The organism is Catenuloplanes atrovinosus, assembly GCF_031458235.1.
Classification (GTDB): Bacteria; Actinomycetota; Actinomycetes; order Mycobacteriales; family Micromonosporaceae; genus Catenuloplanes; species Catenuloplanes atrovinosus.
In genome coordinates, this window is sequence record NZ_JAVDYB010000001.1 from 6,992,033 (window position 1) to 7,105,960 (window position 113,928).

Below are 113,928 nucleotides of genomic sequence, written 5' to 3' on the forward strand. Positions count from 1 at the left end.
CCGTGCGGCTCATCTCCGCGCCACCGAGGCGGCCCGAGACCTGCACCCGGATGCCCTTGCAGACCGGGTTCTTCATCGCGGACTGCATCGCCTTGCGCATGGCCCGGCGGAAGCTGACCCGGCTGGAGAGCTGCTCGGCGACGCCCTGGGCGACCAGCTGCGCGTCCGACTCGGGGTTCTTGACCTCGAGGATGTTCAGCTGCACCTGCTTGCCGGTGAGCTTCTCCAGCTCGCCGCGGATCCGGTCCGCCTCCGCGCCCTTACGGCCGATGACGATGCCCGGGCGGGCGGTGTGGATGTCGACGCGAACCCGGTCCCGGGTGCGCTCGATGTCCACCTTGGAGATGCCGGCGCGCTCCAGGCCCTTGGACATCATGCGGCGGATCTTGACATCCTCGCCGATGTAGTCCTTGTAGAGCTTGTCCGCGAACCAGCGGGACTTCCAGTCGGTCGAGATGCCGAGTCGGAACCCGTGCGGGTGAACCTTCTGACCCATTACTCGGCGCCCTCCGTCTCGTTCTTGGGCTGCTCGGCCGCGGGAGCGGCCTTCTTGGCAGCGGCCTTCTTGGCGGGCCGCGCCTTCGGCGCCACAGCCTCGACGGCGATCGTGATGTGGCAGGTGCGCTTGCGGATGCGGTACGCCCGACCCTGAGCGCGCGGCCGGAACCGCTTGAGCGTCGGGCCCTCGTCCACAAACGCCTCGCTGACCAGCAGCGCGTCAGGATCCAGCCGCTCGTTGTTCTCAGCGTTGGCAATCGCGCTGGCCAGCACCTTGTAGACCGGCTCGCTCGCCGACTGCGGTGCGAACTGCAGCACGGTGAGCGCCTCCTTCGCGGGCAGACCACGAACGAGGTCGACCACCCGACGCGCCTTCATCGGCGAGACGCGCACGTGCCGCGCCACCGCCCGCGCGCCCGGCAGCACCGGAGCGTCGCCTTTTCCTGGCATCGCTGTAACCCCTTGATCCTCTAATCCGTGACTTCTGCTCAGCGCCGGCGGCTCTTGCGGTCGTCCTTCTCGTGACCCTTGAACGTGCGGGTCAGAGCGAACTCACCGAGCTTGTGGCCGACCATCGCCTCGGTGACGAACACCGGGACGTGCTTGCGCCCGTCGTGCACGGCGATCGTGTGCCCGAGCATCTCGGGGATGATCGTCGAGCGACGCGACCAGGTCTTGATGACGTTCTTGGTGCCCTTGTCGTTCTGGACTTCCACCTTCTTGATCAGGTGGTCGTCGACGAACGGGCCCTTCTTCAGGCTGCGAGGCATGTCAGTTCTCCAGTCCAGCTGTCTCTATCAGCCGCGCTTGCGGGTCGCGTAGCGGCGGCGGACGATCAGCTTGTCGCTCGCCTGGCCCTTGCGGCGGGTACGGCCCTCGGGCTTACCAGCCGGGTTGACCGGGTGGCGACCACCGGAGGTCTTGCCCTCACCACCACCGTGCGGGTGGTCGACCGGGTTCATGGCGACACCACGGACGGTCGGGCGCTTGCCCTTCCACCGCATCCGGCCGGCCTTGCCCCAGTTGATGTTCGACTGGTCGGCGTTGCCGATCTCGCCGACCGTGGCACGGCAACGCACGTCGACGCGCCGGATCTCACCGGACGGCATACGCAGCGTCGCGTACTGGTCCTCGCGGCCCAGCAGCTGGATGCCGACGCCGGCCGAGCGGGCCAGCTTGGCCCCGCCGCCCGGGCGCAGCTCCACGGCGTGCACCTGGGTACCGACCGGGATGTTGCGCAGCGGCAGGTTGTTGCCCGGCTTGATGTCGGCACCGACGCCCGACTCCACCCGGTCGCCCTGCTTCAGGTCCTTCGGCGCGAGGATGTACCGCTTCTCGCCGTCGAGGTAGTGCAGCAGCGCGATCCGCGCGGTGCGGTTCGGGTCGTACTCGATGTGCGCGACCTTGGCCGGCACACCGTCCTTGTCCGCCCGCTTGAAGTCGATCAAGCGGTACTGGCGCTTGTGGCCACCGCCCTGGTGCCGGGTGGTGATCCGGCCGTGCGCATTGCGGCCGCCCTTCTTGGGCAGCGGCACGAGCAGCGACTTCTCCGGGGTGGAGCGCGTGATCTCGGCGAAGTCCGCGACGGAGCCACCACGGCGGCCCGGCGTCGTCGGCTTGTACTTACGAATAGGCATGTCCTACACCCCTCAGCTGACCGGGCCGCCGAAGGCCTCGATGCGGTCGCCGTCGGCCAGCTTCACCAGCGCGCGCTTGGTCGCCTTGCGCTGGCCGAAGCCGGTCCGGGTCCGCTTCCGCTTGCCCTCACGGTTGGCCGTGTTCACGGTCAGTACGCGCACGTTGAAGATCTGCTGGATAGCGATCTTGATGGCGGTCTTGTTGGCGTCCGGGTGGACCAGGAACGTGTACCAGTTCTGGTCGAGGACGCTGTAGCTCTTCTCGGAGACCACCGGCGCGATGATGATGTCGCGCGGATCCGCGATCGTGGTCACTTGTCGCCCTCCTCGGACGTGGAGCGGGCGCCCACGAACTCGTCCAGGGCGTCCTTGGTGAAGACCACCGCGTGGGAGTTCAGCACGTCGTACGTGTTGAGCTGCCCGACCTCGATCAGGTGCACGGTCGGCTCGTTGCGCAGCGAGAGCCAGTTGAGCTCGTCCACGCCGGTCAGCACGACCAGGACCTTGGTCTCCTCGGTCACCTTGCGCAGCGTGGCCAGCGCGGCCTTCGTCGACGGCGTCTCGCCGGAGACGAACGCCTCGACCACGTGCACCGCGCCCTCGCGGGCCCGGTCGGAGAGGGCGCCACGCAGCGCGGCGGCCTTCATCTTCTTCGGGGTCCGCTGCGAGTAGTCGCGCGGCACCGGGCCGTGCACGACGCCACCGCCGGCGAACTGCGGCGCCCGGGTCGAGCCCTGGCGGGCGCGGCCGGTGCCCTTCTGCTTGTAGGGCTTCTTGCCGCCGCCGGAGACCTCGCCGCGGGTCTTCGCCTTGTGCGTGCCCTGGCGGGCGGCCGCCAGCTGAGCCACCACGACCTGGTGCATCAGCGGGATGTTGGCCTGCACGTCGAAGATCGCCGCGGGCAGGTCGACCGTGCCGGCCTTCGCGCCCTCGGTGTTCAGCACGTCAACGGAGCTCACTTGGCCGCACCCTTCTTCACGGGGGCCTTCGCGGCGGAACGCACCAGGATCAGCGCGCCCTTGGGGCCGGGAATGGCACCGCGGACGAGCAGCAGGTTGTTCTCCACGTCGACCGCCTGCACCGTCAGGTTCTGCACGGTGTAGCGCGCGCTACCCATCCGGCCCGCCATGCGGACGCCCTTGAAGACGCGACCCGGGGTCGCGCAGGCGCCGATCGAGCCCGGGGAGCGGTGCTTGCGCTCGACACCGTGGCTCGCGCGGAGACCGTGGAAGCCGTGCCGCTTCATGACGCCGGCGAAGCCCTTGCCCTTGGTTCGGCCGGTCACGTCGACCGGGGAACCCACCGGGAACGAGTCCACGGTGACCTCCTGGCCGAGCGAGTACTCGCCGGCGTCGGTCGTCCGCAGCTCGACGATGTGACGGCGCGGCGCGACATCGGCCTTGGCGAAGTGCCCGGCCCGCGGCTTGGTCGCCTTGCGGGGGTCGATCGCACCGAACGCCAGCTGGATCGCGGAGTAGCCGTCCGTGTCAGCGGTGCGGACCTGGGTCACGACGCACGGGCCGGCCTGCACCACGGTCACCGGGACAACCTTGTTGTTGTCCCAGACCTGGGTCATGCCGAGCTTGGCGCCCAGGATGCCCTTCACTTGCCTGTCCATGAGTTCGCAGTCCCTACAGCTTGATCTCGATGTCGACGCCGGCCGGCAGGTCGAGACGCATGAGCGAGTCGACCGTCTTCGGAGTCGGGTCGATGATGTCGATCAGACGCTTGTGCGTACGCATCTCGAAGTGCTCGCGCGAGTCCTTGTACTTGTGCGGCGAACGGATCACGCAGAAACGGTTGATCTCCGTGGGCAGCGGCACCGGGCCCGCGACCTGCGCCCCGGTGCGCGTCACCGTCTCGACGATCTTCCGCGCCGAGGAATCGACGACCTCGTGGTCGTAGGCCTTGAGCCGGATGCGGATCTTCTGTCCCGCCATGGTGGCTTCTGTTTCCTTCTCTCGATGCCGCTACCTGCCGAGTCGAACTCCTCGGCATGCCCCCGGATCAGACTCGGCCAAGTCGTCGACTCGGCCGGATTTGACCCGGGGCACAGGGCCCTCGGCCCTGTGCTGTCCGACCCCCGCGGTCGGGCGTGTCGCGTTTTAACTTCACGCTCCGCCCCGGAATCCGGAGCGGTCTGCCCTGTGCCCCCGACATCGGGAGCCGCCCCCGTGGGAGCGCCGTCCGCCGGGATCGGGGCGTCAGGAGATCAAAAGACCCCCAGACGCCGGGCGAGGGCGACTGGACATGGTGCACTGAGCACAGCACATCCAGCCGCCCCGCGCGGACGCAACCTGACTAGTATGCCGTACTACCTCACGGCAATGCTAATCGGGGTACCTGTTTACTTCTTACTTACTTGATGATCTTCGTGACCGTGCCGGCGCCGACGGTGCGGCCACCCTCACGGATCGCGAACTTCAGGCCCTGCTCCATGGCGATCGGCTGGATCAGCTTGACCGACATCGAGGTGGAGTCGCCCGGCATGACCATCTCGGTGCCCTCGGGGAGGGTCACGACGCCGGTCACGTCGGTGGTCCGGAAGTAGAACTGCGGACGGTAGTTCTGGAAGAACGGGGTGTGCCGGCCGCCCTCCTCCTTGGAGAGGATGTAGACCTGGCCCTCGAACTCCGTGTGCGGGGTCGTGGTGCCCGGCTTGATGACGACCATGCCGCGCTCGACGTCCTCGCGCTTGATACCGCGGAGCAGCAGGCCGACGTTCTCACCGGCGCGCGCCTCGTCCAGCACCTTGCGGAACATCTCGATACCGGTGCAGATCGTCTTCATCGACTTCTCGCGGATACCGACGATCTCCACCTCCTCGTTCGGCTTGAGGATGCCGCGCTCGGCGCGACCGGTGACCACGGTGCCGCGGCCGGTGATCGTGAAGACGTCCTCGATCGGCATGAGGAACGGCTTCTCGGTCTCACGGTCGGGCTGCGGGATCGCGGTGTCGACCGCGTCCATCAGCTCCAGCAGCTTGCCGGTCCACTCCGGGTCGCCCTCCAGCGCCTTGAGCGCCGAGACACGCACGACCGGCAGGTCGTCGCCCGGGAACTCGTAGGTGCTGAGCAGCTCACGAACCTCGAGCTCGACGAGCTCCAGGAGCTCCTCGTCGTCCACCATGTCGCTCTTGTTGAGCGCCACGACGATGTACGGAACGCCGACCTGGCGGGCCAGGAGCACGTGCTCCTTGGTCTGCGGCATCGGGCCGTCGGTCGCCGCGACCACCAGGATCGCGCCGTCCATCTGCGCGGCACCGGTGATCATGTTCTTGATGTAGTCCGCGTGGCCGGGGCAGTCGACGTGGGCGTAGTGCCGCTTGTCGGTCTGGTACTCGACGTGCGCGATGGAGATCGTGATACCGCGGGCCTTCTCCTCCGGCGCCTTGTCGATCTCGTCGAACGGCGTGTAGGGGTTCAGGTCCGGGTACTTGTCGTGCAGGACCTTGGTGATGGCCGCAGTCAGCGTCGTCTTACCGTGGTCGATGTGACCAATGGTGCCGATGTTGACGTGCGGCTTAGTCCGCTCGAACTTCGCCTTCGCCACTGGGTCCTCCTGTGGACTGTCTGGTTCGTTTGCGCACGGTGCCGGCTGGGGCGCCGCGAACATTGTCGACTGTGCGCCACGGGCCGGATTGGTATCCGGCCCGTGACACTGCGGTCTTTGAGGCCGCTTCGGCCGTCAGGCCAGGTCTCACACAGCCCGCCGAGACGGGCCCGGGGTGGAACTACTCCCCGGTCGCCTTGGCGATGATCTCCTTGGCCACGGACGCGGGGACCTCGGCGTAGGAGTCGAACTGCATGCTGTAGCTCGCCCGGCCCTGGGTCTTCGACCGCAGGTCGCCGACGTAGCCGAACATCTCCGACAGCGGCACCTGGGCGCGGACGACGCGAGCGCCACTCCGCTCCTCCATGGCCTGGATGATGCCGCGGCGGGAGTTGAGGTCACCGATGACGTCACCCATGTTCTCCTCAGGAGTGGTGACCTCAACGGCCATCATCGGCTCGAGCAGCGCCGGGTCCGCCTTGCGGGCGGCCTCCTTCAGCGCCATCGAGCCGGCGATCTTGAACGCCATCTCGGACGAGTCGACCTCGTGGTACTGGCCGTCGACCAGCGTCAGCTTGACGCCGACCAGCGGGTAGCCCGCGAGGATGCCGTACTGCATGGCGTCCTGTGCACCGGCGTCGACCGAAGGGATGAACTCCTTCGGGATGCGACCACCGGTGACCGCGTTGACGAACTCGTACGTCGCGGCGTCGTTGTCCAGCGGCAGCGGCTCGAGGCTGACGATGACGCGGGCGTACTGACCCGAACCACCGGTCTGCTTCTTGTGCGTGAACTCGACCTTCTCCACCTTGCGGCGGATGGTCTCGCGGTACGCCACCTGCGGCTTGCCGACGTTCGCCTCGACGTTGAACTCACGGCGCATGCGGTCCACCAGGATGTCCAGGTGGAGCTCGCCCATGCCGGAGATGACCGTCTGGCCCGTCTCCTCGTCATTGCGGACGCGGAAGGTCGGGTCCTCCTCGGCCAGGCGCTGGATCGCGGTGCCGAGCTTCTCCTGGTCGGACTTGGTCTTCGGCTCGATCGCCACCGAGATGACCGGCTCCGGGAACGTCATCGACTCGAGGATGACCGGGTTCGCCGGGTCGGACAGGGTGTCACCGGTGGTGGTCTGCTTCAGACCCTGCACGGCGATGATGTCGCCGGCCTGCGCCTGGGGGCGCTCCTCACGCTTGTTCGCGTGCATCTGGTAGATCTTGCCGATCCGCTCCTTGCGGTCCTTGGTGGAGTTGACCACCTGCGAACCGGAGTCGAGCGTGCCGGAGTAGACGCGCACGTACGTGAGCTTGCCCAGGTGCTTGTCGGTCTGGATCTTGAAGGCCAGGCCGGAGAAGGGCTCGTTCTTGTCGGGCTTGCGCGACAGCGGGGTCTCGCCGTCGGTCTTGGTGCCCTCGATGGCCGGGATGTCCAGCGGCGACGGCAGGTAGTCCACCACGGCGTCGAGCATGGGCTGCACGCCCTTGTTCTTGAACGCCGAACCGGTGAGCACCGGGTTCGCCTTGCCGGAGATCGTGGCGCGGCGGATGCCGGCCTTGATCTCCTCGACCGAGAGCTCCTCGCCCTCCAGGTACTTCTCCATGATCGCGTCGTCGTTCTCGGCGAGCGTCTCGAGAAGCAGCGAGCGCCAGGTCTCGGCGTCCGCCTGCAGGTCGGCCGGGATCTCCTCGATCGCGTAGTCCTCACCCTTCTGGGTCTCACCACGCCAGGTGAGAGCCTTCATGGTGATCAGGTCCACGACGCCGATGAAGTCCGACTCGTTGCCGATCGGGATCTGCAGGACGAGGGTGGTGGCGTTGAGCCGGTCCTTCATCATCTGCACGCAGCGGTAGAAGTCCGCGCCGGTCCGGTCGAGCTTGTTGACGAAGCACATCCGCGGGACGTTGTACTTGTCGGCCTGCCGCCAGACGTTCTCCGTCTGCGGCTCTACGCCGGCGACGCCGTCGTAGACCGCCACGGCGCCGTCCAGGACGCGCAGCGACCGCTCGACCTCGACCGTGAAGTCGACGTGGCCGGGCGTGTCGATGATCTGGATCGTGTGGCCCTTCCACTCGCACTTCGTGGCGGCGGAGGTGATGGTGATGCCACGCTCCTGCTCCTGCTCCATCCAGTCCATGGTGGCCGCGCCATCGTGGACCTCACCGATCTTGTACGTGATACCGGTGTAGAAGAGGATTCGCTCAGTAGTCGTGGTCTTACCGGCATCGATGTGCGCCATGATGCCGATGTTGCGTACGTTGGCGAGCGCGTCTGCGGCGGCCACTGTAATCCCTACTTCGTCGTCTCGTCGGGTTGCTGAATCACCCGGTCGGCACCGGATGACGGTTGCGCCGGATGACCCAGCGGTGTGCCCGGCGGCCGGCCGTGACCGGCGCCGGGCGGCTGGATTACCAGCGGTAGTGCGCGAAGGCCTTGTTGGACTCGGCCATCTTGTGCGTGTCCTCGCGCCGCTTGACGGCGGCACCGAGGCCGTTGCTCGCGTCGAGCAGCTCGTTCTGCAGCCGCTCGATCATGGTCTTCTCGCGGCGGGCCTTGGAGTACGTGGTCAGCCAGCGCAGGCCCAGCGTGAGCGCGCGGGCCGGACGGACCTCGACCGGCACCTGGTAGGTCGCGCCACCGACGCGGCGGCTGCGGACCTCGAGGGTCGGCTTGACGTTGTCCATCGCGCGCTTGAGCGTGACGACCGGGTCGGTGCCGGTCTTCTCCCGGCAGCCCTCGAGGGCGCCGTAGACGATGCGCTCGGCGAGCTGACGCTTGCCATCGGCAAGGATCTTGTTGACCAGCTGCGTGACGAGCGGGGAGTTGTAAACCGGGTCCGGCGTCAGCGGCCGGCGGGGAGCGGGGCCCTTACGCGGCATGTCAGCTCTTCTCCTTCTTCGCGCCGTAGCGGCTGCGCGCCTGCTTGCGGTTACGCACACCCTGGGTGTCGAGCGAACCGCGAATGATCTTGTAGCGAACGCCGGGCAGGTCCTTCACACGGCCGCCACGCACGAGCACGATCGAGTGCTCCTGCAGGTTGTGACCCACACCGGGGATGTACGCGGTCACCTCGATCTGGCTGCTGAGCTTGACACGAGCGACCTTGCGCAGCGCCGAGTTGGGCTTCTTCGGGGTGGTGGTGTAGACGCGCGTGCAGACTCCGCGACGCTGGGGACTCCCCTTCAGCGCCGGCGTCTTGGTCTTACTCGTCTTCGCCTGGCGGCCCTTGCGGACCAGCTGCTGGATCGTGGGCACCGGGTACTCCGCTCCCTGTCCTATCCGGGCCGTATGCATCGGCCCGTAACTTCCGTGGCGGCCGCCCCTGTGGCGGCCGAACCCTCTGTCTTACCTACCCGGCTGCGCCGGTCTTGCCTGGTACTACCGATCGGGGGGCCTGCTGGGAGTAGGCCTCTCGACCCCCGCGGTCGGGCGTGTCGCCCGGCGCTACGGTCGCGCGGTGAAGACTCGCGCGTGGTCTGCCATTGTCGTGGTGCGCATCGCTGACCGTGATGGTTGAGATCCGGATCGAACGGCGCACGCACAAGTTGCCCGGGCTAGCCCGGGCACGAAGGGAAAGAGTACCCACCGTGAGGGCGCTGGTCAAAACCGGACGGTAAGGAGAGCTATCTCCCCACTACACGACCCCCAACGGATCTCCGGCCTCAGCCCGCACACCAGAACCCGGAAGTATCTGATGCTGGCACCTTCAGCGACGAACCACTCTGCAACAGCAAGTGTACCCGGTCCCCAGGGACGCCATTCACTGACTCCCTACATGCCCGTGCGCCGCGGGGCAAGCACCTACGACAGGCCGAGGACCACGACGACCAGCAGTGAGAGCAGCGCCACCGCGGCACCTCCGCCGCCGAGCGACAGCCCGGTGATCGCCAGGCCGCGGCCGCTGAACCGGATCGACGACGCCTCGGCCGGCCGCCGCACCTGACGCAGCGCGCCCACGCCCTGCACCACCGCGCCGGCTCCCGCGATCACCGACAGCAACGCGAACGCGCCGCCGACCAGACCGCCCCAGCCGCTCTCCGCGCCGAGCAGCCCGAAGCACACCACGGCGAACGACACCAGCAGCGCCACGGCGCCGGTCACCACCGACCCGATCGCCAGACCGGAGACCACCGCGGGCACCTCCAGGTGCACCACCGCGAACGGCGTCTCGGCCACCGGCTCCACCCGCTCCGCGCTCCCCCAGCCCTCGCGCGGCGGCGGCGGAACACCAGGACCATAGGAACCCATCGGGGGGTACGGCGAGAGCGCCGGCCCGGCCATCCCCGGCGCGTACCCCGGGTAGGCCGGCTGCGGCATCGCGGCCGGGTACCCGGGGTGGGCCGGATATCCCGGGTACGCCACGGGCGGCCCGCCATAGCCCGGATACCCGGCGGGGACGCCGCCGTGGCCGGGATACGCGACCGGCTGACCCGGGTAGCCCGGATACGGATACCCCGGGTGCGGCATCGGCGCGCCACCGGGGTACCCCGGATAGGCCGCCGGTGACGCCGGTCGCAGCATCCCGCCCGGCATCGCCGCGGGCGCCGCCCACCCACCGGGACCCGGTCCCGCCGGAAGCACCGGCGCCGGGACCATCGGAGCCGGGGCGTGCGCCGGAGCCGGGGCGTGCGCCGGAGCCGGGGCGGGATGCGGGTTCGGATCCGGCGAGACCGGTGCCGGCCCGGCCGCCGCGGGGGCCACCGTCCCGGGCGCCTCCGATGAGGACGCGGGCGGCTCGGACCCGTCCGGCGGTCGCTGCCACACGGAGTCGGCACTCCCGTGCTGCGGCTGTTCGGTCACGCCTGTGTTCTCCTCCCACTGTCCCCGCGGCACCGCGAGGCCTCGCGTGCGTCGAGGGCGCCCGCCGAGCATGGCACAGCGGAGCGCGCCCGTGTCAGTCGATGCCGGGCGCGAAGTCCTGCAGCGGCGCGTTGGCGTAGTTGAAGATCCCGACGACCAGCGCCCCGACCAGCGCGCCGGCGGCGAGCGCGATGCCGATCCAGGCGAGCGCCACGCCGCGGCGGATCCAGGCCCCGCCGGTCAGGTAACCGCCGGACGCGTACGCCTCGCGCCCCGCCTGCCGGGCCAGCAGCAGCGCGATCGTGGCCGGCACCAGCCCGCCCACCAGCGGCCCGGTGAACAGTGCGATCAGCCCGAGCGCGAACACGGTCGGCGCCTTGGTCGAGCGCACCGGCTCCGGATCGAGCGGATGCCGCCCCGGCCCGACCACGACCGCCTGAGGAAGACTCATGGCTGCCTACCAATCCTCCATCGCCGCGGATCCACGGCGAGCGGCACCGAGTCGATGGATTCGCTCGCGCGCTCGCTCATCCAATCATCCCTCGCGGACCCCGGAACACACCGAGGGCGGGGACGCATCGCGTCCCCGCCCTCGACGGCGTTTCGATCAGCTAGCTCAGCGGTACGACCCGAAGTCGAAGTCGTCGAGCGGCACGGCCTGCCCGCTGGCCGGTCCGAAGCCGTAGTCGGTCTCCGGGTATCCGGTCATCGAGTAGACCTTGGCCTTCGCCTCCTCGGTCGGCTCCACCCGGACGTTGCGGTACTTGGAGATACCGGTACCGGCCGGGATGAGCTTACCGATGATCACGTTCTCCTTCAGGCCCACGAGCGAGTCGCTGCGCGAGTTGATCGCCGCGTCGGTGAGGACGCGGGTCGTCTCCTGGAAGGAGGCCGCCGACAGCCACGAGTCCGTGGCCAGCGACGCCTTCGTGATGCCCATGAGCTGGGGACGGCCGGCGGCCGGCTCCCCGCCCTCGGCGACCAGGCGGCGGTTCTCCGACTCGAAGAGCGCGCGGTCGACCAGCAGGCCCGGCAGGAACTCGGTGGAGCCCGAGTCGATGACGGTGACCCGCTTGAGCATCTGGCGAATGATGATCTCGATGTGCTTGTCGTGGATCAGCACACCCTGCGAGCGGTAGACCTCCTGGACCTCCTGGGTCAGGTGGACCTGGACCGCGCGCGGGCCGAGGATGCGGAGCAGCTCATGCGGGTCGATGGTGCCCTCGGTGAGCTTCTCGCCGACCTGCACGTGCTCGCCGTCCTGGTACCGCAGCTTCGAGCGCTTCGAGATCTTGTCGTAGACGATCTCGTCGCTGCCGTCGTCCGGTACCACGATGATCTTCCGGACCCGCTCGCCGTCCTCGATCCGGACGCGACCGGGAGTGTCCGCGATCGGCGCCTTGCCCTTGGGCACGCGCGCCTCGAAGATCTCCTGGACACGAGGCAGGCCCTGGGTGATGTCCTCACCCGCGACACCACCGGTGTGGAAGGTACGCATCGTCAGCTGCGTACCCGGCTCACCGATGGACTGGGCCGCGATGATGCCGACCGCCTCGCCGACGTCCACGGTCTTGCCGGTCGGCAGCGAACGGCCGTAGCAGGCCGCGCAGACGCCCAGCTTGGACTCGCAGGTCAGCACGGACCGGACCCGCACGTTCTCGACGCCGGCCGCGTGCAGCTTGTCGACCAGGATCGAGTTGATGTCGGTGCCGCGCTCCGCGACCACCTCGCCGTCCGGCCCGGTGATCGTGTCGGCCAGCGTCCGGGCGTGGACGCCGGTCTCCGCGTGCTCGTGGATCTGCAGGTTGCCGGCCGCGTCGCGCTCCAGCACCTGCATCGGGATGGCGCGCTCGGTGCCGCAGTCCTCCTCGCGGATGATCACGTCCTGCGAGACGTCCACCAGACGACGGGTCAGGTAACCCGAGTCGGCGGTACGCAGGGCGGTGTCCGCGAGACCCTTGCGGGCACCGTGCGTGGAGATGAAGTACTCCAGCACGGACAGACCCTCCCGGTACGAGGCCTTGATCGGCCGCGGGATGATCTCGCCCTTCGGGTTGGCCACCAGACCACGGATCGCCGCAATCTGACGGAGCTGGAGCAGGTTACCGCGGGCACCCGAGTTGATCATCTTCCACAGCGGGTTGTCCTGCGGCAGCGCGGTGTCCATCTCCTTGGCGACCTCGTTGGTCGCCTTGGTCCAGATCTCGATCAGCTCGCCGCGGCGCTCCTCGGCGGTCATGAGACCACGCTGGTACTGCTTGTCGATCTGCGCGGCCTCCTTCTCGTACCGCTCCAGGATCGCCGGCTTGCCGGGCGGCGCGACGACGTCGCCCATGCCGATGGTCACGCCGGACCAGGTCGCCCAGTGGAAACCGGACTCCTTGAGCGCGTCCAGCGTCGCCGCCAGCGTCACCTTCGGGAAGCGCTCGGCGAGGTCGTTGACGATCGCGGAAAGCTGACCCTTGCGGATCTCGTAGTTGACGTAGCGGTACCCCACCGGGAGCGTCTCGTTGAAGAGCACGCGGCCCAGCGTGGTGTCGACCAGCAGCGGCTCGCCCTCGGTCCACTCCTCCGGCGCGACCCACCGGTCCGACTTCGGCCCGTTGTCCACGCTCACCACGCCGCGCAGACGGATCTTGACCGGTGCCTGCAGGTGCAGCTCGCCGTTGTCGTACGCCATCCGCGCCTCGGCGTCCGAGCTGAACACCCGGCCGGCGCCCTTGGCGTCCGGCGTGAGGTGGCTCAGGTGGTACAGACCGATGACCATGTCCTGGGTCGGCATGGTGACCGGCTTGCCGTCGGACGGCTTGAGGATGTTGTTCGAGGACAGCATCAGGATCCGCGCCTCGGCCTGGGCCTCGGCGGACAGCGGCACGTGCACCGCCATCTGGTCACCGTCGAAGTCCGCGTTGAACGCGGTGCAGACGAGCGGGTGGATCTGGATCGCCTTGCCCTCGACCAGCCGCGGCTCGAAGGCCTGGATGCCGAGACGGTGCAGCGTGGGAGCACGGTTCAGCAGGACCGGGTGCTCCGTGATGACCTCGTCCAGCACGTCCCACACGACCGGGCGCTGACGCTCGACCATGCGCTTGGCCGACTTGATGTTCTGCGCGTGGTTCAGGTCGACCAGGCGCTTCATCACGAACGGCTTGAACAGCTCCAGCGCCATCATGCGGGGCAGGCCGCACTGGTGCAGCTTGAGCTGCGGGCCCACGACGATGACGGAACGGCCGGAGTAGTCCACGCGCTTGCCGAGCAGGTTCTGCCGGAACCGGCCCTGCTTGCCCTTGAGCATGTCGGACAGCGACTTCAGCGGGCGGTTACCCGGGCCGGTGACCGGCCGGCCGCGGCGGCCGTTGTCGAACAGCGCGTCGACGGCCTCCTGCAGCATCCGCTTCTCGTTGTTGACGATGATCTCCGGGGCGCCCAGGTCGATCAGGCGCTTGAGCCGGTTGTTCCGGTTGATCACGCGGCGGTACAGGTCGTTCAGGTCGGAGGTCGCGAAGCGGCCACCGTCCAGCTGCACCATCGGGCGCAGGTCCGGCGGGATGACCGGCACGCAGTCCAGCACCATGCCGAGCGGCGAGTTGCGCGTGTTCAGGAACGCCGCCACGACCTTGAGCCGCTTGAGCGCCCGGATCTTCCGCTGGCCCTTGCCGGAGCGGATGATCTCGCGCAGGTTCTCCGCCTCGGCGTCGAGGTCGAGGCCCTCCAGCAGCGCCTTGATCGCCTCGGCGCCCATGCCGCCGGTGAAGTACTCGCCGAACCGGTCGCGCAGCTCGCGGTAGAGCAGCTCGTCCGTGACCAGCTGCTTCTTGTCGAGCTTGCGGAAGGTGTCGAGCACCTCGTCCAGCCGGTCGATCTCGCGCTGCGCGCGGTCGCGGATCTGGCGCATCTCGCGCTCGCCGGACTCCTTGACCTTGCGGCGCACGTCGGCCTTGGCGCCCTCGGCCTCCAGCTCGGCCAGGTCCTGCTCGAGCTTGGCGGCCCGCTTCTCGATCTCCGAGTCGCGGCTGTTCTCCGACTGGCGCTTCTCCGCGAAGATCTCGTTCTCGATCGTCGAGAGGTCGCGGTGGCGCGCCTCGGTGTCGACGCTCGTCACGACGTACGACGCGAAGTAAATGATCTTTTCGAGGTCCTTCGGCGCCAGGTCCAGCAGGTAGCCGAGTCGGCTCGGGACGCCCTTGAAGTACCAGATGTGGGTCACCGAGGCGGCGAGCTCGATGTGGCCCATGCGCTCACGGCGGACCTTGGAGCGGGTCACCTCGACGCCGCAGCGCTCACAGATGATGCCCTTGAACCGGACCCGCTTGTACTTTCCGCAGTAGCACTCCCAGTCCCGCTGCGGGCCGAAGATCTTCTCGCAGAAGAGTCCGTCCTTCTCGGGCTTCAGGGTGCGGTAGTTGATCGTCTCAGGCTTCTTGACCTCACCGTGCGACCACTGCCGGATGTCGTCGGCGGTGGCCAGCCCGATGCGGAGCTCGTCGAAGAAGTTGACGTCGAGCACGTTATATATCCCTCGTGTCGTGTCTGAAAGCTAGTGGGCTCCAGGAGTCAGGCCCGGGGCGCCTCGCGACGCCCCGGACCTGGAACCTCAGACTTCCTCGACGCTGCTCGGCTCGCGCCGCGACAGGTCGATGCCCAGCTCCTCCGCAGCGCGGAACACCTCGTCGTCCGTCTCGCGCATCTCCAGGGCCACACCGTCGCTGCTGAGCACCTCGACGTTCAGGCACAGCGACTGCAGCTCCTTGAGGAGCACCTTGAAGGACTCGGGGATACCCGGCTCCGGGATGTTCTCGCCCTTGACGATGGCCTCGTAGACCTTCACGCGGCCCAGCACGTCGTCGGACTTGATCGTCAGCAGCTCCTGCAGGGCGTACGCCGCCCCGTAGGCCTGCATGGCCCAGCACTCCATCTCACCGAAGCGCTGACCACCGAACTGCGCCTTACCACCCAGCGGCTGCTGCGTGATCATCGAGTACGGACCGGTCGAGCGAGCGTGGATCTTGTCGTCGACCAGGTGGTTCAGCTTCAGGATGTAGATGTAGCCGACCGAGATCGGGTCCGGCAGCGGCTCGCCCGAGCGGCCGTCGAACAGCTGCGCCTTGCCCGAGCTGCCGATCAGCTGGACGCCGTCCCGGTTCGGCAGCGTGCTCGCGAGGAGACCGTGGATCTCGTCCTCCCGCGCGCCGTCGAAGACCGGCGTCGCCACGTTCGTGTCCGGCTCGCTGATGTGCGCGTCGATCGAGCGGAGCTGGCGCTTCCACTCGGTGTCGTCACCCTCGATGTTCCAGCCGGTCTTGGCCACCCACCCGAGGTGGGTCTCCAGGACCTGGCCGATGTTCATACGCGAGGGCACGCCCAGCGGGTTGAGCACGATGTCGACCGGCGTGCCGTCCTCCAGGAACGGCATGTCCTCGACCGGCAGGATCTTGGAGATGACGCCCTTGTTGCCGTGCCGGCCCGCGAGCTTGTCACCGTCCTGGATCTTGCGCTTCTGGGCCACGTAGACCCGGACCAGCTCGTTCACTCCCGGGGGCAGCTCGTCGCCGTCCTCACGCGAGAACGTCCGGACGCCGATGACCGTGCCGGTCTCGCCGTGCGGCACCTTCAGCGAGGTGTCCCGGACCTCCCGGGCCTTCTCACCGAAGATCGCGCGGAGCAGCCGCTCCTCCGGGGTCAGCTCGGTCTCGCCCTTCGGCGTGACCTTGCCGACCAGGATGTCGCCGGGGACGACCTCGGCGCCGATCCGGATGATGCCCCGCTCGTCCAGGTCCGCCAGCATCTCCTCGCTGACGTTCGGGATGTCGCGGGTGATCTCCTCCGGGCCGAGCTTGGTGTCCCGCGCGTCGACCTCGTGCTCCTCGATGTGGATCGAGGTGAGCACGTCCTGCTGCACGAGGCGCTGCGACAGGATGATCGCGTCCTCGTAGTTGTGGCCCTCCCAGGTCATGAACGCGACCAGGAGGTTCCGGCCGAGGGCCATCTCGCCCTCGTCGGTGCACGGGCCGTCCGCGATGACCTGGCCGGCCTCGACCCGGTCACCCTCGAACACGGTCGGCTTCTGGTTGACGCAGGAGCCGGCGTTCGAGCGGCGGAACTTGTGCAGCAGGTAGGTGCGACGGTGACCGTCGTCCTGGTGGACCGTGATGTAGTCGGCGCAGAGGTCCTCGACCAGACCGCCGACCTCGGCCACGACCACGTCGCCGGCGTCGACCGCGGCACGGTACTCCATGCCGGTGCCGACCAGCGGCGCCTCGGCCTTGACCAGCGGCACGGCCTGACGCTGCATGTTCGCGCCCATGAGCGCGCGGTTCGCGTCGTCGTGCTCGAGGAACGGGATCATCGCGGTGGCGACCGAGGTCATCTGCCGCGGCGAGACGTCCATGTAGTCGACGGCGGTGCCGGCCACGTAGTCGATCTCACCACCCTTCCGGCGGACCAGGACGCGGTCCTCCGCGAAGGTGCCGTCGCTCGACAGCGGCGCGTTGGCCTGCGCCTTGACGAACCGGTCCTCCTCGTCGGCCGTCAGGTAGTCGATCTCGTCGGTGACCCGGCCGTCGACGACCTTCCGGTACGGCGTCTCGATGAAGCCGAACGGGTTGACCCGCGCGAACGTGGAGAGCGCGCCGATCAGGCCGATGTTCGGGCCCTCCGGCGTCTCGATCGGGCACATCCGGCCGTAGTGGGACGGGTGCACGTCACGGACCTCGAAGCCGGCCCGCTCACGGGACAGACCACCCGGGCCCAGCGCGGAGAGGCGCCGGCGGTGGGTCAGACCCGCCAGGGGGTTGGTCTGGTCCATGAACTGGGACAGCTGCGACGTACCGAAGAACTCCTTGATCGCCGCCACGACGGGACGGATGTTGATCAGGGTCTGCGGCGTGATCGCCTCGACGTCCTGCGTGGTCATCCGCTCGCGGACGACGCGCTCCATCCGGGACAGGCCCACGCGGACCTGGTTCTGGATGAGCTCGCCCACCGTACGCAGCCGACGGTTGCCGAAGTGGTCGATGTCGTCGGCCTCGTAGCCCTCCTCACCCGCGTGCAGGCGAGCGAGGTACTCCACGGTGGCGACGATGTCGTCCTCGGTCAGGACGCCGGTGGTGATCGGGACGTCGATCTCGAGCTTCTTGTTGAACTTGTAACGGCCGACCTTTGCCACGTCGTACCTCTTCGGGTTGAAGAAGAGGTTGTCGAGCAGGGTCTGCGCGTTCTCCCGGGTCGGCGGCTCGCCGGGACGGAGCTTGCGGTAGATGTCGAGCAGGGCCTCGTCCTGCCCGGCGATGTGGTCCTTCTCCAGCGTCGTCATGAGCAGCTCGGACCAGCCGAACTTCTCCCGGATCTGGTCGGCGGACCACCCGATCGCCTTGAGCAGGACGGTGACGGCCTGCCGGCGCTTGCGGTCGATGCGGACACCCACGGTGTCGCGCTTGTCGATGTCGAACTCCAGCCAGGCACCCCGGCTCGGGATCACCTTGACGCTGGAGAGATCGCGGTCGGACGTCTTGTCCGGCTGCTTGTCGAAGTAGACGCCGGGCGAGCGGACCAGCTGGCTGACCACGACGCGCTCGGTGCCGTTGATGATGAACGTGCCCTTGGGGGTCATCATCGGGAAGTCACCCATGAAGACCGTCTGGCTCTTGATCTCGCCAGTGGTGTTGTTGGTGAACTCCGCGGTCACGAACAGCGGGGCACAGTAGGTCAGGTCCTTCTCCTTGCACTCCTCGATCGAGGCCTTGACCTCGTCGAAGCGCGGGGCGGAGAAGGAAAGGGACATGGTGCCGGAGAAGTCCTCGATGGGACTGATCTCGTCGAGAATCTCCGCAAGGCCCGAACGTGCGTTCGGGTCGTCAGCCGATCGGTTCTGCCAAGCTTCGTTGCCGACAAGCCAGTCGAACGACTCGTTCTGGATTGCCAGGAGGTTCGGAACCTCAAGATGCTCGGTGATCCTGCCGAAGGAGATTCGGCGGGGAGCGAAAGCGCTCGACGTACGACTGGTCTTCGCAGGGCGGGAAGCTGCCAAGATGCGTCCTTCCGAGGACCGGTGCTGCAAAACGGCCGTTATGCGCGCACCCCAACTGACCCCGCATGGGTGGAATGACCGGTCTGAGCATTCCAGGGCAGGGCTGTAGTGAGAAGGCAGCGCAAACTAGCAGTGTAGCCGCACGGCTAACCGCTGTCCAGCCCCCCACCACAGGTCGTCGCGGAACAGGCCGGGCGCACCTGATCGGTGCTCGCCGGGCCGCTCGGAACGCGGCGTGACTCTGTCGGTTCGCCCCCGGTATTACCCGGGTCGGGGCCGTCGCAAGCGCGGAAGGTCTTGCTGCCGTTTAGCGTGCCTGCCCCCACAGCCCACGTCAAGGGTTGCGTGGCGGGTCGGAGGTCCGTGATCGACGCGAGCCGCGCGAAACGGGCCGCTAAAGCCACAATTCGGTCAATCCGCCCCGAGAATCGGGTCGTTCAGTGATCACTTAATACAGTCCGCAATCGGACGGTCGCCGATCCAGACGTTTCCAGCGGCGGTACGGCCGACCTGCCGTACCGCCGCGGGACGGGGCGTCAGGGGGCCGGAACGAACCGCTCGGCCTCGGCCTGACGCGGCACGATCGGGGGTGCCGGCACGGCCGCACCGTGACTCTCGTCACGCTCGGCGTCCTCGGCCGAGTCGTACCCCACGAAGTAGTTCGGCCGGCCCTGCGCCGAGACGTAGATCCGTGCCACGTACTCACCGAGCAGGCCCAGGCAGAGCAGCTGGAGCGCGCCGAGGAACACCGTGATGACGATGAGCGACGACCAGCCCGGCACCACGCTGCCGTTCAGGTACGCCACGAACGCGAAGACGGCCAGCAGCGCGCACGCGGCCATGCCGAGCAGGCCCAGCCAGGTCGCCAGCCGCAGCGGGGCCGCGGTGAAGCCGGTGATGCTGTCCACGGCCAGGCGGATCATCTTGGACAGCGGGTACTTCGACTCGCCGGCCGCGCGCTTCTCCCGCACGTAGGTGACCTCGCCGCTCGGCAGGCCGGTCCACGGCACCAGGAGCCGGTAGACCGGCCGGTTCTCCGGGAGTTGCCGGAGCACGTCGACCGTGGCGCGGCTGAGCAGGCGGAAGTCGCCGGCCTGGGACGGCACGTTCCGCCCGACCACGCGGCGCATCAGGTTGTAGTAGGCGCCCGCGGTCCACCGCTTGAACGGCGTGTCGGTGGTCCGGTCGGTACGCACGCCGTACACGATGTCGAGCTGCTCGGACTGCGCCAGGCGCAGCATCTCGGCCAGCGTCTCCGGCGGGTCCTGCAGGTCCGCGTCGATGCTCGCCACGTAGGCGCCGTGCGCGCGGTGCAGGCCCGCGGTCAGCGCGCCCTGGTGGCCGCAGTTGCGGCTGAGCCGGATGACCCGCAGCTCGGGCCAGCTCCGCTGCATGCCGGCCAGCACCAGCGGAGTCGCGTCGCGGCTTCCGTCGTCGACGGCCACGACCTCATATGTCTCGCCGAGCCCGTCGAGGACCGGCCGGAGTCGCTCTGCGAAGGAAGGGAGGACTTCTTCCTCGTTGTAGATCGGAACGACGACGGAAAGTGTCGGCACCGGGCGCACCTGACAACCCTTCGTTGAGGGGAGGGACGGCCAATCCTAAATGTGAGCCCGGCATACGAAAAGGCGGGTGCCCCCTTCGGGACACCCGCCTTTCAGTGCGTGAAGACGCGATTACTTGAGGGAGACCTTGGCGCCTTCGCCCTCGAGCTTGGTCTTGGCCTTCTCGGCCGTCTCCTTGTTGACCTTCTCCAGGATGGCCTTCGGCGCGCTCTCGACGACGTCCTTGGCCTCCTTCAGGCCCAGGCCGGTCAGCTCGCGCACGACCTTGATGACCTGGATCTTCTTGCCACCGTCGGCCTCGAGGACGACGTCGAACTCGTCCTTCTCCTCCGGGGCGTCCGCAACGGCGGCCGGGCCGGCCGGGCCGGCGATCGCGACCGGCGCGGCGGCGGTCACGTCGAAGGTCTCCTCGAACTGCTTCACGAACTCGGAGAGCTCGATCAGCGTCATCTCCTTGAACGCGTCGAGCAGCTCGTCGGTGCTGAGCTTCGCCATGTCGGCGGTCCTTCCTCTTACTTCTGCAACACGCGAGAGTGTGCTCGCGGGTCAGGTCTGGGTTGGTATTACGAAGACACCGGGGCCTCAGGCGGCCTCGGCGCCGCCTTCCTGCGCACGCTTGTCCTGCAGCGCGGCCACCGTACGGGCGGCCTTCGACAGCGGCGCCTGGAACGTCGCCGCCGCCTTGCTGAGGCTGGCCTTCATGCCGCCGGCCAGCTTGGCCAGCAGCACCTCACGGGACTCGAGGTCGGCGAGCTTGTTGACCTCGGCGGCCGTGATGGCCTTGCCCTCGAAGACGCCGCCCTTGATGACGAGCGCGGGGTTGGCCTTCGCGAACTCACGAAGGCTCTTCGCCGCCTCGACGGGGTCGCCGGAAACGAAGGCGAGCGCGGTAGGACCGGTGAACAGCGTGTCGAGACCCGAGATGCCCGCGTCCGTCGCGGCACGCTTCGCGAGCGTGTTCTTCGCGACCGCGTAGGTCGTCTCGCGACCCAGCGAGCGCCGCAGCGTGGTCAGCTGCGCGACCGTCAGGCCCCGGTACTCGGTGAGCACGGTGGCGCCCGCGTTCCGGAAGTGCTCCGTGAGCTCGGCGACGGCAGTGGCCTTGTCGGCCCGAACCGGCTTGTCCGCCATGTCCCTCCCTTCTCGTTGCTTGCGGCTGGTCTGGCCCGAACAACGAGAAAGCCCCGGCGCAGAGCAGCGCACGGGGCCGGACACGGCCGGATGGCCGCGGCGGAACCAACATCAACGCTCGCCCTGCGCGGGTCGCCCGTGGGACGGGACCTTCGGCTGTGCCCGGGGGCACGGCAACCAGCGGTCTATGGGTGAAACTTCGACCAAGAGTAGCGGTCCGGCCCGGCATCGCCAAATCCGCGGCCGGGAGCACGGCTAGGATGAATTCTTGAATAATTTTCGCGCCGGAGTCGGGTCCTGGCTTGCCGCATGGGTGGATGGTCCTCCAAGATCGGCCGCCGTGCCCGCAGAGACACCCACCAAGAGCCCGGCCGACGGCGAGAAGGCCGGCGCTGCCCAGGCCGAGAAGACTTCGGCCGCCCAGCCCACCGCCCCCGGGAGATCCTGGTGGCCCGCGATCCTCGTCGGCGGCGCGGTGTGGGCCGCCTCCTACCTGGCCTGGGTCGTCGTCACGCTGTTCAGCCAGTACAGCCGCCCCCGGGAGAACCCGATCTCGGTCATCGACCTGATGCGCGGCTGGTGGCGGTACGACGCGACCGTCTTCACCCGGATCGCCGAGCACGGGTACGACACGCAGCCGTCCGACCCGGCGTTCTTCCCGCTCTACTCGCTGCTGATCCGCGGCGCCGACCTGGTCCTGCCCGGCGGCGCCAAGTTCGTCGCGATCGTCGTCTCCGCGGCCGCCATGTTCGCCATGTACACGCTGCTCTACCGCCTCACGGAGGTCGAGTTCGGCCCGGCCGTGGCGGTGCGCACCTGCTGGGCGATGGCGGCCTGGCCGGTCGCGTTCTTCCTCGGCGTCGGCTACAACGGCTCGCTGTTCATCGCGCTGATGCTCGGCACGGTCTACGCGCTGCGCCGCGGGCACTGGTGGGTGGCCGGCGTGCTCGGCGCCTTCGCGACCGCGACCCGCTCGGTCGGCGTGCTGCTGGCGCTCGCGTTCGCCTACGAGTACCTGCGCCGGCACGGCTTCCGCTGGCGGTGGAACGTGCTCGCCGCCGGCCTGATGCCGACCGGCCTGCTGGCCTTCATGGGCTACCTGTGGTGGCGCTTCGGCGATCCGCTGCTGTTCCTGGAGGCGCAGAAGCCGTGGGGGCGCGAGCTGGACTGGCCGTGGGTCGGCATCGTCCGGGCCGTCGAGCTGATCTCCTCCCGGCCGCTGGTGGAGAACGGTGCGCTGCACAGCCTGCTCGACCTCGCGTCGGTGCTGGCCATGCTGCTCCTGCTGACGCTGTGCTTCGCCGGGCCCTGGCGGATGCGCCGCGACCAGTACGTCCTCCCGCTGCTCGGCGTCGCGCTGCTGCTCTTCGCGATCTCGTTCCCCGCGGGCCCGCACCGCAACCAGCCACTGATGTCCGCGCCGCGCTTCGCGCTGGAGGTGTTCCCCGCGTTCATGCTGCTGGGCCACCTGCGGATTCCGGCGCACATCTACGCCACGGCCGCGCTGATGCTCCAGGGTCTCCTCTTCGCGCACTTCACGCGCGGCGGCTGGGTCGGCTGACGGAAACGAGAACGCCCCCGGCCGGTCGGCCGGGGGCGTTCCACGTGGATCACTTACTCGGCGGCCGAGTCCAGGTTCTTCACCACGTTCGGGTCGACCGGGATGCCCGGGCCCATGGTGGTGGTGAACGTGATCTTCTTCAGGAACTTGCCCTTCGCGGCGGACGGCTTGGCCCGGAGGACCTCGTCCAGCGCCGCGGCGTAGTTCTCCACCAGCTGCGCCTCGGTGAAGGAGGCCTTGCCGATGATCAGGTGGAGGTTCGAGTGCTTGTCCACCCGGAAGGTGATCTTGCCGCCCTTGATCTCCGAGACGGCCTTGGTGACGTCCATGGTCACGGTGCCGGTCTTCGGGTTCGGCATCAGGCCGCGCGGGCCCAGGATCCGCGCGATCCGGCCGATCTTGGCCATCTGGTCGGGCGTCGCGATAGCGGCGTCGAAGTCCAGCCAACCACCCTGGATGCGAGCGACGAGCTCGTCGCTGCCGACGGCGTCGGCACCGGCGGCCTCCGCCTCCTCGGCCTTGGCGCCGGCCGCGAAGACGATCACGCGGACCGTCTTGCCCGTGCCGTGCGGGAGGTTGACCGTGCCGCGGACCATCTGGTCCGCCTTGCGCGGGTCGACGCCGAGGCGCATCGCGACCTCGACGGTGGGGTCGAACTTGGTGGCGGTGGTGTCCTTGGCCAGCTTGACCGCCTCGGCCGGGGTGTAGAGCTTCGACTTGTCGATCTGCTCAACGGCCTTCTTGTAAGCCTTGCTCAGTGCCATGTTCGGCGTACTCCTGTGGTCATTGGCGGGTCACGCCCGTCTGGCGCGCCCTCCCACGGTGGGTGTTACGAGGGGGAACGTCAGTCCTTGACCGTGATGCCCATCGACCGGGCGGTGCCGGCGATGATCTTCTCGGCCTGCTCGACGTCGTTCGCGTTCAGGTCGGACATCTTCTTCTCGGCGATCTCGCGCAGCTGGGCGCGGCTGACCGAACCGACCTTGGTGGCCTGCGGGACGCCGGAGCCCTTCTGGACGCCGGCGGCCTTCAGCAGCAGGCGCGCGGCCGGCGGCGTCTTGAGGATGAAGGTGAACGACCGGTCCTCGTACACGCTGATCTCGGCCGGAACGATGTCGCCCCGGCTCGACTCGGTCTGCGCGTTGTAGGCCTTGACGAACTCCATGATGTTCACACCGTGCTGACCCAGCGCGGGGCCGACCGGCGGCGCCGGGGTGGCCTGGCCCGCCGGCAGCTGCAGCGTGAACGTCTTGACCAGTTTCTTCTTGGGAGGCATGTCTCTTCCTGGGCTTGGAAAGGTGCGGCTTGTCTTCGTGCTTCGGCGCATCTGCCGCCGGGAATGCGCCGCTGCCGCCTCGCCTAAGGCGGCCGAGATCCTGACTTCGGATCACCGGACAAGCGGACACGCCGAAGCGTGCCCGCGGGCCGACGTTCAAGACTAGCGCAAGCCGGTACGCGCCAGTGCGGTGCGGCTCAGATCTTGGAGACCTGGTTGAAGTTCAGCTCGACCGGCGTCTCCCGGCCGAAGATCGAGACCAGCACCTTGAGCTTCTGCTGATCGGCGTTGATCTCGCTGATCGTGGCGGGCAGCGAGGCGAAGGCACCGTCGGTGACGGTGACGGAGTCGCCCTCCTCGAAGTCGAGGACCTTGACCTCCGGCTTGGCCTTCTTCTCCTCCTTCTCCGCCGCGGGCGCCAGCCACTTCAGCACCTCGTCGAGGGAGAGCGGGGCGGGGCGGTCGGCCCGGTCGGTCGCGCCGACGAAGCCGGTGACGCCCGGCGTGTTCCGGACACAGGAGTACGACTCCGGCGTGAGCTCCATCCGGACCAGGATGTAGCCGGGGAAGACCTTCGCGCTGATCTGCTGGCGCTTGCCGTTCTTGACCTCGACCTCCTCGCGGACCGGGACCTCCACCTGGTAGATGTAGTCCTCCATGTCCAGCGAGGTGATGCGGGTCTCGAGGTTCGTCTTGACCTTGTTCTCGTAACCGGCGTACGAGTGCACCACGTACCAGTCGCCGGGCGCGTACCGCAGCTTCTGCCGCAGCTCCGCGACCGGGTCGAAGTCCTCGTCGTCGTCGGCCGGCGCGGCCTCGACCGGCGCGGTCTCGACCTCCGGCTCGCTGGCGGCCTCGGCCGACTCGTCGTCGGCCGCGGCGAGCTCGCCACTGGCCGTGGCGATCGACGACTGCTCGTCGACGCCGTCGGTCTCGTCGTACTCAGGCACGCTTGCTCACTTCCATAAACAAATCGAACTCGGCCGGAACCGGGCGCGGCTCAGCCGAAGATGGCCAGGATGCCCTTGGCGAAGCCGAAGTCCAGCAGGGCCACGATCGTCATCATGACCGCGACGAACACGATCACGACGGCGGTGTAGGTCAGCAGTTCGTTCCGCGTCGGCCAGATGACCTTACGAAGCTCGGCCACGACCTCGCGGAAGAACCGGCCGAGACGCGCGAACGGGCCGCGGCGGGGCTTCTTCTCCTTGGAGGGGCTGTCGGCCTCCTCGGTCTTGGCCTTGGACAGCGTGGCGGTGCCGCCACGGGAGACCGGCTCGTCCGCGACGTCATCCTCGTCCTCGACGGCGTCCTCGAACGTCTCGTCGTTCAGGTTGTCGTCGGCGGGGTCCTCGCCGCGTCGCTTCCTCTCGGCCACTTCGCCCTCTTCCATCGCGGGGTCGTTGGTCAGACGCAGACGTTGAGAACGCCGGCGCCCTTGCACGCCCGCCGCCCGACGGTCCCGGTTGCTGGCGGCGAACCGGGCTGACACCGCGGCCGTTTCCTCGGCGAAAGTTGCCGCAACACCACCACCACGGGATCAACGCCGCAACAGGCGCAATCCCCCGGGCCGGTTAGGCCTTAGGCGCAGGGGTGACAGGACTTGAACCTGCAGCCTGCGGTTTTGGAGACCGCTGCTCTGCCAATTGAGCTACACCCCTTGGGGGGAGTCATCACCACAGGCGGTGACTACCCCACGGCGCACCAGTGTACGGGTAGCCGGCGGACTTTCCCAACCGGCCACCCCCTTTACCGGCGCGGCACCCCTCAGGGGCGCTTGATCACGGCCTTGGCCTGCGCCAGCACCTTCACCCCGGCGCAGGTGGCGGTGAGGTCGAGCCGCACCAGGCCCGGATCGTCCGTGTCCTTCGCCACCGCGGTGACCTCGATCTCCGTCCCGTCCTCGGTGTCCGGGACCTCGACCGGGCGGGTGAAGCGGACGCCGTACTCGACGATGGCGTCCGGGCGGCCGGCCCAGGTGGTGACCGCGCGGCCGACCAGCGCCATGGTGAGCATGCCGTGCGCGATCACGCCGGGCAGGCCCACCTTGGCCGCGAAGCTCTCGCTCCAGTGGATCGGGTTGAAGTCGCCGGAGGCGCCCGCGTACCGGATCAGGTCCGCCCGGGTCACCCGGTAGCGCTGCGTGGGAAGTTCCATCGTGCTCAGCCCTCCTCGCCGCGGACCACGAACATGGTCCAGACCGTGACGACCGCCTCGCCGTCGCTGGTGCCGATCTCGCTGCGGGTGGTCAGGAAGTCGTGCCCGCCGCGCGCGTTGATGCTCTCGATCGTGTTCACGCAGACCAGCTCGTCGCCGGCGGTGACCGGTCGGGTGTACGCGAAGCGCTGGTCGCCGTGGACCACCCGGCTGTAGTCGACGCCGAGCGCCGGGTCCTCGACGATCTGCCGGCTCGCGGCCATGCTCAGCACCATCGGGAAGGTCGGTGGCGCGATCACGTCCGGGTAGCCGAGCGCCCGCGCGGCCTCCGGATCGTGGTAGGCCGCGTCCTCGGCGCCGATCGCGGTCGCGAACTCACGGATCTTCTCGCGCCCCACCTGGTACGGCGCGCTGGGCGGGTAGCTGCGCCCGGTAAACGACTGGTCCAACCCCATGGGCGGACACCCTACCGCCAGGCCGATGACGTGCCGTCAACGCGCTCAGGGCGCCTCCGGAAGTCCGGAAGCGCCCTGAGATGGCGTTCGTGCCGCCCGCGGGAGTCAGCGGGTCAGCGGGTCTCGCGGTGGAGCGTGTGCTTGCCGTCCCGGGGGCAGAACTTCTTCAGCTCGACGCGGTCCGGGTCGTTACGGCGGTTCTTACGCGTGATGTAGTTGCGCTCCTTGCACTCCACACACGCCAAGGTGATCTTGGGACGGACGTCGGTCGCCTTAGCCACGGCGGGGTGCCTTCCTCGAAACGCGGGGTGAAAATCCCTACGACCTGAATACTACGACGTACCAGCGTAGGAGATTGACCACGTGGTACGCAAAGTGGGGGCCGTCGTGGTGCACCCCCGGACCGGGGATCAGGACCCCGGACGAAGTAGCGGTGGCCGGACTTGAACCGGCGACACAGCGATTATGAGCCGCTTGCTCTGCCATCTGAGCTACACCGCCGCGCTCCAGGCCGCGCGTCCTGCACAGCAGGTCGATGCCTGAGGGTCGGTTGTCACTCCGACCGAAGAGCCCCCTTACGGAATCGAACCGTAGACCTTCTCCTTACCATGGAGACGCTCTGCCGACTGAGCTAAGGGGGCCTGCCCGCCTCGGGAATCTCGCCCCCGTGACGTGCAGGCATAAGCGTACACGGCCACTTTCCCCAGGTGAAATCGGATACCCCTCGGCGCGTCGCCCACCGTGAACCCGCAGCTCAGGGCACCGCGCGGAGCCTGCGGAACTCCCCGGACGGGGTCGCCTCCACCTCGGTCTGCGCCCAGTACCAAGCCTCCAGCCGCTCGTACGGCAGCGGGCGGCTGAACAGGAAGCCCTGCCCGATCTCGCACCCCATGTCGGTGAGCAGATCCAGCGCCAGCTCGCTCTCCACGCCCTCGGCCACCGCGGTGAGCCCGAACTGCCGGGCCAGCATCACGGTCGCCCGCACCACGGCCAGATCGCCCGGATCGGTCGCCATGCCCTGCACGAACCGGCGGTCCACCTTCAGCTCCGCGATCGGCAGCCGCCGCAGGTAGCCGAGCGAGGACGCGCCCACGCCGAAGTCGTCCACGGAGATCCGCACGCCCAGGTCGCGCAGCCGGCGCAGCACCGGCAGCGCCCGCTCGTTCTCCACCGCCAGCGCCGGCTGGCCGATCTCGAACGTCACCCGGTCCGCCGCCACGCCGTAGTGCTCCAGCAGATCCCGCACCTGGGTGGGGAACGCGGGCTCGTCCAGCAGCCGGGCGGACACGTTCACCGCGATGGAGAGCGCGTCGTCCCGGTTCGGCCAGTCCCGGCAGCGTTGCAGCCCGGCGCGGAGCACCGCCTCGGTGAGCGCGCCGATCTGCCCGGTGTTCTCCGCCACCGCCACGAAGTCCTCCGGCGACACGGAGCCGAACGCCGGATGCTCCCACCGGGCCAGGCACTCCACCCCGACCAGGCGCCGGTCGGCGAGCGTCACCTTGGGCTGGAAATAGACCTCGATCTCGTCCCGCTCCAGCGCCTGCCGCAGGTCGTCCGCCAGGCCCAGCCGCCGGGTCACCCGCGACTCCAGGCCGGTGTGGAAGCGCTGCACGCCGGAGGGTGACGTCCGCGCCGAGGCGCTGGCCAGCTTCGCCCGCTGGAGCAGCCGGTCGGCCTTGTCCGCGTGCCCGAACTCGCCACGGCTGTCGTCCGGGTGCACGGCCACGCCGACCGCCACGTCCACCACCACGGTGAGGTCGTCGATCCGCACCGAGCCGCGCACCTCGTCGCGCATGTGCGCGGCCAGCTGCGTCGCGGCCTCCACGGACGGCTTGCGCAGCGTGACCACGAACTCGTCGCCGCCGGCCCGGCCGACCAGCGCGGCCGGCGGCGCGGCCGAGCGCAGCCGGCCGGCGATCTCGGCCACCAGCCGGTCGCCGGCCGCCTGGCCGAGCGACTCGTTCACCTCGTGCAGCCGCTCCAGGCTGAACAGCAGCACGGCCACGACCTCGTCCGGCGCGTTCACCGTGATCGACTCGGCGAGCGCCTCGGTGATCCGCCGCCGGTTCGGCAGCCTGGTGAGCCCGTCGTGGTACGCGTCGTACCGCAGCCGGTCGACCAGCCGCGAGTTCTCCACCGCGACCGCGGCGTGCGCCGCGACCGTCTCCATCAGCGCGACCGTGGCCGAGTCGAAGTGCGCGTGCCGGTTGCGCTCGCCCGCCACCTCCAGCGTGCCGATCGGCACCTCGCCGGAGAACAGCGGAACGATCATGACCTCGCGTGGGCCGTCCGGCGGCAGCTCGTCGCGCAGCTCCCCGGCCCGGCTGGTGATCAGGACGCTCTCCCCGGTCTCCAGCGCGCGGCGGCGCAGCGCGTCCGGCGTGACCACGGTGTCCAGCAGGCCGTTGGCGTTGTGCCGCGCGCTGAGCAGCACCTCCAGGTGGCGGGAGGACGCGGGCAGCCACAGCGTGGCCCAGTCCGCGTGGGTGAGCGCTAGCACGCGGCGCAGCAGCACGTCCGGCAGCGCGCGGTCGTGCACCGTGCCCTTCAGGTCGCGGACCAGGTCGTACAGCTCGGAGAGCTTGCGGTGCTGCTCGGTGAACTGCGAGTACGACCGATAGGCGAAGATCGCGAAGAGGACCAGCGCGCCGATGATCGTCAGCGCCCACGGGGTCTGATCGATGAGCAGCAGCACGGCCAGGCCGAGCATGATGTTGCCGCCGGTCACGAAGAAGCCGGGCACCGCGATGCGCAGCACCTTCGACCCCGAGACGTTGCCCTCGACCAGGCCGAGCACCAGCACCACGGCGACCAGGCCGAAGTGTGTGGCGGCCAGCACGCCGGCGATCAGCACGAGCCAGGTGCGCGGCGTCACATCGGTGCCGACCGACCCGAGCGCGCGGATCACCACGTAACCGAACGCGGCCGACGACGTGGCGAGCGTGACGTTGAACCAGAGCCGCGCCGGTATCTCCCGGCGGTACACCCCGATCGCTATCCGCTCGACGCAGCGCAGCACCACCATGGTCAGCGGCGAGATGAAGAAGAACGCGAGGACGATCGCCACCTCGTTGAGCGTGACGTTCAGTCCCTGCCGGCGCGACGTGGTCCAGAGCGTGGTGGCGTCCGTGACCAGGAACAGCGCGAAGAAGATCGGGATCAGCAGCAGATCGGACCGCGGAATGTCCCGCTCGATCTGCGCGACGATGGTGAAGACCACCGTGAGGACGGCGAGCGGCCCGGACACGTACCAGGCACGCTGCGGGGAGGGCCGTCTGACGGCTTCAGGCACGAACCCTCCTCGCGCGCCGAGATCTCAAGCAGTGCCGGCCGCGCGGCCGGCGACGTGATCGAGCGTCACCACTCCCAGCCGTCGGTCGCGACGACCGTGCTCTCGGCTTCGGCGGCGGCGTGGGCACCGACCTCGGCGGCCACCGACCGCGCCGCGAGGAAGCCCGTGGCGACCGTGGCCACCACAAGAAGAGCAACGAGGATGAGCTGCTGGACCTTGGTTCCGACAACACCTGCGGACATCGGGGGGACTCCATTTCGCACCGTTTGAGCAGACCCCGTCGGAGCCGGGGTTTTTAGATCGTCCCACACGGTCAGAGGGCCACAAAACCCGCAACCATTGGTCGGACGTTAGTACCGGTAAATCTGCCCGTAAGTATGAGCATGCGCAACCGAATGGCGCTTCTGATCGGCGACGTCGACCGCGCTGTCCACCATGCGTGCGCACTACCCACATTGTCCGTTGCCAAGTCGTGCTGCATGACCATAATGCCTCCAGATCGCACGGCATCGGGCCAAAGCGACAAAAGTTGAAAGTAGGAGGTATTGCGAATGAAGCTCACCTTCATCCGCAAAACGGTGCTGTCGGGCAATACGAACTGCCCGTCGCTCTACCACACGGACCGGGACACCTTCCTGGTGCAGGGCTGGCGCGTGACCGACCCCGACGCGCTGTCCCAGCTCCAGATCCCGTCACACGAGACGGTGGTCGAGGTTCCGGTGGACGTCCTCGCGGAGGTGCTGGCCGCCAAGGCCGGCTGACATCTCGCCCTTCTCTCCCCCTCGGTCCGGTCGCTCGCCGGCACGCCTCACGGCCGCACACCCAGTGAGCCGGACCGTTCACGCCGAGGAGCAACGGTGAAACACCTCGGCCCCTGACCGGTACATTTCGGTCAGGGGCCGGCGAGAATTCGTGCCGGACAAATGGTTGTGCATTTGCACGTGCGCCGAATTCCCTAAGAGCCGATAAATCGTCCGCATCACGACGCACATAGGGTGAAGGCTCCGTTCCACGCCCCCTGGAGCCGCACGTTGACCGAGAAGCCGCTGCGCGCCGACGCCGCCCGCAACCGCGCTCGCATCCTCGCCGTCGCCGCCGAGGTCTTCGCCGCCAAGGGGCCCGCCGCCGGCACCGAGGAGATCGCCGCCCGCGCCGGCGTCGCCATCGGCACCGTCTTCCGCCACTTCCCCACCAAGGACGCGCTGCTCGCCGCGATCATGAAGGACACGCGCGACCGCCTCGCGGCGCTGGCCACCACCGCCGCCACGCTGGAGGACTTCTTCACCGCCGTGGTCGCCGAGGCCGCGGCCGCGCACACGGTCGCCACGCTCCTCTCCACGGACGTCACCGCCGGACCCGCCCTGGAGTCCCTGACCGGCGCCGTCGCCGCGCTCCTCTCTCACGATCAAGAGCATGCGCGGGTACGCCGCGACGTCCGCCTCGACGAGGTGATGGCGCTGCTCACCGCCACCAGCCAGGGCGCGCTCACCGCCGCCTGGCCCGCCGACCTCCAGGCCCGCACGCTCGCCGTCGTCTTCGCCGGGCTGCGCCCGTGAGCGCCGTCCGCCGCCGGCTCCGGTCGCTCGCGCTCCTCGAACTGATCAACATCCCGCTCTGGGGCTGGGCCGCGTTCGGGGCGCTGGGCCTGCCCGCGACCGCGCTCGACCTGGCCGGCTTCGCGCTGTTCGCGCTGCTGCTGGCCGAGGGCGCCGGGTACTGGCTGGCCAAGCTGTGCCAGACCGGCCGTACCGTGCCGGGCCTGTGGTTCTTCCGCGCCGCCCGGCTGATCAACCCAGTGCTGCTCGCCGCCGGCCTGATCCTGACCGTGACCGGGCGGGCGTGGGCCGGGCTGTTCTTCACCGGGTTCGCGGTGCTCGAGCACGTGAACTACTTCCACGTCCAGCTCATGTACGACAACCGCGCCGACCTGCGCCGCCTCGCCCGGCGCGGCTTCCGGCGCTCACACCTCGCCCGCGACCTCGCCGCCTGAGCCGGCCCGATCCCGCGCGGACGCTCGTTCCCGGCCGCGGAACCGCCCCGGGGCGATGCCGAACTCGCGCCGGAACGCCGCGGCGAAGCTGAACTCGGTGGCGTAGCCGAGCCGCTGGGCGATCGCGCCGAGCGGCAGGTCCGTGCGGCGCAGCAGGTGAGCGCCGTGATCCAGCCGGCGACGGAGCAGATAGGCCCCGGGCCGCTCGCCGATGGCCGCGGTGAACCCACGGGCGAACGCCGAGGGCGACATGTGGGATACCTCACTCAGCTGCCGGACGGTCCACGGCCGGAACGGCTCCTGGTTGACCATCCGCAGCGCCCGGGCGATCCGCTGATCCGCCACGACCGGGCCGGCCGCCGCACCCGTCCCGTCGTGCCACATCCGGAGCAGATGGATCAGCAGCAGGTCGACCACCGCCGGCAGGGCGAGATCGCTGCCCGGCCTCGTGTCGGCCGCGTGCTGGCAGAGCAACTCGGTCAGCGGCCGCAACGCCGGATGACGGTCGTCGTCGAGCACCATGGTGATCACATCCGGCAGCCCGCTCAGCGACTCGTGCACCCGCCCCCGGTCGAGGTGGTAACAGCAGGAGACGAACTCCACGTCCTGCGACGCCTCGGGTTCGTGCGGCGCGTTCCGGAAACCGTGCGGCCGTCCGTGCGGCACGAAGACGATGCCACCCGGCCCGAGCGGGATCGGCCGCCCGTCCTCCGGGACCAGCCACGGGGCTCCGCGCCGCACCAGGTGCAGCCCAGTGCCGTTGATCTCCGGGAAACTCCTGGACCACGATCCGGCGTACCGGTTGCGCACCGCCACGGCCCGCCCGGCCCTGGTCGTGGCTACCGCCTCGCTGATCACGTCCATCCGCCGGATGCTACTGCCGCGCACACATTCGTATCGAGACGATCATCTTCCGCATGGCGCCGCCGCGCGTACCCCGTGTTCGCTGTTCCGCATGGAACTCTTCGTCGACGGCGTGCGGCAGGTCTACCAGGTGTACGGCCGCGGACCGATCTGCGTCGCGCACCCCGGCGGCCCCGGACTGCACTGGGAGTACCTGCGGTCGCGCGAACTGGAGGCCCACTTCACCGTGGTGTACCCCGCGCCGGTCGGCACGGGCGCCTCCGGCCGCCTGCCCGGGTACACGCTGGACACCTACGTACGCTTCCTCGCCGCCCTCGTCGACCACCTGGGTGAGCCGCGCGTTCATCTGCTCGGCCACTCCCACGGCGGTTTCGTCGCCCAGAGTTACGCGCTGAGGCACCCGGACCGGGTCGCCGGGCTCATCCTCTACTCCACGTCCCCGGACGCCGGCCCCGGCTTCTGGTCACAGGCGATGGCCGGCCTGGCCGCCTATCCGCGGCGCCACCCGGACGTGCCGGAGGCGGCTGCCGTGCCCGCGGCCCTCCAGCGCGCGGTCGCCGCCCCGGACGACGACACGATGAGCCGCGCGTTCGCCGCCGCCGTCCCGGTGTACTTCGCCGACTTCTGGTCCCGGCGCGCCGACTTCGCGCCGTGGCAGGCCGCGATCCGCATGTCCCGCGCGCCCGCCACCGCCCAGGACCCGGCCGTGTTCGACGTCCGGGCGCGCCTCGGCGAACTGACCATGCCAACGATGATCATCACCGGCCGCGAGGACTTCATCTGCGGGCCGCCCTGGGCGGCGCAGCTGGCACACGGCATACCCGGCTCCCACCTGCGAATCCTGCCGCACAGCGGCCATTTCGCCCACGTCGAGGAACCGGCCGCTTTCGCCACCGCCGCAGCGGAGATCTTGCGGCTCCAGCGGTAAGGGCATCCCTCTGTGGCAGCGGTGAACCGCCGCCCTCCGCTGCGAACGGGAAGGGCCTCAGTGCGAGGGCCGTCGGTCGCGACCCCCGCACATCCGCGGGCGGCGAGGGAAAGGCCGACATCTACGGCAGTCGGTACGCCGCTCTGTCCAATTGGCGCCGTATGCGATGGCCGGACGCGCCGCGATCTGCGGTATGGCAGATCGACCAGTCGTTTTTTTTACCATCGTTGTCGCCCAGGGCGCTGGCCATGGCTCCGAGAGCCCCCGCCAGCATGAGCATCCACACTTGGAGTTCCGTCGGGTTGCCGCTCCACCCCGCCAGCCCGGCCGCCATGACCGCGCCTCCGGCGATCAACGCCGAGGCTGCTCTACGAATCACCACCCGGGGCGACGGCATGTAGCAATAGTGGCACGCACCGTCAACGCATTCGACGTACCCGATGAGAATGTCCGCCACGAACCCGGACCGCCGAGGCCGGCTCTTATCTCCCCCGAGAAGCGGAAAGGCCCCCGACCGCGTTTCCGCTGGTCGAGGGCCTTCAACCTGCCTGGTGGCGGGTAGAGGATTCGAACCTCTGTAGCTTTCGCGACGGATTTACAGTCCGCTCCCATTGGCCGCTCGGGCAACCCGCCAAGGCACACCACCGCGTAGGACGCGCTGGCGAGAGCCAGAATAGCCGTAGCCCTCGGGGGGCTCGCAACCGGGTACGGTCGGCAGGGTGGGTGGGGCCGGAGACGGCCAGACCGAGACAATCTCAGATGTCCCAGCAGGAACAGCAGGAGCAGAGGCATGGCAGCCAACCCGTCGTTCGACATCGTCAGCAAGGTGGAGCACCAGGAGGTGGACAACGCCCTCCGCCAGACCGAGAAGGAACTGGGTACGCGGTTCGACTTCCGCGGTACGGGGGCGGAGATCGCCTGGGCGGGTGAGGACGGCGTCACGATCACGGCGGAGACCGAGGACCGGGTGAGCGCGGCCCTGGAGGTCTTCAAGGAGAAGCTGATCAAGCGGAACATCTCGCTCAAGTCGCTGGAGGCGGGCGAGCCGCGGGCGTCGGGCAAGACGCACAAGATCGACTGCAAGATCGTGCAGGGCATCGCCACGGACAAGGCCAAGCAGATCAGCAAGAAGATCCGCGACGAGGGGCCGAAGGGCGTGCAGGCGCAGATCCAGGGCGACTCGCTCCGGGTCACCGGCAAGAAGAAGGACGACCTGCAGGCCGTGATCTCCCTGCTGAAGTCCGAGGACTTCGGCGTGGCACTGCAGTTCACGAACTACCGCTGAGGCGGTTCGATCACCGGTTGATCCGCGCGGACGGGGTCATGGGCCGACAGGTCGGGCGGCTCGCGCCCGACCTGTCGAGTCGACTCCGTCGCGCGGATCACCCGTCCTTCTCAGCGCGAGTGACTTCCGCCAAGATCCCGGGATCGCGGGCCGCGAGGAGGCCGTAGATCCCGAACAACGCGCATGCCGCGTTCGTGGACTGCGAGGCCTCGTAGATTCGGACGACACGCAGGCCCGCGACCATCTGGATCGCGCGGCTCCGGTCGGGCCGTTGGGCACCGGCCTCTCCGGCGGGCCGAGACGTGGAGCGGCCCCCGCCACACAGAAGGCGGGGGCCGCGGGAGGAAGAGATCAGTGCGAGGCGACCGCCATCGTCTGGAGGCGGCGGATTCGCTCGTCCATCGGGGGGTGGGTGGAGAACAGGGCGGACAGGCCGCCGCCGGTCAGCGGGTTGGCGATCATCAGGTGGGCGGACGACGCCACCCGAGTGTCGGCCGGGAGCGGGATGCGCTGGGTGCCGTAGGAGATCTTGCGGAGGGCGTCGGCGAGGGCGAGCGGGTCGCGGGTCAGGCGGGCGCCGGACGCGTCGGCCTCGAATTCGCGGTTACGGCTGATCGCGAGCTGGATGATGCTGGCCGCGATCGGGCCGAGGACGATCATGAGGAGGAGCGCGGCCGGGTTCGGGGCGTCCTCGTCGTCACCGCCGCCGAGCGGGATGAAGATTGCCAGGTTTGCCAGCATCGTGATGATTCCGGCGAGGCCGGCGGCGACGCTGGAGATCAGGATGTCGCGGTTGTAGACGTGGGAGAGCTCGTGGCCGATCACGGCGCGCAGTTCGCGGTAGTCGAGCAGCCGCGTGATGCCGACGGTGACGGCCACGGCCGCGTTCCGCGGGTTGCGGCCGGTGGCGAACGCGTTGGGCTGGAGCGCCGGGCTCACGTAGAGGCGCGGCATCGGCTGGCCGGCCTCGGTCGCGAGTTCGCGGACCATCTGGTACAGCGCGGGGAACTCGGCCTCGCTGACCGGCCGCGCGCGCATCGAGCGGAGCGCGATCCGATCGCTCCAGAAGTAACCGGCCGCGTTCATGCCGAGCGAGAGCAGGACGGCGACGACCAGGCCGGTGCTGCCGCCGAACCAGTACCCGACGCCCAGGATCATGGCCGTGAGCAGGCCCAGCAGGGCGGCCGTCTTGAGTCCGTTGTGGTGGCTGTGCACGGTGACTCCTTCATCGAGTGAGCTGGTGGCTCACAGAAGGTGAAACACGTTCTCCTCCACCGAATAATCCGCGCGTGCCTGTGACCTTGCTGAGCGTGAGGGGCCGGCCGGAGTCACAGCGCGGTCAGGCGCAGCAGCGGCTCGGGGGCGAAGCCGAGCAGCACGGCCAGCACGGTCGCGGCCACCAGCACGGCGCCGACCGGCCACGGTACGTGGGACCAGCCGGTGCCGGCCGAACCGTCCCGGGTCGGGGTGCCGTAGAGCGACGCGGCCACCCGCACGTAGTAGGCCAGTCCGATCACGGCGTTGAGCGCCACCACCAGCGCCAGCCAGCTCGCGTCGCCGTCGACCAGCGCGCGGACCACGGTCACCTTCGCGAACAGGCCGGCCAGCGCGGGCGGCAACCCGGCCAGGCCGATCAGCGCGAACGCCAGCATCCCGCCGACCCACGGCGCGCGCCGGGCCACGCCGCGGAAGTCGTCCAGGTCGCCGCCGTCCGCCGCGACCGGGCGCAGCGCGACCACGGCGGCGAACGCGGCCAGTTCCAGGAGCACGAAGAACGCGGCGTACGCCAGCGTGGCCGCCACCACCGGCTGCCACTCCGGCGAGCCGAGCGCGGTCGCGCCGAGCGGTGCCAGGATGTAGCCCGCCTGCGCCACCGACGACCAGGCCAGCAGCCGGACGGTACGGGTCTGCCGGAGCGCCACCACGTTGCCGACCGTCATGGTGAGCACCGCGAGCACGGCCAGCACCGGACCGGTCTCCGCGCTCGGCAGCACGCCGTCGACGACCGCGAGCAGCGCCACCACGCCGCCGAGCTTGGACGCGGTGGACAGGTACGCCGCGACCGGCAGTGGCGCGCCGTCGTAGGTGGCCGGCGCCCAGGCGTGGAACGGCACGGCCGCGACCTTGAACGCCAGCCCGGCCACCAACAGTGCGCCGCCCACGCCGGCCAGCGGCAGCCCGGCGTCGAGCGCACCCGGCAGGGTGGACAGGTGCAGCGCGCCGGTCGCGGCGTGGAGCAGCGCCGCGCCGAGCAGCGTCACCGACGTCGCCACCACGCTGACCACGAAGAACGTCACCGCGGAGTCCGCGCTCGCCCGCTGCATCCGCAGTTGCTCGGCCGCGACCTCTCGCTCCGCGGCCAGCGGGAGGTCACCATTCTCCGGCGCGGCGTTCAGCGCGTCGGACGACGTTCGATCCTCCGGGGACGGCTCCGGGTAGACCGGCGCGCCCGCGCCGGTGAAGACCGCGCGCGGCGAGGCGCTGCGGCGCAGCCCGACCAGCAGGTACAGCGGGAGCGTCAGCGTCTCCAGCGCCACGATCAGCGTGATCAGGTCGCCGGCCGCGCCGAGCACCACGCCGCCGGTCATCGAGCAGGCGAGCAGGAAGCAGTACTCCCCGGCCGGTACCGCCCCGGCGCGCAGCATCGGCGCGGAGAGCGCCAGCACGGCCAGCGTGAGCAGCGCGAACAGCACCCCGGCCAGCGCCGCCCGGTCGGTCGCCAGGTATGAGCAGGCGCCGCCCACGCAGAACGACCCGCGATCCGGTCCGGTACCGGTGACCGCGGCCACGACGACGGTCAGCGCCGCGCCGACCGCGGTCCCGGCGGCCACCGCGCGCGGCGGCCCGAACAGGTCGATGAGCAGCACCAGCACCGCGGTCGCCGCCGCCACGTACGCCGGGAGCAGCGCCAGCTGATCGATGGTCACGGACGCACCGCCTCCAGGAGGACACCGATCGGCACGTCCGTGCCGGTGAGCACCAGCGCCGGCCAGACACCGAGCACCAACACCAGGATCACCAGCGGCGACCAGGCGAGCAGCTCGGCCGCCGTCGGCCACCCCGGCACCAGCCGCTCCGGCAACGCCACCTCACTGGGCGCAGCCGACCCGGCACCCCCGGAAGCACCGGCACCGCCGGAAGACGCCACCGCCGCGGACAGCGCCCCCGCCACCGCCCACGACGGGACCAGCAGCGACACCGCCGGGCTGGCCGGCCCGTGCGTCACCCGGCGCAGCAACCGCAGCAGGTAGGCCGCGGTCAGTGCGCCCCCGAACGCCGCCAGCACGGCCAGCGTGATCCACAGCCCGCCGCCGCGCCGCACGGCCGCGACCACCGCGAACGCCTCGCCCCAGAATCCGGCCAGCCCGGGCAGACCCAGCGACGCGATCGCCGCGAAGCCGAGCAGCCCGGCCAGCCGCGGCGCGTTCTCCCGCAGCCCGCCCAACTCGTCCAGGCGGCCGGTGTGCGCGCGGTCCTTCACGGCCCCGGCCAGGAAGAACAGCAGGCCGGTGATCACCCCGTGGGCGATGTTGCCGAGCAGCGCCGCCTGCACGCCGGTTGCGGTCAGCGTGGCGATGCCGAGCAGCACGAAGCCCATGTGGCCGACGGACGAGTACGCGATCAGCCGCTTCAGTTCGGTCTGCGCCAGGCAGACCAGCGACCCGACCACGATCGCCGCGACCGCCAGCACGCCCAGCACGCCGGACAGCGCCTCCGCGCCCGCGGGCGCCGCGCCCAGCCCGACCCGGATCAGCCCGTACGTACCCATCTTCAGCAGCACGCCGGCCAGGATCACGCTGCCCACGGTCGGCGCCTGGGTGTGCGCGTCCGGCAGCCAGGTGTGCAGCGGCCACAGCGGACTCTTCACCGCGAACGCGATCGCCAGCAGCGCGAACGCGAACACCTGCGTGCCCCGGTCCAGCGCGAACGGCGCGTCCAGCAGCGACGACGTCCCGGCCCCGGTCACCACCACCAGCACGCCGACCAGCAGCAGCACGGAGCCGAACAGCGTGTAGAGCGCGAACTTCCGCGCCGCCGCCCGCTGTGGCTCCCGGTCCGCCGGGTCCGTGCCGTAGTGCGCGCCGCCCCAGACCGCGATCACCGCGTACATCGGCAGCAGCACGACCTCGAAGAAGACGAAGAACAGCACCAGGTCGAACGCGAGGAACGTGCCGAGGATGCCCACCTCGATCACCAGCAGCAGCGCGGTCAGCAACCGGCCGGGCCCGCCCGGCGGCACCCGCCAGACCGTGTAACCGCAGCACAGCAGCGTGAGCAGCGCGGTCAGGACCACCAGCGGGTACGAGATCGCGTCCACGCCGAGCTGGAAGCGCAGGTCGAGCGCGGGCACCCAGGGCAGGTCGACCAGCGCCCACGGCCTCGGCGCGGCGGGCTCCGGGGTGTACGCGAACCAGCTCCCCCACCGCAGCGGCACGGCCACGGCCAGCGTCGCCGCGGCGATCACGGTGCCGAGCACGCGGGCCTGCCGGTCACGCGCGGCCGGCAGCAGCGCCACCGCGAGCGCGCCCAGCGCGGGCAGCGCGAGCAGCGCGATCAGCAGCGCGGACGACGTACCCGGGGCGATCATGCGCCACCGCCCAGGATCGCGGCCGCGAGGCCGATCAGCAGCACGCCGGCCAGCAGCGCGGTGGCGGCCCGGGGCAGCGGCGCCCGGTGCGCGCGGGCCAGCAGCCCGCCGAGCCCGGTGGTGCCGCGGCCGGCGCCCTCCACCGCGCCGTCCACCACGGACTCGTCGACCCGGCGCAGCGCCGCCGCGATCGCGCGCGCCGGTCGTACCACGGCATGGTGTTGCAGGTCATCGAGGTGGAACGCGTGGGCGAGGACCGGCCGGAGCGGGCCGAGCGCGCTCGCGGGGTCGGCGTCCGGCCGGCGCCGCCACAGCCACCACGCGGAGATCGCGCCCGCGGCCAGCAGCGCGAGCGCCAGGAACAGCGACGGCGAGACGTGCGGCGCGGCCAGGCCGAGGTCCGCGCGCGCGTCCGGCAGCAGCGCGATCAGGCCGAGCAGCGCGCTCGGCACCGCCAGCGCCATCACCGGCCAGTGCATCAGCGCGGGCGGATCCAGCGGTCGCGGCTCCGAAGGCGGCGGTGGTTCCGCGGTCTCCGCCGCCTCCTGGACCTCCTTGCGGGCCAGCGCCTTGGCCTTGCGCGCGGCCTCCAGCTCCAGGTAGGTGGGCTTGCCGACGAACGCGGGCGTCACCGACGGCTCCGGCGCGGGCGGGTGCTCCGCCGCCTCCGCGCGGGCGGCCGGGACCGGGCCGAAGAAGACGCGCAGCAGCAGGCGCGTCGAGTACCAGGCGGTCAGCGCCACGCCGAGCAGCGCCACGACCCAGATGACCAGCGCGATCCAGGCCGGGACCTGCCCGTGCCCGTCACGCGCCTCGGCCGCGGCGGCGATCACGCTCTCCTTGCTCCAGAACCCGGCCAGCGGCGGCAGCCCGGCCAGCGCGCCCAGGCCGATCGCGGTGCACCAGAAGACGTCCGGCATGTTCTTCCGCAGGCCGCCCATCCGGGACATCAGGTTGCTGCCGACCGCGTGGATCACGCAACCGGCCGCGAGGAACAGCAGCGCCTTGAACGCGGCGTGGGTGAGCAGGTGGAAGATCGCGGCGCCGGGCGCGCCGATCGCCAGCGCCGCCGCCATGTAGCCGATCTGCGACACCGTCGACCAGGCCAGCACGCGCTTGATGTCCTCCTGCGCGGTCGCGGCCAGCGCGCCGAGCAGCAGCGTCACGGCCGCGATCAGGCCCAGCACGCTCAGCGCGAGCGGGGACTGCACGAAGACCGGGTAGAGCCGGGCCACCACGTACACCCCGGACGCCACCATGGTCGCGGCGTGGATCAGCGCGGAGACCGGCGTCGGGCCGGCCATCGCGTCCGGCAGCCAGGTGTGCAGCGGGACCTGCGCGCTCTTGCCCGCCACCCCGGCGAGCAGGAGCAGAGCGATCCAGCCGGGGTACGTACCCGCGAGGATCTCCGGGATGCCGAACGTGCCCGCGTGCACGGCCAGGAACGCGATGCCGAGCAGGAAGCCGACGTCGCCGACGCGGGTGACCAGGAACGCCTTCACGGCCGCGGCCGGCGCCTCGGGCAGCGTGCGGTCGTGCCCGATCAGCAGGTACGAGCAGGCGCCCATCACCTCCCAGCCGATCAGCAGCAGGATCAGGTCGTCCGCGGTCACCACCAGCAGCATCGCGGCCGTGAACAGGCTCACCTGGGCGGCGTAGGGTGCGTACCGCTCGTCCCGGTGCAGGTAGCCGAGCGAGTAGACCTGCACGGCCAGCGCCACCGCGGTCACCGCCACGGACACCTGGATCGCGGTCAGGTCGGCGCGCAGGCCGAGCCGTACCGTCAGATCCCCGATCGTGATCCACTCCGCGGACGCGACGATCGGTTCGCGCGCGGTGGCCAGCAGCGTGACGGCGGTCAGCAGGGAGAGCGCGGACGCGGTGATGCCGAACGCGGCGGCCGGGAAGCGGCCCCTGCTCGTCGCCGGCAGCAGCAGGCTGCCCAGGCCGACCAGCGCCGGCGCGGCGATCATGAAGATGACCAGCGCCATCAGTGCTTCTCCGCCAGGTCGATCCGGTCCACCGCGACCGTGGTGCGCAGCCGGTAGAGCCGCAGGATCAGTGCCAGGCCCACGCCGACCTCGGCCGCGGCCAGCACGATCACGAACAGCGCGAAGACCTGGCCGTGCACGCTCCCGGTGGTGACCAGCACCAGGTTGACCGCGTTCAGCATCAGCTCGACGGCCATCAGCAGCAGGATCGCGTTCCGCCGGCGGAGCACGCCGAAGACGCCCAGACCGAACAGGATCGCCGCGACCACGTACGGGATGACGGGGTGCATCAGTGCTGCCCCCGGCTGACCACGATCGCGCCGACCAGCGCGGCGAGCAGCAGGATCGACAGCACCTCGAACGGCAGCACCCAGGTCTGGAAGACCGCCTCGCCGAGCCGCTCCGCGGTCCCCGGCTCCGGGTACGGCACGCGCGTCCAGCGGTACGCGTCCGCCAGCAGCGCGGCGAGCCCGAGCCCCGCGCCACCGCCGATCACCGCGGCGGGCCAGGCCGGCCGGTTGAGATCGTCGGAGCGGCCGATCGGCGCGCGGGTCAGCATCACCGCGAACAGCAGCAGCACCACGACCGCGCCCACGTAGATCAGCACCTGCACCCAGGCGACCAGCTCGGCCGCGAGCACCAGGTAGAGCCCGGCCACCGCGCCCAGGCAGACCACCAGGTAGAGGCCGGCCCGGACCAGGTGGTCGGTCAGCACCACGAGCGCGCCCGAGCCCACCGCGACCGCGCCCAGCGCGAGCAGCAGCACGTCCGCGCCGGTCACGCCCCGGCCTTCTTCGCGACCGCCGCCTCCTCCTTGGAGGGCTCACCGTTCGGGTCGTGGGCGGGCGGCGGTGGGACCGTCGCCATCCACTCGCCGAGCCGCGTCTTGTCGTGCAGCAGGTCCCGGATGTCGTGCTCCGCGTACTCGAACTCGGGCGTCCAGTAGAGCGCGTCGAACGGGCACGCCTCGATGCAGATCCCGCAGTACATGCAGAGCGAGAAGTCGATGTCGAAGCGATCCAGCACATTCCGCTGCCGGGCCCGGGCCGCGCCGGGCGCCACGACCTCCTCCTTGTGCGAGTCGATGTAGATGCACCAGTCCGGGCACTCCCGGGCGCACAGCATGCAGACCGTGCAGTTCTCCTCCAGGAGCGCGATCACCCCGCGCGACCTCGGCGGCAGCTCCGGCTGCACGTCCGGGTACTGCTGCGTGGTCGACCGCCGGGTCATCGTCTTGAGGGTGACGGCGAGCCCTTTCGCCAACCCCTCACCAGGCACAGCCATGGGCCTCATCCTGCCTGCTCGACCGTCCTCATGCGAGCACACGGCGCAAAACTTCCATTCCGGTACGGCGCGATACTCCGTTCCGTCAGCAATTGATCGACGGCATTCCGCATCGGGGCGAGCCGGAATCGGGAATCGCTTCCGCTCAGATGGCCAGGCGGACCGCCGCGGTGACGATGAGCTGGGCGAGGGCGGTGGGGACGAGGATGAGCCAGCAGAGGCGTTGGAGCTGGTCCTCGCGGAGGCGGGGGTAGGAGACGCGGAGCCAGATGATGACGAAGGCGACCGCGAATATCTTGATCAGCGTCCAGAGCCAGCCGAGCGTGTCGTCGGCGAACGGGCCGCGCCAGCCGCCGAGGAAGAGGACCGTGGTGAGCGCGGAGATGACCACGATCCCGACGTACTCGGCGAGCAGGAAGAACGCGAAGCGCAGCCCGGTGTACTCGGTCATGTAGCCGAAGACCAGCTCGGAGTCGGCGATCGGCATGTCGAACGGTGGGCGGCGGATCTCGGCGAGCGCGGCGACGAAGAAGACCGCGAGCGCGGGCGCCTGCCAGATCAGCCACCACGGCCGCCACGCCTCGACGATGCCGGGCAGCGACAGCGTCCCCGCGGCCATCGCCACGCTGGCCGCGGCCAGCACCAGCGGTAGCTCGTAGCCGAGCAGCTGCGCGGCGCCCCGCAGGCCGCCGAGCAGAGAGTACTTGTTCGCGGAGGCCCACGCGGACATCAGCACCGCGACCACGCCGACGCCGACCACGGCGAGCACGAAGAACAGCCCGATGTCCAGCGGCTGCGCGACCAGGTCGCCGGGTCCGAGCGGGATGACCAGGAGCACCAGCAGGTACGGCACGAGCGCGACGATCGGGGCCAGCTTGAAGACCGGACCGTCGGCCTGGCGCGGCGTGACGTCCTCCTTCTGCACGAACTTGACGCCGTCCGCGACCAGTTGCGCCCAGCCGTGGAACGCGCCCGCGTACATCGGGCCGAGCCGGCCCTGCATGTGCGCCATCACCTTGTGCTCGACCTGGCCGACGATCAGCGGCAGCGTGAGGAACGCGATCACCACGCCGGCGATCCGGATCAGCAGCTCCACCCAGAGCGGCATCACTCACCGCCTCCGTCTCCGCCGGCGGGCGGCTCCGGGACCGGCATGCTGCCGGTGGCGCCGCGCGCCGGCCGGGGCGGGCGCTCGGCGCGGGCCGGCGGAAGCTGCCCCGCCCGCGGCCCCCACTCGTTCGGATCGGGCACGCCCGGCGGCCGCATCGGCGCGCGCTTGCCGGTGCCGGCCGCGGCCTCGCCCGGCTCCTTCGCTCCCGGCCACGGCTTCGCCACCCGGGACGCCAGCACGAAGTCCTTGCGCAGCGGATGCCCCTCGAACTCCGGCGGCAACAGCAGCGGGCGCAGGTCGGCGTGCCCGGTGAAGCCGATCCCGAACATCTCGAACGTCTCGCGCTCGTGCCAGGCCGCGCCCGGGTAGAGCCCGACGATCGACTCCAGCTCCGGCGCCTCGCGCGGCACCCGGGTGCGGACCAGCACGCCGTCCCGGCGGCGCGTCGACCACAGGTGCGCCACCACCGCGAAGCCGCCGTCGAGCTCGTCCACGGCGGAGAGCCAGTCGAAGAAGTCGCACCCCAGCCCGGCCGGTGACCGGGCCGCCTGGATCGCGGCCCACCAGCGCGCCGGGGGCACGTCCACGGTGGCCCGCGCGAACGCGTCGCCGCCGGCGGACACCGACGCCTCCGCGTCGTCGCCGCTGAGCTGGCTGACCAGGCGGGTGCCGACCTCTTCGGGCGTCATAGGACAGATCCTAGGGACAACGGGGGTACGTGTCAGAGCGTCAGCGACCAGGATTCCTTCACGAGGTCGTGGCCGTGCGCCCGGACCGGCTCGGCGGAGTCCATCGTGAACCCGGCGCGCAGGTAGATCCGGCGGGCCGCCTCCATCGCGCCGTACGTCTCCAGCACCATGCGCGCGTACCCGGCCTCGCGGGCGAACCGGATGCACTCGCCGACCAGCCGCCCGCCCACCCCGAGCCCGCGCGCCGCCGCCTCGACCAGCAGAATCCGCAACTTGGCGGTGGTGTCGTCGACCCGCACGCACATGATCGACCCGACCGGCTCGCCCGCCACGTCCGCGATCCAGACCGCCTCCCGCGCGGGGTCGTGACCGGTCGCGTAGTCGGCGACGATCCGCGCCACCCACGCCTCGAACGTGCCGTCGAAGCCGTGCTCGGCCGCGTAGACCGCGCCGTGCCGCTGCACGATCCAGCCGAGGTCGCCGGGGTGCGGCGCGCGCAGCACCACGATCCGGCCGGGCGCGTCGCCGGGCGGCCCGAGCAGCTCGGTGATCGTGCCCATCGCGCCGAGCAGCCGGGCCCGGTCCGCGCCGGAGAGTTTCCCGAGCATCGCGCCGATCGTCTCGGTGGCCCGCGCGTCGAGCGTGGCGGCGGCGGCCCGGCCGCGATCGGTGAGCGTGACCGTGCGGCGGCGGCCGTCGGTCTCGGAGCGTGACTGGATCACCAGGCCGTCGCCGGTGAACCGGGTCATGATCCGGGTCAGGTAGCCGGGGTCGAGGTCGAGCGTGCGCCGCAGGTCGAGCAGGTCCCGCCCGGGTCCGGCGGCCAGTTCGTAGAGCACTCGCGCCTCGGTCAGCGTGTACGGCGTGTGCAGGTGCTCGTCCTGCAGCGCGCCGACCAGGTTGGTGTAGAAGCGGTTGAACGCGCGAACGGTGGCGATGTCATCCATGCGGGCTCCCGGCCGTACCGTCGATGATCTTTGATCGAATCAACTATTCCTTTGTCTTAGTCAAAGAATATACCGCCCCGCTTCGGGGAACACGGACGGACATGCGGGGACTCACCATCACGCCGGGCACCGCCGGCTCACTGCGGCTCGTGGACGATCTGCCGGAACCGGCGCCGGACGAGGGCGAGATCCTGGTCGAGGCGGTCGCGGTCGGCGTCTGCGGCACCGACCGGGAGATCATCGACGGCGAGTACGGCGAGGCGCCCGGCGACGGCGACCTGGTCATCGGCCACGAGTCGCTGGCCCGAGTGCTGGAGGACCCGACCGGCACGTTCGCGGCCGGCGACCTGGTGGCCGGCATCGTCCGGCACCCCGACCCGGTCCCGTGCCCGAACTGCGCGGCCGGCGAGTGGGACATGTGCCGCAACGGCGGCTACACCGAGCACGGGATCAAGGGCCGGCACGGGTTCGCGCGCGAGCGCTACCGGCTGGAGCGCGACTTCGCGGTGCGGCTGGAGCCCGGGCTGGGGCTCGCCGGCGTGCTGCTGGAGCCGGCCAGCGTGCTGGCGAAGGCGTGGGAGCACATCGAGCGGATCGGTGCCCGGTCGGTCTGGCGGCCGGAGAGCGTGCTGGTCACCGGCGCCGGCCCGATCGGGCTGCTGGCCGCGCTGCTCGGCACGCAGCGAGACCTGGACGTGCACGTGCTCGACCACAACACCGAGGGGCACAAGCCGGAGCTGGCCCGCGCGCTCGGCGCCACGTACCACTCGGAGCCGGTCGGCGAGGTCGACTTCGCGCCCGACGTGATCATCGAGTGCACGGCCGTGCCGTCGATCGTCCTCGACGTGATGGGCAAGGTCGGCCCGAACGGCATGGCCTGCCTGACCGGCGTCTCCGGCCCCGGGCGGCGCAACCAGGTGGACGCGGGCGCGCTCAACCGCGAGCTGGTCCTGGAGAACAACGTCGTCTTCGGCACCGTGAACGCGAACCGCCGGCACTGGGAGGCGGCGGCCGACGCGCTCGCCCGCGCCGACCGCGACTGGCTCACCGCCCTGATCACCAAGCGGGTGCCGCTCTCCTCGTACGAGGACGCCTACGCCGACCACAAGGGCGAGGTCAAGATCGCGCTGGAGTTCTGACCGGTCAGAGGCCGGGCAGCTTCCCGTTCCGGAACAGGTCCACGAACTGCTGGTGGTCGGCGCGCGCCCGGTCGCCGTAGCCGTGGGCGAACTCGACCAGATGCCGGATGAAGCCGGGCTCGTCGCGGTCGACCTCGGCCACGATCGCCTCCTCGGTGGAGAAGTCGACCAGGTCGTGCGCGGACTCGTCGTCCGCGACCGAGTGCATGCGGGCCACCGCGCGGCCCAGGTCGGCGACCACGCCGGTCAGCTCGTCGTGCTCGTTCACGTCCGACCAGTCCAGGTCCGCCGCGTACGGGGAGACCTCCGCGACGAGCTGGCCGACGCCGTCGATCTCGGTGTAGCCGAGCCACGGGTCCGCGTGCGCCTGGAGGGCCCGCTGCGACTCGGACGTACGGTGGCCCTGGTGCTTGAAGTAGCCGTGCACGGCGCCGTCGTCGATGTGCCGCGCCACGGCCGGGACCTGCGCCTGCTTCATGTAGATGACCACGTCGTTCTCGAGCGCCTGCGTGTGCCCCTCCAGCAGGATGTTGTACGACGGCAGCCCGGCCGACCCGATGCCCACACCCTTGCGCAGCACGATGTCCTTGATGTGCGCCTCGACCGGCCGGTGCCCCGCGGTCGCGGCCGGCAGCGTGCCCAGGTAGCGGGTGAACGCGTCGGTCACGATGGCCCGGACCTCGTCGTCGATCCGGTAGACGCCGTCGGCGAGCGTGAACCGCCGCTCGTAGTCGTCGATCGTGGTCTGCGCCGCGAGCAGGTCCACGCGCGTGTTGAGCCGGGCCTGCTGGAGCACCTTGAGCAGCACACCGTCCGCGTTCGCCAGCGTGATCGAGCCGATCGCGTCGTCGCCGCCGCGCGCGATCGCGCGCAGCTCGGTCAGGTAGGACCGGGCGAACGTGGTGACCAGGTCGCCGATCACGTCGTCGGAGAGCGCCTTGGCGTACCCGAGGAGCGCGATGCTGGCGGCGAAGCGCTTGAGGTCCCAGGAGAACGGCCCCACGTACGCCTCGTCGAAGTCGTTGACGTTGAACACCAGCTCGCCGGAGCTGTTCATGTACGTCCCGAAGTTCTCCGCGTGCAGGTCCCCGTGGATCCACACCCGGCTGGTGCGCGCGTTCAGGAACCGGTCGTCCGCGAAGTCGCCGGTCAGATCCGCGTAGAACAGCGCCGCACTGCCCCGGTAGAACGCGAACGGCGACGCCGCCATCTTCCGGAACTTCCGCCGGAACGCGGCCGGGTCGATCGCGATCAGCTCGCCGAACTCGCGCATGAGAACGTCGACGATATGCGCGGCACGCTGCTCATTTCCCATGGTCGCGAGGCTAACCCGGCAGCGCCAACTACAAGCTGTAATGCTCGTTACGGGCGCGGCGGCGGCACGATCGGGGCGGTGAGCGCGCGGGGGTCGGGGCGGGAGACCCCGCCGAGGCCGGACTCCTCGGCCGCGATCCGCTCCTGGAGGCGGAGGATGCCGTGCAGCAGCGCCTCGGGCCGCGGCGGGCAGCCGGGGACGTACACGTCGACCGGGATGAGCTGGTCGACGCCCTTGGTGACGGAGTACGAGTCCCAGTACGGGCCGCCGCAGTTGGCGCACGAGCCGAACGAGATGACGTACTTCGGCTCGGGCATCTGGTCGTAGAGCCGCTTGATGGCCGGCGCCATCTTGTCCGTCACGGTCCCGGAGACCACCATCAGGTCGGCCTGGCGGGGGCTGTGCGCGAACGGGATGACGCCGAGGCGCATGAAGTCGTGCCGGCCCATGCTGGCCGCGATGAACTCGATCGCGCAGCAGGCCAGCCCGAAGTTGAACACCCAGAGTGAATAGCGCCGCCCCCAGTTCAGCACGAACTTGATGGGCTCGCCGAGGACCTGCGGAAGACCGGCCACTCTGGCACCTTAGCGTGCGACGAGCGCGGCTTCCTCCTCCTCGACGCGCCGGTTCCACTCCGCCTTGGACGACTGCCAGCCGTCCTCGTCCGCGCCGCGGCGCCAGTAACCGGAGATGGACAGCCGCTCCATGGGCACGCCCAGCTCCAGCTTGAGCAGCCGGCGGAACTCCTTCACGAAGTTCGCCTCGCCGTGCACGAACGCCTGCAGGTCGCCGGCCGGGAACGCCGGGACGGCCGCGCGCACGGTCTCCACCAGCCTCTCGCCGACCACGGCGCCGCCGCGGTGCACCCAGACGATCTCGGCGAGCCCGTCCGTGGCCAGCTTCTGCTCCTCCTCGGGGCCGCTGACCTCGATGAACACCCGGGCCTGCGCGCCCAGCGGCAGCCGCTCCAGCGACGCGCCGATGGCCGGCAGCGCGCTCTCGTCACCGATCAGCAGGTGCCAGCCGGCGGCCGGGTCGGGCAGGTAGGCGCCGCCCGGGCCGAGCATGGTGAGCGTGTCGCCGGGGCGCGCGCGGTCGGCCCACGGGCCGGCGATGCCCTCGTCGCCGTGGTGCACGAAGTCGATCGCCAGCTCCAGCGTCCGCGGGTCCCAGGAACGCACCGTGTACGTCCGCACGCGGGGCCACAGCGCGCGCGGCATGTCACGGCGGACCACGGCCATGTCGAGCGGGCTCGGGTACTCCACTCCGTCCTGCGGGAAACAGAGCTTGACGTAGTGGTCGGAGAACTCACCGGCACCGAAGCCGGCCAGCTCGTCGCCGGTCAGCCAGACGCGGATCATGTGCGGCGTGATCCGCTCCGTGCGGGTCACGGTCGCGGTCCGCGCCTGCGGCGTGCGCCGGGGCTCAGGCATGCGGGGCCTCCCCAATCGAAGAATAGAACTAAGGCTAGCCTAACCATAAGCCGCCCTTGTCGCGCCAGCCCTTGTCCCCGCAATTTTCCGTGACCCGCGTTCCCATCCGGGCGACCCGCGAAGTGCCTGCCCAGGGCAGGGTTCCCGGCCGGAACCGCAATACACCTCACAAAACCAAGATCAATTCTTCGGCGGTACGGTAGGGCGCGGCAACAGGCTCAGGAATTCCGCCAGAAAGCGTTCCCGCAGGCGCGGCGGCCACGTTCAGCACCGCGTTCACGGTCGCGCCGGGCACGCCGCCACCGGTGGCCGCGGGAAACAGCCGGCCGCCGTGGATCGGCAGGTCCGCCTCGCGCAGCTCGGCCGGGCCCTCCGCGGCCGGGGCGCACCCATGCGATCAGCCTCGCAGGTGCGCGTCCCCGGTGACGACGTACTTCGTCGAGGTCAGCTCCGGCAGGCCCATCGGGCCGCGGGCGTGCAGCTTCTGGGTGGAGATGCCGATCTCCGCGCCGAAGCCGAACTCGCCGCCGTCGGTGAACCGGGTCGACGCGTTCACCATGATCGCGGCGGCGTCCACCCGCGCCACGAACTCCCGGGACGCCACCACGGAGTCGGTCACGATCGCCTCGGTGTGCCCGGTCGAGTAACGCCCGATGTGCGCGATCGCCGCGTCCAGCGACTCGACCACGGCCACGGAGATGTCGGCGGAGAGGTACTCGGTGGCGTAGTCCTCCTCGGTCGCGGCCACCACGCGCGGATCGTACGACGCGGTGTGCGCGTCGCCGTGCACGGTCACGCCGGCCTCCGCGAACGCGTCCAGCACGGCCGGCAGGAAGAGGTCGGCCACGTCCGCGTGCACCAGCAGCGACTCGGCCGTGTTACAGGTGGACAGCCGCTGCGTCTTCGAGTTGAGCGTGATCGCCAGCGCCTTCTCCAGGTCCGCGTGCCTGTCCACGTACACGTGGCAGTTGCCGACGCCGGTCTCGATCACCGGGACCGTGGACTCCTCCACCACCGTCTTGATCAGCGAGGCGCCGCCGCGCGGGATCAGCACGTCGACCAGGCCGCGCGCCCGCATCAACTCCTTCACCGAGTCGCGGGTGGCGGAGTCGAGCAGCTGCACCGCGTCGGCCGGCAGACCCTGCGCCTCGACCGCGTCACGCAGCACCGCCACGATCGCGGCGTTCGAGTGGGCCGCCGAGCCGGAGCCGCGCAGCAGCGCCGCGTTGCCGGACTTCAGGCAGATGCCGGCCGCGTCCGCGGTCACGTTCGGCCGGCCCTCGTAGATGATGCCGACCACGCCGAACGGCACCCGGATCTGCCGCAGCTCCAGCCCGTTCGCCAGGGTGGAGCCGCGCACCACCTCGCCGACCGGGTCGGGCAGGCCGGCCATGTGCCGCAGCCCGTCCGCCATGCCCGCGATCCGCGCCGCGTCCAGCGACAGGCGGTCGATGATCGCGTCGGAGAGCCCGGCCGCGCGGCCCGCCTCGACGTCCTTCGCGTTCGCCTCGACGATCTCGGCGGTGCGCGCCACCAGCGCGTCCGCCATCGCGGCCAGCGCCGCGTCCTTGATTGTGCGGGACGCGGTGGCCAGCGCGGCGGCGGCCGTGCGCGCCCGTCCCGCCTGCTCGATCACGCTCGACATCTTTTGGGAAACCTTTCAGAGGAGGACGAGGTCGTCGCGGTGGACGATCTCGCGTCGGTAGTCGGGGTCGAGATCCTTGGTGGACCGGCCGAGCAGCACCGGCAGCTCCACCGCGTCATAGTTGACCAGCCCGCGCGCCACCGGCACGCCGGAGCCGGCGTCGACCAGGTCGACCGGCTCGCCGGCCAGGAACGAGCCGTCCACGGCCGTGATCCCGGCCGGGAGCAGCGACTTGCGGCGCACCACGATCGCCTGCACCGCGCCCGGGTCCAGGTGCAGCCGGCCGCGCGGCGCGGTCGCGTGCGCCAGCCAGAACAGCCGGGCCGCGGGCTTGCGCGGCTCGCGGTGGAAGAACGTGCCGATCGGCTCGCCGGCCAGCGCGGCGCCGGCCAGCGGTGCGGCGGTGAGCACCACCGGGATGCCGGCGCCGGTCGCGATCCGCGCGGCCTCCACCTTGGTGACCATCCCGCCCGTACCCACGCCGGCCCTTCCGGTCTTCCCGATCGCGACGCCGGCCAGGTCGTCGCCGCCGCGCACCTCGTCGATCCGGCGCGAGTCCGGCTTGGCCGGATCGCCGGTGTAGAGCGCGTCCACGTCGGAGAGCAGCACCAGCAGGTCCGCCTCGACCAGCGCGGCGACCAGCGCGGCCAGCCGGTCGTTGTCGCCGAACCGGATCTCGTCCGTGGCGACCGTGTCGTTCTCGTTCACGATCGGCACAGCCCTCAGATCGAGCAGTTTGCGCAGCGTGCGGTACGCGTTGCGGTAGTGCGCGCGGCGGGTCACGTCGTCCGCGGTGAGCAGCACCTGCCCGACCGTGCGGCCGAACCGGGCGAAGCTCGCCGCATAGTGCCCGATCAGCAGCCCCTGGCCCACGCTCGCGGCCGCCTGCTGCGCGGCCAGGTCGCGCGGGCGGCGGCGCAGGCCGAGCGGCGCCAGCCCGGCCGCGATCGCACCGGACGAGACGAGCACCACCTCCCGGCCGTCGTCGACCAGCTTCGCCAGCGCGTCGACCAGCGACGACACCCGCTCCCCGTCGATCCCGCCGGCGGCCGTGGTGAGCGAGGACGACCCCACCTTGACCACGATCCGCTTCGCTCCGGTTACCGCTTCACGCACCCGCCCATTCTGCGCGCCCTCGTCCGCCCGGCCTTCCGCAGATCCCATATCGTGGTGCGACATGACCCCGGAGGAGTACGTCGAGGCCGTGCTCACGCTGGTCGAGAGCATCCCGCCGGGCCGGGTGATGTCATACGGCGCGATCGCGGACGCGCTCTACGACCGGTCCGGCCGCGCCTCCGCCCGCCTGGTCGGCACGATCATGGCGCGGCACGGCGGCGCGGTGCCCTGGTACCGCGTGGTGAACAGCGCCGGCCGGCTCCCGCCGCACCACGAGGGCCGCGCGCGTGAGCTGCTGGCCGCCGAGGGGCTGGTGTTCACCGGCGAACGGGTCCCGATGTCGCGGTACGCGTGGAATCCGCCGGCGTGAACCGCCCAGCGGAGCCCCATCACCAGCAACGCCGGACCGTCAGCGATCATCCCTCGAACGACTCGTGCGGGCGGATATCAGCGATCGTCACCCGATCACGCACGGGGCGGTTTACGCTGCCGCCGGTGACGACTACCCGAAGCCACCGACAGCCCGTGCCGCCCGCGGTCGCCGCCGGCCACCCCGCCACCGCCGAGGCCGGCCTGCGCGCGCTCGCCGCCGGCGGCACCGCCGCGGACGCCGCGGTCGCGGCCGTGCTGGCCAGCGCCGCGACCGAGAGCATCTTCACCGGGCTGGGCGGCGGTGGCTTCGCGATCTGGTTCGACGCCGCCACCCGCGCCGTGACCTGCCTCGACTTCTTCTGCGCGGTGCCCGGCCTGGACGGCGACGTGACGGCCGGCGACATGGTGCCGACCGATGTCGCGTTCGGCGCGGTGCCGGTCACGTACTCGATCGGCGGTGCCAGCGTGGCCGTGCCCGGCGTCCCGGCCGGGTGCGGCGAGGTGCACCGCCGCTGGGGCGCACTGCCGTGGGCCCGCGTGGTCGAACCGGCGACGCTCCTGGCGCGCACCGGCGTGGTGCTGCCCGCGCAACACGCGCAGACACTGATCGGCTGCGGCCCCGCGCTGTCCGTCGGCGACGGCGAGGCCGTCTACCGCCCCCGAGGCCGGTACCTGACCGCGGGCGAGCGGCTCTACCACCCCGGCCTGGAGACCGCGATGACCGAACTGGCCGAGGATGGCCCGTCCATCTTCTACACCGGACGGCTGGCCAAGCTGATGGTCGACGCGGTCCGCGCCAACGGCGGCGCGCTCGGTCCCGCCGACCTCGCCGCGTACCGGGTGAACGAACTCCCGCTCCGCGAAGCGCGCCTGGCCCGCCGCCACGTGCTCGCCCGCCACGACCTGAACGCGCTGATCGCCACGATCGGCACGCTCCCCGCCGACCTCGCCGACCTGCCCCGGCCGTCCCGCGCCGTCGCCGTGGCCCGCGCGCTCGCCGACCCGCACCCGCAGCGGCTCGGCGACACCACCAACGTGGCCGCGGTCGACGCGCACGGCAACGCCTGCGTCATCACCACCACGCTCGGCCTAGGCGCCGGCGTCTGGCTGCCCGGCCTCGGCGTCCACCTCAACTCCATGCTCGGCGAGGCCGAACTGATCACCGCCGACCTGGCACCCGGCGCCCGCATGTCCTCGATGATGTGCCCGCTGATCGTCCTCGACGGCACCGGCGAGCTGGTCCTCGCCGCCGGTTCCGCCGGCGCGTCCCGCATCCGTACCGCACTGATCCACACGCTGATCGCCACGCTCATCGACGACCTCGACATGACCGCCGCCATCGCCCGCCCCCGCTTCCACGTGGTCGGCCACGAGGTCCACGCCGAGGCCGGCGTCCCCGACGACGAACTGGACGCCCTCACCGCCGCCGGCTTCCCGGTCACCCGCTGGGACCACCTCAGCCACTACTTCGGCGGCGCCTCCGCCATCGGCCGCCCCGGCGCCGCCGCCGACCCCCGCCGCGGCGGTGCGGTAGCCCTCCTCTGACCGCTCCAAACCATGTTCCGCCACCGCTCCGCTCTGCTCACCCGCCGCACCTCGCCCTGCTCGCCCGGCTGACTCTGCTCTGCTTACCTGCCGGATTCGCACTGCTTACGCGGCTGGCTTCGCTCTGCTTACCCGCCGAGCCCGGCCCCGCCCACCGGGCCGGCTTTGCTCTGCTTACCCGCCGAGCCCGGCCCCGCCCACCGGGCCGGCTTTGCTCTGCTTACCCGCCGAGCCCGGCCCCGCCCACCGCGCAAGTCGGCGCTCTTCCCCTCCGCCGTGGTGATCTACCCGGCGCGCAGCAGCGGGTTGTTGATCCGGCGCACCACCGCGGGCACCGAATTCGACTTTGCACTGCTTACCTACCGAGTCTCGCCATGCTCATCTGGACCAGCGCCGTTCTTACCGGACGAACCGCCACCCCGGGTCGGCGGTCTGCACCAGGTAAGCAGAGCAAAGGCAGTCGGAGCGAGGCCGCGCCGGGCCGCGAGTGGATCAACCAGGCGGCGGGCAGGGGGCATGCACCGCCGCGCCGGGCCGCGAGCGGATCAGCCGGGCAGCCGGGCGCGGTGATCGCCGCGCTGGTGCGGGACGTGCGTGCGCCCGTCGGAGCGGCCCGGCTGGGAGGTGCGGGGGTGGGGTGACCAGAGGCGGGACCGGCTCCGATGCGGCGGTGGAGCGGCGGCGGAGCCGCCGCGAGGTTTGCCCGCGGGAGCGTGCGGATCGCACCACGCCGGAAGCGGGAATATCGGATTTGTTCGGAATGGCGTGGGGGTGAGCGGAGAACGGCAGGTCAGGGGCGGGTGGCGCGGATGGCGAGGAGGGTGGTGTGGACGTCGAAGGCGTCGCCGTCGTCGCTGGGCCAGCCGCCGTCGGTGCGTTGGGTTTCGCCGAGGCGTTGGCGGGTGGCGCGAGGGAGGGGGTCGTCGTCGGGGACGCCGGCGCGGCGGAGGGTGGCGGCGAGGTAGGCGGTGTCGCCGGGGCTGAGCTTGGGGAGGCGGTCGGCGAGGATGAGCTGCATGCGGGCGGCCTCGTAGAACATGTCCTGGCGGTAGAGGACGGCGGCGCCGAGGGCGCCGGTGATCAGGAAGGACGGCCAGCTGCCGTCCGGGCGGAGGGAGGCGGCGATGGCCCGGGCGGCGGAGCGGGCGACGCCGGCGTAGGCGCCGCCGAGCCGCGGGTCGAAGTGGCCGCTCTCGGCGGAGGCCCGGCCGCCGCCGATGATCAGCCAGTACGCGGCCAGCGCGGTCAGGTGCAGGCGGGCCTCCGGGTCGCCGGGGCGGGCCCAGGGTGGCGCGTCGCGCGCGTAGGACGCGTCCTCCTCCCAGGTGCCGTCCGGGCGCTGGCGGCCGGCGAGCCAGTCGAGCGCCTTGCGGCCGGCGGGGCGGCCGAGCGCGCCGAGGTCGTCGAGCTCGGCGAGGCGGAAGCAGGTGGCGTCGATCGAGGCGATCTCGCCGCCCCACTGGGCGGGCCAGCCGCCGTCGGGGGCCTGGCCCATCTCGGTGCGGGCGATCGCGTCGTCGGGCGCGGGTGCACCGGTGCGCAGGTAGGAGAGCCGGGCTCGATCCACCTGATCGCCGCGGGCAACCACGAAACCTATCGCGGCATCCATGTCGACCACCGCGCAAGGCTACCGCCGGAGTGGGTGATCCGCCGTCGTCGAGTCAGCCTTGGTCCACTATCCGTGAGGGGGATCTCGTCGAAAGAACAGCAAAATGCCCGCCTCCGGGTGGAAGCGGGCATTTCACGATAAGGCCTAGTATTCCGGGAGCGACGGGTCGATGTTCTTGACCCAGGAGACCACGCCGCCCTGGACGTGGACCGCGTCCTTGAAGCCGGCGGCCTTGACCGCGGCCAGCGCCTCGGCCGAGCGCACGCCGGACTTGCAGTGCAGCACGATCTGCTTGTCCTGCGGCAGCGTGGCGAGCGCCTCGCCGTTCAGGATGTCGCCCTTGGGGATGAGCGTGGAGCCGGGGATGCGGACGATCTCGTACTCCGCGGGCTCGCGCACGTCGACCAGGAAGATGTCCTTGCCGGCGTCCTGCCATTCCTTCAGCTCGTGCACGGTGATCGTGGAGCCGAGCGTGGCCTCCTGCGCCTCCTCGGAGACGGCGCCGCAGAAGTCGTCGTAGTCGATCAGACCGGTGATCGGCTCCGCGTTCGGGTCCTTCCGGATCTTGATCGTGCGGTACGACATGTCCAGCGCGTCGTAGACCATCAGGCGGCCGAGCAGCGGCTCACCGATGCCGGTGATGAGCTTGATCGCCTCGGTGACCTGGACCGCGCCGATCGACGCGCACAGCACGCCGAGCACGCCACCCTCGGCGCAGGACGGCACCATGCCGGGCGGCGGGGGCTCCGGGTAGAGGTCCCGGTAGTTCGGGCCGTACTGGTCCCAGAACACGCTGACCTGGCCGTCGAAGCGGTAGATCGAACCCCACACGTACGGCTTGCCGAGCAGCACGCACGCGTCGTTGACCAGGTAGCGGGTGGCGAAGTTGTCGGTGCCGTCGACGATCAGGTCGTACTGCCCGAAGATCTCGAACACGTTGTCGTTGTCCAGCGACGTGTTGTGGATCTGGACGTTCACGTACGGGTTGATCTCGCGCACGGACGCGGCCGCGGACTCCGCCTTCGGCTTACCGATGTCGGACTGCCCGTGGATGATCTGACGCTGCAGATTGGACTCGTCCACCGTGTCGAAGTCGACGATGCCCAGCGTGCCGACGCCGGCCGCCGCCAGGTACATCAGCGCCGGGGAGCCCAGGCCGCCGGCGCCCACACAGAGCACCTTGGCGTTCTTGAGCCGCTTCTGCCCCTCGACCCCGACGTCCGGGATGATGAGGTGGCGGGAATAGCGACGGATCTCGTCCACGGTGAGCTCGGCGGCGGGTTCGACGAGCGGGGGTAGGGCCACGATATGACTCCCCGAATCGATTGGGTATACGGAGGCCATTGTTGCTCGGGCGCCGCGACGGACGCCATGAGAAGGGACACGCGCCCGTACTGCGGGACAAGGGAATAGTTCACCTCGTGGGTTTGCCCGCGTAACGCCGGCCGGCCAGATAGGGCCACGCGTTCGCCAGGCATCCGCGCAGGCCGTAGGTCTGCTGCTGCATCACCGGCGCGGGCGACCCCGGCCCCGGGCAGGCCTCGTGCCCGTGCCCGAACTGGTGGCCGACCTCGTGGTTGACCGCGTACGCCCGATAGTCCGCCAGCGGCGCACCGTAGTCCGGGATCGCGGTCTGCCACCGCGCCACATTGATGATGACCTTGCCGGTCAGTCGGCAGGACGTGTATCCGGACGTGACCAGCCCGCCCGTCGCGCACATGCGTTCCGTGGTCTTCGGCGTGGCGAGGTGGATCGTGAACTCGGCGCCCTGCCCCTGCGCCACCCGCTGCAACCGGAACTGCCCGGGCGCGATCCAGCTGCGCGGGTCGCCCAGGATGCGGTCCACCTCGGCCGCGAACGCCGCGGCCGTGACGCCGGCGCCGCCCTCGGCCACCACGTGGAACCGGCGCAGCACGCCGGCCCGGCCCAGCATCGGGCCGGGACCCGGGGCGTACGTGAACCGGCCGCTCCCCTGCTGCGCGAACGCGCTGGTCTTCTCCGGTATGACGGTCTCCCCACCGGGCGGCGCGGCGGTGGCGGACGGCGTCCGGACGATCGGCGTCTTAATCACGGGGGTCTTGACGGCCGGACCGGACGGCACCGGTCCCGCGCGGCGCGCTCCCTCGGCCGACCGGGTGGGCGGCTCGGCCGGGAGCGCCGGCGCCGCCGTGCCGCCGGGCGCGCTGACCGGCCGGTAGTCGGGTCCTCGCGCGAGATCCACGCCGACCAGTGCGGTCGCGGCCAGCAGCAGTGCGATCACGCCGGTACGCCGGCGCTTGCGCCGCACCCGGATGGGGCCGGTGTCCCGCGTCGCCGACCGGGGCGTGGGCCGCCGGGCCGGCCCGGGGATGCGCACCGAGCCGGCGTCCTGGCGCAGCCGTCCGGACCGGCCCTCGGCCCGGGTCGCCGCCAGCGCGCGGGACATCGGCGCCGTGGGCAGCCCGAAGTTGTCCCGCCGCTGGCGGCGACGCTCCTCGGGGTCGAGGCGGACGCGCCGGATCGCGGCCGCGGCGGCCGCGCGTTCCGCGGGGGTACGGCCGTCGGCGGCTCCCAGGGAGAAGGATCGGTTACCGGGAGTAGCCATTGCCCTTCAAGATTGCCACCTAAAACCGCCGAAAATGGCCTAACCCGCCCGAGAAGGTGTGGCGACCTCGTCCATCAGCCCGAGAATCGCCCGGGCCACGGCCTCCGGCATCTCCATCATCGGTACGTGCCCGACGCCCTCCAGCATCATCAGCCGGCTGTCCGGGATCACGCGCGCCACCTGCGCGGGCACGCGCGTATCCACCAGCCGGTCCCGGTCGCCGCCGATCACCAGCGTGGGCGCGGTGACGGCGGACGCGAGCCGCCAGAGCGAGTTCGCGCCCGGCAGGTACGCCCGGAGGAAGCTGCCGACCAGCGCGCGCATCGTCCCCACGTACGCGCTGGCGTAGTGCTCCGTGAACCGCATCTCCAGCTCCTCCAGCGCCTCGCGCCACCGCTGCTCCGACATCCGGGCCGGGTCGGCGTAGCAGGCGTTGAGCACCTGGCGGGTGAGCGTGGGCCGCAGCCGGGCGAAACGGCGCGCGGCCAGCCGGTCCGCCCTCGGCAGCGCCAGGAACGGCACCACCGCGGCCTGCAGCGTGCGGCGCAGGTCGAGGAACGGCATCGCGGGCGTGATCAGTGTGAGCGTGCGGATCAGGTCGGGCCGGACCGCGGCGGCGCGCACCGAGATGACGCCGCCCAGCGAGTTCCCGACCAGGTGCACCGGGCCACGGCCGGTCTCCTCGATCAGCCGGACCAGCAGCTTCGCCAGCGCGGCGATCGAGTAGCGCGGCACCGGGTCGCTGTAGCCGAAGCCGGGCAGGTCGAGCGCGAACCCGTCCAGGCGGGCGGAGAGCAGACCGGCCAGATCGGTCCAGTTCTGGGCCGAGCCGCCGAGGCCGTGCACGTAGATCGCCGGCTCGGCGTGGCCGGACGTCCCGGGAGTCTCCCTGACCTGCACCGAGCGCCCGCCCAGCGAGATCCGCCGGGTGGGCCAGGGCGGTGGAGGTTCCGATCGGGACAGCGCGGATTCATCCGCCAGTAACGCGGGCTTCATGGGATCAAGTCTGCCCGCACGCCTGCTCGGCATGCGGGCAGATGATCAAGAAGGCAGCAGACCCTCGAGTCGCCGGTTCACCGCGGCGAGCGTGGCGCGCACGACGGCCTGCCGCCGGTCGCCGCTGACCACGGCCGAGCCGCTGAGCTGCTCCACCCAGCCGTCGCAGGCCAGCAGCAGGACCACCAGCGCGACCTCGGTGGTGCCGAATGGGACCACGGCCGCGTGCTCGACGTAACAGCGGCCCGGCTCCTCGCCCTTCTCGTCGGAGCGCAGCAGCTCGTCCACGGCGGAGGCGGCCGCGACCGAGCAGAGGCGCAGCACGTAGCCGTCCACGGCCGGTCCGGTGGCGACGCCGGTGGCAACCTGCTCGCCGACCGCCAGCTCCACCTCCACGGTCACGTCCAGCCCGACCGTCCGGGTCTGCACGTGCTCTATCAGCACGCGCGGGCCGGGACGGCCGCCCGGGTCGAGCGCGGGCGGGCCCACCACGGCCGTGGTGGGCTGGCCGGGCAGATAGCCGGCCACCACCTGCTCGCCCTCGTCGACGGCGACCGGCTCGACCGGGGTCTCCGCGGGCGCGGCCGCCCGGCGGCGCCGCGCGGGCTCGTCGGCCGGGGCCGGCTGCGCGGGAACGCTCGGCGCGCTCTGGCCGGGCCGCACGCCGGGCTGGATCGGCACGTGCGCGGAGGCCGCGGCCGGCTCCGGCTTCGGTGCGGCGGTGGGACGCGGCAGGTAGCTGACGCCGCTGCGGGTCTGCGGGCGGGCCGACGGCTCGGCCGGTGCCTCCGCGGGCGGGCGGATCGGCGTGACCGAGGCCGGGACCGCCGCCCCGCCGATCGGCAGGCCCTCCTGCGAGGACGCGGCCAGGCCCATGCGCTCCTGGAGCAGCCGGGCGACCATCCGGGAGACCTCGGCCGGGTCGGCGCCGTCGGTCAGGTCCAGCCGGAGCTTGTGCGCGCCGCTCTCGGTGACGTGCACGGTCGCGTGCCGCACGCCGGCGACCTCGCGCACCGCGAGCTGGATCGCGTCCACGTCGAACCCGTCCGGGCGGTCCCGCTCCGGCGTGGAGTCCTCGCGGCGCAGGCTGTCCGCGATCCGGGCCAGGTCGGGCGCGTCGGCGGCCGGCGGACCGGCGACCGGCGCCGCGGGTATCAGCGGCACGTCGTCCGACGGCACCCGCTTGGGCAGTGCCTCCGGCGCGCGGCCGAAGTCGTCGAACTCGTCGCGGCCGGCCGGCAGCAGGCCGGGAGGCGGCGGGTACGCCGGGTAGCCCTCCGGATAGGAGGGCTGACGGAAGGTCGGCTCGTCCGCAGGGTCCGGCACCGCGCGACGGCGGCCCTCCTCCGGCGCGCCCTCGCGGCGGCTGTCCAGGTCCAGCGGGCGGAACTCGCGGCGGCCGGCCGTGCGCGGCGCGGCCTCCCGAAGCTCCGGGCTCTCCTCGGCCGCGCGGGACGACCGGCGCGGCGGCAGTTCGTCGTCGGTCTCGGCCGCACGGGCCTCGCTGGACCGGCGCGGCGCGTAGGCCGGCCGGTCCCGGTGCTGCGCGTCCTCCGGCGCCTCGTCCGGGGCGGCCGTGGGGGCCGACGCGGTCGCGGGCGCGTCGGCGGGCGACTCCGCGCGGTCCCGGCCGAAGCCGCGGCCGAACTCCGGCGAGCGCCGGCGCATCCCCTCCAGCAGGCGGCCGCCGGCCTCACCGCGGTCGCGCGGCTCGCGCCCCTGGCGGGTCGGCAGGCCCTCCGGTGAGTCGCTCAGTCGTACCCCGTTGACCTCGGTGTCCGTCAGCTCGGCCCGGGACGGCTCGGCGCGCCCCTCGCGGGCGAGGCCGCCGTCGATCGCGCGCAGCCCACCGGTGGGGCTGTCGCCGCGACGGCCGAAGCGCGGCTCGTCCGCACGCACCGGCTCGGGCTGCCGCGGGTTGACCGGGCGCAGCGGCTCGACCGAACGCGGCCCGCTGACCTGGCGCGGCGTGGTGCCGGAGCGCTGGCCACCGATCGGGCGCGGGCCGCCGTAGCGGCGCGCCGCGGCATCCGGGTCGGAGTCGCCGTGACCCCAGCCGGCCTCGCCGGGCGGGTGCCACGAGTCACGCGGTGTGATCTCGGACTCGGTCTGCTCGCCCTGGTACGCGGGGCGCGGCAGGAGACCGGCGTCCTCCAGGTCACCTTCGTACGGGTACGGGGGCGCGCTGGCCGGCACCTGAGCGGCCGGCAGCGGGGGTTGCGGCTCTACCGGGTGCTCCTCGTGATCATGGCCGTTGACCGGCCGACGCTGGGCCCGGCCGGGGGTGGCCGGTGGGGACGGAGACAGCTGCGCCATCAGGTCCGCGTACCGGGCCTGCGGATCGATCCACGCCGCGTCCCGGTCACTCGCCTGGCGCCACGCCGGGGGCATCGGCTCCGGCTCGAGCGAGGGACCCGCGTTCGACCATGCGGAATCGACCGGCGCCCAGCCGTTCGGCCGGGTCCGGTCGTCACGCGGAGCCGCACCGTTATGGTTTTCACCCGGCGTGGCGTCGTCCGCTTCCCTCGATTCGTCCACCGTGCGCTCCTCCGTCGCCCCCGCTGAGGCTACCGTGTGCTGACAGCAGCGATAAGTTGCTACGTCGGGCTAATTCGGCAACCGGGCGGGTGAGTGGTGGAAACCACGTCGCGCCGGATACTGAAGCCCGTGGCGGGAGCGGCGCACACTCCGCTCGCAGCAAGGAGGTAGATCAATGACCGCAGCGTCGGGGGGCGCACAAACGGCGGGACGGCCCACGCGTCTGCCGCGCTCCGCGCGCCGCAAGCAGTTGCTCGCCGCCGCGCAGGAGGTCTTCGTCGCGCAGGGTTACCACGCGGCCGCGATGGACGACATCGCGGAGCGGGCCGGCGTCTCCAAGCCGGTGCTCTACCAGCACTTCCCGGGCAAGCTCGAGCTCTACCTGGCGCTGCTGGACACGCACTGCGAGGCGATCGTCGCCAAGGTCCAGGCCGCGATGCGCGCGACGCCGGACAACAAGGAGCGCGTCCGGGGCGCCGTCACCGCGTACTTCGACTTCGTCGACCACGAGAGTGAGGCGTTCCGCCTGGTCTTCGCGTCCGACCTGCGGAACGAGCCGGCCGTGCGGGAGCGGGTGGAGCGGGTCGAGAAGGGCTGCATCGCGGCGCTGACCGACACCATCATCTCGGACACCGGCGTCAACCGGGCGCACGCGGAACTGCTGGCGTCCGGCCTGGTCGGGGCCGCGGAGACGGCCGCGCAGTTCTGGCTGGCGAACGGCCGGCAGATCCCGAAGCAGGAGGCGGAGTCGCTGCTGACCGCCCTGCTGTGGCGCGGCATCGCCAGCTTCCCGCTCCAGGGTGATCCCACACCGTAGGGCGGAGAATTCAGCTCTGCGCGAGCACGGCGGTTGAGCTGCCGATCGGCGCCTCGGATCGGCTAGCCTTCGGAACGGAACATCTTCGTCCCATGAGGAGGACCCGTGGAGGTCAAGATCGGCGTCCAGTACGCGCCGCGCGAGCTCGTGCTGGAGAGCGGACAGACGCCGGACGAGGTCGAAAAGGTCGTGACCGAGGCGATCAACGGCGACGGTGTCCTGACCCTCACCGACGAGAAGGGCCGCAAGGTCATTGTCCCGGTGACGAAGGTCGCGTACGTGGAGATCGCAGAGGCCAGCCAGCGGTCGGTCGGCTTCACCGCTCGCTGAGCACACGATGTGACCGAGCCGCCGGGCCGCTGGGCCCGGCGGCTCAGTTGTTGAGGTCGAGCGCGTCCATCCGCGCGGTGTGCGCCGTCATCAGGCGCTGGAAGAGCTTCTGCACGCCGTCCTCGTGCCCGGTGCCGGTGACGATCAGCTCGGTCAGCGGCGCGCGCTCGGCCGCCACCCGCTGCGCGTGCGAGAGCGTCTCGCCGACCAGCCGCCGGGCCCACATGGAGAGCCGGTTCGCGACCTTGGGGTCCTCCTCGATCGCGGCCCGCAGCTCCGCCTCGGCGAACGCGGCGTACCGGCCGTCGTGGAGCACCCGCCGCACCAGGTCGCCGTCGGGCGCGTCGAGCAGCGCCGCCACCTCGGCCAGGAAGTCGTCCGCGATGCCGTCGCCGACGTAGACCTTGGTCAGTGCCTCCAGCCAGTCCTTCGGCTCGGTGGCGTCGTGGTACTCCTCGACCGGGCGCACGTACGGCGCCATCGCCCGCTCCGGGTCGGCGCCGTGCTCCGCGAGCCGGGCCGCCACCCGCTGGTAGCCGTCCACCTCCACCGCCGCCATCTCGCCGAGCGTCGCCCGCCGGCGCAGGTCGGGTGCGAGCGCGGCGTCGCGCGCCATCCGCTCGAACGCGAGCAGCTCGCCGAACGCCACCAGCCCGAGCAGCTCCACCACGGGGGCGCGAAGATCTTGTGATCGTGAATCGTCACCGGACACGAGCGCAGGCTACCGCTCAACGCTGAACGCGGCAGCGAACCGCCGTGACCAGCGGCGCACAACCTCCGTGTGACGCACGCCACTAACCGGCACCCCAGCCGAATCGAGATATTCCACCTGAGGTGCCGTTCATGCTGGTCGGGTATGCTGGCAGCAGATCAGGCGCAGGTATCGATTTCATCGCCGCGACGCAGCCCGGACAGCGAGACTGACGTCGGCCGATGAACCCAAGCCCTGCGACGGCGTGCGGGCCCGCGGACGTCTCTCGACGACCGCGCGCGGCCCGCGCCTCGACCCACACGCGCCCTCGAAACGACGCGGGGCGCACCACGAGAGGGCACCCCCAAAACTTTATGAACGACATCGAAGAGCAGGAGAACGCTCCCACCCGAGTCCCGGCCGCCGACGACAAACCCACCTTCGCCGAGCTCGGCGTGCGCGACGAGACCGTCGCCGCGCTGGCCGCCGCCGGCATCGAGCGCGCGTTCGCCATCCAGGAGTACGCGCTGCCCATCGCGCTGCGCGGCTCCGACATGATCGGCCAGGCACCGACCGGCACCGGCAAGACGTTCGCGTTCGGCCTCCCGCTGGTCGACCGCGTGTTCGCGCCCGGCGAGGGCGGCGACGGCGTCCCGCAGGCGCTGGTCGTGGTGCCGACCCGCGAGCTGGGCCTCCAGGTCGCGAAGGACCTGGCGATGGCCGGCAGGACCCGCGGCGTGCGGGTGCTGCCGATCTACGGCGGCGTCGCCTACGAGTCCCAGACCGACGCGCTGCGCGCCGGCGTGGAGATCCTGGTCGGCACGCCCGGCCGCCTGATGGACCTGGCGAAGCAGAAGAAGCTGCGCCTCGACCGGATCCGCGCGCTGGTGCTGGACGAGGCCGACCGCATGCTCGACCTCGGCTTCCTGGACGACGTGGAGAAGATCCTCGCCATGCTGCCGGAGGACCGGCAGACCATGCTGTTCTCCGCGACCATGCCGGACCCGATCGTCACGCTCGCCCGCCGCTTCCTGCGGCATCCGGTGACCGTGCACGCGGGCCACACGGTGGAGACCGGGCCGTCGCCGCAGACGCTCCAGGTGGCGTACCGGACGCACCCGATGAACAAGATCGAGATGGTGGCCCGCATCCTCCAGGCGCGCGGCCGGGGTCTCACGATGATCTTCACGCGGACCAAGCGCGCCGCCGACCGGCTCTCCGAGGACCTCGACTTCCGCGGCTTCGCGGTGGCGGCGGTCCACGGCGACCTCGGGCAGGGCGCGCGCGAGCGGGCGCTGCGGGCGTTCCGGGCCGGCAAGATCGACGTGCTGGTCGCCACCGACGTCGCGGCCCGCGGGCTCGACGTCTCCGGCGTCACCCACGTGATCAACTACGACTGCCCGGAGGACCCGGACACGTATACGCACCGCATCGGCCGCACCGGCCGGGCCGGCGCCACCGGCGTCGCGGTCACGTTCGTGGACTGGGAGGACATGCCGCGCTGGCGCCTGATCGACAAGTCGATCGGGCTGGACATGCCGGAGCCGCCGGAGACGTACCACACCTCCACCTATCTCTTCACGGACCTGGACATCCCGGAGAACGTCGCGGCGGCGCTGCCGTCCGCGGAGCGCACCCGGGCCGGCCTCTCCGCCGAGGAGGAGGAAGACCTGGGCGGCGGGCGTTCCCGGCGCGGCCGGCGCGGCGAGAGCCGCGGCGGCGAGCGGTCGGCCCCGGCACAGCGCACGCCGCGCACCCGCAAGCGGACCCGGCGCACCGAGCCGGTCGGCGACGGCGGCGAGGCCCCGGCCGTGACCGAGAGCGCGGACGGTGACGCCCCCGCGAAGCCGCGCCGCCGCCGTCGGCGCGCCGGCGAGGCGATCTCCGGCGAGGGCGCCGCGGTGGGCGCGGAGACGCCCGACGCCGTGGAGACGTCGGACAGCGGTCCCGCGGAGGCGGCGGGCGACGAGGACGACCGGCCCAAGCGCCGGCGGCGTCGTCGCGGCGGACGTGGCGGCCGGGGTGCCGGCGGCGAGGGCGCCGAGAGCGGCGACGTCGTCGAGGACTGACCTCACGAGATCGACCTAGAAGGCGGATTCCCGGCGACGGGGGTCCGCCTTTTCTGGTCCGCGGCGGCGAAGGCCGCCATTCACGATTTCCCGCTTCCGGCGGGGCACCTTCGCATGCCCCCGCGGGCCGCAGTGTCTACTCCGCTCAGGGGTGGGCGGTCGGGGCGGCAGCCGGCTCGCTGCCGGGTCCGGTCCGTGGCCGCACGATCGAACCCGTACCCGTACCCGTACCGCGGCCTGGGCTTGATCTTGGGTTTTGATCTCAGGGTGGCGGGCCCCCCGCCGATCCTGGGACCTGCGAGCCACGGATGGCCTCGCACCCGCGAGAGACGGACCTCTCGCGCGCGCCACGGACGGTGAAGGGTGGGTGTACCGATGGATCGGCAGGCGATGGGGCTCACCCTCACCGCCAACGGCTTCGTGCCCACGGTACGCCCGGGCGCGCTCGCCGTGGCGGCCACACGTCCGGTGATCCGCGGGTACGTCGCGCTCACCTTCGACGACGGGCCGAGCGCGGGGACCGGGGTGGTGCTCAACATCCTGGCCGAGGCGCAGGCGCGGGCCACGTTCTTCTTCGTGGGTGGCGGCGTGGAGACGGACTGGCGGTACGCGAGCCGGGCCGCGCTGGCCGGGCACGCGATCGGCAACCACAGCTACAGCCATCCCGACCTGGCCGCGATCCCGCTCAAGGACGCGGCCGTGGAGCTCGGGCGCACCCAGGCCGCGATCACCCGGTACACCGGCGCGGTGCCGATGCTCGGGCGGCCGCCGTTCGGCAGCGCCAACGAGGACGTGGTCAGGCTGTTCCGCGAGTACGGCGTGGAGCCGGTGCTGTGGGCGTACAACCCGGAGGACAACGCGGGTCAGGCCGCGGCGGCGATCGGCGCCGCGGTGCTGGGTGCGGTCCGGGACGGCGACATCGTGCTGCTGCACTGCGCGCAGCGCGAGACGCAGCGGATGCTGCCGGAGCTGATCAGCGGGCTGCGGGCACGCGGCCTGGAGCCGGGCCGGATCGAGATCACCGGCGAGTACCAGGAGCGCAACCACAGCTACGCCCGCGCCGTCGCCTGGTGAACGCGGAGAGCCGCCCCTCCGCGCGCTGCAATTCGCGGAGGGGCGGCTCTGGTCCGTGCGGTGGATCAGGCCTCCGAGCAGGGGGCGAGCCCGGCCACGTTCAGCTGCGGCTTGTCCGTGTGCCGGCCGATCGCGGTGGCGATCCGGTTGATCGCGGCGACCCGCTTGTCCTCCAGCGGGCCGATGATCGCGTTCTGCACGAAGTTCGGGCCGCCCTCGCCGGCCGAGTTCGCCAGCCGGGTCTCCGCCTCCTGGATCTGCTTCTCCAGCTGCGCCAGGTTGCTCTCCACCTCGGCCAGCGCCTGGTTCGGGATGGCCGGAAGCTGGTCCGCCACGGTCGGGCAGGCGATGGCGCCGTCCGAGCCGCCGTCGTTCGCCTCGTTGATCACCAGCTGGGTGAAGCCGGCGCCGGCGTCGCCGCCGCCCGCGTTGCCGTTACCGCCCTCGACCGGGTCCGCGACCGGGACCTCGTCCTCGTTCAGCTCGCACGGCGCGAGCGTCGCGACGTCCAGGTCCGGGCGCTCGGCGTTACGGCCGATCGCGGTGGCGATCCGGTTGATCGTGGCGACGCGCTTGTCCTCCAGCGGGCCGAGGATGGCGTTCTGCACGAAGTTCGCGCCGCCCTGGCCGACCGTGTCCACCAGGCGCTGGTTGGCCTCCGCGATCTGCGTGTCCAGCAGCTCCAGGTTGCGGGTGACCTCGTCCTGCGCCTGCGCCGGGATCTCCGGCAGCTCACCGGCCACGTCGGGGCAGGAGATCGCACCGGCCGCCGCGCCGCCGCCCGCCTCCTCGCCGCCGCCGGCGTTCTCGTCCTCGCCACCGGCGTTCTCGTCCTCGCCGCCCGCGTTCTCGTCCTCGCCACCCGCGCCCAGCGAGCACTCCGCGAGACCGCCCAGGTTGGTCGGCTTCTCCGCGGTGCGGCCGATCGAGATCGCGATCCGGTCGATCGTGGCGGCCCGCTTGTCGGCCAGCGGGCCGAGGATCGCGTTCTGCACGAAGTTCGGGCCGCCCTCGCCGGCCGACGTGGCCAGGCGGTTGTTCGCCTCCTGAAGCTGCGTCTCCAGCAGCGCCAGGTTGCGGTCCACCTCGGCCTGCGCGCTGGCCGGGATGGCGGGTAGCTTGTCCGCCACGGTCGGGCAGGTGATGGTCTGCCCGCTCGCGTCCGACGATCCGGTGCCGGCCATCGCCACGCCCAGACCGCCGCCGAGCAGCGTGATCGCGCCCACGGCGATCATGCCGGGGACCTTGTAACGACGCCAGTTGCGCCAGCCAGTCTTCTCGTTGTCCCAGCTCGGTGCCATCCGCCTGAACCCAACCCTTCGCAGATTCGTACGGCCGATAGCCTGCGTCGCTCGTCGCGGGCGTACCGGTGAGCCTTGTTCGCTCTAGCCCTGCCGGGCCGCCCGAGCGAGGACGGTCCGGCGAGGCTCCGGAGGTTGTCGAGGCGTGCCGCCTCGCTCGGTCCTACGGGGTGGGGCGGCGTGGGGGTTCAACGGTTTCCGGCTATTCACCGGAGGATTTCGATGGACCTTTAGGGAAGTTTTAAGGGAGCCTGGGGCATCGATTAGATCGACCGTTTCGACGCCCGTTTCGACTGTCTCGCGGCTCAGGAACGCGGTGTGACGCCCAGCACAGCGCAGGCCTCGTGGTACATCCGGGCCGCCTCGCCGCGCACCTGCCGACGCTCGGTCAGCCGCTCGGAGAACGGAATCCGGACCGGCACCTCGGCACCGTCCACGATCGCCGTGAAGTCCATGCCGTCCGCGTCCATCCCGGACATGCGCGCCGCGGTGGTGGCCTCCGGCTGACCGCCGAGACCGCGCACGATCAGCACGTTGTCGTCGGCGTGGTCGTCGTTCATGTGGCGCATGATCTGCGCCACCACTTCCGGGGTGAAGACGGTGTCTGCCATGGCAGGCAGCGTAAGCCAAGATCACGTGCCGCGGCCGTCCGTGGCGAACGGCCCAGAGCCTGTATCGACGTGCGGCCGGGCGGCGCCTGGGCCACGCCGCGGCCCGGCATCCCACGTCGATACAGGCTCTAAGCTTGTGGGATGCCCGAACCGCTTTCCGCCGCCCTCGCCGAGGTGCGTGACCTGCTGCTGCGCCCCGACCTGACCCGCGCGGTGGCCGCCGGGCGCCGCCGGGGGCAGACGCCGTCCGTGGTCCGGGCCGAGCTGCGGCCGGTGTCGCTCAAGGGCGGGCCCAAGCTCCAGATCGTCACGAACGACGGCACCCGGCCGTTCACCCGGAACGTCGCCTTCGGCACGGAGGCCTCGTCCGCGGTGGACGAGCTGCTGGCCGAGCCGTTCGGCAACTGGCACGTCGAGTCGACGGCCGGCACCGTGCAGCTCCGGGTGACCAAGAAGGGCGAGGCGCAGATCCACCGCGCGCTGCCGGAGACCGCCGGGGCGGCGCCGGCCTCGCACGACCGGGTGAAGGAGCATCTGCTCGCGCCGGACGACCCGCTGTTCGCGGAGATCGGCGGCGGCGCGGCCAAGCGCCGTCAGGTGGACGCGTTCCTCCGCGCGCTGGCCGCCACGCTCCCCGACGAGCTGCCCGGCCGCCTGCGCGTGGTCGACCTCGGCTGCGGCAACGCGTACCTGACGTTCGCCGCCTACCGATACCTCGCCGGGCGGGGCGTGGCGCTGGACGTGGTCGGCGTGGACGTGCGCGAGGACCAGCGGGTACGCAACACCGCGCTGGCCGAGCGGCTCGGCTGCGCCGGCGAGGTCCGGTTCGTGGCCGGCACCATCCTGGACGCGGACGTCGACGGCGCCGACGTGGTGCTCGCGCTGCACGCCTGCGACACCGCCACGGACGAGGCGCTGGCCCGCGCGGTCACCTGGCAGGCGCGCTGGGTGCTCGCCGCGCCGTGCTGCCACCACGACCTGGCCACGCAGCTGCGGAAGGCACCGCCCGCGGCGCCGTTCGAGGGGCTGGGCCGGCACGGCATCCTGCGCGAGCGCTTCGCGGACGTGCTCACCGACACGGTCCGGGCCGCGCTGCTGCGGCTGCACGGCTACCGCGTCGAGGTGGTGGAGTTCATCGACTCCGCGCACACGCCGCGCAACCTGCTGATCCGCGCGCGCCGCACCGGCGCCGCACCGACCGAGGCCGCGCGCGCGGAGTACACGGCGCTGACCGGGGAGTTCCGGATCGAGCCCGCGCTGGAGAAGCTGCTCAGCCGATCGTGATCGTGTACGCCGCGGTGTGCACCACGCCGTCCACCTGGAAGTCGAAGAACGCGCGGTAGCGGCCCTTACTCGGCGCGGCCAGCCAGAACTTCACGGCGCCGTCCACGGTGAGCCGGTCCTCCGGGTGCACGTGGACGTAGCCGAGGTCGCCCTCGCGCAGCACCACCAGATGCCCGTTGGCGCCCAGGTACGGCTCCGGCCGCACGAGCGCGCCGTTCCGCCGTACCGTGAAGATCATCGGCTGAACCGAGCCGAGCATGGGCGTGCCGGCCAGCTCCACCTCGAACCCGCCGGCGGTGGCCGCCGGCGCGGGCGCGGGCAGCGGCACCGCCGCGTAGTCGCCGCCGACCGAGAGATCCACGCCGAGCGTGCCGGCGACCTGCGCGCCGGCCGCGGTGGTGGCCGTGAAGTCGGCGAAGACGCGCCACGTGCCCGCGGTGGGCAGCGCCAGCTCGGTGCTCCAGGTGCCGTCCGGCGCCAGCTCCGGGTGCAGGTGCTGGTATCCGGACAGGTCGCGGCGCACCACGATCAGGTGCAGGCGCTTGTCGTGCACCACGGCGAAGTCGGTCACCGGCGTGCCGTCCGCGGTCTGTATGACGAACCGGAACGGCGCCCGCGGGGACGGCGCCGGGAACGCGGTCTCGGCCGGCACCAGCCGGAAGTCCGCGGAACCGACCACCAGGCCGCCGACGTCGCCCGCGGCCGGGTTGCCACCGGCCGCGCCGCCGGCCGTGACGCCGGTGCCGCCGCTGGCGCCGCCGTGCGAGTGCGGCGCCACGCCGGGCGCGTCCGTGTGCACCGCGTTCGCCCCGGTCGCGGCCGGCAGCGGCGCGGGCTCGGCGGAGCCGCCGGAGGTGATCCGGCCCAGGCCGAACCCGGCGAGCACGGCCAGCACCACGCCGCCGACCACGCCGAGCAGGCGCATCGAGGTGCGCTCGTCCGGCGCGGCGCCGGTTTCGACCTCCGGGGCGGTGCCGGTCTCGGACCCGGCGTCAGGCATCGGCCGAGGCCAGCTCGTAGCCCGCCTCGTCCACGGCCGTGCGGACCTCGTCGATGGGGAGCGGGCCGTCGCTGGTGACGGTCACGGTGCCGGTCGGCAGGTCGACGCTCACCTCGTGCACGCCCGGCAGCTGGGTGAGCTCGCCGGTGACCGCCTGCACGCAGTGCGCGCAGGTCATTCCCGTGACGGCGTAGGTGTTGGTGACGGACATAGCGCACACTCCCTCGGGCTCGATCGATCCGACTATACCCCCCGGTGGTATACGCGCCTCCCGGGCCGGGAGCCTCGTTGATCCGGTGTGCTCTCCTCCGCCATCACGCGAGCCGGCCGGGTCGCATTGATCGCCGCGGTCCTGATCGGCGCGTCCGCCGTCCCGGCCGGTGCCGACCCGGATGCACCCCCGTCCGTGCAGGAGCTGCGGCAACGGCTCGCGGCCGCGGCGCACGAGCTGGAAGTGGTGATCGAGGAGCACAACGCGCTCCGCGAGGACCTGGCCGACACGGAACGGCGCCGGCGGGAGATCGGCGCGGAGAAGGCACCGGTCGAGTTCGCCATGGTGGAGCGGCAGGAGCGGATCGGCGCGCTGGCCGCCGCCGCGTACCGGTCGTCCGGCAACGCCCGCGCCGTGATGATCGCCGCCGGCGGCGGCTCGGACATGGTCGAGCGCCTGCTCACGCTGGACGTGCTGGCCCGCGACCAGCACCGCGCGCTCGAAGATCTCGCCGAGTCCCGGGCACGGTACGCCGCGATGGAGCGGGAGGCCGAGACGCTGGCCGAGAAGCAGCGCGAGCAGCAGGTCGAGCTGACGCTGCGCAAGCGGGAGATCGAGAAGGAGATCGACCGCCTGCACCACCTGCGCCTCGCCTCCGGCGAACGGGTCCGCCCGCTCGACCTCGCTCCCCCACCCCCGCCCTCGGGCCTGGCCGGCGACGCCATCCGGTTCGCCTACTCCCAGCTGGGCAAGCCGTACCGGTGGGGCGCGGACGGGCCGGGCTCGTACGACTGCTCCGGCCTGACCATGGCCGCCTGGGAGCGCGCCGGGGCCCGGCTGCCGCACAACGCCGCCCGCCAGTGGCGCACCGTGCGCCGGATCGGGCGCGATGATCTCCGCCCCGGCGACCTCGTCTTCTACTACGGCGGCATCAGCCACGTGGCCCTCTACGTCGGCGCCGGCAAGATGATCCACGCACCCAGCGTCGGCGAGAACGTCCGGATCGACGCCGTGGGCTACCAGCCCGTGCACGGGTACGGCCGGGTCGTCGACTAGAACTCCGCCAGCCCGGCCGCGAGCGTCACGGCCGGCCGGTAGCCGAGGTCGGTACGGGCACCGGTGATGTCGTAGCTGCGGTCGCGGCCCATGACGGCGACCGCGGCACGTGCCCGCGAGCGTGCACCGGATCGTGGAGCAGCTCGGCGCAGGCCCGGTGGCGGTGTGCGACGCCACCTGGCAGCTCCTGCACTGGAACGCGCTGTTCGCCGCGACCTTCGGCGACCCCGCCGCGCAGGACGAGGACGGGCGCAACGCGCTGATCGTGCAGTTCGAGCGACGGCCGGCCCAGACCCGGCAGACCCCGGCGGAACGAGCCTCGTTCGAGGAGTCACTGGTCGCGGACCTGCGCGCCACCACCAGCCGGTATCCGCACGACCCCGCCGTCGAGGCGCTGCTGGCCCGGCTGTGCCGCGGTGACCGGTTCCGTGAGCTGTGGGAACGCCGATCGGTGGGCGACCACCGGGGCGCGCGGAAGACGATCGGGCATCCCGGCGTCGGCGACATCGACCTCGACTCCAACGTGCTCACCGTCCAGGGGGCGGACCTCCGGCTCGTGGTCTACACGCCGTCCGGCGCCGAGGCCCGACGCAAGCTCGATCTCCTGTCCGCCGCCGGCCCGCCGGAGCCGCCCGCTCAGCCGGCCACGCCCAGTGCCAGCGGCAGCACGGCCGGCGCCCCGGCCCGGCGCAGCACCCGCGCGGCGAGCGTCATCGTCCAGCCCGAGTCGACCAGGTCGTCGACCAGCAGCACCGGGCCGGACGCCGCGGACACGTCGCCGTCCAGCGTGAACGCGGCGTGCAGCAGCCGGACGCGCTGAGCGCTGTTGGTCCGGGACGGCTCCGCACCGCCGTCGTCCGCGCGGGTGATCGTGCCGAGCACCGGCAGCCGGCCCACCGTGCCGATCCGCTCCGCCAGGCTCCGGGTCAGCACCGGCCGGCGGCGGGAGAGGATCGGCACCACGCCCACCGGCCGCGCCTCCCACCGCTCGGGGCCGTGCGCCCAGTCCTTCAGCACCTCGACCACCGCCGCGAGCAGGTCGTCCGGGAGCGGGCCGTCGGGGGCCGTGTCCGCCAGCACCGCGCGCAGCCGCTCGCCCCAGCCGAGGTCCGAGAGGCGGCCCACCGCGCGCCCGGGCGCGGCCTGGTCACCGGCCGGGATGCGGCCCTTGAGCGGGACGCCGACCGACTCCAGCCCGGTCGGCCACATCGCCTTCGGCGGGAGATCGATGCCGGGCCGGCCGAGGAACGCCCGCGCCGCCGCGAGCGCCGGCTCGGAGACGTCCGCCGGGAGCACCGGGCCGGCGCACAGGTCGCAGCGGCCGCACGGCGCCGCCTCCGCGTCGTCCAGGCGCTCGCGGAGGAAGAGCATGCGGCAGCCGGTGGTCATCGCGCCGTACTCCCGCATGGCGCGCTGCTCGGCCTCGCGGGCCTCGGCCACCCGGCGCAGCCGGGGTGCGTCGTACGTCCACGGCTCGCCGGTCGCGATCCAGCCGCCCCGGACCCGGCGGACCGCGCCGTCCACGTCCAGCACCTTGAGCATCAGCTCCAGCCGGCCGCGGCGCAGGTCGACGCGGGGCTCCAGCGCGGGCACCGAGATCGGCCGGTCGGAGAGCGCGGCCAGCACGGCCCGGACCTGCTCCTCCGGCGGGAACGCCAGCGAGGCGAAGTACCGCCAGATGGCCGCGTCCTCCGGGCCGGGGAGCAGCAGCACCTCGGCGTGGTCGACGGCCCGGCCGGCGCGGCCGACCTGCTGGTAGTACGCGATGGGGGACGGCGGCGCGCCCAGGTGCACGACGAAGCCGAGGTCGGGCTTGTCGAAGCCCATGCCGAGCGCGGACGTGGCGATCAACGCCTTGATCTTGTTGTCCAGCAGGTCCTGCTCGGCGGCACGGCGCTCCGCGTCCTCCGTCTGGCCGGAGTAGGACGCCACCGCGAAGCCGCGGGAGCGCAGGAACTCCGCGGTCTCGGTCGCGGCCGCCACGGTCAGCGTGTAGACGATGCCGGAGCCGGGCAGCGCGTCCAGGTGGTCGGCGAGCCAGGCCAGCCGGTGCGCGGCGGACGGCAGGCGGTGCACGGCGAGCCGCAGCGACGCCCGGTCGAGCGAGCCGCGCAGCACCAGCGCGCCGGCGCCGAGCTGATCGGCCACGTCCGCGGTGACGCGCGCGTTGGCCGTGGCGGTGGTGGCCAGCACCGGCGTGTCCGCGGGCAGCCCGGCCAGGAACGTGCGCAGCCGCCGGTAGTCCGGCCGGAAGTCGTGGCCCCAGTCGGAGACGCAGTGCGCCTCGTCCACCACGAGCAGGCCGGTGGTGGCCGCGAGCCGGGGCAGCACGGTGTCCCGGAAGTCGGGGTTGTTGAGCCGCTCCGGGCTGATCAGCAGCACGTCGACCGCGCCGGACGCGACCTCCGCGGTGATCTCGTCCCACTCCTCCAGGTTGGCGGAGTTGATCGTGCGGGCGTGGATGCCGGCCCGGGCCGCGGCGTCGACCTGGTTGCGCATCAGCGCCAGCAGCGGCGAGACGATCACGGTGGGGCCGGCGCCGGCCTCGCGCAGCAGCGCGGTGGCCACGAAGTAGACCGCGGACTTGCCCCAGCCGGTGCGCTGGACGCAGAGCACCCGTTGATGCCCCACGACCAGCGCCTCGATCGCCCGCCACTGGTCCTCGCGGAGGCGGGCGCGCTCGCCCGCCAGCCGCCGCAGGACCGCTTCCGCCCGCTCCCTGACCTCAGCCACCCGACCTGTCTACCACCGGGGACCGGCCGGCGCGGGCGGCCTGTGGACAACCCCGGTCAGAGTCCGGCGCGCGCGGCCACCGCGGTGTCCGGGTGGTCGGAGAAGACGCCGTCCAGCCCGAGCGAGTAGAACAGCTCGTACTCCGCGATGATGTCGCCGCGCGCGTTCGGGTCCGCGCCGATCCGGAAGTCGGCCGGCAGGAACTGGTTCTCCGCCCGGAACGTCCACGCGTGCACGACCAGGCCGAGCCGGTGCGCGTCGCGGACCAGGGTCGTCGGGGTCAGCAGCTTGCCGGACGCGTCGCGCGGCACGATCAGGTTCTTGTTCGCGCCGACGCCGTCCGCGTACCCGCTGACCCACTTCAGGCCGGCGGCGGTGGCCAGATCCGCGTACGTGCGGGCGTCACCGGCCACGGTGAAGTCGTACGGCCGGCCCGCCGCGTCCATCAGCTGCGCGAGCCGCACGTCGGTGAGGCGGCTCAGCTTGCGCAGGTTCGCCGTCTCGAAGGACTGGATGATCACCGCGTCCCGCTTGGAGACCAGCCGGTTGGCGCGCAGCACCCGCACCAGCGGCTCCTCCAGCGCCAGCCCGATCGACTGGAAGTACGTGGGGTGCTTCGTCTCCGGGTAGACGCCGATGGTCCGGCCCCGCCGCCGCGACTCCGCCTTGGCCAGGTCGATGACCTCCTGGAAGGTGGGGATCTCGAACCGGCCGTCGAACGCGGTGTTGGTCACCCGCACGGCGGGCAGCCGCTCCTTCGCGCGCAGCGTCTTCAGCTCCGCCAGCGTGAAGTCCTCGGTGAACCAGCCGGTCACGGCCGTACCGTCGATGGTCTTGGTGGTCCGGCGGCCGGCGAACTCCGGGCGCGCGGCCACGTCGGTGGTCCCGGAGATCTCGTTCTCGTGCCGGGCGACGAGCACGCCGTCGCGCGTCGACACCAGGTCGGGCTCGATGAAGTCGGCACCCATCCGGATGGCCAGGCGGTAGGCCTCCAGCGTGTGCTCGGGCCGGTATCCGCTGGCGCCGCGGTGCGCGATGACCAGCGGTTTCGCGGAGCCACCCGGGGAGGCGGACGCGGGGGAAGAGGGGGCGGCGGCCAGCGCGAGACCGGCCAGGCCGAGGGAGGTTGTCACCGTACGACGTCGCATAATCGCATCCAATCGACATCAGGCGAAGTATCGGCGACCCTGACGTGAACCGCGCGAGAGTGTCAAGTAGCCCTCGTTGCGGCCGGGTGATAGACAAGCCCCCGTCATGCGTCGTCATCTTCAGCACCCCGCCCGCATCGTGCCCGCGGCGTTCCTGGCTCTGGTCGTAATCGGGACGGCGCTGATGATGCTGCCCGTCGCGCGCGCCGACCCGGGCTTCGCGCCGTTCGTCACGGCCCTGTTCACCGCCACGTCGGCGGTCTGCGTGACCGGCCTGGCCGTGGTGGACACCGGCACCTACTGGTCGCCGTTCGGCCTCGGCCTGATCACCGTGCTGACCCAGATCGGCGGTCTCGGCATCATGGTGATGGCCACGCTGCTCGGCGTGCTCATCTCGCAGCGGCTCGGCCTGCGCGGGCGCCTGATGGCGCAGACCGAGAGCCGCAGCCTGGAGACCGCGGACATCCGCCGCGTGGTGCTGCGGATCGCGGCCGTCTCGGTCGTCTGCGAGGCGGTGATCGCGCTGGTGGTCGGGCTGCGCTTCTGGCTCGGCTACGGCTACTCCCCCGGCCGCGCCGCGTGGGAGGGCGTCTTCCACTCGATCCAGGCGTTCAACAACGGCGGCTTCGCGCTCTACCCGGACAGCCTGATGCGGTTCGTCGGCGACGACTGGATCTGCCTGCCGCTGGCGCTGGGCGTGATGCTCGGCAGCATCGGCTTCCCGGTGATCTTCGAGCTGGCCCGCGAGTGGCGCAAGCCCCCGAAGTGGTCCACGCACACCCGGCTGACCGTGTGGGGCTCGATAGTGCTCGGCGTCCTCGGCTTCGTGCTGGTGCTGGCCTTCGAGTGGAACAACCCGGACACCTTCGGGCCGCTGAGCTGGTCGGACAAGGTGCTGGCCGCGTTCACCCAGGACGTGATGACCCGGTCCGGCGGCTTCAACAGCGTCGACTTCGGCGCCATGCACCAGGAGACGCTGACCATCAGCACCGCGCTGATGTTCATCGGCGGCGGCAGCGGCTCCACCTCCGGCGGCATCAAGCTGACCACGTTCTTCCTGCTCGCGTTCGTGATCCTGGCCGAGATCCGGGGCGAGCCGGACGTGGTGATCGGCCGCCGGCGGATCGCGGAGACCACCCAGCGGCAGGCGATGACCGTGGCGCTGCTCGGCGTCGCGCTGGTCGGCTTCGGCACGCTCGCGCTGCTCTTCGTGGACCGCGACATCACGCTGGACCGTGCGATATTCGAGGCGACGTCCGCGTTCGCCACGGTCGGCCTCTCCACCGGCATCACACCGACCCTGCCGGAGAGCGGGCAGGTCGTGCTCGTCATCCTGATGTACGTGGGGCGGGTCGGCACCATCGCCGTCGGCTCCGCGATCGCCCTGAACAGCCGCCAGCGGCTCTACCGCTACCCCGAGGAGAGACCCATCGTTGGCTAGCAACGGCAGAACCAACCTCGATGACAACGTGGTGGTCATCGGGCTCGGCCGGTTCGGCGGGCAGGTCGCCGACTCGCTGCTGCGCCTCGGCCACGAGGTGCTGGGCATCGACGAGAGTCCCAAGATCGTCCAGCAGTGGGCGGACCGGCTGACCCACGTCGTCCAGGCCGACTCCACCGACAACGACGCGCTCCGCCAGCTCGGCGTGCACGAGTTCCAGCGCGCGGTGGTCGGCATCGGCACCGACATCGAGGCCAGCGTGCTCACCGTGCTGGCGCTGACCGAGATCGGCATCACCGAGATCTGGGCCAAGGCGATCTCCGCGAAGCACGGCAAGATCCTGTCCGCGGTCGGCGCGAACCACGTGATCTATCCCGAGGCGGTCATGGGCGACCGCGTGGCGCACCTGATCACCAGCAAGATGATCGACTTCATCGAGTTCGACGAGGGCTTCGCGATCGCGAAGGTGCGCGCGCCGCAGGAGACCGCGGGGCGCACGCTCGCCGACATCGCGCTGCGCCGGCGCCACGGCATCACGGTGATCGCGGTCCGGCCGCCGGACGGCAGTTTCATCTTCGCCGAGGCGCAGACGCTGGTGCCGGCCGGCAGCAAGCTGATCGTGGCCGGCACCCCGAAACAGGTCCAGGCGTTCGCGGCGACGACCTGACAGACCAGCACACGGTACGGATGGACAGCGCGACTACCGGGTGAGCAATTGATCGACCGGCGCGTAGTCGTCGGTCAGCACCCGCGCGCCGTCCACGAACCCGGTCAGCTCCGGCCCGTCCAGCATGGTCACCGGCCCGGGCACGGTCTGCGCCATCCGCGCCCGGATCTCGGCCAGCGGGAGCGGCACGGCCGAGGCCACGATCACGAAGTTGGCGCCCTCCTCGCCGGCCAGCCCGGACGGCGGCCCGATCAGCGCCACGTGCGGGAACACGTCCTGCACGGTCGCGGTCTCCGCGCGGATGAAGTGCAGCGGCGGGTAGTCGATGACGTTCTGCGCGTAGATCGCGTCGCCCTTCATCGCGTCACGCACCCGCACCGCCATCTCCCGCGTCGCCAGGTGCCACGGCACCACCAGGTCGCCGAACGCGTCGCCGACCACCAGATCCGCCTGCCCGGCCGGCTGCTCGGCCAGGGAGACCCGCGCGTCGCCGACCACCACGCGCAGCTCCGGGCCGGTGCGCAGGCCCAGCTCCGCGCGGTCCAGGTCGACCAGCTTCCCGTCCAGCTCCAGCACGGTCTGCATGCTGCCCGGGCGCGCCGCGGCCAGATAGCGCGGCAGCGTGAAGCCACCGCCGCCGACGTGCAGCGCGGTCACCGGCGCGCCGGCCGGCGCGGCCACGTCGGAGACGGCCGCGATCCACTGGACGTACTCGAACTCCAGGTGCCGCGGGTCGTCCAGGTCCACGTAGGAGTGGTCGCCCGCGTTCAGCACCAGCGTGCGCCCGCCCTCCCGGTTCGCGTCCGCCACCACGGCGGCGCAGCTGTAGGCGGTCTCCACGTCGCACGGCGTCGGCGCGATCGCGGTCAGTCCGGCCCCGACCAGCCCGGCCACCGCGGCGATCACCCGCGCCTTGGGCGTGCCGGCCGCGTCCAGCCGGCGCAGGTACCACCCGAGCGCGAGCCCGCCGACGCCCAGCAGCACCGCCAGGCTCAGCATGATCACCCGGCTGGGCAGCGTCGCGACCAGCACGAAACCGGTGCCGAGCGTGGCCGTGATGCCGCCCAGCGTGCCGATGCCGGAGAGCCGGCCGACCACCTGCCCGGTCCGGCGCAGGTCGGACAGCTGGAGCTTCACCACCATCGGCGTGATCGCGGAGAGCAGCGCGGCCGGGACCACCACGGCCAGCGCGGTCAGCGCCAGCACGCCGACCGCCGCGTTGCCGCGCAGGATCTCGCCGGCGTACCGGATCAGCGGGAACGTGAGCGCGGTGGCGATGCCAGCCAGCACCAGCGCCGGGGCCAGCATCGAGCGCGGGTCCCGGCGGTCGGCCAGCCAGCCGCCGGCCCACGCGCCGTACGCGATCGCGGCCAGCGCCATCGCGATCACCGAGCTGGTGGTCTGCAGCGTGAGCCCGACGTACGGCCCGATCAGCCGCTGCGCGACGATCTCCAGGACCAGCACCGCGCCGCTGGAGGCGAAGACCAGCGTGGCGGCGAGTCCGTTGGGCAGGGCTTTGGGGTGGTCTTCTACGGCTTCGGGGCGATCGTCCACCCGGCAAGTAAACACGGGCCGCCTGAGTGCCGGTCAGTACAGCGACAGATGCACGTGGTTCGTGTGTGTCGCGGACGGCGAGCCGCGCCCGCTGTACGACCGCCAGCCGTTGCCCGGCATCCAGATCTGCCGGTACCAGATCACGTACAGCACGCCCAGTTCGTCCGCGTTGTGCACCAGGTACGCGGCCAGCCGGTCGCCGTACTCCCGGTCGTCGCCGGACGCGTTCACGTCCTCGAAGCCGTCCCGCGCGGCCGCGAAGTCACACGCCCGCCCGCGCGGATGCTCGCCGCCGCCGCTCGGCCGGTAGCAGGACACGAACCGCCGGAAGCCGTCCGCCCGCGCCTGCCGCATCGCGTGCAGCGTGCGCGGCGTCACGCAGCCGCGCGTGGTCGGATCCGCCACCGTGCACGACTCGTCCGGCCACGCCCCGCCCGCGGTGCGCGGTGCCGGCTCCGCCGCGGGCGAGTCTGCGTCGACGAACCCGCCCGGCGCACCACCACCGGCCGCCGCCAGCGCGCGCTCCGCGTCCCTGCGCCGCGCGGCCTGGATCTCCACCTGGCGCGCCTGCTCGCGTACCTCGTCGTCGATCGCGGCCCGGGCCCGGCGCGCCTCGGCACGCGCGGCGCGCAGGTCCCGCAGCCGCGCGTCGTCCAGCGCCGCGATCGTCTCCAGGCCCGCGGTGCGCCGCAGGAACTCGGCCCGGTCGCGCGCGGCCAGCAGCAGCATCGGCCCGGTGATCCGCCCCCGCCGGTACGCCTCGCGCGCCACCACGCCGACCCGCGCGGTGAGCGCCGCGATGTCCGTCTCGGCCCGCTTGAGCCGCAGCGCCAGCTCCGACTGCCGTTTCCGGGACGCCTCCAGCCGCGCCTGCGCGTCCAGGTGCGCCTTCGCCGCCTGCTCCAGCGCGGTCCGCAGCGTCCGCGTCCCGCCCTCGTCGTCGGCCCGGTCCGGCTCCCGCGCGCCCGCCGCCGGACGCGTCACGGCCACCTCGGCGACCCCGCGAACCGGCCGGTCGGCCGCCGCCGGTGGCAGTCCACCGAGGAGCGCGATCATCGCGAGAATCCACCTCATGGCGCGCAACCACCCCCTCCGTAGACGGGAAACGGGCGCCGGCGCATCTAGAGTTACGCAGGTCGGGGCACATTCCGCGCGTACGGGGGACATCGTGTTCCAGGAGATCTATCCGATCCTCAGCACCACCCGGCTGCCCGAGATGCTGCACTTCTACCGCGACCTGCTCGGCGCCGCCCAGACCTACCGGTTCCCGGACGACGGTCCACCCGCCTACGTCGGGCTGCGGCTCGGCGCCGGTTCCGAGCTGGGTCTCGCCGCGAGCGACACGGCCCCGGCCGACCGGCGCCACGTCGACCTGTGCGTCTACGCCGACGACTGCGACGCGGCCGTCACCCACCTGCGCGCGCACGGCGTCACCATCACCGAGGAGCCGGCCGACCAGCCGTGGGGCGAGCGCATGGCCCGTGCCACCGACCCGGACGGCAACCCCCTGGTCATCCTCTCCCGCCGCTGACCGGCGACGAGACCGGCGGGAAGCCCGGCCTCCATCGAGACCGGCCCGTGCCGGTGGAGTGAGCGCCGAGCCTCCGCCGGAGGCTTCTAGAAACGGCTGCCCAGCAGGGCCTGGCGGACGTCCGCCCAGATGTCCGGGTTGGCCGCGACCAGCAGGCCCTTCCGCGGGTCCGTGACCTGGAACTCGGTGCCGTCGAGGCGGCGTGCGACGCCGCCGGCCTCGCGGGTGAAGAGCACGCCCGGCGCGTGGTCCCAGGGCAGCGTCTTCCAGAACAGGACGAAGTCCTGCGCGCCGCTGACCACGTCCGGGTACTCCGCGCCCGCGCAGTGCTGGCTGGGCAGGATCGCGGCGACGTTCCCGGCGCGAGCGGCGATCTCCGCCGCCATCTCCTCGGGCAGGTACTTCATCATCACCGCGCCGCGCAGCGCGGTGGCCGGCACCGGGTCGGCGCGGGTGGTGACGCGCGCGCCGTCGAGCCAGGCGCCGGAGCCGCGCTCGGCCACGGCCATCCGGTCCCGGGTGACGTCCAGAATCCAGCCGGCGCAGAGATCGCCGTCCTGGATGAGCGCGGCCATCACCGCGAACGGGGTACGCCCGAACGTGAAGTTGCCGGTGCCGTCCAGCGGGTCGACGAGCCAGACCGGCCCGGTCTCGCAGATCCGGCGGAGCAGGCCGGGATCCTCCGCCACGCTCTCCTCGCCGACCACGGTGGAGCCGGGCAGCAGGCGCAGCAGGCCCTCGGTGAGCAGCTTCTCGGAGCGCTGATCCGCGATGGTGACCAGGTCGCCGGGCGCCTTCTCGTGCACGTCGGACGCGTCGAGCTTCTTGAACAGCGGGAGCACGACGGTCTGGGCGGCCTCGCGGACGAGGTCGCCGACCTGCTCGATCAGCTCGCTCAAGGCCGCGGCGGCAGCTTCACGACGCTGACGAAGAACTCGTCGATCTGCCGGACCACCGCGATGAACCGGTCGAAGTCGACCGGCTTCGTCACGTACGCGTTCGCGTGCAGCTGGTAGCTGCGCAGGATGTCCTCGTCGGCCTGGGACGTGGTGAGGATGACGACCGGGATGCGGCGCAGCTTGTCGTCCGCCTTGATCTCCTCGAGCACCTCGCGGCCGTCCCGCCGGGGGAGGTTGAGGTCGAGCAGGATCAGGTCGGGCAGCACCGCGTTCTCGTACTTGCCCTCCTGGCGGAGGTAGGCCAGCGCCTCGGCGCCGTCGGACACGACCGTGAGCCGATTGCGCAGCTTGTGCTCGTCGAACGCCTCCTGTGTCATGAGCACGTCGCCGGGATCGTCCTCGACGAGGAGCACCTCGATCGGACTCTTGCCATCGGCCGGCGCGGTCATGCGGTCTCCTCCTGGAGCTGCGGGGTGCCCTGGTCAGAGGGCAGTTCGGCCGCCTCGGAGGCGATCACCGGGAGCGTGAACCTGATCGCGGTGCCCCCACTGTAGTCCGAATCGATCCAAATCCGGCCACCATGGTACTCGACGATCTTCTTGGCGATGGCCAGGCCGATTCCGGTGCCGGGGTAGGCGTCCTTGGCGTGCAGCCGCTGGAAGATCACGAAGACCTTGTCCGCGAACTCGGCCTCGATGCCGATGCCGTTGTCCTCGCAGCTGATCTCCCACTGGTCGCCGGCCTGGCGGGACTTGATCTCCACGCGCGGCGGCACGTCCGGTTTGCGGAACTTGAGCGCGTTGTTGACCAGGTTGGCGAGCAGGTTGGTGAGCAGTGCCTCCTCGCCGCGGATGGTGGGCAGGTCGCCGTAGACGATCTCACCGTCCGCGTACTCGCGGGCCGCGTCGAGCTGACCGCTGACCTCCTCCATCACCTTGTTGAGGTCGACGTCGGTGAAGCCGGACGTGATCCGGCCGATCCGGGAGAAGGCCAGCAGGTCGTTGATCAGGCGCTGCATGCGCTGCGCACCGTCGACCGCGAAGTAGATGTACTGGTCGGCGCGTTCGTCCAGCTTGCCGCCGTACCGCCGCTGAAGGAGCTGGCAGAAGCTGGCCACCTTGCGCAGCGGCTCCTGGAGGTCGTGCGAGGCGACGTAGGCGAACTGCTCCAGGTCGCGGTTGGACCGGGTGAGCTCCTCGTGCTGCTCCTCGAGCCGCCGGTTGGTGGCCTCGATCGCGGCGCGCGCGGCGATCACCTCCGCCAGGTCGTCGGCGATCTTGCGGCGCATGCCGTCCACGTCCGCGGCCAGCGCGGCCAGTTCGGGCGAGCCGGAGCCGGAGATCTCGTGCCGGTAGTCGCCGGCCGCGACCAGCCGTACCTCGGCCGCGAGGTCGGTGACCGGTTTGATCACGAAGCGTTCCAGCAGGATCAGCAGCGCGGCGCCGGCCAGCACGATCACGGCGGCGGCCAGCACGAGCAGGAAGATGAGCAGGTTGCTGTTGGTCTGGGTCTGCGCCGCGAAGACGTTCCGCACCGTGAGGATGTCGTCCTGGAGCTTGGTCACGTCCGCGCGGAGCACGTCGAACCGCTGCCGGCTGCCCTGGTCGATGATCTCCTGCGCCCGGCCGCGGTCGCCCGCGCGGACCGCCGTTATCACCGGCTCCGCGATCGTGGCCCGCCACTGCCCGGAGCCGGCCTTGACCGCCTCCAGCTGCTGGCGTACCGCCTGGTCCTCGGCGCTGTCACCGAGCAGCCCGCTGATCTCGCCGATCAGCCGCTCCTCGTTCTGCTGGCCCTTCCGGTACGGCTCGAGATCCTCGTCGTCGCCGGTGAGCACGAAGCCGCGCACCGCCGTCTCCTGGTCGAGCAGCGCACTCTGCAGGGTCTGACCGGCCACCCGCATCGGCCCGGTGCGGTCCAGCAGCGTGCGCAGCCCTTCCCGGCTCTCGGCCGCGGTGATCGCGGCGACCACGGCCAGCGCGCCGAGGATCACCGCCACCACGAGCGTCAGCCCGATGGTCCGCTGCCGCAGCGTCCAGTTCCTGCCGGCCGCCATCAGCGACCCCTCCCCCTCGAGATCAACAGCATGGCGACGTCGTCGGCGAGCGCGCCGCCGTTCAACTCCTCCGCGCGCCCGACCAGCCACGGCGGCAGTTCGGCGAGCGGGATGCCGGTGGCCGGCGGCTCGGCGAGCAGACGGCACAGGCCGGAGACGTCCAGCCGCTCGGCGCCGTCGCCGACGTGCCCCTCGATCAGGCCGTCCGTGTACATCAGGATCGACCAGTCCTCCGACGGGAAGTCGACCTCGAACTTGCGGACCGGCCGCGGGCTCACGCCGAGCAGCAGCCCGTTCGGCGCCGGGATCGGGTTCACCTCGCCACCCGCCAGCAGCAGCGGCTGCGGGTGCCCGGCGAGGCGGACGGTGGCCCGGTTCGCGTCCAGGTCCAGCTTGATCGCCGCGACCGTGGTGAAGATCTCCGGCAGCCGGCGCTCGCTCATCAGCACCTGCTCCAGCGCCGGCAGGATCTCGTCGTCCGGCACGCCGGCCACCACCAGCGCGCGCCAGGCCACCCGGAGCTCCACGCCGAGCGCGGCCTCGTCCACGCCGTGACCGCAGACGTCGCCCACGATCAGCTGGAGGTGGCCCTCCGCGGTCTGCACCACGTCGTAGAAGTCGCCGCCGATCAGGCCCCGGCTGCGGCCCGGCCGGTAGAACATGTGCACGGCCGCCTGCTTGGTGTCCCGCAGCAGCGGCTGGGGCAGCAGGCCGCGCTCAAGGCGGGCGGACTCGGCCTGGCGCAGCTCGGCCTCGCGCAGGCGCAGCGCGTTCTCGTCGGCGCGTTTGCGCTCGACCGCGTAGCGCAGCGCCCGGGTCAGCAGCACGCCGTCGACCTGGCCCTTGACCAGGTAGTCCTGTGCGCCCTCGGCGACCGCGTCGACGCCGAGGTGCTCGTCCTGGCGGCCGGTGAGCACGCACACCGCCGCCCGGCCGGCCATGGTCAGCACGCGGCGAAGCCCGTCCAGGCCCTGCGCGTCCGGCAGGCCGAGGTCCAGCAGCACGCAGTCGACCCGGGCGATCCGGTCCTGCGCCTCGGTGAGACTGCGCGCGACCTGCAGGTCCACGGCCGCGTTCGCCTCGGCGAGCAGCTCGCCCACCAGGAACGCGTCCCCCTCGTCGTCCTCGATGAGGAGCACACGGAGACGCCCGGCCACGACGGGCATGGCGCCGTCGCGGGGCAGACCCCGCGTCGCGGGCGGGACGTTCATGTCCCGACCTCACTGTTATGGGTCACCGCTACTCGTTCCGGGTGATGGGCGGGGGAAGCATCGCTGATCGTGGCCCAAACCGCGCGGACGCACAACACGGAACGCGATCGTCCATCTATTTGATACGCAGCTGTGGTCATGACGGTGGCGACGCTCCCCAGGACCGGATGTGCTCGGCCCGGGCGGCGAGCGTCGCACCGAAGATCCCACCCACCGTTCCACAGTCGTAGCAGGTCAGAGACGTGTCGAGGCGGCGTGACCCGCAGGAGGCACAGCGCCCCCGGTCAGCCGGGTCGGTGTACGCGTCCAGCGCGGCGGCCAGCGCCCGCGCGGTGTACCCGGTCAGGTCCGCCCGTAACCCCGCCACCTGCACCGTAGCGACCGGGCCGTCACCGGGCGCGGTGTCGTACGGCTCGACCCGCTCGAGGAATCGCTCGAGCGCGGCCGCTAGGTCGGGGTTGGGCGACATGCGTCCACGCTAGGGCACCGGCCCGGGGCCTCCCCAGCGGGGCGTCCCGGGAGCGGTCGGCATACCAACTCCCGGGACGCGTTTTCACCCGCAGACCGTGCCGTTGAGCCGGAAGAGCGTGGGCGCCGCGCCCGTACCCTTGCCGTTGAAGCCGAAGGTCACGGCCGCCCCGGGGCGGATCGCGGAGTTCCACGGGTACGCCGTGGCGGTGACGCTCGTGCCCTTCTGGGTGACCTGTGCGTTCCACGCCCGGTCGACGGTCTGCCCGTCCGGGAGGTCCCAGCCCAGCCGCCAGCCGCCGATCGCGGCCGTGCCCCGGTTGGTGACCGTGACCTGCGCGGTGAAGCCGCCCGGCCAGGCGCCGTGCCGGCGGAAGGCGACCGTGCAGTCCTGCTGCACCGCGCTGGCGAACGCGGTCATCCAGGCCAGCGGCGCGTTCCAGTTGATGGTCAGCTCGTTCGTGGCCCAGCTCTCGATGTCGTCGACGTAGCAGAACTGCGCCGCGCACCCGGCGAGCAGCCGCTGCGCGACCGGGTCCTGAATGTCCGAGTTCGGTCCGCCGGCCAGCGTGCCGGGCGGCGGGTTCGGCAGGTCCGGGTTCAGCTGGCGGGCGTACCAGCGGCTGTGCTGGTTCCGGGAGTCCTGCTCGCCGTACCCGGTCACGTACGACTGGCCGAGCGCGTTGCGGCCCAGCACGTAGTCGAGGCCCTGGAGCGCACCGTCCCGGAAACGCGGGTCGCCGCTCAGGTCGTACGCGACGGCCAGCACGATCGCGTTGTTCAGCACGCCGCTGTTGGAGCCCCAGTCGAAGCGGTGGTTCGCCGGGTCGTAGGTGAGCCCGAACGCGGACCCGGCCTGGATCGCCAGGTACTTCTCCGCCCCGGCCAGCACGGATGCCCGGACCCGGTCGCGGTCCGGCAGCGCGTTCGGCACGGTGGCCAGGTCGATCCGGCCGAGCTGGGCGGTGCTGCCCCAGCTGAAGCCGCGCTCGTCCCAGATGTCCGCGGTGTGCGTCGGCGAGGCGAGCAGGTAGTCCTGGAACGCCTGCTCCCCGGTGGTGATGTACAGCTCGGCGGCGGCCCAGTAGAACTCGTCCGTCACGTTGTCGTCGCTGTACGCACCGCCGCCGATGCCGTCCGACGCGGGGGCGTAGATCGCCGGGTTGGCCACCGCGGCCGCCCACGCCGTGCGCGCCGCCGCGAGGTTGCGGGCGGCGAACTCGTCGTCGTACCCGGCGAACACGCGGGCCGCCTGCGCCGCCGTGGCCGCCAGGTTCAGCGTGGCGGCGGTGGACGGCGCGTGCAGTTCGCGCGGCTGCGGGTCGAGGTGCGGCAGCAGCGGGAGCCCGGTCCAGGCCGCGTCGTGGATCTTGTGGTGCGCCATGCCTGCGCGCTCCTCACCGGCCGGGACCTGCATGCTGAGCAGGAACTCCTGCTCCCAGCGGGCCTCGTCGAGGATGTCCGGCACGCCGTTGCCGCTCTCCGGGAGGCTCAGCGCGCCGTCACCGTGCAGCGCCGGCGCGCGCTCGAACTCGCTCATCAGCTGGTGCACGGAGATGCCGCCGTTCACCACGTACTTGCCGTGGTCGCCGGCGTCGTACCAGCCGCCGGAGACGTCGAGCGTGTAGTCACAGACGCCGGGCTGGCAGGGCACCTCGATGTCGCCCTGGTTCGGCGGGACCTGCACGTGGCCGGCCGGGCGGCCGTAGCCGGGGCGCAGCTCGTCGGAGATCTCGATGCCGCTGCGCTGCGTGTAGTAGAACTTCAGCGCGTCCGTGGCGAGCGTGCCGTAGAGGTCGGCCGCGATGTCGAACGGATGGCTCGTCTCACCGTCCGCGACCAGCGTGAACCCGCGGCCCGCGGTCCGGTACGCACCGAAGTCGATGCTGTGCACGTTCAGCCCGGAGCTGCCGTCCTCGCCGCGTGGTGCGGACTGCCCGCTCGCCACGGCGTCTCCCGCGGCGGAGCGCAGCGTCCACTCCACCGGGTCGGTCGCCTCCGTGACCAGCGTGGCGTTCTTCGGGCCGGCCGGCAGGTAGCCCACCTGGTTGACCTTGACGCGCGGCCCGGTCTCCGGCTCGTACGGCTCCTCCACGGCGCCTCCGGTCAGGGACACGTCGTCCAGGCACAGCCGCCACGGCTCCTGGCTGCCGCCGACCTGGAACGCCACCTGCGCGTTCGGCAGGTCGACGGGCGACGTGAACGTGTAGGTGTAGGTGTCGCCGGAGACGTTCACCACCGGCACCTGGGCGAGGTACTGCGTCCACGGGTCGACCGGGAGCTGGATCAGCGCACGGACCGGCGTGGCGGGCGTGGCGATGCCGAAGAACGAGAACGCGTACGTCTCGCCCGCGACCAGCGCCACGTCGTCCTGCCCGATGATCGCGTCCCAGGCGTTGATCGTGCCGCCGGGCACGTCCACGCAGAGCCGGCCGTCGACCACGGCGGCCGTGAGGTTGGGGGTGGTCCACCAGGGGGCGGTGAGCCCGTTGTCGAAGGTGCCGTTGACTATCTGTTCCGGTTCCGCGGCCCGGGCGGGCGCCGGCCCGGCCACCACGACGGCGGTGGCGGCGAGCGCTGCGGCGAGGCTGCGTCTGGTCCTGTTCACGCGCGAGTCCCTCCGTTCAGTGGGAGCGCTCCCACATGACGTGCATAGTCGCAACTCGTTTCGTACATGTCAATGGATCGATACGACCGTCATTCTGTCGTACCCCCCGGACACAATCACCGGCATGACTCTCGACGCCGAACTCGACGCCCGTCTCGCCGCCGGCCAGGAGCGGTGGCGCGCCCGCCGCGCCGCCCGCGACGCCCTCCGCGCGGAGCTGCGCGCCCGCCGCCGTGCCGGTCTGGACCGCCGGCACTACGCCCGCCTGGTGGAGCGGGAGCGCGATCACCCCCGGGCGCGCACCGACGCCAGCGCGGCGGCCAGCCGGGTCACGCCCTCGGCCAGCGCGGACGGCGGCGCCAGGGCGTAGGTGAGGCGGAGGTGCGGCCCGTCCGGCTCGGCGGCGAACCAGGGCCGCCCCGGCGAGACCACCACGTCGTGTGCCAGCGCCTCCGCCGTCAGCACGGTGTCGTCCACGCCGTCCGGCAGCCGCCACCACAGATGCAGACCCCCCGCGGGTACGGACAGGGTCCGCGCCTCCTCCGGCAACTCCCGGTGCAGCGCCGTCACCAGCGCGTCCCGCCGCTGCCGCAGGTGCGCCCGCAGCGTGCGCCGATGCCGGTCCCAGGCCGGCGACGTGACGAAGTCCAGCGCGGCCTCCTGGAGCGGCCCGGCCACGAAGAAGTCGTCCAGCACCCGCACCGCGCGCAGCCGGGCGCCGGCCGCACCGCGCGCACCGATCGCGGCCACCCGCAGTCCGGGCGCGGCCGCCTTGGTCAGCGAGCGGAGGTAGACCACGTGACCGCCCGGGTCCGCGGCGACCAGCGGTGGCGGCGGGTCGCCGTCGATGCCGAGGTCGCGGGCGTAGTCGTCCTCGATCAGGAAGGCGCCGGCCCGGCGTACCGCGGCCAGCACGTCCGCGCGCCGCCCCGGGCCGAGCGTGGCGCCGTGCGGGTTCGCGTAGAGCGGCTGGCAGTAGTAGAGCCGCGCGCCGGTCCGGGCGAACGCGGCGGCCAGCAGGTCAGGGCGCACGCCCTGCGCGTCGGCCGGCACCGGCACCACGCGCAGCCCGGCCGCGCGCGCGGCCGCGATCGCGCCGAGGTAGGTGGGCGCGTCCACCAGCAGCGTCTCGCCCGGCACCGCCAGCGCGCGGAACGCGGTGGCCAGCGCGGACTGCCCGCCCGGGCAGATGCTCATGTCCTCGGCGCGCAGCGCGGACCCGGTCTGCCGGGCGAACCAGGCGCGCAGGTCGGCCCGGCCCTCCACCGGTCCGCGCTCCCAGGAGGCGGGCCGCCGGGCGGCGCGGGCCAGCGCGGCCCCGAGCGCGGCGGTCGGCGCCAGCTCCCCGTCCAGGTAGCCACCGGACAGCGGTATCGCCCCGGGTCGCGGAAGCGATAACAGTGCCTGCATCGCCTCCTCGCCGCCGGGCCGCTCGCCGAGCGCGACCGCCTGCCAGCCGAGGTCGTCCGCGTCCACCTCGACCGGCCGGTGCAGCACGAACGTGCCGCTGCCCGGACGCGACTCGACCAGGCCCTCCGCGACCAGGCGCCGGATCGCGGCCTGCACGGTGAGCGGAGAGACGCGATGCCGCGCGATCAGCTCGCGGACCGAGGGCAACCGGGTGCCGGGTGGTGCGGCGGCCACCCGGTCTCGCAGATCTTGGATAACGCTCGTCGCCGCGTTATCGTCTTCCATGAGAAACCAGAGTAACGGTATCGTCCGCGGCCCGATAACGGGTGTCGGGCTCGGGCTGCTCGGCGTGGCCTGCTTCAGCTTCTCGCTGCCGGCCACCGCGCTCGCGCTCGACGGCTTCGACCCGTGGCTGGTCGGCGTCGGCCGCGCCGCCGGTGCCGGCCTGCTGGCGATCGTCTACCTGCTGGCGGCGCGCGCGCCCCGGCCGGACCCGGGCCAGTGGCGGCGGCTCGCGCTGGTCTCGCTGGGCGTGGTCTTCGGCTTCCCGGTCTGCACCACGCTCGCGCTGGTCACGTCCACCTCCGCGCACGGCGCCGTGGTGGTCGCGCTGCTGCCCGCGATGACCGCGGTCTTCGCGGTGCTGCGCGGCGGCGAGCGGCCACCGCCCGCGTTCTGGGGCGCGAGCCTGACCGGGCTGGCCGCGGTGCTCGGGTTTCTGCTGGCCGGCGGCGGCATCGGTGGCGGGCTGCACGCGGCCGACCTGCTGCTGATCGGCGCGGTGCTGCTGGCCGCGCTCGGCTACGCGGAGGGCGGCGCGCTGGCCCGCGATCTCGGCGGCGCCCGCACGATCAGCTGGGCGCTGGTGCTCTCGCTGCCGGTCACGGTCCCGGTCGCCGGCCTCTCGCTGGCGCTGCACCCGCCGCAGGCGCCGTCCGCCGCCGCCGCGTTCGGGCTCGGCTACGTCACCGTGATCTCGATGTTCCTCGGCTTCTTCGCCTGGTACGCCGGGCTGGCCGCGGGCGGCGTCGCGCGGGTCGGCCAGGTGCAGCTGGGGCAGCCGGTGCTGACGCTCGGCTGGTCCGCGCTGCTGCTCGGCGAGGAGGTGAACGGGCTCACCGCGACGGCGGCCGCGCTGGTGCTGGTCTGCGTGCTGCTGACCCAGCGCACCCGCGCGGCCCGCCCTCAGTTGGTCTCGGAGGCCCGCCTGTCCGCCCGCTCGTGAATGTTGACCAGGCCCTCCACCCGCCGGAGCGCGTCCTCGTACTCCGGGCGGTGATGCATCGCCAGCGCCAGCCGCAGGTACGGCAGCGCCTCGGTCAGCCGGCCGCCGCGCTCCAGCGTGCGGCCCAGCACGTGGTGCGCGTAGTGATCGGTCGGGTCCAGCTCGATCAGCGCGCGCAGCTGCTTCTCGGCGCCCTTGAGCTGGGCGGACATGAAATAGGACCGGGCCAGGAGCTGGCGGACCGACGCGTTGTGCGGCTCCGCCTCCACGATCGGCTCCAGCAGCCGGGCGGCACCGAGCGGGTCGCCCGTCTCGAAGTACATCGTCGCCCGCCGGTACTCAGCCAGAAGATCCACAGCCGCCTCCTCCAACCGGGTGTATCGCCAACGCTTTCACAACGCGACGCGAACGGCGACTGTTCCACGTAACGCTCAGGTTTCCCCGGCCGTGGCCGATGGACCGGCGGATCGTCTCGACCACGGAGGAGGACCCGGTGGGTCTGCCCGCGACGCCCTCGGCCGAGACGAGACGCCTGCGCGCCATCGTCGCCATCGCCCGCGCGGTCAACGACGCCGTGATCGACGAGCGCCGCTTCGGCGACCTGGTGGCGCGCACCGTGGCCACCCACGTGGGCGACGGTGCCACGCTCTGGCTCTACTCGCTGGACAACTCCTCGCTGGTCCGGGTGGGGGCCGGTCACCGGGACGCGATCTCCGCGATGCTGCTGCGCGAGGGCGCGGCCAGCGTGCTGCGCGGGCGCGGCGACGCGGTGGTGGACGCGGTGCTGGACAGCGGCGCCGCGGCCGTGCTCAACCAGGAGGAGATGGGCCGGCACATCGCCGAGTTCGACCCGCAGCTCGCGCCCTGGCTGGCGGTGTGCGGCGTGAGCAGCGTGGCCGTGCTGCCGCTGGGCGACGGCGCGTGGCCGTGCGGCGTGCTGATCGCGACCCGGGACGCGGGCCGCCCGGCGTACACCGACGAGGAGTTCGCCTTCCTCCAGGCCATCGCGGAGACCGCGGCCTCGACCGTGAACACCGCGTCGCTGCTGACCGGCTCCGCCGCCGCGGTCGAGGAACTGCGCCGCCAGGCCACCGCGTTCGACCAGCTCTCCGACGTGGTGGTGGCCTGGGACAACGAGGGCAAGGTGATCGGCTGGAACGCGACGGCCGAGCGCGTCTACGGCTACAGCGCCAGCGAGGCGCTCGGCTGCGACGTGCTGGCTCTGCTCGACACGCAGGTCGTCGACCCGGACACCGGCCTCGGCCGCCCGGCCGAGCGCGCCTACGCGGACCTGCTGGAGGCGCTGGCCGGTGCCGGCTCGGTGACGCTCGACCTGACCCAGCGGCGCGCGGACGGCGAGCGGCTGGCGGTCACCCGCACGCTCACCGGCCTCGCCGACCGGCAGGGCCGGATCATCGGCGTCATCGCGATCGACCACGACCTCGGCGACCGCGGACCGCGCGAGCGGACCGCGCTGCACGACCCGATCACCGGCCTGCCGAACGCCCGGTTCCTGCGCGACCACCTGGAACGCGTGCTGATCTCCTGGGCCGGCGGCGCCGGGCTCGCCGCCGCGCTAGTCATCCAGCTCGGCGACCTGAACACGCTGCTCAAGGGCCTGCCGACGGACGTTGCCGGGCAACTGGTCAAAGTCCTCGCCGGCCGGCTCGCCGCCTCGCTGCGCCGCGGCGACGTGATCGCGCGCACCGGGACGGACGAGTTCGTGGTGGTCGCGGAGAGCGTGGGCGACGTGGCGAACGTGGAACGCCTGGCGAAACGCCTGGTCACCGCGGCCCGTCAGCCGCTTGCCGCGGGCGGTCAGACCATGCTGCTGCACCCGGCCGTGGGCGTCTCCATGCTCGACGACCGGCAGCCGGTGCAGATCACCCCGGAGGAGCTGATCGGGCAGGCGGCCGACGCGCTGCCGACCGCCCGCGCCGATCCCACTCACATCTCGTTCTCGCCGGTCACGCCGTAGCCGCGGCCTCGGCCAGCCGCTCCGCGTCCGGGGTGGTCTGCGGCGTGGCGAGCGCGACCGCGATGTTCACCACCGCGAACGAGGCCGCGACCAGGATGCCCCGGTGGAAGCCGTCGACCAGCGCCTGCTGCGGCCCGACGCCGGCCGTCAGCTGGTCGGTCACATGGGTCAGCGACAGCGTCGTGACCACCGCCAGCCCGAGCGCGCCGCCGACCTGGTAGACCGCCGAGACCAGGCCGGACGCGGCGCCGGCCTCGTGGTCGCGCACGTCGGAGACCGCGGCGATCTGGGCCGGCACGCTGACCGCGATGATGCCGAAGCCGAACAGCACCAGGCCGGGGAGCAGCCCGGTGACGTACGAGTCGTCGGTACCGACCAGCGTCAGCACCAGCAGCCCGGCCACGCTGAGCACGGAGCCGGCCAATTGCACCGGGCGGGTGCCGAGCCGGGTGACCAACTGGCTGGCGATCACGGCCGCCAGGATCGCCGCGCCGCCCATCGGCAGGAAGTGCAGGCCCGCGTCGAGCGCGGAGTCACCCCGCACCTGCTGCAGGTAGATCGCGGTCAGGAAGAACATCGACAGGAACGCGGCCCCATTCAGGCCGAGCGCGACGCCGGACGTGGTCAGCGACCGGGACCGGAACAGCCGCATGGGTACGAGCGGGTCCGCCGAACGCCGCTCGACCAGCACGAACGCGGTGAGCAGCACGGCGCCGCCGATCAGGAAGCCGAGCACCTCGGCCGAGTCCCAGCCGCTGTGCTCCGCGCGCACCACGCCGTAGACCACCGCGAGCAGGCCGGCCGTGCTCAGCACCGCGCCGGCCAGGTCGAACGTGCGCCGGCCGGACCCGGCGTGCCGGATCTCCCGCACGAAGAACGGCGTGATCGCGACCAGCGCCACCACCAGCGGCACGTTGACCAGGAAGACCCAGCGCCAGTCCAGCGCGTCCACCAGCAGGCCGCCCGCGACCACGCCGAGCGTGCCGCCGAGGCCGGCGAGTCCGCCCCAGACGCCCATCGCGATGTTGCGGTCGCGGCCGGGCGGGAACGTGATCGTGAGCAGCGCGAGCGCGGCCGGGGAGAGCAGCGCGCCACCGAGGCCCTGCACCGCGCGGGCCACGATGAGCGACTCCGAGTTCGGCGCCAGGCCCGCGACCAGCGACGTCACGCCGAACAGCAGCAGGCCGCCGACGAACAGCCGGCGCGGGCCGAGCAGGTCGGCCGCGCGCCCGCCGAGCAGCAGGAAACCGCCGAAGAGCAGGGTGTACGCGCTGATCACCCACTGCAGGCCGTCCGGCGAGAAGTCCAGGTCGGACTGGATGTTCGGAAGCGCCACATTCACGATCGTCACGTCGAGGACGACGATGAACTGCGCCAGGGCCAGCACGACGAGCGTGGCCCAGGGACTCCGTCGCATTCAGCGTTGCCTTTCACGAGTTTGTCTACGCCGTAGGTCTACGTCGTATACGTACGGCGTAGACCGTAGGTGTACGTCGTAGACTTGTCAACGTGACCGCTCCCGCAGCCCCCGCCCGTGAGCGCCTCGACCCGGAGAAGATCGTGGTCAGCGCGCTCGCCATCGCCGACGCCGAAGGCCTCGCGGCCGTCACGATCCGGCGCCTGGCCCAGGAGCACGGCGTCACGCCGATGGCGCTCTACCGGCACTTCCGCGACAAGGACGAGCTGCTCCACGCGCTCGGCGACCACGTGCTGCGCACCGTGGCCCTGCCCGCGCCGTCCGGCGAGCCCTGGCACGTACAGCTGCGCGCGATCTTCGCCGCGCTGCTCGACGCGCTCGCCGCGCACCCGGTGGTGGCGCCGCTGATCGTGCCGCGCATCCTGGCCTCCGCCGGCGGCCTGGCACTGGCCGAGCGCGCGCTCGACCTGCTGGCCGAGGCCGGCTTCGACACCGACCGGGCCGCCACCGTCGGCACCCAGGCACTCTGCACCGTGATCACGCTGATCCCGTACGACCCGGCCGTCCGCACCATCCAGGACGACGAGCTCCGCGAGGAACGCATCCGCGCCAAGCGGGCGGCGCTGGCCACGCTCTCCCCCCGCCGCTACCCCCGGGTCACCGCCGCCGCCGACCCACTCACCGGCTGCGTGGTCAAGGAGAACTTCCTCGAACTCGGCCTCGACCTCGTCATCGCCGGACTCCGCGGCCTCGCCCCGAACCCCTGACCACGCTCCGATCCTTTCCCGCTTCCGCCGTGGTGGCGGCCCGCCTGCTCCCGTGGAAGCGGGAGATGCGGTCCTCGGGCTTCAGGATTCCGCTTTGCGGCGGGCGGCGGCGCGGCGTTTGCCCTCGTGCATGGCGGCGACCCGGGCGACCGGGATGGTGCGGCCCTCGTCGATGAGTTCCCGGGGGACGGGCTGTGGGGGTGGGAGCGCGTCGGACCACGGGTCGGCGGTGCCGAGCAGGGCCGGTGCGGTACGGATGGTGAAGTCGGCGGGGGTGATCGCGTCGAGGTCGGACCAGGGCACCGGGAAGGAGACCGGCACACCGGGGCGCAGGCGAGGGCTGTAGGCGGCGGCGACGGTGGCGCCGCCGGCGCGGGTCGCGTCCAGGAAGACCTTGCCGTGCCGGTCCTCGCGGATGAACGCGGTGGTGGCGAGCGCGGGGTCGACGCGTTCGGCGCGGGCCGCGAGCGCACGGGTGGCGGCCGCGACCTCCTCGGTGTCGGCGTCCCGGATCGGGACGAAGACGTGCACACCCTTGGCGCCGCTGGTCTTCACGGCGCCGGTCAGCCCGCAGCCGGTCAACGCGACCCGGACCAACTCGGCGGCGCGGACGGCCAGGCCGAAGGAGCCGTCCTCCTCCGGCGGGTCCAGGTCGATGATCAGGTGGGTCTGGCGGTTGGGCGCGTCGGCGCGGGCGAGCGCGGGGTGGTACTCGATCGCGCGCTGGTTGCCGAACCAGAGCAGCGTGCGGCGGTCGTCGCAGAGCGCGTAGCGGACCGTGCGGTGCGACGCCTCGGCCCAGACCTCGGTGGTCCGGACCCAGTCCGGCGTGTACTTCGGCACGTTCTTCTGCATGAACGCGTCCTGGCCGCGCAGCACCCGGATGACCGAGAGCGGACGGCCGGCGAGCTGTGGCAGGAACCGGTCCGCGACCGCGTCGAGGTACTCGATGAGGTCGCGTTTGGTCGCGCCGGCGCCGTCGAAGAGTGGTGCGTCGAGGTTGGTCAGCGCCACCCCGTCACGCGTCTCGCCCATCGCCACACCTTCGCACGCCGGAGGTCATCCGGCCAGGCGAAGCGCGGCCCAGACCGCCTTTCCCTGCGGCAGCGCGGCACAGCCCCAGCGGTACGCCTCGGCCTCGACCACGCGCAGGCCACGACCGCGTTCGGCGAGCGGCGCGCGCGGGTCGGCGGCGCTGATCGGGCGGATTCGCGGCGGCGCCGGGTTGCCGTCCGCGACCACCAGATAGAGGTACGGCCGGCGCAGCGTCACGGTCACGTCGATCGGCGTGGAGCCGTGCTCGACCGCGTTGTTGACCAGTTCGGACACCACCGCGCGGGCCGAGTAGAGCAGGTCGTGCACGTCCCAGCCGAGGCACGCGTCGCCGACGATCGAGCGGGCGAACGAGGCCGCCAGCGGGCCCGCGTCCAGCCGCAGGTGCTCCCACCGGCTCTCCGCCCGCAGATCGCCGGCGGCGGTGAGCGCCTTGTCCAGCGTGGCGTGCACCCGGACGCCACGGTTCAGCACGCGCAGCCGCGCCGCGACCGAGGCCCGGGCGACCAGCAGCAGCGGCGCCTCCGGGGAGTGACCGGCCCGCCAGCGCGGCGCCACGAAGACCGCGAGCGCGCCGTCGTGCGCGATCCGTACGCGGTCCAGCGAGACGATCACCACCACCGGGCACTCGGCGAGCGCCTTGGTGATCACGGATCGGGCGCGGGCGGCGCTGCGCAGCGTCAGCTCACCCTCGAACGCGATGAGAACGGCGCCGCGGCTGTCGTCGCGCGCCACTATCGCGGACAGTTTTCCGGTGCCGCTCACTGCGGGCCCACCCCGTCCGGTCGGGAACGTTGCCGTGTTCGTCATCGGACCGAGTGTCGACGCGCCTCACCTGGCACAACAGACGGGCAGTGCGTCATCGGCCACGGAATCCCACGGAGTCCCACGGACGGGGCGGGCCCGGCGCGGCGGCCGGCGGCCTCAGGAGGCGGGGGTGAGCGGCGCGCAGGCCTCGACCGCCGTCGCCGTGGTGGCGTCCGCGGTGTTCAGCGCGGCCGGGTCGGTCACGCCGTTCTCGGTCAGGCAGTTCTCGTACGCGGCGGAGGCGCCGTTGTCGCCCCGCGCGCCGCCGGGACCACCCTGGCCGCCGCCCATCTGCGGCAGCGAGTCGGTGCAGGCCCCGGTCGCGGCGGCCCAGGCCGCCTCGTCGACGCCCTCGGGCTTGAGCGAGTCGGCGAAGCCACCGCCGCCGCGCTGCCCGCCGCCGCCCGGCCCACCGGAACCCTGCGGGAACGGCTGCCCCGAGCCCTGCGGGCGGGGCTGACCGGAACCCTGCGGGAACGCGCCGCCGGAGGGGCGCGGGCCGCGGGACGGGTTCGCGGTCGGCACCGTCACCTCGATGCCGTGCTGCTTGAGGCAGGCCGCGTAGGCGGCGAGCGCGTTCTGCCCGTCGCCGCCGGAGCTCGCCGCGTCGTCGGACGAGCCGGAACCGCCACAGCCGGCGGCGAGCAGCAGCGCCGCGGACCCGGCCAGCGCGACGGCCGCCAGCCGCCGGTGGACGTGTGCACTGACAGGCACGACTTCCTCCTTGATCGGGAGACCACATGCAAGCGGGCGGACCTTCGAGCACGGTCGGCCGGCGCTCGAAGGAGGCTCGGAGCGCACCCGTCCGGCGTACCGTCGGAGGATTTCGGTCGTTCCGGTCTGGCGGGCCTCCACAGGTGTTACACAGGGTCGGTAAAGGCCCTGCCCAGCTGGGCGGCGAACCATCGAGAGCATGACGACGACGATGCACCCCGACCTTCGCGACACCACCGGCTCCGCCCGGCCGGACCTGCGCCGTGCCGACGGCAGCCCGGTCCGGGTGCTGGTGGTCGACGACGAGTCCACGCTGGCCGAGCTGCTGTCCATGGCGCTGCGCTACGAGGGCTGGGAGGTGCGCTCGGCCGGTGACGGCAGCGGCGCGGTGCGCGCGGCCCGCGACTTCCGGCCGGACGCGGTGATCCTGGACGTGATGCTGCCGGACATGGACGGGCTGGAGGTGCTGCGCCGGCTGCGTGGCGAGGCGCCCGAGGTGCCGGTGCTGTTCCTCACCGCCAAGGACTCGGTGGAGGACCGGATCGCGGGGCTGACCGCGGGCGGCGACGACTACGTGACCAAGCCGTTCAGCCTGGAGGAGGTCGTGGCGCGGCTGCGCGGGCTGATGCGCCGGGCCGGCCGGGCCGCGATGCGCTCGGACGCGGAGCTGGTGGTCGGCGATCTGACGCTGGACGAGGACAGCCACGAGGTGCGCCGCGGCGGCGACCAGATCACGCTCACCGCGACCGAGTTCGAGCTGCTGCGCTACCTGATGCGCAATCCGCGCCGGGTGCTGTCCAAGGCGCAGATCCTGGACCGGGTGTGGAACTACGACTTCGGCGGTCAGGCGAACGTGGTCGAGCTGTACATCTCGTACCTGCGCAAGAAGATCGACGCCGGCCGCAAGCCGATGATCCACACCATGCGCGGTGCCGGTTATGTCCTCAAGCCGGCGGACTGATCGCCCGCGCGGGCCCAAGGGCTGGCCGCTGCGGACCCGGCTGGTCGCCACCATGCTGGCGCTGCTGGCCGCGGCCTGCCTGCTGATCTCCGTGGTGACCGAGGTCGCGCTGCACCAGAACCTGCAGGCCCAGCTCGACCGTCAGCTCGACACGACCGCGCAGCGCGCGGAGAACTTCGGCCCGCCGCCGGACCGCGCGCCGCCGTCCGGCGACGGCGAGCAGCCGGACGAGTGGATCGGGCGTGGCCAGCCGGCCGGCACGCTGGTCGGCTACCTGCAGAGCCCGCACCGGACCGGCGTGCGCATCCTCGGCGACGACCTGGAGGAGATCGACGCCACCGGCACGCTGCTGGACGTGCTGGTCACGGTGCCGGTCGACGGCAAGCCCCGGACCTACACCCTGGAGGGGTACGGCGACTACCGGCTGAAGGCGCAGTGGACCCGATCCGGCGACCTGGTGGTCACCGGGCTGCCGACCGCGCAGGTGGAGAGCACCCAGATCCAGGTCGCCGTGATACTGGCCGCCGTCACCGCGGGCGCACTGGGCGTCGCCGGCGTCGCCGGGATTGTGATCATCAGGCGTACGCTGCGCCCGCTGCGCCGCGTCGCCGCCACCGCCGGTCGGGTCGCCGAGCTGGAGCTGGACCGCGGCGAGGTGGCGCTCGCGGAGCGGCTGCCGGACGACCTCACCGACCCGCGTACCGAGGTCGGGCAGGTCGGCGCCGCGCTCAACCGCATGCTCGGCAACGTCGAGGCCGCGCTCGCGGCACGGCATGCCAGCGAGACGCAGGTACGCCAGTTCGTGGCGGACGCCAGCCACGAGTTGCGCACGCCGCTGGCCGCGATCCGCGGGTACGCGGAGCTGACCCGCCGCGGCCGCCAGCAGGTCCCGCCCGAGGTCGCGCACGTGCTGAACCGGGTCGAGTCCGAGGCGAAGCGGATGACGCTGCTGGTCGAGGACATGCTGCTGCTGGCCCGGCTGGACGCCGGCCGCCCGCTGGAGCACGCGCCGGTCGACCTGGCGATGCTCGCGATCGACACGGTCAGCGACGCGCACGCGGCCGGGCCGCACCACGTCTGGCGGCTCGACCTGCCGCCGGAGGGCACCGGCGTGGAGGTGCTCGGCGACCGGGCACGGCTGCACCAGGTGCTGGCGAACCTGCTGGCCAACGCGCGTACGCACACGCCGCCCGGCACCGAGGTGACGGTCTCCGTCGGCGTCCGGGACGGCCGGGCCGCGATCATGGTGGCCGACGCCGGGCCGGGCATCCCGCCGGAGCTGCTGCCGCACGTCTTCGAGCGGTTCGCGCGCGGCGACAGCTCACGCTCCCGCGCCGCGGGCAGCACCGGGCTCGGCCTCGCGATCGTGCATGCGGTGGTCACCGCGCACGGCGGGCGCATCGACGTGCGCAGCCGGCCCGGCCGGACGGAGTTCCTGGTATCCATCCCGCTCGCCGCGAGCGCGCTGCCCGTAGGGGCGTAATCTCGCCGCAGTATTCTCAGCGTCCGCACAGCTTCGCCAGAGCGCGCGGTGAGATGTCCGCTCGATCCTGGTCGCCAGGGCTGCGGTGTGACCGGACAGCCCTCATTGCCGCCTGATCGAGCGAAGGACGAACCCGATGACCTCGACGTTGCCCACCGAGGCCCCGCCTCCCCCGGACCCGGACAATCCGGGCTCCCCGGCGCCGGTCGCGGACGCTCCCGACGGGACGGCGCGGGACTCGCGCCGGCGGCGAGTGCTCCGCGGGCCCGCCGACGACCCGGCCTGGGCCCGTCCCGCGCTGTACGCGCTGCTGGTCGCGACCGGCGTGCTCTACATCTGGGGGCTCGGCGCCTCCGGCTGGGCCAACTCGTTCTACGCGGCCGCGGTGCAGGCCGGCTCCGAGAGCTGGCAGGCCTTCTTCTTCGGCTCGTCCGACGCGGCGAACTTCATCACCGTCGACAAGACGCCGCTCTCGCTGTGGCCGATGGCGCTCGCCGCCCGGATCTTCGGCATGAACTCGTGGAGCATGCTCGTCCCGCAGGCGCTGATGGGCGTCGCGTCGGTCGCGCTGCTGTACGCCACGGTCCGGCGCTGGTTCCCGCCCGCCGCGGCGCTGCTGGCCGGCGCGGTGCTCGCCACCACCCCGGTCGCGGCGCTGATGTTCCGCTTCAACAACCCGGACGCGCTGCTGGTGCTGCTGATGGTGGCGGCCTGCTGGGCGATGGTCCGGGCGCTGGAGCGCGGTGTGACCACCTGGCTGCTGCTCTGCGGTGTGTTCATGGGCCTCGGCTACCTGGCCAAGATGCTCCAGGTGCTGCTGATCCTGCCCGCGCTCGGCCTGGTCTACCTGATCGCCGGTCCGCCGCGCCTCGGCAAGCGGCTGCTCCAACTGCTCGGCGCCGCCGGCGCGATGATCGTGGCGGCCGGCTGGTGGATCGCCGCGGTCGAGCTGTGGCCGGAGGAGTCCCGTCCGTACATCGGCGGCTCGCAGAACAACAGCATCCTGGAGCTGACGCTCGGCTACAACGGGCTCGGCAGGCTGAACGGCGACGAGACCGGCAGCGTCGGCGGCGGCATGGTCACCCGCGGCGCCGGCGGCAACTACCTCGGCGGGCCCGCCGGCATGCCCGGCCCGGTCGGCGGCGGCATGTGGGGCGAGTCCGGCGTCCTGCGGATGTTCGACGCGTCGCAGGGCGGTCAGATCGCCTGGCTGCTGCCGGCCGCGCTGGTGCTGATGATCGCCGGGCTGGTGATCACCGCGCGCCGGCCGCGCACCGACCGTACCCGGGCCGCGTTCGTGCTCTGGGGTGGCTGGCTGGTCGTCACCGCGCTGACGTTCAGCTTCATGCAGGGCATCTTCCACGCGTACTACACGGTCGCGCTCGCCCCGGCGATCGGCGCACTGGTCGGCATGGGCGCGGCGCTGCTCTGGGAGCGGCGGCGCCGCGCGTGGGCGGCGGCACTGCTGGCCGTGACGGTCGGCAGCACCGCGGTCTGGGCCTGGGTGCTGCTCGGGCGCAGCGCGGACTGGTACCCGTGGCTGCGCTGGACCGTGCTGATCGGCGGCGTCCTCGCCGCGGTGGCGCTGGTCGCGACCAGCCGGCTGGCCGCGCGGATCGCGGTGCCGGTGGGCGTGGTCGCGGCCGCGGTGGCGCTCGCCGCGCCGGCCGCGTACGCGGTCAACACCGCGGGTACGCCGCACACCGGCTCGATCCCGTCGGCCGGGCCGGCCACCCAGGGCATGGGCGGCGGTGGCGGGCGCGGCGGCCGGGGCGGTTTTCCCGGCGGCGGTTTCCCCGGCGGCGGCCAGGTGCCGCCGAACGGCGGCACGCAACTCTTCCCCGGCGGCGCGCAGGGCGGCGCGCAGGGTGGCCCGCAGGGCTTCCCCGACGGCGGGATGTACGGCTTCGGTGGCCGCGGCAACGCCGCCGGCGGCATGGGTGGGCTGCTCAACGGCTCCGCGCCGAGCGAGGAGATGATCGCGCTGCTGGAGGCGGACGCGGACAGCTACACCTGGATCGCGGCCGCGGTCGGCTCCAACCGCGCCTCCGGATACCAGCTCGCCACCGGTGAGCCGGTGATGGCGATCGGCGGCTTCAACGGCACCGACCCCGCGCCCTCGCTCGCGCAGTTCCAGGAGTACGTGGAGCAGGGCAGGATCCACTACTTCCTCGGCGACGGCGGCTTCGGCGGCGGCGCACGCGACGGCAGCAGCCAGGTCAGCGCGGAGATCGCGACCTGGGTGCAGGCCAACTTCACCGCGCGGACCATCGACGACACGCCCGTCTACGACCTGACCACGCCCGCCACCACCACGCAGGGAAGCTGATCCGTCGTGCCGATCACCGCAGCGGAGACCGCACCGGCCGGCGCCACGCCGGTCACGGCCGCACTCGACGTCGTCATCCCGGTCTACAACGAGGAGCGGGACCTGGAGCCGTGCGTGCGCCGGCTGCACGAGCACCTCAGCGCCACGTTCCCGTACCCGTTCCAGATCACCATCGCGGACAACGCCAGCACGGACGGCACGCTCGAGGTCGGACGGCGGCTCGCCGCCACCATGCCCGGCGTGGCGGTCACGCATCTGCCCCGCAAGGGCCGGGGCCACGCGCTGAAGGAGGTGTGGTCCGCGTCCGGCGCGCCGGTGCTGGCGTACATGGACGTGGACCTCTCCACCGACCTGGCCGCGCTGCTGCCGCTGGTCGCGCCGCTCTTCTCCGGCCACTCGGACGTGGCGATAGGGTCCCGGCTGGCCCGGAACTCGCGGGTGGTCCGCGGCGCCAAGCGGGAGATCATCTCGCGGAGCTACAACCTGATCCTGCGCGGTACGCTCCAGGCCCGCTTCTCCGACGCGCAGTGCGGCTTCAAGGCGATCCGCAAGGACGTGGCGGACCGGTTGCTGCCGCTGGTCGAGGACACCGGCTGGTTCTTCGACACCGAGCTGCTGGTCCTGGCCGAGCGCGCCGGCCTGCGCATCCACGAGGTGCCGGTCGACTGGGTGGACGACCCGGACAGCCGCGTCGACATCGTCGCCACCGCGATCGCCGACCTGAGGGGCATAGCCCGGCTCGCCCGCGCGCTCGCCACCGGCCGGCTGCCCATGGCCGAGCTGCGCGCGCAGCTCGGCCGCGCCCCGCTCGCGCCGGTGCCGGGCGTACCGGCCGGGATGACCGGCCAGTTGCTCACGTTCGCCGCGATCGGCGTGGTCAGCACGCTGGCCTACCTGGTCATCTACGCCGGTCTCCGGCTCGGCACCGGCCCGCAGCCGGCCAACCTGCTGGCGCTGCTGATCACCGCGATCGGCAACACGGCCGCGAACCGCCGCATCACCTTCGGCGTGCACGGCGCGGACGGCGCGGCCCGCCACCACGCGCAGGGCCTGGTGATCTTCGGGCTGGGGCTCGCGTTGACCAGCGGCTCCCTGGCCCTGCTGCACGCCGTGACGGACTCTCCACACCGCCTGGCCGAGCTGTCCATCCTGATCGTCGCCAACCTGACCGCCACGCTGCTCCGTTTTCTCCTGCTGCGCGTCTGGGTCTTCAGCCCGAACGGGAAGTATCGGTCGAACGCCCGGCCATAGACCATCACCGTCCTACGATCCACAACCTCGCGACAGGGCCCTCGGCGAGATGACGTGCGCGCCGGCCGCGATGCGGAGTCATCCCCGGCGCGCACGCCAATACGCTGCGTCGCCAAGCCATCACCCGTACCCCCGACGGGTGGTGAAAGCTTGACCGTGTCGAGACCTTCGGCGGGCGGCGGCACGGGGGGACGGCGCGACCTGCGCGGGTGTGGCGTCGGCGGCGCCACACCGGGGGCGGGGGACGGCGCGAATCCCGCGGCGCGGGGCTAGTCTGGGTCCTCCGCCGCAGTCGTGATCGAATCGGGGTGAGTCCTGCCGTGGGCGATTCGTTCGTGCACCTCCACGTGCACACGGAGTATTCGATGCTCGACGGTGCGGCGCGATTGAAGGACCTCTTCAAGGAGGCGAAGCGGCTCGGCATGCCGGCCGTGGCGATCAGCGACCACGGCAACATGCACGGGGCGTACGACTTCTACAAGCAGGCCAAGGCGGCGGACATCACGCCGATCCTGGGCGTCGAGGCGTACGTGGCACCCGAGTCCCGCTTCCACAAACAGCGCGTGAAGTGGGGCCGGCCGGAGCAGAAGTCGGACGACGTCTCCGGTAACGGCGCGATCACGCACATGACCATGTGGGCGCAGTCCGCCGAGGGGCTGCACAACCTGTTCAAGCTGAACTCGCGCGCGTCGTTCGAGGGTCACTACGTGAAGTGGCCGCGGATGGACATGGAGCTGATCTCCCAGCACGCCAAGGGGATCATGGCGACCACCGGGTGCCCGTCCGGCGCGGTGCAGACCCGGTTGCGACTCGGCCAGTTCGACGAGGCGATCAAGGTCGCCGGGCAGTACCAGGACATCTTCGGGAAGGACAACTACTTCCTGGAGATCATGGACCACGGGCTGGAGATCGAGCGCCGGGTCCGGGACGGGCTGCTGGAGATCAGCAGGAAGCTGGGCATCCCGCCGGTGGTCACGAACGACTCGCACTACACGTACGAGGAGCAGGCCGCCGCGCATGACGTGCTGCTCTGCGTGCAGACCGGCGCGAACGTGGACGACCCCAACCGGTTCCGGTTCGACGGCAACGGCTACTTCGTGAAGTCCGCGGACCAGATGCGCGCGGTCGACTCCTCCGAGGCCTGGCAGGAGGGCTGCCGGAACACGCTGCTGGTGGCCGAGAAGGTCGACACCACCGGCATGTTCACCTTCCGGAACCTGATGCCTCGCTTCCCCGTACCGGAGGGCGAGACCGAGGAGTCGTGGTTCCGCAAGGAGGTCTTCGAGGGCCTCAAGCGGCGCTTCCCGGGCGGCATCCCGGAGACCCACACCACGCAGGCCGAGTACGAGATCGGCGTCATCGTGCAGATGGGCTTCCCGTCGTACTTCCTGGTGGTCGCGGACTTCATCGGCTGGGCCAAGGACAACGGCATCGCGGTCGGCCCGGGCCGTGGCTCCGCGGCGGGCTCGCTGGTGGCGTACGCGATGGGCATCACCGACCTGGACCCGCTGCCGCACGGCCTGATCTTCGAGCGGTTCCTGAACCCCGACCGCGTCTCCATGCCCGACATCGACATCGACTTCGACGAGCGCCGGCGCGGTGACGTGATCCGGTACGTGACGGAGAAGTGGGGCGAGGACCGGGTCGCGCAGATCGCCACATTCGGCACGATCAAGGCGAAGGCCGCGATCAAGGACTCCGCCCGCGTGCTCGGGTACCCGTACGCGGTCGGCGACCGGATCACCAAGGCCATGCCGCCGGCCGTGATGGGCAAGGACATCCCGCTCTCCGGCATCTTCGACCCGAACCACCCGCGGTACTCGGAGGCGACCGAGATCCGCGCGCTCTACGAGGCCGAGCACGACGTCAAGAAGGTGATCGACACCGCGCGCGGTATCGAGGGCCTGATCCGGCAGACCGGCGTGCACGCCGCCGGCGTCATCATGTCCGCCGAGCCGATCATCGAGCACATCCCGCTGATGCGGCGCGACGCGGACGGCACGATCATCACGCAGTTCGACTACCCGACCTGCGAGACGCTCGGCCTGCTGAAGATGGACTTCCTCGGCCTGCGGAACCTGACGATCATCGACGACGCGGTCAAGAACATCGAGCTCAACCACGGCCTGAAGCTCGACCTGCTCGGCCTCTCGCTGGACGACAAGGCCACCTACGAGCTGCTCGCCCGCGGCGACACGCTGGGCGTGTTCCAGCTGGACGGCGGCCCGATGCGCTCGCTGCTGCGCCTGATGAAGCCGGACAACTTCGAGGACATCTCGGCGGTGCTGGCGCTCTACCGGCCGGGCCCGATGGGTGCGGATTCGCACACCAACTACGCGCTCCGCAAGAACGGGCTGCAGGACATCATCCCGATCCACCCGGAGCTGGAGGAGCCGCTCAAGGAGATCCTCGGCCCGACGTACGGGCTGATCGTCTACCAGGAGCAGGTGCAGCGCGCCGCGCAGAAGCTGGCCGGATACTCGCTCGGCCAGGCCGACCTGCTGCGCCGCGCCATGGGCAAGAAGAAGAAGGAGGTCCTCGAGAAGGAGTTCGTCCCGTTCCGCGACGGCATGCGCGGCAACGGCTACTCCGACGAGGCCATCCAGAAGCTGTGGGACGTGCTGGTCCCGTTCGCGGACTACGCGTTCAACAAGGCGCACACCGCCGGGTACGGCCTGGTCTCCTACTGGACCGGCTACCTCAAGGCGAACTACCCCGCGGAGTACATGGCCGGCCTGCTCACCTCCGTCGGCGACGACAAGGACAAGATGGCCATGTACCTGGCGGAGTGCCGCCGGATGGGCATCAGCGTGCTCCCGCCGGACGTCAACGAGTCCGCCGGCCCGTTCACCCCGATCGGCAAGGACATCCGGTTCGGCCTCGCCGCGGTCCGCAACGTCGGCGCGAACGTGGTGGAGGCGATCCGCCGCTGCCGCGACGAGAAGGGCAAGTACACCGACTTCTACGACTTCCTGTCCAAGGTCGACGCCGTCGTCTGCAACAAGAAGACGATCGAGTCGCTGATCAAGGCGGGCGCGTTCGACTCGATGGGCCACCCCCGCAAGGGCCTGCTGGCCATCCACGCCGAGGCGATCGAGGCGTTCGCCAGCGTCAAGAAGAACGAGGCGGTCGGCCAGTTCGACCTGTTCGGCGCCGGCTTCGGCGACGCCGCGCCGTCCGCCACCGTCGCCATGCCCACGATCGCCGACTCCGAGTGGGACAAGCGCGACAAGCTCGCGTTCGAGCGCGAGATGCTCGGCCTCTACGTCTCCGACCACCCGCTCTTCGGCCTGGAGCACGTGCTCTCCCAGCACGCCGACACCAGCATCGCCGCGCTCGCCGAGGAGGGCACCGTCCCGGACGGCGCCGTCGTCACGCTGGCCGGCATCCTCTCCGGCGTCCAGCGCCGCGTCACCAAGCAGGGCAAGGCCTGGGCGTCCGCCACGCTGGAGGGTCTGGCCGGCGGCGTCGAGGCGCTGTTCTTCCCGAACACCTACGAGATGGTCGGCCAGTACATCGCCGAGGACGCCATCGTCGTCGTCAAGGGCCGCGTCGACCGCCGCGACGACACCCCCCGGATCATGGCGATGGACATGATGATGCCCGACGTCACCGCGAACCCCGACTCCAAGCCGGTCGTCCTCACCATGCCGATCACCCGCTGCACGCCACCGCTGGTCGAGAAGCTGAAGGAGGTCCTGATGCTCCACCCCGGCGACAACGAGATCCACGTCAAACTGGTCAACGGCGGCCGCACCACCGTCCTCCGCCTCGGCACCCGCGTGGCCCCGACGACCGCACTGATGGGCGACCTCAAGAGCGTCCTCGGCCCCGCGGCCGTCGGATAAAACCGGATATACCCGCTCCCGGCCGGGCCGGTCTCCGCATGCTCCCGCGGGCACCGGTCGGCCGCGGGCGGCCTCCCTGCCGGTTCCGCACCCGGTCGGGCAAACCCTCGGTGTGCCGGCCGGCTCGGGCGTCAGCAGCCGGACGCCCACCAGTCGATGACGGCCGACAGCAGGGTGAAGAGGGCGGCCAGCAGCAGTGCGGCCAGCACGATCGGCGCGAGTGCGGCGAGCGGGGGCGGGCCGGGCGTGGGGTGCGGCGCGCGGGCGCCGGGAATCCGCGGTGCGGCGGCCGGCAGGTCCGGGACCGCGGGCTCCGGGTCGGGCGCGGCCAGCGTCGCGCGCCATTCCCGCCAGCGCTCACGGTCGTCGTCGGGCAGGTCGAGGGAGGTCAGGATGCGGTCGAGGAACTCGCCGGACGGGACGCGGGTGGCGTTGAGGGCGGCGCTGACCGTGCTGGGTGAGTAGTTGGCGCGGGCCGCGACCGCGCGCTGGGTGCTGCGGCGGCGGATCAGCTCGCGCAGCCGGAGGTTGAAGTCGGTGGGGGCGGTCGGTGCGCCCGCGGGATCGTCCGTGGCGGCGGAGGAGCGCTGCCGGGTGAGCGCGTCCCGGGCCCGCTCCCAGACCAGGCGCAGCGCCTGCTCGTCGGCGCCGCACGCGGTGCCGTACGCGCGGGCGACCTGCCAGGTGGGCAGCGCGTCACCCGACGCGGCGCGGCTGAAGACGGAGGCGGAGTAGCCGCCGGCGCGCTCCAGCTCGGGGTAGGTCCTCCCGGAGGCGGCCCGCAGCCGGCGCAGGTGCTCGGCCAGCGCGGCCAGCTCCCGTACCCCGGTGGTGATCGTCTTCTCCGGCCGTCCCATTGCGGTAGAAAATACCGCAAAATAGGATCAAACCAGGCCCGCGTCGTGGACCAGGATGGCGATCTGGACGCGGTTGTTCAGGCCCAGCTTGGTCAGCAGCCGGGAAACGTGCGCCTTGACCGTGGCCACGCTCATGAACAGCTCGGTGGCGATCTCCGCGTTGGACTTGCCCTGGCCGACCGCGACCGCGACCTCGCGTTCCCGCTCGCTGAGGCGGGCCAGCAGCTCCAGCGGGCGGTTGCGCGCGGGCTCGGCGGGCGCGGCCACGTGCGCGATGAGCTGGCGGGTGATCGTGGGCGAGAGCGTCGCCTCACCGGACGCGACGCGGCGGACCGCGTGGATGATCTCGGTGGGCGGCGTGTCCTTCAGCAGGAAGCCGCTGGCGCCGGCGCGAAGCGCGCGCAGCACGTACTCGTCCAGGTCGAACGTGGTCAGCACGATCACCTCGGGCGCGTCCGGGCGGGCGCGGACCACCTCCGTGGCGGCCAGGCCGTCGACCCGCGGCATCCGGATGTCCATCAGGACCACGTCCGGGCGGTGCGCGTCCACCGCGGCCGCGACCTCGGCACCGTCCGCGGCCTCACCGACCACGGTGATCTCCGGAGCGGCGCCGAGGATCATCGAGAGCCCGGTCCGGACCAGCGCGTCGTCGTCGACGATCAGCACGCGTACCGGCGGGGTCAGATCGTCGGCCACGGCAGCCATGCCTCCAGCGTGAAGCCGCCGCCCGGCTCGCGGCGATGATCGAGTCGTCCACCGGCCAGTGTGGCACGCTCGGCCAGCCCGACGAGACCGGTCCCCGCACCGGGGATGCCGGACGCGCCGCCCCCGACCGGCGCGGGATTCCGTACCGTGATCGACAGGCCCTTGCCCGGCGCACCGCCGACCGTGACCGTGACCAGCGCGCCCGGCGCGTGCTTGCGCGCGTTCGTCAACCCCTCCTGGACCAGCCGGTACGCCGTGCGCCCGACCATGTCCGGCGGGTTCCCGCCGTCGGCCGGCAGTTCCAGCGCGACCCGGGTCCCCGCGGCGCGGGACTCCTCGACCAGCGTGGTCAGGTCCGCGAGCGTCGGCTGCGGCCGCTCCGGATCGCCGTCCGCCGCGGGCTCGCGCAGCACGCCGATCACCTCGCGCAGGTCCTGCAACGCCTGGTGCGCGCTGGCCCGGATCACGCCCGCCGCCTTCGCGACCTCGGTGGCCGGCGCGTCCGGCCGGATCTCCAGCGCGCCCGCGTGCAGGCTGAGCAGCGAGATCCGGTGCGCGAGCACGTCGTGCATCTCACGCGCGATCCGGGCGCGCTCCAGCTGCCGGGCCTGGGCCACGCGCAGTTGCTGCTCGGACTCGGCGCGCTCGGCCCGGTCCCGCAGCGAGCGGACCAGCAGCCGCCGGGACCGCAGCAGCGAGCCCCAGAGCAACAGGATCACGGAGCCGCCCACGATCCAGGCCACGGTCTGCCAGTAGCCGACGCCGGGATCGGGCCGCGCCCACGCGTACACCAGGCCGGGTGCGGCGTTGGCGGCGGTGAGCGCGGCCGCGACCGGGAAGCGCCGGTGCACCGCCACGGTGAACAGGATGATCAGGGCCGCGCCGCCGCTGGCCGCGGAGAACAGGCCGAGCGGCACGCAGATCACCGCCAGCATGGCCGACTTGCTCCGCCGCCACCACAGCGCCACGGACATCGCCAGGCCCGGCACCAGGTCGGCCCAGGCCAGCCACGCCGAGCCGTAGATCCGGCCGGCGTCCGCCGCCTCCTGCCAGACCAGCTCCTCCATGGTGGTGAGGAACACCCAGGCCAGCGCGAAGAGGAAGGCCACGATGTCCACCACCCAGTCGCGGGTGGTACGCGGGCGGACCGGTTCGTCCTCGTCCAGCGCGCCGAGCGCGCCGAGCAGCGACCAGCGGTCCTCGTTCGTGGAGGTCGCCATGCCCTCAGGCTACGGCCGGGCACCATCGCCCGGACACCGACCAAAGTCGAGGCGGGAACGCGACTTTGGTCGCGCGGACGTCAACCGCGGACCGACGCGGGCGACCGGGTGGCTCGGCCAGGCTGATAGCCATGATTACCGCTGACCACCTGACGAAACGGTACGGCGCGCACACCGCCGTCGACGATGTCTCGTTCACCTGCGAGCCCGGCACGGTCACCGGCTTCCTCGGCCCGAACGGCGCGGGCAAGTCCACCACCATGCGCATGATCTGCGGGCTGACGCCGCCGTCTGCGGGCGGCGCGACCGTGGCGGGCGTACCGTTCCGGCAGTTGGACAACCCGGGCCGGCGGATCGGCGTGCTGCTGGACGCGTCCGCGCAGCACGGCGGCCGTACCGGCCGGGAGGCGCTGACCCTGGCCGCGATGACCATGGGCGTGCCGCGGTCCCGGGTAGCGGCCGTGCTCGACCTGGTCGGGCTGGACGACAAGGCCGCGCGCAAGCGGGTGGGGCAGTACTCGCTCGGCATGCGCCAGCGGCTCGGCCTGGCACACGCGATGCTCGGCGAGCCCGGCATCCTCATCCTCGACGAGCCGGCGAACGGGCTGGACCCGGAGGGCATCTTCTGGATGCGCGGGCTGCTGCGCGACTTCGCCGACGGGGGCGGCACCGTGCTGCTCTCCTCCCACCTGCTGCGCGAGGTCGAGGCGGTCGCGGACCGGCTGGTGATGATCGGCGGCGGGCGGATCGTGGCCCAGGGCGACAAGACCGAGCTGCTGGCCGGCGACCGGACGCTGGTCCGCTCGGTCGACCCGGCCGCGCTGGCCGCGGCGCTGGACAAGGCCGGTCTCACCTACACGCGTACCCAGGACGGCGCGCTGCTGGTCAGCGCGGAGCCGGGCGCGATCGGCCGGGCCGCGGCCGAGAACAACGTGGTGTTGCTGGAACTCCGGCCGGCCGACGGTGGCGGTCTGGAGCAGATGTTCCTCAGCCTGACGGCCGCCGCGGCCGGTGCGGGCGACGCTGCCAAGGAGGGCGCGCGATGACCGGGACCGTGGAGATGGAACGGCCGGCCACGATGCCGGCCTCGCACGACGGCCGCGGCCACAAGCGCCCCTCGCTGCTCACGCTGACCGGGGTGGAGCTGCGCAAACTCGCGGACACCCGGGCCGGCCTCTGGCTGCTGATCGTGATCGCGCTCGGCGTGGTGCTGACGCACGTGGTCATGCTGGCCACCGCGGAGCCGCGCAGCACCGCGAACTTCGCCGCCCTGATGGGCTTCGCGCAGATCCCGGTGAGCATCCTGCTGCCGGTGCTGGGCATCCTGGCGATGACCGGCGAGTGGACCCAGCGGACCGCGCTGACCACGTTCGCGCTGGTTCCGGCGCGGGGCCGGGTGGTCGCCGCGAAGCTGCTGGCCGCGGTCGTGATCGCGCTGATCACCACGGCGGTGACCGCGGGCACGTCCGCGCTGGCGAACGTGGTGGCGATCGCGGTGGACGGGGACGGCTCCTGGACGCTCGAGCCGGAGGCACTGCTCGGCTTCGTGGCGCTGGAGATCGCGTACATCCTGATGGGGTCCGCGTTCGGCGCGCTGCTGCTCAACTCGCCGCTGGCGATCGTGCTCTACTTCGTGGTCCCGACGTTGTGGTCCACGCTCGGCGCCATGATCTCCCAGCTGCGGAGCGCGGCGGCGTGGCTGGACATGAACACGACGTCCATGCCGATCGGCAACCCGGACGTGACGTCCGGCGAGTGGGCCCGGTTCGGAGTGTCGGCCCTGGTCTGGGTGGCGGTCCCGCTGTTCTTCGGCGCGCTCCGGATCATGCGCCGCGAGGTGAACTGACCCTGGGGGTGCGGGGCGGCTGCCGGGCCCGGTTCGGGCCCGGCAGCCGCGTGCCGTCTACAGCACCACCTCGGGCTTGATCCGGGCCACCGTCCAGACCCGGTGGCGGCGGGCGCCGAGCGCCGTGAGCAGCAGCGCGACCAGCAGGTACGCCGTCAGGATGGAGACCGCGCGGCCGACCGCCATCGCGTCGCCGCCGTACATCAGGTGGCGCAGGCCCTCGACCGAGTAGCTCATCGGCAGCACGTGGTGCAGGCCGTGCAGCGGGGCCGGGATGGTCTGCCACGGGAACGTTCCGCCCGCGCTGACCAGCTGCAGCACCATCAGCACCAGGCCGAGGAACTGGCCGACCGCGCCCAGCCAGGCGTTCAGCATGTGGATGATCGCGATGAACGTGGCCGAGGCCAGCATCATGAACGCGGCCATGCCGGCCGGGTGCACCGGGTCGACGCGCAGCGCCAGCATCACCACCGCGAAGAGCAGGCCCATCTGCACGGCGCCGAGCAGCGCGGGGGCCAGCCAGCCGCCGACCGCCACCCGCAGCCCGGACTGGTTCGCGGCCATCGCGCGGGTGGAGAGCGGCCGGACCAGCAGGAACAGCACGTACCCGCCGATCCACGCGGCCAGCGACAGGAAGAACGGCGCGAGCCCGGCGCCGTAGTTCGCGGCCTCGTTCTGCCGGACGGTGTGCACGTCGACCGGGTCCGCGATGGTCCCCGCCGTGGCGGTACGGGTGGCGTCGTCCAGGTTCGGGATCTCGGCCAGGCCGCCGCGCAGCCCGGAGGCGAGGTCGCGGGCGTTGCCGGCGAGCGTGCCGAGCCCCTGCTCCAGGTCGGCGGAGCCGTCGGCGATCTTCGCGGCGCCGGTGGCGGAGGCCGCGATGCCGTCCCGGAGCGCGACCGCGTCGTCGCTGATCGACGAGCTGCCGTCCGCCAGCCGGGTGGCGCCGGCGGTCAGCGCGGCGGCGCCGGTCGCGGCCTCGCCGAGGCCGGCGGTGAGCCCGGGCACGGCCGTGGCCAGCGCCGCCGCGTCGCTGTCGACCTGGTCCGCGCCGAGCGCGAGCGAGTCGAGGCGGGTGGCGAGCGCGGCCGTGTTCGCGCGTGAGATGGCCAGCGCGGTGCGGGCCTCGGCCAGCCGGGCACCGATCGCCTCGGCCTCGTCCGCGGGCACGCCGAGCGCGGTCAGCCGCGCCGCGTCCGCGTCCAGCGCGCTGAGCGTGGCCTCGTCCGGGCCGGCGAGCGCGACCGCGGCGACGGCGGCCTCGCGGGCGCCGGCCGCGACGGAGGCGGCGCCGTCCGCGAGCGCCCGCGCCGTGTCCGGCAACGTGGCGGATGAGGTGCGCAGCGTGCCCAACTCGCCCGCCAGGTCGTCCGCGTCGGTGGCC

Annotated in this window: 103 protein-coding genes, 4 tRNA genes and 2 pseudogenes (2 of these 109 only partly in view); 30 read left to right on the forward strand and 79 right to left on the reverse strand. The window is 71.9% G+C overall.

Annotated features, from left to right (window positions below; translation table 11 throughout):
- The 19 genes from rpsC to rplJ form a co-directional block, all read right to left on the reverse strand.
- Positions 1-496 carry the 5' portion of a 30S ribosomal protein S3 gene (gene rpsC, locus J2S41_RS31135; RefSeq protein WP_310373120.1) on the reverse strand. It extends 368 nt beyond the left edge of the window, so 496 of the gene's 864 nt are visible here — the first part of the coding sequence; it begins with the start codon at positions 494-496; the stop codon falls past the left edge of the window.
- Positions 496-948, reverse strand: a complete 453-nt coding sequence (gene rplV / locus J2S41_RS31140) for a 50S ribosomal protein L22 (RefSeq protein WP_310373121.1) — start codon at positions 946-948, stop codon at positions 496-498. The genes rpsC and rplV overlap by 1 nt, the downstream gene beginning before the upstream one ends.
- 38 nt (positions 949-986) lie before the next feature.
- Positions 987-1,268 carry a 30S ribosomal protein S19 gene (gene rpsS / locus J2S41_RS31145; RefSeq protein WP_306837738.1) on the reverse strand — a complete coding sequence of 94 codons (282 nt, stop codon included), beginning with the start codon at positions 1,266-1,268 and terminating at the stop codon, positions 987-989.
- A gap of 27 nt (positions 1,269-1,295) precedes the next feature.
- A complete protein-coding gene (rplB, locus tag J2S41_RS31150) occupies positions 1,296-2,135 on the reverse strand; it encodes a 50S ribosomal protein L2 (RefSeq protein WP_310373125.1) in 840 nt (279 codons plus the stop codon).
- A gap of 12 nt (positions 2,136-2,147) precedes the next feature.
- Positions 2,148-2,450, reverse strand: coding sequence for a 50S ribosomal protein L23 (rplW, locus tag J2S41_RS31155; RefSeq protein WP_306837735.1), 303 nt, complete (start codon positions 2,448-2,450; stop codon positions 2,148-2,150).
- Positions 2,447-3,094, reverse strand: coding sequence for a 50S ribosomal protein L4 (gene rplD / locus J2S41_RS31160; RefSeq protein WP_310373126.1), 648 nt, complete (start codon positions 3,092-3,094; stop codon positions 2,447-2,449). Before rplD ends, rplW begins: the two co-directional genes overlap by 4 nt.
- A complete protein-coding gene (gene rplC / locus J2S41_RS31165) occupies positions 3,091-3,753 on the reverse strand; it encodes a 50S ribosomal protein L3 (RefSeq protein WP_310373128.1) in 663 nt (220 codons plus the stop codon). Before rplC ends, rplD begins: the two co-directional genes overlap by 4 nt.
- A 13-nt stretch (positions 3,754-3,766) precedes the next feature.
- Positions 3,767-4,075 carry a 30S ribosomal protein S10 gene (gene rpsJ, locus J2S41_RS31170; RefSeq protein WP_007073037.1) on the reverse strand — a complete coding sequence of 103 codons (309 nt, stop codon included), beginning with the start codon at positions 4,073-4,075 and terminating at the stop codon, positions 3,767-3,769.
- 418 nt (positions 4,076-4,493) lie between these two features.
- Positions 4,494-5,687 (reverse strand): elongation factor Tu, encoded by a 1,194-nt coding sequence (tuf, locus tag J2S41_RS31175; RefSeq protein ID WP_310373293.1) that lies wholly within the window; start codon positions 5,685-5,687, stop codon positions 4,494-4,496.
- 181 nt (positions 5,688-5,868) lie between these two features.
- Positions 5,869-7,965, reverse strand: coding sequence for an elongation factor G (gene fusA / locus J2S41_RS31180; protein WP_310373295.1), 2,097 nt, complete (start codon positions 7,963-7,965; stop codon positions 5,869-5,871).
- Between the two features lie 124 nt (positions 7,966-8,089).
- Entirely contained in the window at positions 8,090-8,560 is a 471-nt protein-coding gene (gene rpsG, locus J2S41_RS31185; RefSeq protein WP_310373297.1) for a 30S ribosomal protein S7, read from the reverse strand.
- Between the two features lies 1 nt (position 8,561).
- Positions 8,562-8,936, reverse strand: coding sequence for a 30S ribosomal protein S12 (gene rpsL, locus J2S41_RS31190; RefSeq protein ID WP_033342866.1), 375 nt, complete (start codon positions 8,934-8,936; stop codon positions 8,562-8,564).
- Positions 8,937-9,482: 546 nt separating this feature from the next.
- On the reverse strand, positions 9,483-10,148 hold the full coding sequence (locus J2S41_RS31195) for a phage holin family protein (protein WP_310373299.1): 666 nt from the start codon (positions 10,146-10,148) through the stop codon (positions 9,483-9,485).
- 427 nt (positions 10,149-10,575) lie between these two features.
- Positions 10,576-10,932 (reverse strand): hypothetical protein, encoded by a 357-nt coding sequence (locus J2S41_RS31200; RefSeq protein ID WP_310373300.1) that lies wholly within the window; start codon positions 10,930-10,932, stop codon positions 10,576-10,578.
- Between the two features lie 165 nt (positions 10,933-11,097).
- Positions 11,098-14,988, reverse strand: a complete 3,891-nt coding sequence (locus J2S41_RS31205) for a DNA-directed RNA polymerase subunit beta' (RefSeq protein ID WP_310373302.1) — start codon at positions 14,986-14,988, stop codon at positions 11,098-11,100.
- Between the two features lie 87 nt (positions 14,989-15,075).
- Positions 15,076-18,507: a DNA-directed RNA polymerase subunit beta gene (gene rpoB, locus J2S41_RS31210; RefSeq protein WP_310373304.1), complete on the reverse strand. Its 3,432-nt coding sequence runs from the start codon at positions 18,505-18,507 to the stop codon at positions 15,076-15,078.
- 536 nt (positions 18,508-19,043) lie between these two features.
- Entirely contained in the window at positions 19,044-20,063 is a 1,020-nt protein-coding gene (locus tag J2S41_RS31215) for a glycosyltransferase family 2 protein (RefSeq protein ID WP_310373305.1), read from the reverse strand.
- A 120-nt stretch (positions 20,064-20,183) separates the two neighbouring features.
- Positions 20,184-20,567 (reverse strand): 50S ribosomal protein L7/L12, encoded by a 384-nt coding sequence (gene rplL / locus J2S41_RS31220; protein WP_310373307.1) that lies wholly within the window; start codon positions 20,565-20,567, stop codon positions 20,184-20,186.
- Positions 20,568-20,654: 87 nt separating this feature from the next.
- Positions 20,655-21,203 carry a 50S ribosomal protein L10 gene (gene rplJ / locus J2S41_RS31225; protein WP_310373309.1) on the reverse strand — a complete coding sequence of 183 codons (549 nt, stop codon included), beginning with the start codon at positions 21,201-21,203 and terminating at the stop codon, positions 20,655-20,657.
- A 340-nt stretch (positions 21,204-21,543) separates the two neighbouring features.
- Between rplJ and J2S41_RS31230 the strand changes: the two genes are divergently transcribed.
- The gene (locus J2S41_RS31230; protein WP_310373311.1) at positions 21,544-22,764 is read left to right on the forward strand and encodes a mannosyltransferase family protein; all 1,221 of its coding nucleotides are present in this window, start codon (positions 21,544-21,546) and stop codon (positions 22,762-22,764) included.
- A gap of 53 nt (positions 22,765-22,817) precedes the next feature.
- Here the strand turns inward: J2S41_RS31230 and rplA are convergent, their stop codons facing one another.
- The 12 genes from rplA to J2S41_RS31290 all read right to left on the reverse strand — a co-directional run bounded on the left by rplA (position 22,818) and on the right by J2S41_RS31290 (position 30,186).
- A complete protein-coding gene (gene rplA, locus J2S41_RS31235; protein WP_310373312.1) occupies positions 22,818-23,528 on the reverse strand; it encodes a 50S ribosomal protein L1 in 711 nt (236 codons plus the stop codon).
- An 80-nt stretch (positions 23,529-23,608) separates the two neighbouring features.
- Positions 23,609-24,040, reverse strand: a complete 432-nt coding sequence (gene rplK, locus J2S41_RS31240; RefSeq protein ID WP_310373314.1) for a 50S ribosomal protein L11 — start codon at positions 24,038-24,040, stop codon at positions 23,609-23,611.
- A 197-nt stretch (positions 24,041-24,237) separates the two neighbouring features.
- Positions 24,238-24,990: a transcription termination/antitermination protein NusG gene (nusG, locus tag J2S41_RS31245; protein WP_310373316.1), complete on the reverse strand. Its 753-nt coding sequence runs from the start codon at positions 24,988-24,990 to the stop codon at positions 24,238-24,240.
- A gap of 50 nt (positions 24,991-25,040) precedes the next feature.
- Positions 25,041-25,418, reverse strand: a complete 378-nt coding sequence (gene secE / locus J2S41_RS31250) for a preprotein translocase subunit SecE (protein ID WP_310376653.1) — start codon at positions 25,416-25,418, stop codon at positions 25,041-25,043.
- A gap of 210 nt (positions 25,419-25,628) precedes the next feature.
- Positions 25,629-25,701: transfer RNA gene (locus tag J2S41_RS31255), tRNA-Trp, on the reverse strand.
- Between the two features lie 106 nt (positions 25,702-25,807).
- Positions 25,808-26,197, reverse strand: a complete 390-nt coding sequence (locus J2S41_RS31260) for a MaoC family dehydratase (RefSeq protein WP_310373317.1) — start codon at positions 26,195-26,197, stop codon at positions 25,808-25,810.
- A gap of 5 nt (positions 26,198-26,202) precedes the next feature.
- Entirely contained in the window at positions 26,203-26,652 is a 450-nt protein-coding gene (locus J2S41_RS31265; protein ID WP_310373319.1) for an FAS1-like dehydratase domain-containing protein, read from the reverse strand.
- Between the two features lie 113 nt (positions 26,653-26,765).
- The gene (rpmG, locus tag J2S41_RS31270) at positions 26,766-26,933 is read right to left on the reverse strand and encodes a 50S ribosomal protein L33 (RefSeq protein WP_306837514.1); all 168 of its coding nucleotides are present in this window, start codon (positions 26,931-26,933) and stop codon (positions 26,766-26,768) included.
- A 147-nt stretch (positions 26,934-27,080) separates the two neighbouring features.
- Positions 27,081-27,153: transfer RNA gene (locus J2S41_RS31275), tRNA-Met, on the reverse strand.
- A 67-nt stretch (positions 27,154-27,220) separates the two neighbouring features.
- Positions 27,221-27,293, reverse strand: a tRNA-Thr gene (locus tag J2S41_RS31280).
- Positions 27,294-27,406: 113 nt separating this feature from the next.
- Positions 27,407-29,944 carry a putative bifunctional diguanylate cyclase/phosphodiesterase gene (locus tag J2S41_RS31285; RefSeq protein ID WP_310373325.1) on the reverse strand — a complete coding sequence of 846 codons (2,538 nt, stop codon included), beginning with the start codon at positions 29,942-29,944 and terminating at the stop codon, positions 27,407-27,409.
- Positions 29,945-30,009: 65 nt separating this feature from the next.
- Positions 30,010-30,186 carry a hypothetical protein gene (locus J2S41_RS31290; protein ID WP_310373327.1) on the reverse strand — a complete coding sequence of 59 codons (177 nt, stop codon included), beginning with the start codon at positions 30,184-30,186 and terminating at the stop codon, positions 30,010-30,012.
- A 309-nt stretch (positions 30,187-30,495) separates the two neighbouring features.
- Between J2S41_RS31290 and J2S41_RS31295 the strand changes: the two genes are divergently transcribed.
- From J2S41_RS31295 to J2S41_RS31305, 3 genes are all read left to right on the forward strand, one after another.
- Positions 30,496-30,705, forward strand: a complete 210-nt coding sequence (locus J2S41_RS31295) for a hypothetical protein (RefSeq protein ID WP_310373328.1) — start codon at positions 30,496-30,498, stop codon at positions 30,703-30,705.
- Between the two features lie 270 nt (positions 30,706-30,975).
- A complete protein-coding gene (locus tag J2S41_RS31300) occupies positions 30,976-31,500 on the forward strand; it encodes a TetR/AcrR family transcriptional regulator (RefSeq protein WP_310373330.1) in 525 nt (174 codons plus the stop codon).
- On the forward strand, positions 31,497-31,934 hold the full coding sequence (locus J2S41_RS31305; RefSeq protein ID WP_310373333.1) for a hypothetical protein: 438 nt from the start codon (positions 31,497-31,499) through the stop codon (positions 31,932-31,934). The genes J2S41_RS31300 and J2S41_RS31305 overlap by 4 nt, the downstream gene beginning before the upstream one ends.
- Here J2S41_RS31305 and J2S41_RS31310 read toward each other — a convergent pair.
- Positions 31,905-32,798 (reverse strand): AraC family transcriptional regulator, encoded by an 894-nt coding sequence (locus J2S41_RS31310; RefSeq protein ID WP_310373334.1) that lies wholly within the window; start codon positions 32,796-32,798, stop codon positions 31,905-31,907. The genes J2S41_RS31305 and J2S41_RS31310 overlap by 30 nt on opposite strands.
- A gap of 91 nt (positions 32,799-32,889) precedes the next feature.
- Between J2S41_RS31310 and J2S41_RS31315 the strand changes: the two genes are divergently transcribed.
- Positions 32,890-33,726, forward strand: coding sequence for an alpha/beta fold hydrolase (locus J2S41_RS31315; RefSeq protein WP_310373337.1), 837 nt, complete (start codon positions 32,890-32,892; stop codon positions 33,724-33,726).
- A 121-nt stretch (positions 33,727-33,847) separates the two neighbouring features.
- On the opposite strand, the gene J2S41_RS31320 is transcribed toward J2S41_RS31315, so the two are convergent.
- Together J2S41_RS31320 and J2S41_RS31325 are read right to left on the reverse strand one after the other, a co-directional pair.
- Positions 33,848-34,183, reverse strand: coding sequence for a hypothetical protein (locus J2S41_RS31320; RefSeq protein WP_310373338.1), 336 nt, complete (start codon positions 34,181-34,183; stop codon positions 33,848-33,850).
- Between the two features lie 92 nt (positions 34,184-34,275).
- A tRNA-Tyr gene (locus J2S41_RS31325) sits at positions 34,276-34,359 on the reverse strand.
- A 157-nt stretch (positions 34,360-34,516) separates the two neighbouring features.
- Between J2S41_RS31325 and J2S41_RS31330 the strand changes: the two genes are divergently transcribed.
- Positions 34,517-35,011 carry a YajQ family cyclic di-GMP-binding protein gene (locus J2S41_RS31330; RefSeq protein ID WP_310373340.1) on the forward strand — a complete coding sequence of 165 codons (495 nt, stop codon included), beginning with the start codon at positions 34,517-34,519 and terminating at the stop codon, positions 35,009-35,011.
- Between the two features lie 351 nt (positions 35,012-35,362).
- Here J2S41_RS31330 and htpX read toward each other — a convergent pair whose 3' ends face one another.
- The 10 genes and pseudogenes from htpX to J2S41_RS31380 form a co-directional block, all read right to left on the reverse strand.
- Entirely contained in the window at positions 35,363-36,226 is an 864-nt protein-coding gene (gene htpX / locus J2S41_RS31335; protein WP_310373343.1) for a zinc metalloprotease HtpX, read from the reverse strand.
- 113 nt (positions 36,227-36,339) lie between these two features.
- Positions 36,340-37,812, reverse strand: coding sequence for an NADH-quinone oxidoreductase subunit N (locus J2S41_RS31340; protein ID WP_374728284.1), 1,473 nt, complete (start codon positions 37,810-37,812; stop codon positions 36,340-36,342).
- Positions 37,813-37,934: 122 nt separating this feature from the next.
- The gene (locus J2S41_RS31345; protein ID WP_310373345.1) at positions 37,935-39,599 is read right to left on the reverse strand and encodes a complex I subunit 4 family protein; all 1,665 of its coding nucleotides are present in this window, start codon (positions 39,597-39,599) and stop codon (positions 37,935-37,937) included.
- Entirely contained in the window at positions 39,596-41,590 is a 1,995-nt protein-coding gene (locus J2S41_RS31350; protein WP_310373348.1) for an NADH-quinone oxidoreductase subunit 5 family protein, read from the reverse strand. Before J2S41_RS31350 ends, J2S41_RS31345 begins: the two co-directional genes overlap by 4 nt.
- Complete coding sequence (nuoK, locus tag J2S41_RS31355; protein WP_310373350.1) at positions 41,590-41,880, reverse strand: NADH-quinone oxidoreductase subunit NuoK; 291 nt, start codon at positions 41,878-41,880, stop codon at positions 41,590-41,592. The genes J2S41_RS31350 and nuoK overlap by 1 nt, the downstream gene beginning before the upstream one ends.
- A gap of 11 nt (positions 41,881-41,891) precedes the next feature.
- Positions 41,892-42,371, reverse strand: a pseudogene (locus J2S41_RS31360) (NADH-quinone oxidoreductase subunit J family protein); the annotation flags it as partial.
- Entirely contained in the window at positions 42,368-42,883 is a 516-nt protein-coding gene (locus J2S41_RS31365) for a NuoI/complex I 23 kDa subunit family protein (protein WP_310373352.1), read from the reverse strand. The gene J2S41_RS31365 and the pseudogene J2S41_RS31360, both read right to left, overlap by 4 nt.
- A gap of 136 nt (positions 42,884-43,019) precedes the next feature.
- Positions 43,020-43,982, reverse strand: a complete 963-nt coding sequence (locus J2S41_RS31370) for a complex I subunit 1/NuoH family protein (RefSeq protein WP_310376657.1) — start codon at positions 43,980-43,982, stop codon at positions 43,020-43,022.
- Complete coding sequence (locus J2S41_RS31375) at positions 43,982-44,674, reverse strand: NADH-quinone oxidoreductase subunit C (protein ID WP_310373353.1); 693 nt, start codon at positions 44,672-44,674, stop codon at positions 43,982-43,984. The genes J2S41_RS31370 and J2S41_RS31375 overlap by 1 nt, the downstream gene beginning before the upstream one ends.
- 32 nt (positions 44,675-44,706) lie before the next feature.
- Entirely contained in the window at positions 44,707-45,621 is a 915-nt protein-coding gene (locus J2S41_RS31380) for a bifunctional helix-turn-helix transcriptional regulator/GNAT family N-acetyltransferase (protein ID WP_310373355.1), read from the reverse strand.
- Positions 45,622-45,722: 101 nt separating this feature from the next.
- Here J2S41_RS31380 and J2S41_RS31385 point away from each other — a divergent pair, with 101 nt between their 5' ends.
- Complete coding sequence (locus J2S41_RS31385) at positions 45,723-46,760, forward strand: glucose 1-dehydrogenase (protein WP_310373357.1); 1,038 nt, start codon at positions 45,723-45,725, stop codon at positions 46,758-46,760.
- 4 nt (positions 46,761-46,764) lie between these two features.
- Here J2S41_RS31385 and J2S41_RS31390 read toward each other — a convergent pair whose 3' ends face one another.
- From J2S41_RS31390 to proB, 5 genes are all read right to left on the reverse strand, one after another.
- Positions 46,765-48,075: a DUF2252 domain-containing protein gene (locus J2S41_RS31390; RefSeq protein ID WP_310373359.1), complete on the reverse strand. Its 1,311-nt coding sequence runs from the start codon at positions 48,073-48,075 to the stop codon at positions 46,765-46,767.
- 47 nt (positions 48,076-48,122) lie between these two features.
- Positions 48,123-48,650, reverse strand: a complete 528-nt coding sequence (locus tag J2S41_RS31395) for an NADH-quinone oxidoreductase subunit B (RefSeq protein ID WP_310373360.1) — start codon at positions 48,648-48,650, stop codon at positions 48,123-48,125.
- Between the two features lie 9 nt (positions 48,651-48,659).
- Positions 48,660-49,508 carry a siderophore-interacting protein gene (locus J2S41_RS31400; protein WP_310373363.1) on the reverse strand — a complete coding sequence of 283 codons (849 nt, stop codon included), beginning with the start codon at positions 49,506-49,508 and terminating at the stop codon, positions 48,660-48,662.
- 397 nt (positions 49,509-49,905) lie between these two features.
- Positions 49,906-51,153 carry a glutamate-5-semialdehyde dehydrogenase gene (locus J2S41_RS31405; RefSeq protein WP_310373364.1) on the reverse strand — a complete coding sequence of 416 codons (1,248 nt, stop codon included), beginning with the start codon at positions 51,151-51,153 and terminating at the stop codon, positions 49,906-49,908.
- 15 nt (positions 51,154-51,168) lie between these two features.
- Complete coding sequence (gene proB / locus J2S41_RS31410; protein WP_310373367.1) at positions 51,169-52,269, reverse strand: glutamate 5-kinase; 1,101 nt, start codon at positions 52,267-52,269, stop codon at positions 51,169-51,171.
- Between the two features lie 61 nt (positions 52,270-52,330).
- Here proB and J2S41_RS31415 point away from each other — a divergent pair, with 61 nt between their 5' ends.
- Both J2S41_RS31415 and J2S41_RS31420 read left to right on the forward strand, forming a co-directional pair.
- A complete protein-coding gene (locus J2S41_RS31415; RefSeq protein ID WP_310373369.1) occupies positions 52,331-52,639 on the forward strand; it encodes an MGMT family protein in 309 nt (102 codons plus the stop codon).
- 125 nt (positions 52,640-52,764) lie between these two features.
- Positions 52,765-54,186, forward strand: a complete 1,422-nt coding sequence (locus J2S41_RS31420) for a gamma-glutamyltransferase (RefSeq protein ID WP_310373370.1) — start codon at positions 52,765-52,767, stop codon at positions 54,184-54,186.
- 790 nt (positions 54,187-54,976) lie between these two features.
- On the opposite strand, the gene J2S41_RS31425 is transcribed toward J2S41_RS31420, so the two are convergent.
- The 5 genes from J2S41_RS31425 to J2S41_RS31445 all read right to left on the reverse strand — a co-directional run bounded on the left by J2S41_RS31425 (position 54,977) and on the right by J2S41_RS31445 (position 61,766).
- Positions 54,977-55,795, reverse strand: a complete 819-nt coding sequence (locus tag J2S41_RS31425; RefSeq protein WP_310376659.1) for a prenyltransferase/squalene oxidase repeat-containing protein — start codon at positions 55,793-55,795, stop codon at positions 54,977-54,979.
- Positions 55,796-55,939: 144 nt separating this feature from the next.
- Complete coding sequence (gene moeZ / locus J2S41_RS31430) at positions 55,940-57,100, reverse strand: adenylyltransferase/sulfurtransferase MoeZ (protein WP_374728184.1); 1,161 nt, start codon at positions 57,098-57,100, stop codon at positions 55,940-55,942.
- Between the two features lie 109 nt (positions 57,101-57,209).
- Entirely contained in the window at positions 57,210-58,379 is a 1,170-nt protein-coding gene (locus J2S41_RS31435) for a DUF3152 domain-containing protein (protein WP_310373372.1), read from the reverse strand.
- A 39-nt stretch (positions 58,380-58,418) separates the two neighbouring features.
- Entirely contained in the window at positions 58,419-59,375 is a 957-nt protein-coding gene (locus J2S41_RS31440; RefSeq protein ID WP_310373374.1) for an alpha/beta fold hydrolase, read from the reverse strand.
- 45 nt (positions 59,376-59,420) lie between these two features.
- The gene (locus J2S41_RS31445) at positions 59,421-61,766 is read right to left on the reverse strand and encodes a hypothetical protein (protein WP_310373376.1); all 2,346 of its coding nucleotides are present in this window, start codon (positions 61,764-61,766) and stop codon (positions 59,421-59,423) included.
- Between the two features lie 322 nt (positions 61,767-62,088).
- Between J2S41_RS31445 and J2S41_RS31450 the strand changes: the two genes are divergently transcribed.
- Both J2S41_RS31450 and J2S41_RS31455 read left to right on the forward strand, forming a co-directional pair.
- The gene (locus J2S41_RS31450) at positions 62,089-62,730 is read left to right on the forward strand and encodes a TetR/AcrR family transcriptional regulator (protein WP_310373378.1); all 642 of its coding nucleotides are present in this window, start codon (positions 62,089-62,091) and stop codon (positions 62,728-62,730) included.
- 105 nt (positions 62,731-62,835) lie between these two features.
- Positions 62,836-63,060, forward strand: coding sequence for a DUF3107 domain-containing protein (locus J2S41_RS31455; RefSeq protein WP_306837461.1), 225 nt, complete (start codon positions 62,836-62,838; stop codon positions 63,058-63,060).
- A 43-nt stretch (positions 63,061-63,103) separates the two neighbouring features.
- Here J2S41_RS31455 and J2S41_RS31460 read toward each other — a convergent pair whose 3' ends face one another.
- Positions 63,104-63,772 (reverse strand): ferritin-like fold-containing protein, encoded by a 669-nt coding sequence (locus J2S41_RS31460; RefSeq protein WP_310373382.1) that lies wholly within the window; start codon positions 63,770-63,772, stop codon positions 63,104-63,106.
- 353 nt (positions 63,773-64,125) lie between these two features.
- Between J2S41_RS31460 and J2S41_RS31465 the strand changes: the two genes are divergently transcribed.
- Both J2S41_RS31465 and J2S41_RS31470 read left to right on the forward strand, forming a co-directional pair.
- On the forward strand, positions 64,126-65,820 hold the full coding sequence (locus tag J2S41_RS31465) for a DEAD/DEAH box helicase (protein WP_310373384.1): 1,695 nt from the start codon (positions 64,126-64,128) through the stop codon (positions 65,818-65,820).
- Positions 65,821-66,195: 375 nt separating this feature from the next.
- Positions 66,196-66,894 carry a polysaccharide deacetylase family protein gene (locus J2S41_RS31470; protein WP_310373385.1) on the forward strand — a complete coding sequence of 233 codons (699 nt, stop codon included), beginning with the start codon at positions 66,196-66,198 and terminating at the stop codon, positions 66,892-66,894.
- 65 nt (positions 66,895-66,959) lie between these two features.
- Here the strand turns inward: J2S41_RS31470 and J2S41_RS31475 are convergent, their stop codons facing one another.
- Positions 66,960-68,195, reverse strand: coding sequence for a hypothetical protein (locus tag J2S41_RS31475; protein WP_310373387.1), 1,236 nt, complete (start codon positions 68,193-68,195; stop codon positions 66,960-66,962).
- A gap of 305 nt (positions 68,196-68,500) precedes the next feature.
- Positions 68,501-68,806, reverse strand: a complete 306-nt coding sequence (locus tag J2S41_RS31480; protein WP_310373389.1) for a DUF2470 domain-containing protein — start codon at positions 68,804-68,806, stop codon at positions 68,501-68,503.
- Positions 68,807-68,947: 141 nt separating this feature from the next.
- On the opposite strand from J2S41_RS31480, the gene J2S41_RS31485 reads away from it, so the two are divergent.
- Positions 68,948-70,090, forward strand: a complete 1,143-nt coding sequence (locus J2S41_RS31485) for a class I SAM-dependent methyltransferase (protein ID WP_310373391.1) — start codon at positions 68,948-68,950, stop codon at positions 70,088-70,090.
- Here the strand turns inward: J2S41_RS31485 and J2S41_RS31490 are convergent.
- Both J2S41_RS31490 and J2S41_RS31495 read right to left on the reverse strand, forming a co-directional pair.
- A complete protein-coding gene (locus tag J2S41_RS31490; RefSeq protein WP_310373393.1) occupies positions 70,077-71,090 on the reverse strand; it encodes a DUF8832 domain-containing protein in 1,014 nt (337 codons plus the stop codon). The two genes, J2S41_RS31485 and J2S41_RS31490, sit on opposite strands and share 14 nt — an antisense overlap.
- Positions 71,083-71,301: a heavy-metal-associated domain-containing protein gene (locus tag J2S41_RS31495; protein WP_310373395.1), complete on the reverse strand. Its 219-nt coding sequence runs from the start codon at positions 71,299-71,301 to the stop codon at positions 71,083-71,085. The genes J2S41_RS31490 and J2S41_RS31495 overlap by 8 nt, the downstream gene beginning before the upstream one ends.
- Positions 71,302-71,388: 87 nt before the next feature.
- On the opposite strand from J2S41_RS31495, the gene J2S41_RS31500 reads away from it, so the two are divergent.
- Together J2S41_RS31500 and J2S41_RS31505 are read left to right on the forward strand one after the other, a co-directional pair.
- Complete coding sequence (locus J2S41_RS31500; protein ID WP_310373397.1) at positions 71,389-72,357, forward strand: C40 family peptidase; 969 nt, start codon at positions 71,389-71,391, stop codon at positions 72,355-72,357.
- Between the two features lie 121 nt (positions 72,358-72,478).
- Positions 72,479-72,952: pseudogene (locus tag J2S41_RS31505) on the forward strand (MmyB family transcriptional regulator); the annotation flags it as partial.
- A 41-nt stretch (positions 72,953-72,993) separates the two neighbouring features.
- Here J2S41_RS31505 and J2S41_RS31510 read toward each other — a convergent pair.
- On the reverse strand, positions 72,994-75,090 hold the full coding sequence (locus J2S41_RS31510) for a RecQ family ATP-dependent DNA helicase (protein WP_310373398.1): 2,097 nt from the start codon (positions 75,088-75,090) through the stop codon (positions 72,994-72,996).
- A 56-nt stretch (positions 75,091-75,146) separates the two neighbouring features.
- On the reverse strand, positions 75,147-76,238 hold the full coding sequence (locus tag J2S41_RS31515; protein WP_310373400.1) for a glycerophosphodiester phosphodiesterase: 1,092 nt from the start codon (positions 76,236-76,238) through the stop codon (positions 75,147-75,149).
- Between the two features lie 106 nt (positions 76,239-76,344).
- On the opposite strand from J2S41_RS31515, the gene J2S41_RS31520 reads away from it, so the two are divergent.
- On the forward strand, positions 76,345-77,679 hold the full coding sequence (locus tag J2S41_RS31520; protein WP_310373402.1) for a TrkH family potassium uptake protein: 1,335 nt from the start codon (positions 76,345-76,347) through the stop codon (positions 77,677-77,679).
- Complete coding sequence (locus J2S41_RS31525; protein ID WP_310373404.1) at positions 77,672-78,346, forward strand: potassium channel family protein; 675 nt, start codon at positions 77,672-77,674, stop codon at positions 78,344-78,346. The genes J2S41_RS31520 and J2S41_RS31525 overlap by 8 nt, the downstream gene beginning before the upstream one ends.
- A gap of 33 nt (positions 78,347-78,379) precedes the next feature.
- Here J2S41_RS31525 and J2S41_RS31530 read toward each other — a convergent pair whose 3' ends face one another.
- Positions 78,380-79,900: a fused MFS/spermidine synthase gene (locus tag J2S41_RS31530; RefSeq protein WP_310373407.1), complete on the reverse strand. Its 1,521-nt coding sequence runs from the start codon at positions 79,898-79,900 to the stop codon at positions 78,380-78,382.
- Positions 79,901-79,933: 33 nt separating this feature from the next.
- The gene (locus J2S41_RS31535; protein ID WP_310373409.1) at positions 79,934-80,974 is read right to left on the reverse strand and encodes a VldE C-terminal domain-containing protein; all 1,041 of its coding nucleotides are present in this window, start codon (positions 80,972-80,974) and stop codon (positions 79,934-79,936) included.
- Between the two features lie 94 nt (positions 80,975-81,068).
- Between J2S41_RS31535 and J2S41_RS31540 the strand changes: the two genes are divergently transcribed.
- A complete protein-coding gene (locus tag J2S41_RS31540) occupies positions 81,069-81,431 on the forward strand; it encodes a VOC family protein (RefSeq protein WP_310373412.1) in 363 nt (120 codons plus the stop codon).
- An 86-nt stretch (positions 81,432-81,517) separates the two neighbouring features.
- On the opposite strand, the gene J2S41_RS31545 is transcribed toward J2S41_RS31540, so the two are convergent.
- The 6 genes from J2S41_RS31545 to J2S41_RS31570 form a co-directional block, all read right to left on the reverse strand.
- A complete protein-coding gene (locus J2S41_RS31545) occupies positions 81,518-82,321 on the reverse strand; it encodes an inositol monophosphatase family protein (RefSeq protein ID WP_310376661.1) in 804 nt (267 codons plus the stop codon).
- 5 nt (positions 82,322-82,326) lie between these two features.
- Positions 82,327-82,779, reverse strand: a complete 453-nt coding sequence (locus tag J2S41_RS31550) for a response regulator (protein WP_310373414.1) — start codon at positions 82,777-82,779, stop codon at positions 82,327-82,329.
- Positions 82,776-84,386, reverse strand: a complete 1,611-nt coding sequence (locus J2S41_RS31555) for a sensor histidine kinase (RefSeq protein ID WP_310373415.1) — start codon at positions 84,384-84,386, stop codon at positions 82,776-82,778. The genes J2S41_RS31550 and J2S41_RS31555 overlap by 4 nt, the downstream gene beginning before the upstream one ends.
- Positions 84,386-85,552 carry a PP2C family protein-serine/threonine phosphatase gene (locus J2S41_RS31560; protein WP_310376663.1) on the reverse strand — a complete coding sequence of 389 codons (1,167 nt, stop codon included), beginning with the start codon at positions 85,550-85,552 and terminating at the stop codon, positions 84,386-84,388. The genes J2S41_RS31555 and J2S41_RS31560 overlap by 1 nt, the downstream gene beginning before the upstream one ends.
- A gap of 181 nt (positions 85,553-85,733) precedes the next feature.
- On the reverse strand, positions 85,734-86,066 hold the full coding sequence (locus J2S41_RS31565; protein ID WP_310373417.1) for a hypothetical protein: 333 nt from the start codon (positions 86,064-86,066) through the stop codon (positions 85,734-85,736).
- Positions 86,067-86,150: 84 nt separating this feature from the next.
- Positions 86,151-88,673: a glycoside hydrolase family 9 protein gene (locus tag J2S41_RS31570; protein ID WP_310373418.1), complete on the reverse strand. Its 2,523-nt coding sequence runs from the start codon at positions 88,671-88,673 to the stop codon at positions 86,151-86,153.
- A 124-nt stretch (positions 88,674-88,797) separates the two neighbouring features.
- On the opposite strand from J2S41_RS31570, the gene J2S41_RS31575 reads away from it, so the two are divergent.
- Entirely contained in the window at positions 88,798-89,043 is a 246-nt protein-coding gene (locus tag J2S41_RS31575) for a hypothetical protein (protein ID WP_310373421.1), read from the forward strand.
- Here J2S41_RS31575 and J2S41_RS31580 read toward each other — a convergent pair.
- Entirely contained in the window at positions 88,959-90,368 is a 1,410-nt protein-coding gene (locus J2S41_RS31580) for an aminotransferase-like domain-containing protein (RefSeq protein WP_310373423.1), read from the reverse strand. The genes J2S41_RS31575 and J2S41_RS31580 overlap by 85 nt on opposite strands.
- Between J2S41_RS31580 and J2S41_RS31585 the strand changes: the two genes are divergently transcribed.
- Positions 90,367-91,308 carry a DMT family transporter gene (locus tag J2S41_RS31585; protein WP_310373426.1) on the forward strand — a complete coding sequence of 314 codons (942 nt, stop codon included), beginning with the start codon at positions 90,367-90,369 and terminating at the stop codon, positions 91,306-91,308. The genes J2S41_RS31580 and J2S41_RS31585 overlap by 2 nt on opposite strands.
- On the opposite strand, the gene J2S41_RS31590 is transcribed toward J2S41_RS31585, so the two are convergent.
- On the reverse strand, positions 91,269-91,664 hold the full coding sequence (locus tag J2S41_RS31590) for a tetratricopeptide repeat protein (protein WP_310373428.1): 396 nt from the start codon (positions 91,662-91,664) through the stop codon (positions 91,269-91,271). The two genes, J2S41_RS31585 and J2S41_RS31590, sit on opposite strands and share 40 nt — an antisense overlap.
- A 137-nt stretch (positions 91,665-91,801) precedes the next feature.
- Here J2S41_RS31590 and J2S41_RS31595 point away from each other — a divergent pair, with 137 nt between their 5' ends.
- A complete protein-coding gene (locus tag J2S41_RS31595; protein WP_310373430.1) occupies positions 91,802-93,286 on the forward strand; it encodes a diguanylate cyclase domain-containing protein in 1,485 nt (494 codons plus the stop codon).
- Here the strand turns inward: J2S41_RS31595 and J2S41_RS31600 are convergent.
- Complete coding sequence (locus tag J2S41_RS31600) at positions 93,276-94,703, reverse strand: DHA2 family efflux MFS transporter permease subunit (protein WP_310373432.1); 1,428 nt, start codon at positions 94,701-94,703, stop codon at positions 93,276-93,278. The genes J2S41_RS31595 and J2S41_RS31600 overlap by 11 nt on opposite strands.
- Before the next feature lie 92 nt (positions 94,704-94,795).
- On the opposite strand from J2S41_RS31600, the gene J2S41_RS31605 reads away from it, so the two are divergent.
- Positions 94,796-95,470, forward strand: a complete 675-nt coding sequence (locus tag J2S41_RS31605) for a TetR/AcrR family transcriptional regulator (RefSeq protein ID WP_310373434.1) — start codon at positions 94,796-94,798, stop codon at positions 95,468-95,470.
- An 81-nt stretch (positions 95,471-95,551) separates the two neighbouring features.
- On the opposite strand, the gene J2S41_RS31610 is transcribed toward J2S41_RS31605, so the two are convergent.
- The 3 genes from J2S41_RS31610 to J2S41_RS31620 form a co-directional block, all read right to left on the reverse strand.
- The gene (locus tag J2S41_RS31610; protein ID WP_310373436.1) at positions 95,552-96,505 is read right to left on the reverse strand and encodes a DNA polymerase domain-containing protein; all 954 of its coding nucleotides are present in this window, start codon (positions 96,503-96,505) and stop codon (positions 95,552-95,554) included.
- 24 nt (positions 96,506-96,529) lie between these two features.
- Positions 96,530-97,333, reverse strand: a complete 804-nt coding sequence (locus tag J2S41_RS31615) for an ATP-binding protein (protein WP_310373438.1) — start codon at positions 97,331-97,333, stop codon at positions 96,530-96,532.
- A gap of 114 nt (positions 97,334-97,447) precedes the next feature.
- On the reverse strand, positions 97,448-98,044 hold the full coding sequence (locus J2S41_RS31620; protein ID WP_310373441.1) for a hypothetical protein: 597 nt from the start codon (positions 98,042-98,044) through the stop codon (positions 97,448-97,450).
- Positions 98,045-98,243: 199 nt separating this feature from the next.
- Between J2S41_RS31620 and J2S41_RS31625 the strand changes: the two genes are divergently transcribed.
- The 5 genes from J2S41_RS31625 to dnaE all read left to right on the forward strand — a co-directional run bounded on the left by J2S41_RS31625 (position 98,244) and on the right by dnaE (position 107,916).
- Positions 98,244-99,005 carry a response regulator transcription factor gene (locus J2S41_RS31625; RefSeq protein WP_310373443.1) on the forward strand — a complete coding sequence of 254 codons (762 nt, stop codon included), beginning with the start codon at positions 98,244-98,246 and terminating at the stop codon, positions 99,003-99,005.
- Positions 98,983-100,488, forward strand: coding sequence for a sensor histidine kinase (locus J2S41_RS31630; protein WP_310373445.1), 1,506 nt, complete (start codon positions 98,983-98,985; stop codon positions 100,486-100,488). Before J2S41_RS31625 ends, J2S41_RS31630 begins: the two co-directional genes overlap by 23 nt.
- 136 nt (positions 100,489-100,624) lie before the next feature.
- On the forward strand, positions 100,625-102,817 hold the full coding sequence (locus J2S41_RS31635; RefSeq protein WP_310373447.1) for an ArnT family glycosyltransferase: 2,193 nt from the start codon (positions 100,625-100,627) through the stop codon (positions 102,815-102,817).
- Between the two features lie 6 nt (positions 102,818-102,823).
- Positions 102,824-104,068 (forward strand): bifunctional glycosyltransferase family 2/GtrA family protein, encoded by a 1,245-nt coding sequence (locus J2S41_RS31640; RefSeq protein ID WP_310373449.1) that lies wholly within the window; start codon positions 102,824-102,826, stop codon positions 104,066-104,068.
- A 320-nt stretch (positions 104,069-104,388) separates the two neighbouring features.
- Positions 104,389-107,916, forward strand: a complete 3,528-nt coding sequence (gene dnaE, locus J2S41_RS31645; protein WP_310373451.1) for a DNA polymerase III subunit alpha — start codon at positions 104,389-104,391, stop codon at positions 107,914-107,916.
- Positions 107,917-108,047: 131 nt separating this feature from the next.
- Here the strand turns inward: dnaE and J2S41_RS31650 are convergent, their stop codons facing one another.
- From J2S41_RS31650 to J2S41_RS31660, 3 genes are read right to left on the reverse strand one after another with little or no spacing between them, the layout of a single operon-like run.
- Positions 108,048-108,773, reverse strand: coding sequence for a helix-turn-helix transcriptional regulator (locus J2S41_RS31650; RefSeq protein ID WP_310373453.1), 726 nt, complete (start codon positions 108,771-108,773; stop codon positions 108,048-108,050).
- Positions 108,774-108,800: 27 nt separating this feature from the next.
- Positions 108,801-109,478 (reverse strand): response regulator, encoded by a 678-nt coding sequence (locus tag J2S41_RS31655; RefSeq protein WP_310373454.1) that lies wholly within the window; start codon positions 109,476-109,478, stop codon positions 108,801-108,803.
- Positions 109,454-110,698 carry a sensor histidine kinase gene (locus tag J2S41_RS31660; protein ID WP_310373456.1) on the reverse strand — a complete coding sequence of 415 codons (1,245 nt, stop codon included), beginning with the start codon at positions 110,696-110,698 and terminating at the stop codon, positions 109,454-109,456. Before J2S41_RS31660 ends, J2S41_RS31655 begins: the two co-directional genes overlap by 25 nt.
- Positions 110,699-110,829: 131 nt before the next feature.
- Between J2S41_RS31660 and J2S41_RS31665 the strand changes: the two genes are divergently transcribed.
- Both J2S41_RS31665 and J2S41_RS31670 read left to right on the forward strand, forming a co-directional pair.
- Complete coding sequence (locus tag J2S41_RS31665) at positions 110,830-111,744, forward strand: ABC transporter ATP-binding protein (RefSeq protein ID WP_310373457.1); 915 nt, start codon at positions 110,830-110,832, stop codon at positions 111,742-111,744.
- A 14-nt stretch (positions 111,745-111,758) separates the two neighbouring features.
- Complete coding sequence (locus J2S41_RS31670) at positions 111,759-112,544, forward strand: ABC transporter permease (protein ID WP_374728286.1); 786 nt, start codon at positions 111,759-111,761, stop codon at positions 112,542-112,544.
- Positions 112,545-112,601: 57 nt separating this feature from the next.
- On the opposite strand, the gene J2S41_RS31675 is transcribed toward J2S41_RS31670, so the two are convergent.
- Positions 112,602-113,928 carry the 3' portion of a YhgE/Pip domain-containing protein gene (locus J2S41_RS31675; RefSeq protein ID WP_310373459.1) on the reverse strand. 740 nt of this gene lie beyond the right edge of the window, so 1,327 of the gene's 2,067 nt are visible here — the last part of the coding sequence; its start codon lies off the right edge, out of view — the gene reads right to left on this strand; its stop codon occupies positions 112,602-112,604.

What these genes read in the sequence shown, in the direction of transcription:
- J2S41_RS31480 (WP_310373389.1), bottom strand. Translation starts at nt 68,806, where the DNA reads ATGGCAGACACCGTCTTCACCCCGGAAGTGGTGGCGCAGATCATGCGC.
- J2S41_RS31405 (WP_310373364.1), bottom strand. Translation starts at nt 51,153, where the DNA reads ATGTCGAGCGTGATCGAGCAGGCGGGACGGGCGCGCACGGCCGCCGCC.
- J2S41_RS31615 (WP_310373438.1), bottom strand. Translation starts at nt 97,333, where the DNA reads ATGACGAACACGGCAACGTTCCCGACCGGACGGGGTGGGCCCGCAGTG.
- J2S41_RS31265 (WP_310373319.1), bottom strand. Translation starts at nt 26,652, where the DNA reads ATGGGGTTGGACCAGTCGTTTACCGGGCGCAGCTACCCGCCCAGCGCG.
- J2S41_RS31415 (WP_310373369.1), top strand. Translation starts at nt 52,331, where the DNA reads ATGACCCCGGAGGAGTACGTCGAGGCCGTGCTCACGCTGGTCGAGAGC.
- rplJ (WP_310373309.1), bottom strand. Translation starts at nt 21,203, where the DNA reads ATGGCGGACAAGCCGGTTCGGGCCGACAAGGCCACTGCCGTCGCCGAG.
- J2S41_RS31555 (WP_310373415.1), bottom strand. Translation starts at nt 84,386, where the DNA reads ATGGCGGCCGGCAGGAACTGGACGCTGCGGCAGCGGACCATCGGGCTG.
- J2S41_RS31495 (WP_310373395.1), bottom strand. Translation starts at nt 71,301, where the DNA reads ATGTCCGTCACCAACACCTACGCCGTCACGGGAATGACCTGCGCGCAC.
- rplA (WP_310373312.1), bottom strand. Translation starts at nt 23,528, where the DNA reads ATGGCACTGAGCAAGGCTTACAAGAAGGCCGTTGAGCAGATCGACAAG.
- J2S41_RS31200 (WP_310373300.1), bottom strand. Translation starts at nt 10,932, where the DNA reads ATGAGTCTTCCTCAGGCGGTCGTGGTCGGGCCGGGGCGGCATCCGCTC.
- J2S41_RS31380 (WP_310373355.1), bottom strand. Translation starts at nt 45,621, where the DNA reads ATGGATGACATCGCCACCGTTCGCGCGTTCAACCGCTTCTACACCAAC.
- rpsJ (WP_007073037.1), bottom strand. Translation starts at nt 4,075, where the DNA reads ATGGCGGGACAGAAGATCCGCATCCGGCTCAAGGCCTACGACCACGAG.
- J2S41_RS31350 (WP_310373348.1), bottom strand. Translation starts at nt 41,590, where the DNA reads ATGGCGCTGGTCATCTTCATGATCGCCGCGCCGGCGCTGGTCGGCCTG.
- J2S41_RS31520 (WP_310373402.1), top strand. Translation starts at nt 76,345, where the DNA reads ATGCGTCGTCATCTTCAGCACCCCGCCCGCATCGTGCCCGCGGCGTTC.
- J2S41_RS31435 (WP_310373372.1), bottom strand. Translation starts at nt 58,379, where the DNA reads ATGGCTACTCCCGGTAACCGATCCTTCTCCCTGGGAGCCGCCGACGGC.
- J2S41_RS31660 (WP_310373456.1), bottom strand. Translation starts at nt 110,698, where the DNA reads ATGGCGACCTCCACGAACGAGGACCGCTGGTCGCTGCTCGGCGCGCTC.
- J2S41_RS31390 (WP_310373359.1), bottom strand. Translation starts at nt 48,075, where the DNA reads ATGGGAAATGAGCAGCGTGCCGCGCATATCGTCGACGTTCTCATGCGC.
- J2S41_RS31515 (WP_310373400.1), bottom strand. Translation starts at nt 76,238, where the DNA reads ATGCGACGTCGTACGGTGACAACCTCCCTCGGCCTGGCCGGTCTCGCG.
- nuoK (WP_310373350.1), bottom strand. Translation starts at nt 41,880, where the DNA reads ATGCACCCCGTCATCCCGTACGTGGTCGCGGCGATCCTGTTCGGTCTG.
- J2S41_RS31580 (WP_310373423.1), bottom strand. Translation starts at nt 90,368, where the DNA reads ATGGAAGACGATAACGCGGCGACGAGCGTTATCCAAGATCTGCGAGAC.
- rpsG (WP_310373297.1), bottom strand. Translation starts at nt 8,560, where the DNA reads ATGCCGCGTAAGGGCCCCGCTCCCCGCCGGCCGCTGACGCCGGACCCG.
- J2S41_RS31425 (WP_310376659.1), bottom strand. Translation starts at nt 55,795, where the DNA reads ATGGATGCCGCGATAGGTTTCGTGGTTGCCCGCGGCGATCAGGTGGAT.
- J2S41_RS31315 (WP_310373337.1), top strand. Translation starts at nt 32,890, where the DNA reads ATGGAACTCTTCGTCGACGGCGTGCGGCAGGTCTACCAGGTGTACGGC.
- J2S41_RS31655 (WP_310373454.1), bottom strand. Translation starts at nt 109,478, where the DNA reads ATGGCTGCCGTGGCCGACGATCTGACCCCGCCGGTACGCGTGCTGATC.
- J2S41_RS31465 (WP_310373384.1), top strand. Translation starts at nt 64,126, where the DNA reads ATGAACGACATCGAAGAGCAGGAGAACGCTCCCACCCGAGTCCCGGCC.
- J2S41_RS31400 (WP_310373363.1), bottom strand. Translation starts at nt 49,508, where the DNA reads ATGCCTGAGCCCCGGCGCACGCCGCAGGCGCGGACCGCGACCGTGACC.
- rpsS (WP_306837738.1), bottom strand. Translation starts at nt 1,268, where the DNA reads ATGCCTCGCAGCCTGAAGAAGGGCCCGTTCGTCGACGACCACCTGATC.
- J2S41_RS31635 (WP_310373447.1), top strand. Translation starts at nt 100,625, where the DNA reads ATGACCTCGACGTTGCCCACCGAGGCCCCGCCTCCCCCGGACCCGGAC.
- rplB (WP_310373125.1), bottom strand. Translation starts at nt 2,135, where the DNA reads ATGCCTATTCGTAAGTACAAGCCGACGACGCCGGGCCGCCGTGGTGGC.
- J2S41_RS31665 (WP_310373457.1), top strand. Translation starts at nt 110,830, where the DNA reads ATGATTACCGCTGACCACCTGACGAAACGGTACGGCGCGCACACCGCC.
- J2S41_RS31385 (WP_310373357.1), top strand. Translation starts at nt 45,723, where the DNA reads ATGCGGGGACTCACCATCACGCCGGGCACCGCCGGCTCACTGCGGCTC.
- J2S41_RS31575 (WP_310373421.1), top strand. Translation starts at nt 88,798, where the DNA reads ATGACTCTCGACGCCGAACTCGACGCCCGTCTCGCCGCCGGCCAGGAG.
- J2S41_RS31345 (WP_310373345.1), bottom strand. Translation starts at nt 39,599, where the DNA reads ATGATCGCCCCGGGTACGTCGTCCGCGCTGCTGATCGCGCTGCTCGCG.
- J2S41_RS31195 (WP_310373299.1), bottom strand. Translation starts at nt 10,148, where the DNA reads ATGCCGCACCCGGGGTATCCGTATCCGGGCTACCCGGGTCAGCCGGTC.
- J2S41_RS31585 (WP_310373426.1), top strand. Translation starts at nt 90,367, where the DNA reads ATGAGAAACCAGAGTAACGGTATCGTCCGCGGCCCGATAACGGGTGTC.
- J2S41_RS31365 (WP_310373352.1), bottom strand. Translation starts at nt 42,883, where the DNA reads ATGAGGCCCATGGCTGTGCCTGGTGAGGGGTTGGCGAAAGGGCTCGCC.
- J2S41_RS31475 (WP_310373387.1), bottom strand. Translation starts at nt 68,195, where the DNA reads ATGGCACCGAGCTGGGACAACGAGAAGACTGGCTGGCGCAACTGGCGT.
- J2S41_RS31370 (WP_310376657.1), bottom strand. Translation starts at nt 43,982, where the DNA reads ATGCCGCTCTGGGTGGAGCTGCTGATCCGGATCGCCGGCGTGGTGATC.
- J2S41_RS31490 (WP_310373393.1), bottom strand. Translation starts at nt 71,090, where the DNA reads ATGCCTGACGCCGGGTCCGAGACCGGCACCGCCCCGGAGGTCGAAACC.
- J2S41_RS31470 (WP_310373385.1), top strand. Translation starts at nt 66,196, where the DNA reads ATGGATCGGCAGGCGATGGGGCTCACCCTCACCGCCAACGGCTTCGTG.
- J2S41_RS31485 (WP_310373391.1), top strand. Translation starts at nt 68,948, where the DNA reads ATGCCCGAACCGCTTTCCGCCGCCCTCGCCGAGGTGCGTGACCTGCTG.
- rplC (WP_310373128.1), bottom strand. Translation starts at nt 3,753, where the DNA reads ATGGACAGGCAAGTGAAGGGCATCCTGGGCGCCAAGCTCGGCATGACC.
- J2S41_RS31550 (WP_310373414.1), bottom strand. Translation starts at nt 82,779, where the DNA reads ATGACCGCGCCGGCCGATGGCAAGAGTCCGATCGAGGTGCTCCTCGTC.
- J2S41_RS31560 (WP_310376663.1), bottom strand. Translation starts at nt 85,552, where the DNA reads ATGCCCGTCGTGGCCGGGCGTCTCCGTGTGCTCCTCATCGAGGACGAC.
- J2S41_RS31330 (WP_310373340.1), top strand. Translation starts at nt 34,517, where the DNA reads ATGGCAGCCAACCCGTCGTTCGACATCGTCAGCAAGGTGGAGCACCAG.
- J2S41_RS31625 (WP_310373443.1), top strand. Translation starts at nt 98,244, where the DNA reads ATGACGACGACGATGCACCCCGACCTTCGCGACACCACCGGCTCCGCC.
- J2S41_RS31600 (WP_310373432.1), bottom strand. Translation starts at nt 94,703, where the DNA reads ATGCGACGGAGTCCCTGGGCCACGCTCGTCGTGCTGGCCCTGGCGCAG.
- J2S41_RS31670 (WP_374728286.1), top strand. Translation starts at nt 111,759, where the DNA reads ATGGAACGGCCGGCCACGATGCCGGCCTCGCACGACGGCCGCGGCCAC.
- J2S41_RS31295 (WP_310373328.1), top strand. Translation starts at nt 30,496, where the DNA reads ATGAAGCTCACCTTCATCCGCAAAACGGTGCTGTCGGGCAATACGAAC.
- J2S41_RS31565 (WP_310373417.1), bottom strand. Translation starts at nt 86,066, where the DNA reads ATGTCGCCCAACCCCGACCTAGCGGCCGCGCTCGAGCGATTCCTCGAG.
- J2S41_RS31445 (WP_310373376.1), bottom strand. Translation starts at nt 61,766, where the DNA reads ATGCCCCCGGCGTGGCGCCAGGCGAGTGACCGGGACGCGGCGTGGATC.
- J2S41_RS31450 (WP_310373378.1), top strand. Translation starts at nt 62,089, where the DNA reads ATGACCGCAGCGTCGGGGGGCGCACAAACGGCGGGACGGCCCACGCGT.
- rplK (WP_310373314.1), bottom strand. Translation starts at nt 24,040, where the DNA reads ATGCCTCCCAAGAAGAAACTGGTCAAGACGTTCACGCTGCAGCTGCCG.
- J2S41_RS31535 (WP_310373409.1), bottom strand. Translation starts at nt 80,974, where the DNA reads ATGAGGTGGATTCTCGCGATGATCGCGCTCCTCGGTGGACTGCCACCG.
- J2S41_RS31375 (WP_310373353.1), bottom strand. Translation starts at nt 44,674, where the DNA reads ATGACGCCCGAAGAGGTCGGCACCCGCCTGGTCAGCCAGCTCAGCGGC.
- rplL (WP_310373307.1), bottom strand. Translation starts at nt 20,567, where the DNA reads ATGGCGAAGCTCAGCACCGACGAGCTGCTCGACGCGTTCAAGGAGATG.
- J2S41_RS31310 (WP_310373334.1), bottom strand. Translation starts at nt 32,798, where the DNA reads ATGGACGTGATCAGCGAGGCGGTAGCCACGACCAGGGCCGGGCGGGCC.
- J2S41_RS31650 (WP_310373453.1), bottom strand. Translation starts at nt 108,773, where the DNA reads ATGGGACGGCCGGAGAAGACGATCACCACCGGGGTACGGGAGCTGGCC.
- J2S41_RS31610 (WP_310373436.1), bottom strand. Translation starts at nt 96,505, where the DNA reads ATGGGCGAGACGCGTGACGGGGTGGCGCTGACCAACCTCGACGCACCA.
- rplV (WP_310373121.1), bottom strand. Translation starts at nt 948, where the DNA reads ATGCCAGGAAAAGGCGACGCTCCGGTGCTGCCGGGCGCGCGGGCGGTG.
- J2S41_RS31440 (WP_310373374.1), bottom strand. Translation starts at nt 59,375, where the DNA reads ATGAAGCCCGCGTTACTGGCGGATGAATCCGCGCTGTCCCGATCGGAA.
- J2S41_RS31290 (WP_310373327.1), bottom strand. Translation starts at nt 30,186, where the DNA reads ATGTCCGCAGGTGTTGTCGGAACCAAGGTCCAGCAGCTCATCCTCGTT.
- J2S41_RS31630 (WP_310373445.1), top strand. Translation starts at nt 98,983, where the DNA reads ATGTCCTCAAGCCGGCGGACTGATCGCCCGCGCGGGCCCAAGGGCTGG.
- J2S41_RS31260 (WP_310373317.1), bottom strand. Translation starts at nt 26,197, where the DNA reads ATGGAACTTCCCACGCAGCGCTACCGGGTGACCCGGGCGGACCTGATC.